Annotated in this window: 109 protein-coding genes and 10 pseudogenes (2 of these 119 running past the window's edge); 67 read left to right on the plus strand and 52 right to left on the minus strand. The window is 40.4% G+C overall.

What is annotated here, in order from left to right:
* Positions 1-2,362 carry the 3' portion of an insulinase family protein gene (locus AC0KVP_RS06645; RefSeq protein ID WP_473339781.1) on the plus strand. Its footprint begins 578 nt before the window's first position, so 2,362 of the gene's 2,940 nt are visible here — the last part of the coding sequence; its start codon lies beyond the left edge, outside the window; it ends in the stop codon at positions 2,360-2,362.
* A 17-nt stretch (positions 2,363-2,379) separates the two neighbouring features.
* Positions 2,380-3,519, plus strand: a complete 1,140-nt coding sequence (locus tag AC0KVP_RS06650; RefSeq protein ID WP_428853845.1) for a phospholipase A — start codon at positions 2,380-2,382, stop codon at positions 3,517-3,519.
* Between the two features lie 62 nt (positions 3,520-3,581).
* Here the strand turns inward: AC0KVP_RS06650 and AC0KVP_RS06655 are convergent, their stop codons facing one another.
* Positions 3,582-4,931, minus strand: coding sequence for a TrkH family potassium uptake protein (locus tag AC0KVP_RS06655; RefSeq protein WP_473339784.1), 1,350 nt, complete (start codon positions 4,929-4,931; stop codon positions 3,582-3,584).
* On the minus strand, positions 4,928-5,581 hold the full coding sequence (locus AC0KVP_RS06660; RefSeq protein WP_224468964.1) for a potassium channel family protein: 654 nt from the start codon (positions 5,579-5,581) through the stop codon (positions 4,928-4,930). Before AC0KVP_RS06660 ends, AC0KVP_RS06655 begins: the two co-directional genes overlap by 4 nt.
* A 150-nt stretch (positions 5,582-5,731) precedes the next feature.
* Between AC0KVP_RS06660 and AC0KVP_RS06665 the strand changes: the two genes are divergently transcribed.
* Positions 5,732-6,226, plus strand: coding sequence for a hypothetical protein (locus AC0KVP_RS06665; protein ID WP_004981827.1), 495 nt, complete (start codon positions 5,732-5,734; stop codon positions 6,224-6,226).
* Positions 6,227-6,266: 40 nt separating this feature from the next.
* On the opposite strand, the gene ilvA is transcribed toward AC0KVP_RS06665, so the two are convergent.
* Entirely contained in the window at positions 6,267-7,805 is a 1,539-nt protein-coding gene (gene ilvA, locus AC0KVP_RS06670; protein ID WP_473339787.1) for a threonine ammonia-lyase, biosynthetic, read from the minus strand.
* A gap of 107 nt (positions 7,806-7,912) precedes the next feature.
* Here ilvA and rpiA point away from each other — a divergent pair, with 107 nt between their 5' ends.
* From rpiA to AC0KVP_RS06710, 8 genes are all read left to right on the plus strand, one after another.
* Complete coding sequence (gene rpiA, locus AC0KVP_RS06675) at positions 7,913-8,584, plus strand: ribose-5-phosphate isomerase RpiA (protein WP_004696685.1); 672 nt, start codon at positions 7,913-7,915, stop codon at positions 8,582-8,584.
* Positions 8,585-8,712: 128 nt separating this feature from the next.
* On the plus strand, positions 8,713-9,396 hold the full coding sequence (locus AC0KVP_RS06680; RefSeq protein WP_473339790.1) for a YgjP family zinc-dependent metalloprotease: 684 nt from the start codon (positions 8,713-8,715) through the stop codon (positions 9,394-9,396).
* 259 nt (positions 9,397-9,655) lie between these two features.
* Complete coding sequence (locus tag AC0KVP_RS06685) at positions 9,656-10,690, plus strand: GGDEF domain-containing protein (protein WP_473339791.1); 1,035 nt, start codon at positions 9,656-9,658, stop codon at positions 10,688-10,690.
* Positions 10,691-10,797: 107 nt separating this feature from the next.
* Positions 10,798-11,853 (plus strand): N-acetyl-gamma-glutamyl-phosphate reductase, encoded by a 1,056-nt coding sequence (gene argC / locus AC0KVP_RS06690; protein WP_473340441.1) that lies wholly within the window; start codon positions 10,798-10,800, stop codon positions 11,851-11,853.
* Positions 11,854-11,932: 79 nt separating this feature from the next.
* Positions 11,933-12,679, plus strand: coding sequence for a DUF6776 family protein (locus tag AC0KVP_RS06695; protein ID WP_195728051.1), 747 nt, complete (start codon positions 11,933-11,935; stop codon positions 12,677-12,679).
* Positions 12,680-12,696: 17 nt separating this feature from the next.
* On the plus strand, positions 12,697-13,113 hold the full coding sequence (clpS, locus tag AC0KVP_RS06700; protein ID WP_004981811.1) for an ATP-dependent Clp protease adapter ClpS: 417 nt from the start codon (positions 12,697-12,699) through the stop codon (positions 13,111-13,113).
* A 9-nt stretch (positions 13,114-13,122) separates the two neighbouring features.
* The gene (gene clpA / locus AC0KVP_RS06705; RefSeq protein ID WP_005401078.1) at positions 13,123-15,399 is read left to right on the plus strand and encodes an ATP-dependent Clp protease ATP-binding subunit ClpA; all 2,277 of its coding nucleotides are present in this window, start codon (positions 13,123-13,125) and stop codon (positions 15,397-15,399) included.
* 87 nt (positions 15,400-15,486) lie between these two features.
* Positions 15,487-15,840 (plus strand): YnfA family protein, encoded by a 354-nt coding sequence (locus AC0KVP_RS06710; RefSeq protein ID WP_473339796.1) that lies wholly within the window; start codon positions 15,487-15,489, stop codon positions 15,838-15,840.
* A 27-nt stretch (positions 15,841-15,867) separates the two neighbouring features.
* On the opposite strand, the gene AC0KVP_RS06715 is transcribed toward AC0KVP_RS06710, so the two are convergent.
* The 3 genes from AC0KVP_RS06715 to AC0KVP_RS06725 form a co-directional block, all read right to left on the minus strand.
* Complete coding sequence (locus tag AC0KVP_RS06715) at positions 15,868-16,341, minus strand: hypothetical protein (RefSeq protein ID WP_473339798.1); 474 nt, start codon at positions 16,339-16,341, stop codon at positions 15,868-15,870.
* A 90-nt stretch (positions 16,342-16,431) separates the two neighbouring features.
* Complete coding sequence (gene argF, locus AC0KVP_RS06720; RefSeq protein ID WP_473339801.1) at positions 16,432-17,352, minus strand: ornithine carbamoyltransferase; 921 nt, start codon at positions 17,350-17,352, stop codon at positions 16,432-16,434.
* Positions 17,353-17,472: 120 nt separating this feature from the next.
* Positions 17,473-18,123, minus strand: coding sequence for a TetR/AcrR family transcriptional regulator (locus AC0KVP_RS06725; RefSeq protein WP_005401081.1), 651 nt, complete (start codon positions 18,121-18,123; stop codon positions 17,473-17,475).
* A gap of 246 nt (positions 18,124-18,369) precedes the next feature.
* Between AC0KVP_RS06725 and prpB the strand changes: the two genes are divergently transcribed.
* The 4 genes from prpB to AC0KVP_RS06745 all read left to right on the plus strand — a co-directional run bounded on the left by prpB (position 18,370) and on the right by AC0KVP_RS06745 (position 22,237).
* On the plus strand, positions 18,370-19,254 hold the full coding sequence (prpB, locus tag AC0KVP_RS06730; protein ID WP_183175501.1) for a methylisocitrate lyase: 885 nt from the start codon (positions 18,370-18,372) through the stop codon (positions 19,252-19,254).
* A gap of 2 nt (positions 19,255-19,256) precedes the next feature.
* Positions 19,257-20,393 carry a bifunctional 2-methylcitrate synthase/citrate synthase gene (gene prpC / locus AC0KVP_RS06735; protein WP_473339808.1) on the plus strand — a complete coding sequence of 379 codons (1,137 nt, stop codon included), beginning with the start codon at positions 19,257-19,259 and terminating at the stop codon, positions 20,391-20,393.
* A gap of 189 nt (positions 20,394-20,582) precedes the next feature.
* Complete coding sequence (locus AC0KVP_RS06740) at positions 20,583-21,044, plus strand: DUF2147 domain-containing protein (protein WP_473339810.1); 462 nt, start codon at positions 20,583-20,585, stop codon at positions 21,042-21,044.
* 266 nt (positions 21,045-21,310) lie between these two features.
* Positions 21,311-22,237, plus strand: coding sequence for an alpha/beta hydrolase (locus tag AC0KVP_RS06745; RefSeq protein ID WP_473340443.1), 927 nt, complete (start codon positions 21,311-21,313; stop codon positions 22,235-22,237).
* Between the two features lie 67 nt (positions 22,238-22,304).
* Here the strand turns inward: AC0KVP_RS06745 and AC0KVP_RS06750 are convergent, their stop codons facing one another.
* On the minus strand, positions 22,305-23,942 hold the full coding sequence (locus AC0KVP_RS06750) for a long-chain-fatty-acid--CoA ligase (RefSeq protein WP_473339812.1): 1,638 nt from the start codon (positions 23,940-23,942) through the stop codon (positions 22,305-22,307).
* 603 nt (positions 23,943-24,545) lie between these two features.
* Between AC0KVP_RS06750 and AC0KVP_RS06755 the strand changes: the two genes are divergently transcribed.
* The gene (locus tag AC0KVP_RS06755) at positions 24,546-24,782 is read left to right on the plus strand and encodes a hypothetical protein (RefSeq protein WP_473340445.1); all 237 of its coding nucleotides are present in this window, start codon (positions 24,546-24,548) and stop codon (positions 24,780-24,782) included.
* A 67-nt stretch (positions 24,783-24,849) separates the two neighbouring features.
* Here AC0KVP_RS06755 and bioB read toward each other — a convergent pair whose 3' ends face one another.
* Entirely contained in the window at positions 24,850-25,839 is a 990-nt protein-coding gene (bioB, locus tag AC0KVP_RS06760) for a biotin synthase BioB (protein WP_004981788.1), read from the minus strand.
* 301 nt (positions 25,840-26,140) lie between these two features.
* Entirely contained in the window at positions 26,141-27,235 is a 1,095-nt protein-coding gene (queG, locus tag AC0KVP_RS06765) for a tRNA epoxyqueuosine(34) reductase QueG (RefSeq protein ID WP_473339816.1), read from the minus strand.
* A gap of 22 nt (positions 27,236-27,257) precedes the next feature.
* Between queG and AC0KVP_RS06770 the strand changes: the two genes are divergently transcribed.
* The gene (locus AC0KVP_RS06770; RefSeq protein WP_473339820.1) at positions 27,258-28,727 is read left to right on the plus strand and encodes an NAD(P)H-hydrate dehydratase; all 1,470 of its coding nucleotides are present in this window, start codon (positions 27,258-27,260) and stop codon (positions 28,725-28,727) included.
* Positions 28,724-29,002, plus strand: coding sequence for an acylphosphatase (locus tag AC0KVP_RS06775; protein ID WP_473339823.1), 279 nt, complete (start codon positions 28,724-28,726; stop codon positions 29,000-29,002). The genes AC0KVP_RS06770 and AC0KVP_RS06775 overlap by 4 nt, the downstream gene beginning before the upstream one ends.
* A 67-nt stretch (positions 29,003-29,069) precedes the next feature.
* Here the strand turns inward: AC0KVP_RS06775 and slyD are convergent, their stop codons facing one another.
* The 3 genes from slyD to AC0KVP_RS06790 all read right to left on the minus strand — a co-directional run bounded on the left by slyD (position 29,070) and on the right by AC0KVP_RS06790 (position 32,428).
* Positions 29,070-29,552, minus strand: a complete 483-nt coding sequence (slyD, locus tag AC0KVP_RS06780) for a peptidylprolyl isomerase (RefSeq protein ID WP_004696728.1) — start codon at positions 29,550-29,552, stop codon at positions 29,070-29,072.
* 138 nt (positions 29,553-29,690) lie between these two features.
* On the minus strand, positions 29,691-30,992 hold the full coding sequence (locus tag AC0KVP_RS06785; RefSeq protein ID WP_473339827.1) for an NAD(P)/FAD-dependent oxidoreductase: 1,302 nt from the start codon (positions 30,990-30,992) through the stop codon (positions 29,691-29,693).
* A 125-nt stretch (positions 30,993-31,117) separates the two neighbouring features.
* The gene (locus AC0KVP_RS06790; RefSeq protein ID WP_473339829.1) at positions 31,118-32,428 is read right to left on the minus strand and encodes a D-alanyl-D-alanine carboxypeptidase PBP6B; all 1,311 of its coding nucleotides are present in this window, start codon (positions 32,426-32,428) and stop codon (positions 31,118-31,120) included.
* Between the two features lie 179 nt (positions 32,429-32,607).
* Between AC0KVP_RS06790 and AC0KVP_RS06795 the strand changes: the two genes are divergently transcribed.
* Positions 32,608-34,311 carry a M61 family metallopeptidase gene (locus tag AC0KVP_RS06795; RefSeq protein ID WP_473339833.1) on the plus strand — a complete coding sequence of 568 codons (1,704 nt, stop codon included), beginning with the start codon at positions 32,608-32,610 and terminating at the stop codon, positions 34,309-34,311.
* 81 nt (positions 34,312-34,392) lie between these two features.
* On the opposite strand, the gene uraH (AC0KVP_RS06800) is transcribed toward AC0KVP_RS06795, so the two are convergent.
* Positions 34,393-34,791: a hydroxyisourate hydrolase gene (gene uraH / locus AC0KVP_RS06800; protein WP_058951816.1), complete on the minus strand. Its 399-nt coding sequence runs from the start codon at positions 34,789-34,791 to the stop codon at positions 34,393-34,395.
* Positions 34,792-35,304: 513 nt separating this feature from the next.
* Here uraH (AC0KVP_RS06800) and AC0KVP_RS06805 point away from each other — a divergent pair.
* On the plus strand, positions 35,305-37,536 hold the full coding sequence (locus AC0KVP_RS06805; RefSeq protein WP_473339836.1) for an NADP-dependent isocitrate dehydrogenase: 2,232 nt from the start codon (positions 35,305-35,307) through the stop codon (positions 37,534-37,536).
* 120 nt (positions 37,537-37,656) lie between these two features.
* On the opposite strand, the gene AC0KVP_RS06810 is transcribed toward AC0KVP_RS06805, so the two are convergent.
* Positions 37,657-38,277, minus strand: a complete 621-nt coding sequence (locus AC0KVP_RS06810; RefSeq protein WP_005401096.1) for a hypothetical protein — start codon at positions 38,275-38,277, stop codon at positions 37,657-37,659.
* 153 nt (positions 38,278-38,430) lie between these two features.
* On the minus strand, positions 38,431-39,219 hold the full coding sequence (locus AC0KVP_RS06815; RefSeq protein ID WP_005401097.1) for a pseudouridine synthase: 789 nt from the start codon (positions 39,217-39,219) through the stop codon (positions 38,431-38,433).
* 197 nt (positions 39,220-39,416) lie between these two features.
* On the opposite strand from AC0KVP_RS06815, the gene icd reads away from it, so the two are divergent.
* The 3 genes from icd to AC0KVP_RS06830 all read left to right on the plus strand — a co-directional run bounded on the left by icd (position 39,417) and on the right by AC0KVP_RS06830 (position 42,028).
* Positions 39,417-40,670 (plus strand): NADP-dependent isocitrate dehydrogenase, encoded by a 1,254-nt coding sequence (gene icd, locus AC0KVP_RS06820; RefSeq protein WP_473339840.1) that lies wholly within the window; start codon positions 39,417-39,419, stop codon positions 40,668-40,670.
* 283 nt (positions 40,671-40,953) lie between these two features.
* The gene (locus AC0KVP_RS06825) at positions 40,954-41,127 is read left to right on the plus strand and encodes a hypothetical protein (RefSeq protein ID WP_004696738.1); all 174 of its coding nucleotides are present in this window, start codon (positions 40,954-40,956) and stop codon (positions 41,125-41,127) included.
* A 349-nt stretch (positions 41,128-41,476) separates the two neighbouring features.
* On the plus strand, positions 41,477-42,028 hold the full coding sequence (locus AC0KVP_RS06830; protein WP_473339843.1) for a M23 family metallopeptidase: 552 nt from the start codon (positions 41,477-41,479) through the stop codon (positions 42,026-42,028).
* Between the two features lie 209 nt (positions 42,029-42,237).
* On the opposite strand, the gene AC0KVP_RS06835 is transcribed toward AC0KVP_RS06830, so the two are convergent.
* Both AC0KVP_RS06835 and AC0KVP_RS06840 read right to left on the minus strand, forming a co-directional pair.
* Positions 42,238-43,440, minus strand: a complete 1,203-nt coding sequence (locus tag AC0KVP_RS06835) for a YbfB/YjiJ family MFS transporter (protein ID WP_473339844.1) — start codon at positions 43,438-43,440, stop codon at positions 42,238-42,240.
* A gap of 108 nt (positions 43,441-43,548) precedes the next feature.
* Positions 43,549-44,154, minus strand: coding sequence for a flavin reductase family protein (locus AC0KVP_RS06840; RefSeq protein ID WP_473339845.1), 606 nt, complete (start codon positions 44,152-44,154; stop codon positions 43,549-43,551).
* Positions 44,155-44,313: 159 nt separating this feature from the next.
* On the opposite strand from AC0KVP_RS06840, the gene AC0KVP_RS06845 reads away from it, so the two are divergent.
* The 3 genes from AC0KVP_RS06845 (at position 44,314) to AC0KVP_RS06855 (ending at position 49,606) form a co-directional block, all read left to right on the plus strand.
* Positions 44,314-45,702 (plus strand): L-cystine transporter, encoded by a 1,389-nt coding sequence (locus AC0KVP_RS06845; protein ID WP_183175936.1) that lies wholly within the window; start codon positions 44,314-44,316, stop codon positions 45,700-45,702.
* 152 nt (positions 45,703-45,854) lie between these two features.
* Complete coding sequence (locus tag AC0KVP_RS06850; protein WP_473339848.1) at positions 45,855-46,682, plus strand: PhzF family phenazine biosynthesis protein; 828 nt, start codon at positions 45,855-45,857, stop codon at positions 46,680-46,682.
* Between the two features lie 146 nt (positions 46,683-46,828).
* Entirely contained in the window at positions 46,829-49,606 is a 2,778-nt protein-coding gene (locus AC0KVP_RS06855; protein WP_473339851.1) for a M16 family metallopeptidase, read from the plus strand.
* An 80-nt stretch (positions 49,607-49,686) separates the two neighbouring features.
* Here the strand turns inward: AC0KVP_RS06855 and AC0KVP_RS06860 are convergent.
* Both AC0KVP_RS06860 and AC0KVP_RS06865 read right to left on the minus strand, forming a co-directional pair.
* Positions 49,687-50,753 (minus strand): annotated as a pseudogene (locus AC0KVP_RS06860) (amidohydrolase family protein).
* A gap of 121 nt (positions 50,754-50,874) precedes the next feature.
* Positions 50,875-51,270, minus strand: a complete 396-nt coding sequence (locus tag AC0KVP_RS06865) for a DUF3144 domain-containing protein (protein WP_473339853.1) — start codon at positions 51,268-51,270, stop codon at positions 50,875-50,877.
* A gap of 114 nt (positions 51,271-51,384) precedes the next feature.
* Here AC0KVP_RS06865 and AC0KVP_RS06870 point away from each other — a divergent pair, with 114 nt between their 5' ends.
* Positions 51,385-52,017 (plus strand): hypothetical protein, encoded by a 633-nt coding sequence (locus AC0KVP_RS06870; RefSeq protein WP_473339856.1) that lies wholly within the window; start codon positions 51,385-51,387, stop codon positions 52,015-52,017.
* A 69-nt stretch (positions 52,018-52,086) separates the two neighbouring features.
* Here the strand turns inward: AC0KVP_RS06870 and AC0KVP_RS06875 are convergent, their stop codons facing one another.
* Positions 52,087-53,547, minus strand: coding sequence for a CYTH and CHAD domain-containing protein (locus AC0KVP_RS06875; RefSeq protein ID WP_473339858.1), 1,461 nt, complete (start codon positions 53,545-53,547; stop codon positions 52,087-52,089).
* Positions 53,548-53,950: 403 nt separating this feature from the next.
* Positions 53,951-55,411, minus strand: coding sequence for a CYTH domain-containing protein (locus AC0KVP_RS06880; protein ID WP_473339860.1), 1,461 nt, complete (start codon positions 55,409-55,411; stop codon positions 53,951-53,953).
* A 286-nt stretch (positions 55,412-55,697) separates the two neighbouring features.
* Here AC0KVP_RS06880 and AC0KVP_RS06885 point away from each other — a divergent pair, with 286 nt between their 5' ends.
* From AC0KVP_RS06885 to AC0KVP_RS06905, 5 genes are all read left to right on the plus strand, one after another.
* Complete coding sequence (locus tag AC0KVP_RS06885) at positions 55,698-56,081, plus strand: Mpo1-like protein (protein WP_126036870.1); 384 nt, start codon at positions 55,698-55,700, stop codon at positions 56,079-56,081.
* Between the two features lie 518 nt (positions 56,082-56,599).
* Positions 56,600-57,220 (plus strand): thiamine phosphate synthase, encoded by a 621-nt coding sequence (gene thiE / locus AC0KVP_RS06890; RefSeq protein ID WP_168159284.1) that lies wholly within the window; start codon positions 56,600-56,602, stop codon positions 57,218-57,220.
* Positions 57,221-57,262: 42 nt separating this feature from the next.
* Positions 57,263-58,561: a glutamate-1-semialdehyde 2,1-aminomutase gene (gene hemL / locus AC0KVP_RS06895; protein ID WP_339422586.1), complete on the plus strand. Its 1,299-nt coding sequence runs from the start codon at positions 57,263-57,265 to the stop codon at positions 58,559-58,561.
* Between the two features lie 591 nt (positions 58,562-59,152).
* Entirely contained in the window at positions 59,153-60,085 is a 933-nt protein-coding gene (locus AC0KVP_RS06900; protein ID WP_473336427.1) for an IS5 family transposase, read from the plus strand.
* A 129-nt stretch (positions 60,086-60,214) separates the two neighbouring features.
* The gene (locus AC0KVP_RS06905) at positions 60,215-61,171 is read left to right on the plus strand and encodes a sensor domain-containing diguanylate cyclase (RefSeq protein WP_473339865.1); all 957 of its coding nucleotides are present in this window, start codon (positions 60,215-60,217) and stop codon (positions 61,169-61,171) included.
* Positions 61,172-61,216: 45 nt separating this feature from the next.
* On the opposite strand, the gene AC0KVP_RS06910 is transcribed toward AC0KVP_RS06905, so the two are convergent.
* Entirely contained in the window at positions 61,217-62,593 is a 1,377-nt protein-coding gene (locus AC0KVP_RS06910) for a heavy metal sensor histidine kinase (protein WP_473339867.1), read from the minus strand.
* On the minus strand, positions 62,593-63,264 hold the full coding sequence (locus AC0KVP_RS06915) for a heavy metal response regulator transcription factor (protein WP_339400912.1): 672 nt from the start codon (positions 63,262-63,264) through the stop codon (positions 62,593-62,595). Before AC0KVP_RS06915 ends, AC0KVP_RS06910 begins: the two co-directional genes overlap by 1 nt.
* A gap of 105 nt (positions 63,265-63,369) precedes the next feature.
* Between AC0KVP_RS06915 and AC0KVP_RS06920 the strand changes: the two genes are divergently transcribed.
* From AC0KVP_RS06920 to AC0KVP_RS06930, 3 genes are all read left to right on the plus strand, one after another.
* Positions 63,370-63,858, plus strand: a complete 489-nt coding sequence (locus AC0KVP_RS06920) for a GlcG/HbpS family heme-binding protein (RefSeq protein ID WP_473340447.1) — start codon at positions 63,370-63,372, stop codon at positions 63,856-63,858.
* A gap of 10 nt (positions 63,859-63,868) precedes the next feature.
* Positions 63,869-64,270 (plus strand): hydroxyisourate hydrolase, encoded by a 402-nt coding sequence (uraH, locus tag AC0KVP_RS06925; RefSeq protein WP_004981585.1) that lies wholly within the window; start codon positions 63,869-63,871, stop codon positions 64,268-64,270.
* 179 nt (positions 64,271-64,449) lie between these two features.
* Positions 64,450-64,704 (plus strand): TIGR03643 family protein, encoded by a 255-nt coding sequence (locus AC0KVP_RS06930; protein ID WP_058952279.1) that lies wholly within the window; start codon positions 64,450-64,452, stop codon positions 64,702-64,704.
* 14 nt (positions 64,705-64,718) lie between these two features.
* On the opposite strand, the gene AC0KVP_RS06935 is transcribed toward AC0KVP_RS06930, so the two are convergent.
* Both AC0KVP_RS06935 and AC0KVP_RS06940 read right to left on the minus strand, forming a co-directional pair.
* Entirely contained in the window at positions 64,719-64,853 is a 135-nt protein-coding gene (locus tag AC0KVP_RS06935) for a DUF2256 domain-containing protein (RefSeq protein ID WP_081408287.1), read from the minus strand.
* 3 nt (positions 64,854-64,856) lie between these two features.
* A complete protein-coding gene (locus AC0KVP_RS06940) occupies positions 64,857-66,380 on the minus strand; it encodes a cryptochrome/photolyase family protein (protein ID WP_062034225.1) in 1,524 nt (507 codons plus the stop codon).
* A gap of 383 nt (positions 66,381-66,763) precedes the next feature.
* Between AC0KVP_RS06940 and nudC the strand changes: the two genes are divergently transcribed.
* From nudC to AC0KVP_RS06985, 9 genes are all read left to right on the plus strand, one after another.
* Positions 66,764-67,537: an NAD(+) diphosphatase gene (nudC, locus tag AC0KVP_RS06945; protein ID WP_062034224.1), complete on the plus strand. Its 774-nt coding sequence runs from the start codon at positions 66,764-66,766 to the stop codon at positions 67,535-67,537.
* Between the two features lie 169 nt (positions 67,538-67,706).
* The gene (locus AC0KVP_RS06950; protein ID WP_473339873.1) at positions 67,707-68,255 is read left to right on the plus strand and encodes a lipocalin family protein; all 549 of its coding nucleotides are present in this window, start codon (positions 67,707-67,709) and stop codon (positions 68,253-68,255) included.
* A gap of 137 nt (positions 68,256-68,392) precedes the next feature.
* Positions 68,393-69,379 (plus strand): acyl-CoA desaturase, encoded by a 987-nt coding sequence (locus AC0KVP_RS06955; RefSeq protein ID WP_473339875.1) that lies wholly within the window; start codon positions 68,393-68,395, stop codon positions 69,377-69,379.
* Positions 69,376-70,668: an NAD(P)/FAD-dependent oxidoreductase gene (locus tag AC0KVP_RS06960; protein WP_473339877.1), complete on the plus strand. Its 1,293-nt coding sequence runs from the start codon at positions 69,376-69,378 to the stop codon at positions 70,666-70,668. Before AC0KVP_RS06955 ends, AC0KVP_RS06960 begins: the two co-directional genes overlap by 4 nt.
* Positions 70,668-71,456, plus strand: a complete 789-nt coding sequence (locus AC0KVP_RS06965) for a DUF1365 domain-containing protein (RefSeq protein ID WP_473340449.1) — start codon at positions 70,668-70,670, stop codon at positions 71,454-71,456. Before AC0KVP_RS06960 ends, AC0KVP_RS06965 begins: the two co-directional genes overlap by 1 nt.
* Positions 71,453-72,655: an SAM-dependent methyltransferase gene (locus tag AC0KVP_RS06970; RefSeq protein ID WP_087549558.1), complete on the plus strand. Its 1,203-nt coding sequence runs from the start codon at positions 71,453-71,455 to the stop codon at positions 72,653-72,655. Before AC0KVP_RS06965 ends, AC0KVP_RS06970 begins: the two co-directional genes overlap by 4 nt.
* 24 nt (positions 72,656-72,679) lie before the next feature.
* On the plus strand, positions 72,680-73,459 hold the full coding sequence (locus tag AC0KVP_RS06975; RefSeq protein WP_253107382.1) for a DUF1295 domain-containing protein: 780 nt from the start codon (positions 72,680-72,682) through the stop codon (positions 73,457-73,459).
* A gap of 8 nt (positions 73,460-73,467) precedes the next feature.
* Positions 73,468-74,517 (plus strand): SAM-dependent methyltransferase, encoded by a 1,050-nt coding sequence (locus AC0KVP_RS06980; protein ID WP_087549556.1) that lies wholly within the window; start codon positions 73,468-73,470, stop codon positions 74,515-74,517.
* Between the two features lie 39 nt (positions 74,518-74,556).
* Positions 74,557-75,879, plus strand: coding sequence for a sensor histidine kinase (locus AC0KVP_RS06985; RefSeq protein ID WP_473339882.1), 1,323 nt, complete (start codon positions 74,557-74,559; stop codon positions 75,877-75,879).
* On the opposite strand, the gene AC0KVP_RS06990 is transcribed toward AC0KVP_RS06985, so the two are convergent.
* The 4 genes from AC0KVP_RS06990 to AC0KVP_RS07005 all read right to left on the minus strand — a co-directional run bounded on the left by AC0KVP_RS06990 (position 75,876) and on the right by AC0KVP_RS07005 (position 78,632).
* Complete coding sequence (locus AC0KVP_RS06990) at positions 75,876-76,568, minus strand: response regulator transcription factor (RefSeq protein ID WP_473339884.1); 693 nt, start codon at positions 76,566-76,568, stop codon at positions 75,876-75,878. The genes AC0KVP_RS06985 and AC0KVP_RS06990 overlap by 4 nt on opposite strands.
* Positions 76,569-76,579: 11 nt before the next feature.
* Positions 76,580-77,077: a chalcone isomerase family protein gene (locus AC0KVP_RS06995; protein ID WP_473339886.1), complete on the minus strand. Its 498-nt coding sequence runs from the start codon at positions 77,075-77,077 to the stop codon at positions 76,580-76,582.
* The gene (locus AC0KVP_RS07000) at positions 77,053-77,625 is read right to left on the minus strand and encodes a nuclear transport factor 2 family protein (RefSeq protein ID WP_346312870.1); all 573 of its coding nucleotides are present in this window, start codon (positions 77,623-77,625) and stop codon (positions 77,053-77,055) included. Before AC0KVP_RS07000 ends, AC0KVP_RS06995 begins: the two co-directional genes overlap by 25 nt.
* A 113-nt stretch (positions 77,626-77,738) precedes the next feature.
* Positions 77,739-78,632, minus strand: a complete 894-nt coding sequence (locus tag AC0KVP_RS07005) for a LysR substrate-binding domain-containing protein (protein ID WP_473339889.1) — start codon at positions 78,630-78,632, stop codon at positions 77,739-77,741.
* A gap of 100 nt (positions 78,633-78,732) precedes the next feature.
* On the opposite strand from AC0KVP_RS07005, the gene trpB reads away from it, so the two are divergent.
* The gene (gene trpB / locus AC0KVP_RS07010; RefSeq protein WP_473339891.1) at positions 78,733-79,944 is read left to right on the plus strand and encodes a tryptophan synthase subunit beta; all 1,212 of its coding nucleotides are present in this window, start codon (positions 78,733-78,735) and stop codon (positions 79,942-79,944) included.
* A complete protein-coding gene (trpA, locus tag AC0KVP_RS07015; protein ID WP_473339895.1) occupies positions 79,941-80,726 on the plus strand; it encodes a tryptophan synthase subunit alpha in 786 nt (261 codons plus the stop codon). The genes trpB and trpA overlap by 4 nt, the downstream gene beginning before the upstream one ends.
* A gap of 120 nt (positions 80,727-80,846) precedes the next feature.
* Here the strand turns inward: trpA and ribA are convergent, their stop codons facing one another.
* Positions 80,847-81,449 carry a GTP cyclohydrolase II gene (ribA, locus tag AC0KVP_RS07020; protein WP_131322410.1) on the minus strand — a complete coding sequence of 201 codons (603 nt, stop codon included), beginning with the start codon at positions 81,447-81,449 and terminating at the stop codon, positions 80,847-80,849.
* Positions 81,450-81,749: 300 nt separating this feature from the next.
* On the opposite strand from ribA, the gene AC0KVP_RS07025 reads away from it, so the two are divergent.
* Together AC0KVP_RS07025 and AC0KVP_RS07030 are read left to right on the plus strand one after the other, a co-directional pair.
* Positions 81,750-82,775 carry an IS30-like element ISAba125 family transposase gene (locus AC0KVP_RS07025; protein ID WP_004994718.1) on the plus strand — a complete coding sequence of 342 codons (1,026 nt, stop codon included), beginning with the start codon at positions 81,750-81,752 and terminating at the stop codon, positions 82,773-82,775.
* Between the two features lie 162 nt (positions 82,776-82,937).
* The gene (locus AC0KVP_RS07030; protein WP_473339898.1) at positions 82,938-83,438 is read left to right on the plus strand and encodes a Dps family protein; all 501 of its coding nucleotides are present in this window, start codon (positions 82,938-82,940) and stop codon (positions 83,436-83,438) included.
* A 57-nt stretch (positions 83,439-83,495) separates the two neighbouring features.
* Here AC0KVP_RS07030 and AC0KVP_RS07035 read toward each other — a convergent pair.
* The 3 pseudogenes from AC0KVP_RS07035 to AC0KVP_RS07045 form a co-directional block, all read right to left on the minus strand.
* Positions 83,496-83,594: pseudogene (locus AC0KVP_RS07035) on the minus strand (sodium:dicarboxylate symporter); the annotation flags it as partial.
* Positions 83,595-83,732 (minus strand): annotated as a pseudogene (locus AC0KVP_RS07040) (IS982 family transposase); the annotation flags it as partial. It abuts the pseudogene before it with no gap.
* An 11-nt stretch (positions 83,733-83,743) separates the two neighbouring features.
* A pseudogene (locus AC0KVP_RS07045) lies at positions 83,744-84,030 on the minus strand (transposase); the annotation flags it as partial.
* Positions 84,031-84,392: 362 nt separating this feature from the next.
* Here AC0KVP_RS07045 and AC0KVP_RS07050 point away from each other — a divergent pair.
* A complete protein-coding gene (locus AC0KVP_RS07050) occupies positions 84,393-85,406 on the plus strand; it encodes a tyrosine-type recombinase/integrase (RefSeq protein ID WP_473339900.1) in 1,014 nt (337 codons plus the stop codon).
* 13 nt (positions 85,407-85,419) lie between these two features.
* Here AC0KVP_RS07050 and AC0KVP_RS07055 read toward each other — a convergent pair whose 3' ends face one another.
* The 3 genes and pseudogenes from AC0KVP_RS07055 to AC0KVP_RS07065 form a co-directional block, all read right to left on the minus strand.
* Entirely contained in the window at positions 85,420-85,707 is a 288-nt protein-coding gene (locus AC0KVP_RS07055) for a DNA-binding protein (protein ID WP_473339903.1), read from the minus strand.
* Positions 85,707-86,330 (minus strand): annotated as a pseudogene (locus AC0KVP_RS07060) (DNA adenine methylase); the annotation flags it as partial. The gene AC0KVP_RS07055 and the pseudogene AC0KVP_RS07060, both read right to left, overlap by 1 nt.
* An 82-nt stretch (positions 86,331-86,412) precedes the next feature.
* Positions 86,413-86,661: a hypothetical protein gene (locus tag AC0KVP_RS07065; RefSeq protein WP_473339907.1), complete on the minus strand. Its 249-nt coding sequence runs from the start codon at positions 86,659-86,661 to the stop codon at positions 86,413-86,415.
* 49 nt (positions 86,662-86,710) lie between these two features.
* Here AC0KVP_RS07065 and AC0KVP_RS07070 point away from each other — a divergent pair, with 49 nt between their 5' ends.
* The 8 genes from AC0KVP_RS07070 (at position 86,711) to AC0KVP_RS07105 (ending at position 90,376) form a co-directional block, all read left to right on the plus strand.
* Positions 86,711-86,944 carry a hypothetical protein gene (locus AC0KVP_RS07070; RefSeq protein WP_473339911.1) on the plus strand — a complete coding sequence of 78 codons (234 nt, stop codon included), beginning with the start codon at positions 86,711-86,713 and terminating at the stop codon, positions 86,942-86,944.
* Entirely contained in the window at positions 86,944-87,267 is a 324-nt protein-coding gene (locus tag AC0KVP_RS07075; RefSeq protein WP_473339914.1) for a hypothetical protein, read from the plus strand. The genes AC0KVP_RS07070 and AC0KVP_RS07075 overlap by 1 nt, the downstream gene beginning before the upstream one ends.
* Positions 87,267-87,605: a GPW/gp25 family protein gene (locus AC0KVP_RS07080; RefSeq protein ID WP_087011070.1), complete on the plus strand. Its 339-nt coding sequence runs from the start codon at positions 87,267-87,269 to the stop codon at positions 87,603-87,605. The genes AC0KVP_RS07075 and AC0KVP_RS07080 overlap by 1 nt, the downstream gene beginning before the upstream one ends.
* A complete protein-coding gene (locus AC0KVP_RS07085; protein WP_473339916.1) occupies positions 87,602-88,519 on the plus strand; it encodes a baseplate assembly protein in 918 nt (305 codons plus the stop codon). Before AC0KVP_RS07080 ends, AC0KVP_RS07085 begins: the two co-directional genes overlap by 4 nt.
* Complete coding sequence (locus tag AC0KVP_RS07090) at positions 88,516-89,046, plus strand: phage tail protein I (protein WP_473339918.1); 531 nt, start codon at positions 88,516-88,518, stop codon at positions 89,044-89,046. The genes AC0KVP_RS07085 and AC0KVP_RS07090 overlap by 4 nt, the downstream gene beginning before the upstream one ends.
* Entirely contained in the window at positions 89,043-89,669 is a 627-nt protein-coding gene (locus AC0KVP_RS07095) for a phage tail protein (RefSeq protein WP_473339921.1), read from the plus strand. The genes AC0KVP_RS07090 and AC0KVP_RS07095 overlap by 4 nt, the downstream gene beginning before the upstream one ends.
* On the plus strand, positions 89,653-89,964 hold the full coding sequence (locus AC0KVP_RS07100; RefSeq protein WP_473339923.1) for a hypothetical protein: 312 nt from the start codon (positions 89,653-89,655) through the stop codon (positions 89,962-89,964). The genes AC0KVP_RS07095 and AC0KVP_RS07100 overlap by 17 nt, the downstream gene beginning before the upstream one ends.
* Positions 89,965-90,232: 268 nt before the next feature.
* Positions 90,233-90,376, plus strand: a complete 144-nt coding sequence (locus AC0KVP_RS07105; RefSeq protein WP_473339925.1) for a hypothetical protein — start codon at positions 90,233-90,235, stop codon at positions 90,374-90,376.
* Positions 90,377-90,462: 86 nt separating this feature from the next.
* Here the strand turns inward: AC0KVP_RS07105 and AC0KVP_RS07110 are convergent, their stop codons facing one another.
* On the minus strand, positions 90,463-92,364 hold the full coding sequence (locus AC0KVP_RS07110; RefSeq protein WP_473339927.1) for an acyltransferase family protein: 1,902 nt from the start codon (positions 92,362-92,364) through the stop codon (positions 90,463-90,465).
* Positions 92,365-92,521: 157 nt separating this feature from the next.
* Between AC0KVP_RS07110 and AC0KVP_RS07115 the strand changes: the two genes are divergently transcribed.
* The 3 genes from AC0KVP_RS07115 to AC0KVP_RS07125 all read left to right on the plus strand — a co-directional run bounded on the left by AC0KVP_RS07115 (position 92,522) and on the right by AC0KVP_RS07125 (position 94,121).
* Complete coding sequence (locus AC0KVP_RS07115) at positions 92,522-92,893, plus strand: hypothetical protein (protein ID WP_473339929.1); 372 nt, start codon at positions 92,522-92,524, stop codon at positions 92,891-92,893.
* Positions 92,853-93,056 carry a hypothetical protein gene (locus tag AC0KVP_RS07120; protein ID WP_473339931.1) on the plus strand — a complete coding sequence of 68 codons (204 nt, stop codon included), beginning with the start codon at positions 92,853-92,855 and terminating at the stop codon, positions 93,054-93,056. Before AC0KVP_RS07115 ends, AC0KVP_RS07120 begins: the two co-directional genes overlap by 41 nt.
* A gap of 75 nt (positions 93,057-93,131) precedes the next feature.
* Positions 93,132-94,121, plus strand: coding sequence for a phage late control D family protein (locus tag AC0KVP_RS07125; RefSeq protein WP_473339933.1), 990 nt, complete (start codon positions 93,132-93,134; stop codon positions 94,119-94,121).
* 74 nt (positions 94,122-94,195) lie between these two features.
* On the opposite strand, the gene AC0KVP_RS07130 is transcribed toward AC0KVP_RS07125, so the two are convergent.
* On the minus strand, positions 94,196-94,672 hold the full coding sequence (locus AC0KVP_RS07130; RefSeq protein WP_473340451.1) for a hypothetical protein: 477 nt from the start codon (positions 94,670-94,672) through the stop codon (positions 94,196-94,198).
* A gap of 204 nt (positions 94,673-94,876) precedes the next feature.
* Complete coding sequence (locus tag AC0KVP_RS07135; RefSeq protein ID WP_473339935.1) at positions 94,877-95,587, minus strand: outer membrane protein; 711 nt, start codon at positions 95,585-95,587, stop codon at positions 94,877-94,879.
* Positions 95,588-95,977: 390 nt separating this feature from the next.
* On the opposite strand from AC0KVP_RS07135, the gene AC0KVP_RS07140 reads away from it, so the two are divergent.
* Together AC0KVP_RS07140 and AC0KVP_RS07145 are read left to right on the plus strand one after the other, a co-directional pair.
* Positions 95,978-96,691: a hypothetical protein gene (locus tag AC0KVP_RS07140; protein WP_473339937.1), complete on the plus strand. Its 714-nt coding sequence runs from the start codon at positions 95,978-95,980 to the stop codon at positions 96,689-96,691.
* Positions 96,692-96,696: 5 nt separating this feature from the next.
* Entirely contained in the window at positions 96,697-97,458 is a 762-nt protein-coding gene (locus AC0KVP_RS07145; protein ID WP_473339939.1) for a hypothetical protein, read from the plus strand.
* A gap of 159 nt (positions 97,459-97,617) precedes the next feature.
* Here AC0KVP_RS07145 and AC0KVP_RS07150 read toward each other — a convergent pair whose 3' ends face one another.
* The 9 genes and pseudogenes from AC0KVP_RS07150 to AC0KVP_RS07190 all read right to left on the minus strand — a co-directional run bounded on the left by AC0KVP_RS07150 (position 97,618) and on the right by AC0KVP_RS07190 (position 105,765).
* Positions 97,618-97,908, minus strand: a complete 291-nt coding sequence (locus AC0KVP_RS07150) for a hypothetical protein (RefSeq protein WP_473339941.1) — start codon at positions 97,906-97,908, stop codon at positions 97,618-97,620.
* A gap of 622 nt (positions 97,909-98,530) precedes the next feature.
* Positions 98,531-99,832 (minus strand): hypothetical protein, encoded by a 1,302-nt coding sequence (locus tag AC0KVP_RS07155; protein WP_473339943.1) that lies wholly within the window; start codon positions 99,830-99,832, stop codon positions 98,531-98,533.
* A 750-nt stretch (positions 99,833-100,582) separates the two neighbouring features.
* Positions 100,583-101,101: pseudogene (locus tag AC0KVP_RS07160) on the minus strand (hypothetical protein); the annotation flags it as partial.
* A complete protein-coding gene (locus AC0KVP_RS07165) occupies positions 101,098-102,147 on the minus strand; it encodes a baseplate J/gp47 family protein (protein ID WP_473339945.1) in 1,050 nt (349 codons plus the stop codon). The gene AC0KVP_RS07165 and the pseudogene AC0KVP_RS07160, both read right to left, overlap by 4 nt.
* Positions 102,148-102,510, minus strand: coding sequence for a phage GP46 family protein (locus tag AC0KVP_RS07170; RefSeq protein WP_473339947.1), 363 nt, complete (start codon positions 102,508-102,510; stop codon positions 102,148-102,150). It lies immediately after the preceding gene.
* A gap of 7 nt (positions 102,511-102,517) precedes the next feature.
* The gene (locus AC0KVP_RS07175; protein ID WP_473339950.1) at positions 102,518-103,012 is read right to left on the minus strand and encodes a phage baseplate assembly protein domain-containing protein; all 495 of its coding nucleotides are present in this window, start codon (positions 103,010-103,012) and stop codon (positions 102,518-102,520) included.
* The gene (locus tag AC0KVP_RS07180) at positions 103,009-104,049 is read right to left on the minus strand and encodes a phage baseplate assembly protein (RefSeq protein ID WP_473339953.1); all 1,041 of its coding nucleotides are present in this window, start codon (positions 104,047-104,049) and stop codon (positions 103,009-103,011) included. Before AC0KVP_RS07180 ends, AC0KVP_RS07175 begins: the two co-directional genes overlap by 4 nt.
* Positions 104,039-105,397, minus strand: coding sequence for a multidrug DMT transporter (locus AC0KVP_RS07185; protein WP_473339955.1), 1,359 nt, complete (start codon positions 105,395-105,397; stop codon positions 104,039-104,041). The genes AC0KVP_RS07180 and AC0KVP_RS07185 overlap by 11 nt, the downstream gene beginning before the upstream one ends.
* An 89-nt stretch (positions 105,398-105,486) precedes the next feature.
* On the minus strand, positions 105,487-105,765 hold the full coding sequence (locus AC0KVP_RS07190) for a hypothetical protein (protein WP_473339957.1): 279 nt from the start codon (positions 105,763-105,765) through the stop codon (positions 105,487-105,489).
* A 26-nt stretch (positions 105,766-105,791) separates the two neighbouring features.
* Here AC0KVP_RS07190 and AC0KVP_RS07195 point away from each other — a divergent pair.
* The 3 pseudogenes from AC0KVP_RS07195 to AC0KVP_RS07205 all read left to right on the plus strand — a co-directional run.
* Positions 105,792-106,278: pseudogene (locus AC0KVP_RS07195) on the plus strand (hypothetical protein).
* Positions 106,279-108,096: 1,818 nt separating this feature from the next.
* Positions 108,097-108,573: pseudogene (locus AC0KVP_RS07200) on the plus strand (hypothetical protein).
* Positions 108,533-108,655 (plus strand): annotated as a pseudogene (locus AC0KVP_RS07205) (putative metallopeptidase); the annotation flags it as partial. The pseudogenes AC0KVP_RS07200 and AC0KVP_RS07205, both read left to right, overlap by 41 nt.
* 608 nt (positions 108,656-109,263) lie before the next feature.
* Here AC0KVP_RS07205 and AC0KVP_RS07210 read toward each other — a convergent pair.
* The gene (locus tag AC0KVP_RS07210; RefSeq protein ID WP_473340452.1) at positions 109,264-109,470 is read right to left on the minus strand and encodes a helix-turn-helix domain-containing protein; all 207 of its coding nucleotides are present in this window, start codon (positions 109,468-109,470) and stop codon (positions 109,264-109,266) included.
* 71 nt (positions 109,471-109,541) lie between these two features.
* On the opposite strand from AC0KVP_RS07210, the gene AC0KVP_RS07215 reads away from it, so the two are divergent.
* A complete protein-coding gene (locus AC0KVP_RS07215; RefSeq protein ID WP_004994718.1) occupies positions 109,542-110,567 on the plus strand; it encodes an IS30-like element ISAba125 family transposase in 1,026 nt (341 codons plus the stop codon).
* Positions 110,568-110,576: 9 nt separating this feature from the next.
* Here AC0KVP_RS07215 and AC0KVP_RS07220 read toward each other — a convergent pair.
* The 3 genes and pseudogenes from AC0KVP_RS07220 to AC0KVP_RS07230 form a co-directional block, all read right to left on the minus strand.
* Positions 110,577-112,928: pseudogene (locus AC0KVP_RS07220) on the minus strand (TonB-dependent siderophore receptor); the annotation flags it as partial.
* Between the two features lie 66 nt (positions 112,929-112,994).
* Complete coding sequence (locus AC0KVP_RS07225) at positions 112,995-113,951, minus strand: FecR family protein (RefSeq protein WP_473339959.1); 957 nt, start codon at positions 113,949-113,951, stop codon at positions 112,995-112,997.
* 20 nt (positions 113,952-113,971) lie between these two features.
* On the minus strand, positions 113,972-114,487 hold the full coding sequence (locus AC0KVP_RS07230) for a sigma-70 family RNA polymerase sigma factor (RefSeq protein WP_168159751.1): 516 nt from the start codon (positions 114,485-114,487) through the stop codon (positions 113,972-113,974).
* A 296-nt stretch (positions 114,488-114,783) separates the two neighbouring features.
* On the opposite strand from AC0KVP_RS07230, the gene AC0KVP_RS07235 reads away from it, so the two are divergent.
* Positions 114,784-115,343, plus strand: partial view of an efflux RND transporter periplasmic adaptor subunit gene (locus AC0KVP_RS07235; protein ID WP_473339961.1) — the start only. The gene runs 649 nt beyond the window's last position; the window shows 560 of its 1,209 coding nt (coding positions 1-560); its start codon is at positions 114,784-114,786; its stop codon lies beyond the right edge, outside the window.

Consider the following 115,343-nt stretch of genomic DNA (forward strand, 5'->3'; position numbering starts at 1 on the left):
TTATCACTACAACTCAGGTGGCGACCCTAAAGATATTCCGGACTTGACTTACCCTGAGTTGGTGGATTTCTACAAGTCGCATTATCACCCAAGTAACGCAGTTTTCATGACCTTTGGTAATGAGCCTGCTTACAATCTACAAGAGCAGTTTGAAAGTTTAGCCTTGGCGAAATTCTCAAAAGGTGAAACGCTTTTTTCTAAAGAAGAGCGACGTTTGACTGCGCCGCTAGAAGTGACTGAAACCTATGCGGTAGATGCAGAAGATTTAAAAGACAAAACTTATCACATCATTTCGTGGTTATTGCCTAAAGCCAGTGAGATCAAACTACGCTTAGGTATGCGCCTTGTCGAAGGTGTACTGTTAGAAGATTCGGCTTCTCCATTGCGTCATTATTTAGAGACGTGTGGTTATGCACAGTCTACCGGCCCGATTATGGGTGTAGATGATTCAAACTACGAAATGACTTTCTACTGTGGCGTACAAGGTTCTAACCCAGAACATACAGCTGAGTTTAAAGCAGGTGTGTTTAAGGTTTTAGAAGATGTTGCTTCGAAACCTGTCGATCAAAACATGGTGGATGCGATTTTACATCAAATTGAATTGCATCAACGTGAAATCAATGGCGATGGAATGCCTTACGGTCTAAGCCTGATTTTAAATGGTTTGGGCAGTGCGATTCACCACAGCGACCCAGTCACTGTATGGGATGTAGACTCAGCCATTGCTGCGGTAAAAGAAGAGCTGAAAGATCCAATGTGGTTGTCAAACTTAATCAAAACCTATTTGATTGATAACCCACACCGAGTACAAATGACTTTGGTGCCTGATGCCAATAAGTCTACAGTGGAAGCAGCAGCAGAAAAAGCACGTTTAGCCGAAATTGGTGCGCAGCTAACAGACGCTGAAAAAGCAGAAATTGAAGCACAAACTGAAGCACTTAAAGTCCGTCAAGATACCCCAGATGACCTTAATCTTTTGCCAAAAGTAGGCTTGGAAGATGTGCCTGCTGAACTGCAAATTGTACAAGGGCAGTTGCGCGAGATTATCTCAAATCGTATCGATTACCCGTTGAATCTTTATCATGCGGGTACGAACGGTATTTACTACAACCAAGTACTGATTGAAATTCCGCAAGATGTAGTGCAGTCACCTTACTTTAACTTGCTATCCATTTTGATGGGTGAAGTTGGTGCAGGTCAGTATGACTATCTTGAACTACAACAACTACAAACTGCGGTGAGTGGTGGTTTAGGTATGGGTGCCTCTTTGCGCTCTCAAGTGAATGATAAAAATCAAATCAGTGCATGGTTAACGCTGACCACAAAATCGTTGGTGAGTAATTTTGACAGTATTGCTTTGTTAAAATTGGCGTTTGAACAACTCCGTTTTGACGAAAAAGATCGCATTGTTGAGTTATTGCAACAACGTAAAACACGTTGGGCATCTCGTCTGTCAGGTTCAGGCCACAGTTATGCCATGCAAATTGCGGGACGTAACCACAGTGCTTTAGCAAAACGTGATTATCACAACACGGGCTTAGGTGCATTAAACTGGTTAGGCGATCTAGTCAGCCGTATTGAAAAAGATGCAGCAGCTTATGATGATTTGATCAATGAATTAAAAGCGATTCATTTAAAACTTTTACAAGCACCAAAACAGTTCTTACTGGTTTGTGAAGAACATCAGTCAGACCGTTTGGTTGAAGAAGTTCAAAATGTGTGGGACAAGTTAGCTATTCCTGAGCAAACTGTGACTTTAAAAGCTACTGAGCAGGTTGATACTGATGCAGATGAGGCGTGGTTAATTCAAGCCAATGTTCAATTCTGTTCATCGGCTTATCAGGCTGTTGAGGTGTCACATTCAGATGCTGCACCGCTGATGGTGCTGGCAGCGTACTTGCGTAATGGTTTCTTACACAGTGCAATTCGTGAAAAAGGTGGGGCTTATGGTGGTGGCGCAAGCTATGACGGCAATGCATGTTCATTCCGCTTCTATAGCTACCGTGACCCGCGTTTGGCTGAAACCTTCAATGACTTTGAAGCCAGTGTGCAATGGTTGCTCAATACTGAGCAAAAGCCACATCAGCTTGAAGAAGCAATTTTAGGTTTGATTGCGGGTATGGACAAACCAGGTTCACCAGCAGGTGAAGCGATTACGGCATGTTATGCACTTTTACATGCACGTACACCAGCCTTCCGTAAGCAGTTACGTAGCCGTCTTTTGGCTGTGAGTTTAGAGGACTTGCAACGTGTGGCGGTACAATACTTGCTTGAACAAAAACCAACGAAAGCCGTGGTTGCACCTATGGCGAAGCGTGATACTTTAATTGAGTTAGGTTTTAGTATTCAACAAGTTCAGTAAAACAATAAGAGGGTCGTATGGCGTTCAAATCATTTGAGCGTTCAACTTTAGTACTGGGCATGACTGTGCTCAGTACTTTGGGTGTCGCTAAAACACATGCACAAATTTCCGAAGTACCTGCAGCTCCTGCAACAGCCGAGGCATGTGTTGCATTGGCATCGAATGCAGACCGTTTGGCTTGTTATGATGCATTATTTAAAATTCCTGAAGCGGTAAAACCACATATTGTTTCTGAGCAACGTGCAGCTATGGAAATTGCACCTGAACCTGAAAATATCACAGGGAAGATTGCACAAAGTGTAAGCTCTGTCTTTGCTTCGGAAGGCCCTAAAATATCGCCAAATTTATCTTTAATGGATAGCCGTTGGGAGCTTTCACCAGAAAGCAAACTGGGAACTTGGAATATTCGTGCCTACCAACCTGTGTATTTAATGCCTGGTTTTTGGACGACAGATAAAAATGAATATCCACAAAGTCCAAATCCGACCAATACGGTAGATGAAGATCAGAACCTAAAGTCAATGGAAGCGAAATTCCAACTGTCTTTAAAAACCAAAGCGGTGGAAAACCTATTTGGGGACAATGGCGATGTTTGGTTGGGTTATACCCAGTCTTCTCGTTGGCAGCTTTATAATAGTGATGAATCACGTCCGTTCCGTGAAACGAACTATGAGCCTGAAGCCAGTTTGGTTTTCCGCACCAATTATGAATTGTTGGGTTTAAATGGCCGCTTGCTGGGATTAACTTTCAATCATCAGTCTAATGGTCGTTCCGATCCGCTGTCACGTAGTTGGAATCGTGTCATGTTGAATGTGGGTTTTGAAAGAGACAACTTTGCTCTCATGTTGCGCCCTTGGTACCGTCTAGACGAAGATGCAGGTGATGATAATAACCCTGATATTAAGGATTATGTCGGACGGGGTGACTTAACAGCATTCTACCGTTGGAATGAACATGATTTTTCACTCATGCTACGCCATAGTTTAAAAGGTGGCGATGACTCGCGCGGTGCTGCACAGTTTGACTGGGCTTTTCCTATTTCAGGGAAGTTGCGTGGCCATTTCCAGTTATTTGATGGTTATGGCGAAAGCTTAATTGATTATAACCACCGAGCGACTTATGTGGGCTTGGGTGTTTCCTTAATGAATTGGTACTAATTTAGAAACATAAAAAAACCACGTTCAATACGTGGTTTTTTTATGTTTAAGTGTTAGGTGTTTTAACCAATTTGAATATCGGCAGTTGGGTGTTTTAGGCGGCTCTTTTTCGGCGTCGCTATCAGGTAGGCCAGCGTTAAAGGACCTAAACGACCTGCAAACATCAAGAGCATCAAGATAAATAAACTTGCAGGTTGAAGTTCACCCGTGATGCCGCGTGACAAACCGACAGTACAAGCAGCGGAAATGGCTTCAAATAACAAATCCATAAACTGATGATTAGGTTCGATTAAAGATAAACTAAAGATGCCTAAGAAAATAAGTGCTGCGGTAATAGAGACGACAGCCATCGCCTTAAAAGAGGTTTTTTGAGAAACAGAGTGATTGAACACACGAATTTCATCTTCGCGTCGAAGGAAGCTAATCACGCTGAGTAAAACAATAATAAAAGTACCTACTTTAATCCCGCCTGCGGTACTCATCGAGCCACCCCCAATGAACATCAGTAACATAGTCACGAGGGTCGAAGCATCTTTCATCTGTGCCAAATCAAGACTGTTAAAGCCCGATGAACGAGGTACGGTGGCATGGAACCATGCATTTAAAGCTTGGTCACCTAAGCTCATTGGCGCTAAAGTGAGGGGATTGTTCGATTCAATCGCCCATAAAAGAACAAAAGCGATGAGGTTTAAGCCTGCAATGGTGGATAAAATCAGTTTGCTATTGGTACTTAAGCCTTTCCAACTTTTGCTGCGTTTAATGTCCATTAACACCACAAAACCTGTCCCACCAATGATGTATAGCATACTGATGGTAAAGGTAATGAGATACTGACCCGAGAAGCTCATTAGACTGTTGGGAAACAGTGAAAAGCCACCATTGTTAAATGCGGATACACTATAAAAAGCCGCATAAAAAAGAGCTTGGTTGAAGTTGTAATCTTCTAACCATGCAATGGTCAAAATAACCGTACCGATCGCTTCAAAAAATAAGGAATACAGCAGTACCCCTTTAATGGTGAAGGACACTTTGGATAAGCTGGTTTGACCAATGGTCTCTTGCGCCATGATTTGTTGCTTTAAACCGAGTTTGGTCGACAGACTCAGTGCGGCTAAAATTGCAAAAGTCATAAAGCCTAAGCCACCAATTTGAATCAGTAGCATGATGATGACTTTACCTGTTACGGTAAAAGTTTCACCGACATTCACCACAGACAGTCCGGTAATGGTGACTGCTGAGCTGGCGGTGAACAAAGAGTGAATCCAACTCAGTTCACCGTGGTGCGAAATGGGTAACTTTAATAATAGAGTCCCAATAATAATAAAGCTCAAAAACCCCAAAGCCAGCAGGCTGGGCGGGCTTAAATTAATGGTGCTGTTTTTTGGGGTTTGCCATTCTTTGACTTTTTTCATGATTTGAACCGTGCTGAAAGACGACGTAATGTTTCAACTAAACCTTCAACAACAAGAATATCACCCACTTGTAAAATTAAATTGGGGTCAATGCTGTACAAAACGTCTTTGCCACGTTTATGGAGTAATGTTTTCACATCAGGTGCTTGATCCATCAGTTGGCGGAAGCGAGTCCCTTGTAGTTTTTCATCAATTTCAATTTTGACAATATAGTGATTATCTTCAAGCGCCATATAACGACTGACCATGGGGTAGCATAAAGACTGCGCAATCCGCACGCCCATGTCCTCTTCAGGGTGAATAATTTTACTAATCCCTAAATGGCTTAAAATCATATGGTGTGACTTCGATTTGGCTTTAACCCAAATTTTTTCAACCCCAATATTTTTGAGGTGCAGCACACACAAAATACTGGCTTCAATATTTTCACCAATTGCGACCACCACGGCATCGCAGTTTTTAATATTTAGTTCATCGAGGACATGTTCGTCTGTTGCATCGGCAATAACAGCGTGAGTCACGTGTTCAGAAATATTTTCAACATATTTTTTTTCACTATCGATACCAATGACATCATGTCCCAGTTCAATGAGTTGAGTTGCAACTGTGGCTCCAAAACTTCCTAAACCAATCACTGCAAATTGTGCCATGTCATCTTTCCTTTAAATTTTTTTATACGTCGATTGTTAACGAATGTTGTGCCAAATTTCACAAGATGTCATCTTTATACAGACACGCTTTTTTCGATCAACCGCGCTTTGCCTTATACCAATATCTCACTCATCCAAAGGAGTATATAAATGCGGAAGACACTGTATGAATCCCTGAGGATCGCGTTTCCAGAATTGAATGATACCGCAATTCCAGAAGAACAAGATGAGTTTGAGCACTTTGTACGTTGGTTGAATAGCTATTATTCAAACATTCAAAAAATAGAACTCGATGATTTTCGACAAAATGGTATTGATGAATGCCATCGACTCCAACAGTTAGGTATTGACTTAGATGAGCTGAAAAACCAAATCAATGATGATATGGCGTCTTTTTATCAAATGTATGACAGTGAGGAAGAAGAAACCTCAGACATGCATGGTTATGATTTTGAATTTAGTTTTGATGTTATTTTTAACCACATTAAAATTTTTATTGAGCCTTATGAACTCAGTTTACTGGTTATTGAGCGGGAAAACCCTTATTGGCTATTGGTACCGCATAATGATGAGCTGATCGATAGAATTATTGTTACGTATAACCACACGTTTGGTGATGAAGAGCCGATGCAGCTCATAGAATAAAACCGCCTCGAAGGGCGGTTTTATGTATGTATTGAATCTTTTATTTTAAGAAACGTTGATAACCTAGGTTATTGGTAATTTCTTCATATGGATAAGAAATACTTTCTAAGGTTTCAATCAAACCATCTGGGTTTTGTTTCGCATCACTTGCTTCTAAACCAACAAGGACACGACCTTCCGCTGCACCATGGTTACGGTAGTGGAATAGGGTAATGTTATGCGTAGGGCCAAGGCGTTCGAGGAACATTAACAGCGCACCTGGACGTTCAGGGAACTCAACACGGAACAAACGCTCATTTTCAAGGTCTGCATGACCACCAATTAGGTAGCGAATATGCAGCTTTGCCACTTCATCATCAGATAAGTCATCGACATCGAACTGCGTTTTCAGCGCTTCAAAAATATCGTGACGCTCTTTTTCGCCACCTTTTAAGCTAATCCCGACAAAGACTTGCGCTGCACTGGTATCGCTCGCACGATAGTTAAACTCGGTGATATTACGGCCCTGTAGCGCTCGGCAGAAATTCAGGAATGAACCTTTTTTCTCTGGAATGGTCACAGCAAAAATAGCTTCTTTACGTTCACCCAATTCAGTGCGTTCTGCAATATAACGTAAACGGTCAAAGTTCATGTTGGCACCGCATACAATTGAGACGATGTTTTGCCCAATCAGCTCGTGTTTTTCAACATATTTTTTAATCCCTGCCAAGGCCATTGCACCTGATGGTTCAACAATGCTACGACATTCATCATAGGTGTCTTTAATTGCGGCACAAATTTCATCGGTATTGACTAAAACTACTTCACGCTCAACGATCGGGCCTGAGTTATCCGACTTTTGTAGTTGAATCACTTCAAATGGTTTTTCGCCAATCTGTGCTACCGCAGTACCATCAGCAAATAGACCGACTTGAGGCAGTACAACACGTTCACCTGCTTCAAATGCGGCTTTTAAACAAGCAGATTCGTCATATTCAACAGGAATGACTTTGACATGTGGTGCAACATCGCCTAAGTAGGCTGCTACACCAGCAATCAAACCGCCACCACCAACAGCGACGAAGACATAGTCGACATCACGCCATTGGCGCAAAATTTCATTGCCAATCGTACCTTGACCTGCCATGACCAGTTCATCGTCATAGGGTGGGATAAAGCTCATACCGTCTTCTGCGGCACGTTGAATTGCGTATTTGTTTGCAACGTCAAAGGAGTCGCCGTGGAGAACCACTTCACCGCCTAAGCGTTTGACCGCCTGAACCTTAATATCTGGGGTGGTTTTCGGCATCACAATAATGGCACGAATTCCGAGTTTTTTACCTGACAGTGCTACACCTTGGGCATGGTTGCCAGCAGATGCGGTAATTACGCCACGTTCAAGTTGGGCTCTAGGGAGTTGGCTAATGCGGTTATAGGCACCGCGCAGCTTAAATGAAAAGACCGGTTGTAAGTCTTCACGTTTAAAACGAATATTGTTATTGAGTTTCTCACTAATTCGAGGTGCCGCTTCGAGTGGAGTTTCGATTGCAACATCGTAGACTGTTGCTTGTAATATTTGTCGAACCAAACGAGACAGCATGTTAATTTCCCATTTAACAGTTTAAAATAGAGGATCATTGTAACAAACCCCTGTACATTTGGGCTGTAAAATCAGCAACAAATGTCAAAAAATAGTTGAGCCAAATTATGAGTCTGTATGCTACCCAAGATGAAAAAAAGCAAGCTGCTGCAAAAGCTGCCTTAAAGCACTTACCTAAAGGTGGCATTTTAGGGGTGGGTACAGGCAGCACCGTCAATTTCTTAATTGAACTTTTGCCCGAGCTTCAGCTTGAGGCGGCTGTGGCAAGTTCAGAAGCAACGGCTGAGCGCTTAAAGAAATTAGGCATTGAAGTGGTTGATATGAACTCTGTAGGCGGTTTAGATGCCTATGTAGATGGTGCAGACGAAATTGACCGTCATATGCATATGATCAAAGGTGGTGGGGCTGCACTTACTCGCGAGAAAATCGTGGCTTCAATTGCGAGAAAATTTGTTTGTATCGTTGATGACTCTAAGTGGGTTGATCAATTGGGGCGTGACTTCCCACTTCCGATTGAAGTGATTCCAATGGCTCGTTCAGCTGTGGCACGTAAAATTGTAGCGCTCGGTGGTGATCCTGCTTACCGTGAAGGCGTGGTGACGGATAACGGTAACGTGATTTTAGACGTCTATAACTTAAATATCTTAAATGCGCTTGAGCTTGAAAAAACCATTAACGACATTCCAGGTGTGGTGTGTAATGGTATTTTTGCAATCAATAAAGCAGATGTGGCAGTTGTTGCAACAGACAGCGGTATTGAAGAACGTACGGCGGTTTAATTTTAAATCTCCCCAAACCTCTCTTTGAAAATGAGAGGCTAAAAGCAAAAGCATTTTTATCTTATGTTTTTCTCCCTCCTTTCAAAAAGGAGGGCTGGGGAGGATGATTCAATAAAAGAATAATATTAATGACCTTAGTAAACCTACCTGAAATCCAAATCACTCATCATGCACGCGCGACTCGGTTAAGACTTCGCGTTGAACCAACTCAAATTCGTTTAACTGTACCTAAATTTTGCAACAAACGGCAAATTCAAGATTTTCTAAATCAATCTGAACAGTGGATGATTGAAACTTGGCAGAAGCAACAAGCCTGTCTGGTACAGATAGATCAAACCCTTCCCGTAGAGTTGCAGTTATTTAATCGACAAAATGCTTTAAAGGTGAGCTATAAAACACAAAAAAATGCGTATATTTTGGATGAACACAATCACCAACTTTGGATCAGTGACCGTCAGCCTGAAAGTTATTTAAAATCTTTTGTGATTGTATATGCCAAACAGCACTTGCCTATTTATTTGCAACAGATTAGTCATGAAACTGGTTTAAAATTTGCACAATGTTCAATTCGTCAGCCCAAGACCCGCTGGGGGAGTTGTAGTGCCAAACATGACATCATGCTTAACAGTGCTTTGGTGCTGTTTCCTGAAGTCATTACCCGTTACGTCTGTGTGCATGAACTCGTACATACGCAACATTTTGATCATAGTGCACGTTTTTGGGCAGAAGTTGCCAAATATGATGCCGCTTTTCAGCAGCATCGAAAAACCTTAAAAACAACCGCATTGCCGTATTGGTGGGCAAGCGTTTAAAGTTAATTTTACGTGCAGAATTTAAAAATAATTTCTTCTGATTGATTGAGCGTTAGTCAAAAAATGCTCTAAACTTCATGATCTAAGGTAAATATTCCTCAATTTCAGTCCAAAGACCTCAAATGTGAATTTTACAGATATCCACTATTTTATATTAATTGTTCCAGCTTGCCTGATTTTAATGGGAAGCTTGCTTTTAATATGTCACTTTGCTTTTAGGGCTCCCTCATATTTATTGTGGCTCGGGCTTGGATATATTGTGCCTTCGTTTTCTGTGGCCGCGCAAAGTTTTATGTCGAATAAGCAGTTGGCTTTGTCGGCACCCATATTAGGCAGTATGTATTTGTTTGGCGCATGGGCCAGCGCTTATGCTATGGGCTTAAGAAAGAATGCCAATGCACGTCCATATTGGTGTCTGGCCTTGGTCGTGATGGCTTTACTTTCACTCAGTTATTATTCCTATGTAGATGATCAACTGTGGATCAGGATGCTGATTCTGAACATTTCAATTGCATTGGTTGAGTCTTTGGTTTTGTTTTCAATGTTTAAACATTATCAAGGGATTGATTTGCTCAATAAAATAGTCGACTTTTCCTACGTGTTTATTGTGCTGTATACCTTTGTTCGTGGAATCATTATTTTTCTATTTTTAAGAGATATCGAAGCAGACATGCTAGCAAACTCAGTCTGGTGGCTAATGATGCTTGCTGCGAGCATTATCTTAAGTATGTGGTTTGCAATTGTGCTGCTCGGAACATTGGTACGCGATATTATCGATCAACTTAATGATGAGCGGTTAAGAGATCCGCTAACGCATTTATTCAATCGACGTGGCTTTAACGAAGCAGCTAAACGAAAGTTGCATCAGCTCTCTAAACAGTCTTATTTCTTGCTCATGTGTGATATTGACCATTTTAAGAAAATTAATGACACCTATGGGCATTTGGTGGGTGATCAAATTTTACAACAAGTCGGTGAAATTATTGGGCAAAATGTTCGTGCGCACGACTTGGTGGGGCGTTTCGGCGGAGAGGAGTTCATTGTCTTATTGCAAATTGATGACGCCACGCTGGCTTATAACATTGCCAATCGTATTCGTTTAGGTATTGCCGATGCACGATTATCCTCAAAAAGTATTGCCGTGACAGCAAGTTTTGGACTGGCTGCAGTACATCAACCCAACTTAAAATATGCCATACATACTGCCGATCAATTGTTATATCAGGCGAAACATTCGGGACGAAATCAGATTGGTTTTGAGCCTGCACAGAGTATATTGGATGTGTCTCATTAGGTGTCGATAGCACTAAAAACGCATAAATTCCAAGTAAAACAGTTTAGAAAGCAGAAACTTCCTGTCATACTAGGCAGTTACGAAATGGACAGTTTAAGTTTGAGGTAATACACGTGATTTCAGTTGGTATTGTCGGCGGTACAGGTTATACAGGCGTTGAATTGTTGCGTCTTTTACTACGACACCCAAATGTGCAAGTAAGCGTATTAACATCGCGTACAGAAGACGGTCGCCGTGTAGATGATATGTTCCCAAGCCTACGTGGACATACCGAACTTAAATATTCAGATTTTAATATTGATGAACTGAAAAAATGTGATGTGGTGTTCTTTGCGACACCGCATGGCGTTGCCATGAAGCATGCCGAAGAGTTGGTGGCTGCAAATACTAAAGTGATTGACCTTGCCGCAGACTTTCGTTTACAAGACTTAGAACAGTTTGAAAAATGGTATGGTATGCAGCATGCGTGCCCTGAACTACTGAAAGACTCGGTTTATGGTTTGTCAGAATTAAACCGTGAGCAGATTAAACAAGCCAATGTCATTGGTAACCCTGGTTGTTATCCAACGACAGTACAACTGGGTTTAGCGCCGTTATTTAAGCAAAACGACACATTAGTTAAACCTGAAAGCATTATTGTTGATGCAAAATCGGGTGTGTCTGGTGCAGGTCGTAAAGCCAGCCTTGGTATGATCTATTCTGAAAATGCAGATAATTTCAAAGCTTATGGCGTTGCAGGTCACCGTCATCATCCTGAAATTGTGGAAGCGTTGGAAAATATTTCAGGCTTAAAAGATGTATTTAACCACATTTTATTTGTCCCGCATTTGGTGCCAATGATTCGTGGCATGCTGAGCACGATTTATGTGGACTTAACCGATGCGGGTGAAGCTGCTGATGTGCAAAGTTTATATGAACAGTTTTATGCCAATGAAGCTTTTGTTGATGTGATGCCTGCGGGAAGCTCACCAGAGACACGTTCTGTGCGTGGTGCAAATCAATTGCGTATTGCGCTGTATAAACCACAACCGAAAAAATTGGTGGTCATTTCAGTACAAGACAATTTGGTTAAAGGGGCAGCAGGTCAGGCCGTTCAAAACATGAACTTAATGTTTGGATTTGCTGAAACTGCAGGCCTAGACGGAATTGGTTTATTACCATAAAAAACGTTTTAAAACTTCACACACATTTAGATTTCGATTTAAATGTGTGTTTTGAATTGAATCAAAATAAGAGATGACGATGCCGAACACTGACACCAATATGACGTCACAACAGCCTGAACCTGCAAAGCCGTTTTTGCAGACCAATAAGCCCTTGGCAATTGGTGCTGCAATATTGATGGTTGCAAGTGGACTATTGGGCTATACCGTCGGACATCGTCAGGGTTTAACGGTGGTAGGTTTTGATGCAGATGCTGAGCAACTGGTCGAAGTGGTACAAAAGCAAAAGACCAGTCTGGATGCTTTAAATAAAAACTATAATGCTGCTGTTCAGGAGCGTGACGTTGCTGTAACCAATTCAAATGAGCTGTATTTGTCATTGCAAAAAGCTCTGGATCAACAAGCGCAATCTGAAACCACAGCTGTGATTTACCGTGAGGTTTTGCGTCAACGCGGTGGTATTCCACTGGCTGTGCAGCATATTGCGATTAAACCGTTGCCTGAAAATGCATTTGAATATCAACTGGATTTGGTTCAAGTCAGTCCATCTAAACGTGCAGCTTCAGGTACCGTTGAACTCCGACTCATTCGTGGTACAGAGGTTTTAGTTGTACCGCTTGAAGACAAAAACTTTAACTTTGAAAACTATGAGCGTTTAACAGGGCGTTGGACGATGCCTAAAGGCTTTACGCCACAGTTTATCGAAGTCCGTTTAACAGGTAGCACACCAGTGACACGACGCTTTAGTTGGTCACGTGGTGAAGCCGTAGAAAGTCAATCTGCATTCGTCTCTGAAATTCCTCAGGCTGAGGCAAATGCACAATAATTGTGAATTGTAAGTTTATGGGTATCTCTAAGCGTTCAACGTGTTTAAATGAAATCAAGCAGTCTTTTCATGAATCTGGCTATGTCGATTGGCATATCAGCCCGCGCTTGAGCAATGATGAACCGCATGAAGAAGAAAATGGGGATGTCGCTGTCCAAACCGCGCCACCAGAACTTAAGCGTCCGCCACTCTATGCTGTCGTTTTAATGAACGATGACTACACCCCAATGGACTTTGTTATTGAAATTTTACAACAATACTTTGCTTTGAATCTTGACCAAGCCACGCAAGTAATGCTAACTGTACATTATGAAGGAAAAGGTGTTGCAGGCGTTTACCCGAGAGACATCGCGGAAACAAAAGCAAACCAAGTCAATAATTACGCTCGGTCTCAAGGTCATCCTTTACTTTGTCAGATTGAGCCGAAAGATTAAGGGGGTTCCATGCTCAGTCGTCAATTAGAAGTATCCTTACGTTTGGCTGTTAGTATGGCTCGACAAAAGAGACATGAATTCCTAACCGTTGAACATTTATTATTGGCTTTACTCGATAATGATTCGGCCGTAAATGCATTGAAAGCCTGTGGTGCAGATATTATTGTGCTTCGCAAAGAGCTTGAAGAATATGTAGAGCAGCACACCCCTAAGCTGGGCGAAAACAGTGATCAAGCCCCGCATCCAACCGAAAGTTTTGACCGTATCTTACAACGTGCAATTTTTCATGTGCAATCAAGCGGTGGTGATCGGACGGTTGAAGGCGCAGATATTTTAGTGGCGATGTACTCTGAGCGTGACTCTTTTGCAGTCTACCTCTTGAAACGCCATCAAATTAACCGTTTAACGTTGACACAATACTTGGCCCACGGCACACGTAAAGACGAAGTGCAAGTGGAAGAAGAAATTGAAGATCTTGATGGTGAATCTACCAGTTCAAGCAACGCAGGCCCTTTAGAGCTGTATACAACCAACTTAAATGTTGAGGCACAAAAGGGTAAAACAGATCCTTTAATTGGTCGTGAAAAAGAAATTGAGCGTGCAGCACAAATTCTATGCCGTCGTCGTAAAAACAACCCGTTATTGGTGGGTGATCCTGGTGTCGGTAAAACATCGATTGCTGAAGGTTTAGCTTGGCTCATTGTCAATGGTAAAGCACCGAAACCATTGGCAAATGCTGAAGTGTATAGCTTGGACATTGGTGCTTTGGTGGCAGGAACCAAATACCGGGGTGACTTTGAAAAACGTTTAAAACAACTTTTGAACGCGTTGAAAAAGAAACCAGAAGCAGTTTTGTTTATTGACGAAATCCACATGATTATTGGTGCAGGCTCAAGTATGGGCAGCACGATGGATGCGTCAAACTTGATTAAACCCGCTTTGGCCAATGGCTCATTGCGCTGCATCGGCTCAACCACATTCCAAGAATACCGCCAAGTCTTTGAAAAAGATCATGCATTGTCACGCCGTTTCCAAAAAATTGATGTCAATGAGCCATCTATTTCAGAAACGATTGATATTTTACGCGGTTTGAAGAGCAAGTTTGAAGATTTCCATCATGTTAAATATGATGACAAAGCTTTAATTTCTGCGGTTGAGTTATCTGCGAAATTCATTAATGACCGATTCTTGCCGGATAAAGCTATTGATGTCATTGATGAAGCAGGGGCACAACGTCGTCTGAAAGCCGAACAAGATGACACCTTGATTACCGTGGAAAATATTGAAGATATCGTGTCGAAAATTGCACGTATTCCACCAAAAACTGTGTCTAAAGATGACAAGACCGTTCTTGAAAATCTTGAGCGTGATTTAAAACGTGTGGTCTTTGGTCAAGATGAAGCCATTGAAGCTTTAGGCTCAGCAATTAAACTGTCGCGTGCAGGCTTAAAATCACCAGATAAACCTGTGGGTAGTTTCGTTTTTGCAGGCCCAACTGGGGTAGGTAAAACAGAAGTCACCAAGCAGCTTGCGAAATTACTGGGTGTTGAGCTGGTTCGTTTCGATATGTCGGAGTACATGGAGCGCCATGCGGTTTCACGTTTAATCGGTGCGCCTCCAGGTTATGTAGGTTTTGATCAAGGTGGTTTGTTGACCGATGCGATTCATAAAAATCCGCATTGTGTATTATTGCTAGATGAGATTGAAAAAGCACATCCAGACGTGTTCAACTTATTGTTGCAAATCATGGACCATGGCTCATTGACTGATAACAATGGTCGTAAATCAGACTTCCGTAATGTGGTGTTGGTCTTGACCACAAATATTGGCGCGGAAAGTATTTCTCGCGTGAGTATTGGCTTCATGGATCAAGACAATAGCAATGATAACCAAGATGCAATGAAGAAAGCATTTTCTCCAGAGTTCCGTAACCGTTTAGACAGTGTGATTCAGTTTAAAGCTTTACCTACGACAGTAATTGAAAATGTAGTGGATAAGTTCTTAACTGAATTGCAAGCACAACTCGATGATAAAAAAGTCATTCTTGAAGTGGATCAGAGTGCGCGTGAGTGGATGGCTGAAAATGGTTATGATCGTTTAATGGGCGCTCGCCCAATGCAACGACTCATCCAAGAGCATTTGAAAAAGCCACTGGCTGAAATGATTCTATTTGGTGAGCTTGCAGAACACGGTGGCAATGTTGCGGTCTCTGTGAAGAATGAAAATGGCAAAGCGGTGGGTTTAAAACTTGAAGTTTTTGAAGACCAAACGGCTGAGCCTGCTTAAAAATTGCTACATAATTTAAAACCCGTGTTCGCACGGGTTTTTTATTGAAAAAGTATTTAACAGTTAGAACTAATAAAAGTAGGTTGCATGGATATTCAATTGACGAAAGTTTTAAGTACATTTGTACTGTTTTTGGTAACCGCTGTGATGGAAATATTAGGCTGTTATTTCCCTTATTTGATTTTAAATCAGGGAAGAAGTCATTGGTTGTGGTTTCCTACAGCTTTAGCGCTAGGTGCTTTTGTGTGGTTGTTGACTTTACATCCGGCTGCGTCAGGACGTATTTATGCCGCTTATGGCGGAATTTATATTTTTACCGCATTGCTATGGTTACGTTATGTCGATCACGTTTATTTATCCCGTTGGGATGTAATGGGTGGGGCAGTGGTATTGATTGGTGCGGCCATGATTATCTTACAACCACAAGGATTGGTTCGCTAAAGTAGAGAACCAATCGCTATAAAGACACTATTTGATACCGCAGTCTTTTTGCTTTAATTCTAAATCGTAGCTATTTTTCTCAGAGCTGAGCTGTAATTTTACAATGTAGGGGTTATGGCGTTGATACTGATGCTCGAAGAAAATATTGCAGTTTTGTACAACATTCTTTTTAATCACTTTTTGAACTTCTTTCGCACCCAAATCTTGTTCAAACTGGGCAAAATCAGGGGTAATAATCAAACCCTTAAGCTCGGTACGGTCTGCATATAGGTTAAATTGTTCAATGATGGTGTTGTTATCAATTTCAATTGGGAGGGTTCGAGAGTCTTCTGCAGTTAATACGGTTAAGATCTCGTTCAGAGTTTCAGGCTGTTTAATTTTAAAATTTGCATCAATAATTTGTTTGGACTGTAAATAGTCATCAAATTCTGAGGCTTGAACCTGAAAAAAAGTAGAGCTTAGAATTGTAGCAAGGCACAGGCCAGTTTTTTTGAAATGCATGGAAAGTGTCGCTTATAAAAATTATGTTCCGATTATAGCTTTGCCCTTATAAAAAAAGCACCCTTAGGTGCTTTTCGTTGGGAAAATTAATTAATCTTTCTTGGCATTTTCATTGATTAAAAACTCAATCAATGCTTTTTGTGCATGTAAGCGGTTTTCAGCTTCATCCCAAACCACGGCATTTTTATGGTCGAGCATCTTTTCAGAAATTTCTTCGCCGCGATGCGCAGGTAAACAATGCATAAATAAACAATCAGGATGAGCAAGATCCATAAGACGTTCATTCACTTGAAAGTCTGCAAAAGCAGCTTCACGAATTTTTTGCTCTTCTTCTTGGCCCATGCTTGCCCATACATCGGTCACGATGAGGTCTGCATTTACGGCAGCATCTTCAGCTGAGTTAACCAGTTCTGCACAATGCGCAAATTCACTTAAAAATTCTGCTTTGGGTTCATAACCTTTAGGCGCAGCAATTTTTAACTTAAAGCCCCACATATGCGCAGCTTCAATATATGAATTACACATATTGTTGCCATCACCAATCCACGCTACCGTTTTGCCTGCAATGGGCCCACGGTGTTCAACAAAAGTTTGAACATCTGCAAGTAGTTGGCAAGGGTGGTGATCATCGGTCAAGGCATTAATCACAGGAACTTTTGAATAAGAGGCAAAACGTTCAACAATGTCATGTCCAAAAGTACGGATCATCACAATATCCAACATGCTTGAAATCACGCGTGCTGAATCTTCAATCGGTTCACCACGACCCAATTGGGTGTCTCGTGGAGAGAGGAAAATTGCACTGCCACCAAATTGGCTCATGCCTGCTTCGAACGATACACGGGTACGGGTGCTCGATTTTTCAAAAATCATACCCATGACTTTACCAACAAACGGTTGGAATACTTCGCTGTTGTGCTGTTTACGCTTTAGTTCGATACCGCGTTGCACAACTTGGTTCAGTTCTAAAGTAGATAAATCGCGTAAGGTAAGAAAGTGACGTAGAGCCATTGTTACTCCACAATAATTGCTGAAAACCGAAATAGGTACAGAACAACAATTAGTTGTTGGTTGGTGGAAAGAAAAAGAGAGTCGATTAATATACTATATGCAAAGGAAATTGCAAAAAAACTAGACTTTTTGATGACCTGCTAAGAAACGATCTACGCAATAATGAACATATTCTAGATTTTCTTGTTCATTTTCTTCAACATAGATGTTCATAAGCACTCGCCACTCTAACTCACGTACAATACCAAAAAAAAGCTGGGCAGAATAATTTGGGTGTTCACATCGAATAATGCCTATTTCATCTGCTTTGGTTAAAACACAAGCCACAGCATCTTCAATATGTTTAGGCCCTTGTTTGTGAATATGAAAGGCCAACTGCGGATTACGTTGTACTTGTTCCATAATGAGTCTTAAAAAAGAGGCATTTTCTGGAAGCACGAGATGCGTTTGAATATTTAAAATGGTTTGTATTAAATAAACGCGCAAATTGTCCTTAGTGAAATCAAAAGGCATACAAATATCTTTAAAAAACAGCTCACGACGGTAGTCACAAATTGCTGTAAAAAGACCGTCTTTATTGCCAAAATATTTGTAAATCGATGCTTTTGAACCACCCGCATGATTGACAATATCATCAAGTGAAACCGCATCGTAGCCATGTTGCAAAAACAACTCGTTTGCACTTAATAAAAATGCAAGACAGCGTTCATGACCTCGTTTTGTGTGAGGTATGTCACGTGTAAGGGGTTCTAGTTGAACTGAGTCGTGCATATAACTAAAAACAGCCTAATAAATGTGGATCTCTAGTTGCTATCATAGCAAAAATATGCACACATTGTTGTTTTGGGGCTTATCTGTTTACCACTAAAGCCCAACGCATGGAAGAAAATTACACAATAAAAACGTGAACCATGGGACTAAAGTTTTAGAGTGATCATTCTAAAATGTCATAGCCAATTCAGTCATTATGGCTATACTCAAAACTCGAAAATTAAAGTAAATGCCGTGGAAAGGACGATGACAGAACAAAGATCTGCAGGCTTAAGATTTAGACAAGCACTGGAAGTGGAAAAACCATTACAAATTATCGGTACTGTCAATGCTTATGCAGCAATGATGGCGAAACAGGTGGGCTACAAGGCCATCTACCTTTCGGGTGCTGGTGTAGCCAACTACTCTTATGGATTGCCTGACTTAGGCATGACCAGTCTGGATAATGTTTTGGAAGATGTACGCCGCATTACCGAACGCGTAGACACCCCGTTACTGGTCGATATCGACACCGGTTGGGGTGGGGCATTTAACATTGCGCGTAGCGTTAAACAAATGATTGCCGCAGGCGCAGCCGCAGTGCACATCGAAGACCAAGTGGCCCAAAAGCGCTGTGGCCACCGCCCAAACAAAGAAATCGTCACCCAACAAGAAATGGTCGATCGCGTCAAAGCTGCAGTCGATGCTAAAACCGATGCAAATTTTGTGGTGATGGCACGTACCGATGCTCTACAAAAAGAAGGCCTACAAGCGGTGATTGACCGTGCCTGTGCTTGTGTAGAAGCCGGTGCTGATGCGATTTTTGCCGAAGCAATGACTGACATTACCATGTACAAAACCGTCTGTGATGCAGTCGGTGTCCCAGTATTGGCGAACATCACCGAATTTGGCGATACTCCATACTACACCAAAGAACAACTGGCAGAACAAGGCATCTCGATGGTGCTGTATCCACTGTCACCGACCCGTGCCATGCAAAAGGCAGCACTGGAAGTCATGCATGCCATTCGCAATGACGGCACCCAAGTCAACGTCCTCGACAAAATGCAACAGCGCAAAGAACTCTACGAATTTCTCGATTACCACACCTTTGAAAACACATTAGACAAGCTGTTTAAACAGGAGAATTAAAAATGGCTGAAGGAAAAGTCCTCACAGGCGCAGGATTGCGCGGACAAGTCGCAGGAAAGACAGCACTCTCAACCGTGGGCAAAAGCGGAGCAGGCTTAACTTATCGTGGTTATGATGTTCAAGACCTCGCTGAAAACTGCCAGTTTGAAGAAGTGGCTTACCTGATCTTCTTTGGTGAACTACCCACAGCAGAACAGCTCACCGCTTACAAAGCTAAACTTAAATCACTGCGCCAACTGCCACAAGCACTTAAAGAAGTACTTGAGCGTATCCCAGCAGACTCACACCCAATGGATGTGATGCGTACGGGCGTATCAATGCTGGGCAACCTAGAAACAGAACAATCTTTTGCAGAACAGCAAGATGTTGCAGACCGCATTCTCGCAACGCTTCCAGCAATCATTTGCTACTGGTACCGCTTTAACCATGATGGCGTACGCATTGAAGAAAATACCGATGACGATTCAATCGGTGCTCAATTCCTACACCTGCTGCGTGGCGAAAAACCAAATGAACTGCATGAGCAAGTGATGAATGTATCACTGATCCTCTATGCAGAGCATGAATTCAACGCATCGACCTTCACCGCACGCGTATGCGCATCAACCTTATCCGATATGCATTCATGCATCACCGGTGCAATTGGTTCACTACGTGGCCCATTACACGGTGGAGCAAACGAAGCAGCGATGGAAATGATTGAAAACTGGACGTCACCTGAAGAAGCTGAGCGAGAAATGCTGGGTAAATTGGAACGTAAAGAAAAGATCATGGGCTTTGGACATGCAATCTACAAAGACAATGACCCACGTAATGGCATCATTAAAATTTGGTCTGAGCGCTTAGCCAAAGATGTCGGTGATACCGTTCTTTATCCAGTTTCAGTCCGTTGTGAAGAAGTGATGTGGCGTGAGAAGAAATTGTTCTGTAACGCTGACTTCTTCCATGCATCTGCTTATCACTTCATGGATATTGCGACCAAATTATTCACACCAATCTTCGTGATGAGCCGTGTGACGGGTTGGGCGGCGCATGTGATGGAACAACGTGCAGACAACCGTATTATTCGCCCAAGTGCGGACTATACTGGGCCTGAACTGCGTAAAGTAGTGCCGATTGAAGAACGTTCAGCGGCTTAATATAAAGCTCTGATACATTATTAAAAAAAGCCTCTTCGGAGGCTTTTTTTATATGCAATTTTTTTGTTGATTTTTCTCAGGGGTTAATTCATATAAATATTTAATTTTAATTAAATAATAGATAATTAAAAGAATAGAATTGCTATAATCGCGACCGTTTATTTCTTCATTTTTATTGTAATTTACTTTATGAAACATAAGTTTTTGTGTGCATCAGCACTGTTTTTGGGGTTGTCGCATTCTGCTTTCGCCATGCCATTTGATCCACTTATTGGAACATGGAAAGTGATTGATGATCGGACAGGGTATTATATTTCAGATATTGTGATTCGTAAGAATTCTAAAACATCACAATATAGCGCAGTGGTGAACAAGTACTATCCTTTGGCTGGAGCGCCTGTGAGTGATGTGTGCAGTAAGTGTCAGGGTGGGCTTAAGGATAAACCGATTTTTGGTATGCAAGTGCTGAATGGATTAATGGGTGATGCAACAGGTCAAAAATTCGCAAAAGGCCAATGGCTGAATCCTCAAGATGGCCGTGTATATAACATCAATACTGCGCTGCTCAATGCAGGTAAAGATCAGATGAAGGTACAGGCCTCAGCAAAAGATGCGAAAGGTTTGAGCAACATGACATGGAAAAAGCTTTAAGTCTTTTGAATGTGTCGATAAAGCCATCGTACGGTCATAGTTAGATGGCTTTTTTATGGATAAAAGAGTTAGAGAGGGATTTTCTAGACTTGTTGAATTCATATAAAAAAGAAAAATTGCATTTCGGAGTGTATGTTAAAGTAAATGTAGTCTTTTAATCGATGAGATGTACGCCCTGAAGAGAGATGATTAAGATTTACTTAATTGATAATGATAACTATTATTGTATGTTAAGCTTCGGTATCTTATGGCTGTATATACGAAAAATGACTCATCTTTATAGAAAGATTTTTACTACTGTGCTTTCGCGAATTTTTGGCTCGTTGTTGATTTTGGGTGCCAGTTTAAGTATTTATGCGAAACCTGAAATGAAACCTTTACCTGCCAATATTGCAGAAGTGGGGTCTGAGTATTACGATTTCAAAATTAAAGAGTTTGTATCCAAAGACCCACAAAAAACATATAAAGTGTGGTTAGGTATTCCTAGAACAGCGCAAAATGGACAAAAAGCGTATCCATCTGTTTTTATGTTAGATGGGAACTCTGCGATGTCTCATCTGACTGAAGAAATACTTAAGTCTTTGTATGCAAATGATGCCCCTGTATTGGTTGCCATTGGTTATAAAACCAATTTGCCATTTGCCACAGCTTTTCGTTCACTCGACTATACTCTAGCAGATTTATTAACTGGAAAACCCGCCCAAGATCCACGAAATCCAGAGCGAATGAGCGGGGGAAGTGCTGATTTTAGAAATGTGATTTTGAAGGACATCGCTCCTTGGGTTGAGCAGAATGTAAAGCTGGATGCGCAAAAAAGAGCGTTATGGGGGCATTCCTATGGAGGGCTTTTTGTGCTTGATAGCTTGCTCGATGGTCGTTATTTCAGCCATTTCTTTGCTGCAAGTCCATCACTTTCTTGGGCCGATGAGCGCATGATGCAAAAAATTAGAATAGTAAAATTAACCAAAGAGGCGCAAAAACATGTATGGCTGATGGAAGGTGATCTTTTAACACATACTGGAGCACAGCAAAGCGCTAATTTTGATGCAAATGGCATCAATAAAAATAGAGAAATTCTATCTCTATTTGATCAGCAAGGCGTAGAGGCTAAATTTTTAATCTATCCAAATCTAAAGCATGGTGAGGTGTTTAAAGCGTCTTTATTAGACGTGCTTTCAAATAAATTGTATTGATGGTATTTAAACTATCTGAACATAAAAAAAGCCTGACCATATGATCAGGCTTTTATTCTCAACAACGTTAAACAGGATTTTGTTCTAGTAGTACTTGGCCATATTGGGCGCGGAGTTCACGTTTTAGCATTTTACCCGTACCGCTCAGTGGAATACTGTCGACAAAAATCACACGGTCAGGGATCTGCCATTTCGCAATTTTGTCGGTATAGTAGTCTAAGACACCTTGTTCAGTGACCGTGCTATCAGGTTTCTTCACAGCGATGACAATAGGACGTTCATCCCATTTTGGATGTTCGGCTGCAATAACGGCTGCCATAAGAATGTCTGAATGTCCCATCGCAAGGTTTTCAAGTTCAACCGATGAAATCCATTCGCCGCCAGACTTAATTAAATCTTTAGAGCGGTCACTGATGCATAAGAAGCCGTCTTCATCTAAAGTTGCAATATCACCTGTGTCAAACCAGCCATCGGTCGTGAGTGCAGAGTCATCTTTACCAAAGTAACTGTCAATAATCCAGTGCCCTTTAATTTGTAGATTTCCAATCTGCTCACCATCGCGGGCAATTTCATTGCTGCCTTTTTCTTCATCGGTAAGACGTAAATCTACTCCAAAAGGCGGACGGCCTTGAGAAAGACGTAGCTTGAAACGCTCTTGTTCAGAGAGCTGTTGATGTTTGGCTTTAAGTTGGTTGGCAGAACCGAGTGGACTGGTTTCGGTCATACCCCATGCATGAATGGTGTCGCAGTTATAGTCATTTTTAAAGGCCGCTAACATGGATGGTGGACATGCAGAACCACCGACAACGTTACGGTTCATACTTGCCAGTTGACTGCCTGTTTGTTTGGCTGCTGCCAATAAACCTTGCCAAATGGTTGGTACACCCAAAGCTACAGTGACTTTATACGTATCAATCATGTTCACTAAACTTGGCCCATCTAAGCCTGGCCCTGGCAGTACAACTGTACAACCGACCATAGCCGCTGCATAAGGCGTACCCCAAGCATTGACATGGAACATTGGTACTACAGGCAACATGATGTCATTTGCAGACAGATTCAGAGAATCGGGTAGGCTGATGGCAAAACTATGCAAAATGGTGGAGCGGTGGCTATATAGCACACCTTTTGGATTTCCCGTTGTGCCTGAGGTATAGCACAAAGAGCTTGCGGTTTGCTCATCAAAGCTTGGCCATGTGAACTCTTCAGACTCTTTGCTGACCAAGTCATCATAAAATTTCACATCGGCAATTTTTTCTGTAATAGCGTCATCTGCAGCATCTAAACAAATAAAATGCTCTACATGGGGTAAATGTGCTTTTACCGCAGCAATGAGTGGCGCAAAGGTTTTATCAAATAACACCACGCGGTCTTGGGCATCATTGATAATAAAAATCAATTGTTCTGGAAATAAACGTGGGTTGATGGTGTGGCAAATATAACCACTGCCAGAGATCGCATACCAAGATTCTAGGTGACGATGATTGTTCCATGCGATGGTCGCCACACGGTCGCTTTGCGAAAGTCCTAAGCCTTTGAGGACATTGGCAAATCGCTTAGAATTGGCTGCGACTTTGGCCCAGTTGGTTTCAGTGATACTGCCGTCTGTATTTTTAGAAATAATGGCTGTATCCGCATGGTAGCGTTCTGCGTGATCAATAAGATTGCTAATTAATAGCGGTTGAAACATCATACGTCCAAGCATGTATAAATATCCTTATCGTTGCTTTTTTATCAAATTCTTTATTGGTTACTCGAAACATCTGTTTTGAGCATTCATTGTATTTTTATCCTAGCTTGATCCAAATTTAAATCAAGCATTGTTTCATTCTCAGCCGTATTTTTAAAAGCGATGTGAAGCAGAACTACAAGTAAATGAAAAGCATCATTTAAAAAAGTAAATGACCTTTTATCACTTTATGCTGTTATTCGACAAAAGGCACTTGAAATTTATAAAAACTATGTTTAAAACTGTGTATAGCTCATGAGATATGAGTTGTGGGTATTTCAGGAAGATATACCTATTTTAAGAAGCGAATTTTTAAAAAATCACTTACAGGAGTTAAAAATGCTTCAGTTGTTTAAAAAATTATTTTGCATCCACGTTTATGAATATGAACAAATGACTGAAATTGGGGAGCATATGGAATGCCGAAAGTGCGGTGATTCTAAAACCGACTAATCATCTTAAGGAAAAGTGAGCGAAAGCTCACTTTTTTAATGTCGATCATTTTTATGGCTTGGTTTGACTGAATCGACGCAGAACGGCTTACAATAGCCGAATCACAGTGTTTAGCGTATTCGGATGATGATTAAAAATTTTCAAGCACAGACTTATATTGTCGATGATAATCTGACTGATACCTTAAGCTGGCTGTGTCAGCATCAAGAGTGTTTTGATTCTTTTCACTATGACGCGATTCGCCAAACCTTAACTGTCCGCCATGCCAATGGTGAAGATGAGATCTTCCAAGGTGATTATCTGAATGCCAGTTATGGTATTTTAATTACTGCGCATAATTTTGCTCAGTCATCTGAAGGTTAAATAGATAGACATTAAAAAAGCCCCATACTGAATAAGGGGCTTTTTTGTGCTTAGCAAATCTTGGGAATTAGCTTGCCATGGCATCTAGGCTAAGGTCTGCCACCGTTGGTTTTGGCTTTTCTGCCACTAAACCTAATTTGGTGAACAGTTGACGATCTTTACCTTCGCCTGCATTTGGCGTGGTCAGTAGTTTCTCACCCGAGAACAATGAGTTTGCACCCGCCATAAATGCAAGTGCTTGGTCTGAGTCAGAAAGTGCTTCACGACCTGCAGATAGGCGGATATAGCTGTGCGGCATGATAATTCGCGCAACAGCAATGGTACGAATCCATTCCGTCACATCGAGTTTTTCAACATCTGCCAGTGGCGTGCCTTCAATTGGAACCAACATGTTGATTGGCACAGATTCTGGGTGAATTGGCATCGTTGCAAGCTCTTGCAATAAACCAATACGGTCTTCTTTCTTTTCACCTAGACCAACAATACCACCGCTACACACTTTCATACCTGCTTGACGGACATATTCTAAGGTATTTAAACGGTCGTCAAAGGTACGTGTACTAATAATATGTGAATAATACTCGCGTGAAGTGTCGAGGTTATGGTTGTAATAATCTAAACCTGCATCTTTTAAACGCCCAGCTTGAGACTCATTCAGCATCCCTAAAGTCATGCAAGTCTCTAAACCAAGTGCTTTTACTTCTTTAACCATTTCTAGTACATAAGGCATGTCACGTTCATGTGGATTACGCCAAGCTGCGCCCATACAAAAACGAGATGAGCCTGAGGCTAAAGCTTCTTTGGCTTCTGAAATAACTTTGTCTACAGCAATTCGCTTTTCGGCTTCAAGTTTTGAGTCATAACGTGCTGACTGAGAGCAGTACTTACAGTCTTCAGGACATTTTCCTGTTTTAATCGACAGTAAAGTACTGACTTGAATGGTGTTGGCTTGGAAATGTTGGCGATGTACGGTCTGCGCTTGAAAGACGAGATCAAGAAAGGGCTGATCATACAAAGCTTCGATTTCTTCACGCGTCCAATCATTGCGTAGGTTCATAATGGCGATCCATTTTTAATTCTAACTTGTATACATCATACATTTAACGTGCCAACTTAAAAGGCATTATTGCTCAGTTTTAATAGTATCTCCCGATTATGTTTTTAATTTTATCTTTTTATGAGATTGTAAAAATAGTTGCAAAGTTGAGCGTTTTTTCGGAAATTTGGCCGCAAAATTCTATTTATTTGGATTTTGAGTTACACTGAAAATGCAGCTAAATAGATAAAATAAATAAAATTATGCAAGCAAATGGCTATTTGATTGAACTTTTATTGATTGAGTCTGTTTGAAGCAAGTATTAGTGCTTTTTCATCAGTTGCTCTTGGGTGGCCCAGTCAATATGGACTTGCACAATATCGTTTAGCTCTGGGCGAGAAGCTTGTAATTGCTGCAATATTTCATCTGAAAATGGTGCATTACCTAAACCAATCGCGACGTTACGCATAAAACTTTGGTAGCCTGTACGACGTAGGGGACTCCCTTCTGTATTTGCCATAAATGTGTTTTCATCCCATTGCCAAAGGTCAATTAGTTGAATGTCATCCAAACCATGACGTGGGTTAAAATCATCAATTGGTGTGGTTTTGGCAAAGCTATTCCACGGGCAAATGAGCTGGCAGTCATCGCAACCAAACACACGGTTACCAATACCGCGGCGTAGTTCTTCAGGAATAATGCCTTGGAACTCAATAGTTAAATAGGCAATGCATTTACGTGCATCTAATAAATAAGGCTCAACAATGGCTTGGGTCGGACAAATATCAATACAAGCGCTACATGAACCACAGTGTTTGGTGGTGGCTTGGTCAAAAGGTAGCTCTAAAGAGGTAAAGAGCTCACCCAAAACAAAAAATGAGCCTGATGTTTTATGAATGAGTAAGGTGTGTTTACCGACCCAGCCCATGCCCGCATTTTCAGCCAATGATTTTTCAAAAATGGGTGCTGAGTCTGCAAAGGGGCGAGATTCAAAATCGCCAACTTTGGCTTTGATTTTCTGAGAAAGGGTCTTTAAACGCCCACGCATGACTTTGTGATAGTCACGTCCGCGTGCATAACGCGCAATGATGGCGCTATTTGGTGCAAAAGGCACAAGACGTGGTTCAGGAACGGCTACCAAATAATCCATACGCACACAAATAATACTTTTGGTACCCGGAACAAGCAGTGTTGGATCTGCGCGTTTTTCTAAGTTTTCAGCAAGAAAATGCATGTCACCATGATAACCAAGTTCTAAATATTTTTTAAAACGCGGCAATTCAGCTTGAGCATCTGGTTTGGCGATGACACAATCAGAAAATCCTAAAGCCAGTGCTTCAGCTTTAATCCAAGCCTTAAGCTGCTCTGGATCATATTGATCTACAGGGATTTTTGAGGAAGATGTGGATGTTGTCATAACCAAGAACAAAGGAAAAATCATGCATCAGCAAGTGTACCACAGCAGTGAGATTCAAGCATGGGAAGGACGTTGGTTCGCGCAGCAAAATAGTGCTTATGGGCTGATGCAACAAGTCGCATGGGCAACAACTGAACATATGCTGTCTAGGCTTAAACAGCAGCAGGTCAAAAGCGTTGCGGTGTGTTGTGGTCAAGGCAACAATGCAGGTGATGGTTACTTGATTGCATCGTATCTAGCCGCGCAAGGCTATGATGTTGAAATTTATGCAGCAGCTTTGGGAGAGTCTACTTCACTGCAACAAGCACATGCAGCAGCTGTGCAACAGGGGATAATGATTCATAGCGGTTTTGCTTTTCAACATTCATATGATGCCTATATTGATGCTTTGTTTGGCATTGGGTTAAACCGTGAACTCAGTTCAGACTGGCAGACAGTGATTCAGCAGATCAATAGACAAACAGGTTTAAAAATTGCGGTTGATATTCCAAGTGGTTTGCAGGCCAACACGGGGCAAGCTTTACCTTGTGCAGTTGTCGCCGATTATACTTTTACGGCTCTCGGCCTAAAGGTAGGTTTATTTACTGGACAGGGTAAAGCATTTTCAGGAGAGGTCACGCTTATTTCGCTACTTCCTGTAGACAGTGCTTTAAAACCTTTAGCTTCACTTGCTCCACAGCATGTGCAGCTTGTACCGCGTCAAGCCTTTGGGCATAAAGGAAGTTACGGACACGTAATGGTGATTGGGGGACATGCACAGATGGGCGGTGCGGTGATGTTAGCTGCAGAAGCTGCCTTTCATGCGGGTGCAGGCAAGGTGACCGTGGTATGTGATGCAAAACACCATACTGCAATTCTAGCCCGTGCACCCAATATTATGCTGCGTGATATTAACCAAATGTCGCTCCAAGAGCGTGAAGCATTGGTGGCTCATGTGGATGCAGTTAGTTTTGGTATGGGCTTGGGAAGAGACTCGTGGGCTCAGCAGCAGTTTGATGCATGGTTTCCACTCATTCAGACCAGTGCTTTACAGGTGGTGTTGGATGCGGATGCTTTATGGTTTTTGGCTGAAAAGCCAGTAAAACTCGGTGAGCAGGTGTACGCAACACCGCATCCTGGGGAGGCCGCGACTTTGCTCGGTATCAGTACCTCAGTGGTGGAGTCCGACCGTATTGCAGCTATTTATGCCTTACAAGAAAAATATGCAGGACAATGGGTGCTTAAGGGTTCGGGAAGCTTGATTTTAGATACGCAACTTTGGATTTGTACCGTAGGTAATCCAGGGATGGGAACAGGTGGAATGGGAGATGTATTGGCAGGTATGATTGCCAGTTTAAAAGCACAGTTGCAAGATGACATTGCGTTACATCAAATTGTGACCTTACATGCCCAAGCAGGTGACCTTTTGGCTCAGCAAGGTGAGCGTGGTTTACAAGCGCAGCAAATGAGTCAAGCTATTTATACGGTCGTGAACCGAGAGCATACAGTATGAAAGCAGTAAAACTGACCATATCGGGAAAAGTTCACGGTGTTGGATATCGACGCTGGTTTGCACAATATGCTGTTGCTGTAGGTTTAAAGGGTTATGTACAGAATCTGGATTCAGGTGCAGTTGAAGCGCTGCTTTTGGGTGATGATGGTGTGGTTGCCGAACTGGTGAATTTCGCTAAAGTCGGGCCAACTCATGCGGTAGTCACTGATGTGGTCATCGTAGAACTTGCTTCAGAACAGCAAAGATTTACAGATTTTCAAATACGTCGCGAATGACTAAGTATTCAAAAATAAAAAAAGGGCGAAAGTTTAACTTTCGCCCTTTTTTCTAAGATGTTAAATCTTAGTGGTGGTGACCACCAGCACCGTGCGCATGGCCGTGCTGTAATTCTTCTTCAGTTGCATCGCGGATTTCTACGATTTCAACTTCGAAAGTTAAGTCTTGACCAGCAAGTGGGAAGTTCGCATCAACAATTACGTTTTCGCCTTCAACTGCTTTTACAGTTACGATTTGAACGCCATCATCAGTTTGAGCTTGGAACTGCATACCCGCTTGGATGTTGTCTACGCCTTGGAACATTTGCGCTGGAACTTCTTGAACGAGTTCAGGGTTGTATTCGCCATAACCTTCAGCAGCAGGAACAGTAACAGTGAATTTTTCACCTACAGTTTTGCCTAGCAATGCATTTTCTAAACCTGGGATGATGTTACCTGCGCCGTGCAAATATGCAAGTGGTTCACCTTGTGATTGGTCTAGCGTTTCGCCTTCAGCGTTAGTCAATTTGTAGTTGAAAGAAACCACGTGATCATTTGCGATAGCAGTCATGTTTTTCGTCCATTCATTTAGAATTTAAGGGGTATATCATAAAGTGAAAAGCAGCTTTTGTAGACTAAATTTAGCAAAAAACTGCATTTTCCACGTTCTTATGGCGTTTTTTTATTAGTGGGGACGCATTTTTAGATTTCAATGCAATTTTATTTTCGGACCGACTTTTTTATTCATCAGGTCTTTTGCGGTCATCAGCCCAGCTTGGGTATAGCCATGTAAGGTGGCCTGATGGAGTCGATATAAAGAAACATACATGGTTTTTGCCAGCACGCCTTGCACATTAACTTGGCCCAGTAGCTCGCCAACAGCTTTGTATTGACTGAGGGAAACCAAAGAGCCTTTGTCAGAAAATTTAAACATCGGCAAAGACTGACCACGAATACGTGCTTTGAGCGCACGAACCAAAAAGGCCGCTTGTTGACTGGCCACTTGAGCGCGTGGGCCAAGGACTGGTTCATCGGCCGCGGGCTGGCAGTGAGCACAATCGCCAAAGGCAAAAATGTTGGGGTCGGAACGGGTTTGCAAAGTCGCATAAACTTTAAGGCGGCCAATCGCATCTTTTTCAAAGCCTTCAAGCGCATTTAAAACGACAGGCGCTTTGATGCCCGCTGCCCAAACTTTAAGATCGGCATCGATTTGTGAGCCGTCAGCAAAATAGACATGGTCTTTATCTAACTTTGCAACACGGTGATGGGTGAGGACTTCAACGCCAAGCTTTTCCAATTGAGTATGGGTGTGATTTGCCATTTTGGTGGATAGGGCGGGAAGAATACGATCCGCTGCCTCAATCAAGGTCACTTTGACTTTATTTGGGTCAATTTTATTGAGACCGTATTTAAAAAAAGTACTTTTCGCATGGACCAATTCGGCTGCAAGCTCGACTCCTGTGGCACCTGCACCAATAATCGCAATATTTAGTGCGCGTGTTTCAGGGCGGTTTTGTGCATCTAAATACAAATGTAGAAGGTCTTGCTGGAAAATTTCAGCTTGCTGGCGACTGTCGAGGAAATGGCAGTAATGTTTAGCGCCTTCGGTCGCAAAGTCGTTAGAGGTCGAACCGACGGCTAGGACTAAGGTGTCGTAGTTGAGTTCAAACTGCGTAGTTTCAGTGCTTTGTTTGGCATATTGGCGTGCTTCAAGTTTTACTTGTTTATGTTCTTGGTCTAAGCCGACAAAACGACCCCAAACAAACTCATAATGATGTTTAGACGCATGTGCAAAATAATTAATTTCTTCAACACTTGGGTTGAGTGTACCTGCCGCAATTTCGTGGAGTAAGGGTTTCCAGATATGAGTGAGGTTTTGATCGACGAGGGTGATTTTCACCCACTTGGATTTTGCGAAGCTGTCACCGAGTTGCGTTGCTAACTCTAGACCACCAGCACCACCGCCAATAATGACAATATGGTGTGGCACTTGTTCTGTTTGTACAGCCATATGAAGCAACCTATTTATTATTAAAAAAAAGAAGATGACATTGAATATGCCATCTTCTTGATTTATTGATAATTAGATTGTCTTACAAGTTACATAAAGTATAAAACTAGGAATACTGCTCGAACTTAACCGAGTGTATAGGTTTTTACTTTAGGTTCATCGCTTGATAAAAATGGAAACAAGCTTTTGAACCAAAACATTAGTCGTTGGAAAATATTGGCTTCTTCAATTTGTACATCTTCTTCAATGGTGAACGTTTGAATGAGCTGATTGTTTTGATAGACCTGAACTTTTGCCAGTTGCATCACTTCAGCCAGCGGAGCGGTCAGCTTGTTTTGCAACACTTCAATATTGAAATGCGTTTTTGTAGACTCTAATGGATCAATGCGTTGAAGAGTGCCATTGCCTGTATTGAGCATAATACGTTGGTTGGTCTGGTCAAAGGCATGTAAGTCAATGGCATATGGTTGATCGTACAGTGATGTGGTCACAATTTTCGGTTGCTTACTTTCCACTTTGAACATTTTCAATGTCGATTTGACTACAGGCAGTTCTGCGATAATTTGCTTATCTTTCAGCGCAACTTCGTTACGAGTATAGGTATAAGACAAATTCATGAGGTTGTGTGCAACTTCAGCACGCTTTGCTGCGCTTTCTGTACCCAAAACGATGACCACTAAGCGACGGTTTGGACTATCTAGATTCATGGTCGGGCGGTTTGCTGTCAGCGCTAAATTGTATCCCGCTGCTTTGGTATAACCTGTTTTTAAGCCATCTACTGTCGGGTCTTGTTTTAATAGAATATTGGTTGCACGGTGAAAGCGTTGGTTATAGCTAAAACTTTGCTGTTTTGAATAGTATAAATAGTCTGGCGTTTCATTCACCAAGGCTTGGCCTAATAGCGCTAAATCATGTGCGGTCGAATAGTGCTCTGGCATGGTGATACCCGCAGGGTTTTGAAAATGCGTTTCAGTCATTCCCAGTGCTTTGGCTTCTTGGTTCATTCGTGCAACAAAGTTTGGAATATCACCCGAGATGCGTTCCGCTAAAGTCACTGCTGCGTCGTTGGCAGACATGACCACTAAACCCGCTAGAAGCTGATCCACAGAAATCTGTTCACCTTGTTTTAAGTACATTTGGGATTCATCCCACATCACCGTACTGACCACAGGTGTTGCGGTAAGAATTTCGCTCTTATTGAGCTTTCCTGCATTGATTTCTTTGAGTGCAATATAAGCCACCATCATTTTGGTGAGCGAAGCGGGTGCACGTTGAACATGACTATTATGCTCTGCAATGACTTGCCCCGATTGGCTGTCAAAAACTGTCCAAGCTTGAGCTTCAACTGTTTCAGGAACAATGTTGAGCAATGCCGCTTGAGTGAAACTTGAACATAAGGCGAAGAGTGTAGCGATGAAGTAGATGACAGCTTTCAATGAAATTCCCTAACCAAGCCATTCCGTGACTTTTAAACCTAAAACAGCTGCAAATGCTATGCCTTTTTTTCCTCAATGACCAGTCAAAAATGCAGACAAATGTGACTGTGACGCAAAACTGGCGTAAATAATGCTAAGCTAAGTTATAACTCATTTCATTTTATTTTGTATCGCCCATTATGTTGCATTATCAGATCGAATTTGACGATTATCGTCAGCACCTTATACACGTGACTTTACGTTTTGTAGCAGACCCAACACAGGTACTTTCATTACCGACTTGGATTCCGGGTAGTTACCTCATTCGCGAGTTTTCAAAGCATATAGAGTCGGTTCGTGCTTATGATGAAGAAGGGCGTTTGTTAGAAATTCAAAAATTTGAAAAGAATAAATGGCGTCTTTTTAATACTGACCATGAATTGATTACGGTTGAATATGATGTCTATGCCTATGATCTGTCGGTGCGCGGTGCGTATGTAGATCAAACCCGCTTATATGTAAACCCTGCATGTGCTTGCTTAGGTTTAGAGGGGCAAGAAAACAAAGCAGTTGAAGTTGAACTGTTCCTTCCTGATGAGCTGAAACACTTCCAATTGGCTACCGGTATGGCTTCAAAAAGCCTCGTTAAAGGTCGTTTTACCTTAAAAGCCAAAAACTATGCCGAGCTGATTGATGCACCATTTGAGTTGGCAGAGCAGACTCGTTTGGGTTTTGAAGCCAATGGCATTCCACACGAGTTTGTGGTGTCAGGTAAACATGCCATGAATGCTGCACGTATGCAGCAAGACATTGAAAAAATCTGCGCAACAGAAATTTCAATGTTTGGCTCAGCGCCATTTTCAAACTACACCTTTATGACGATGGCTACAGCAAATAGTTATGGTGGTTTGGAGCATCCAAATTCAACCAGCTTGATTAGTCCACGTGAAGACTTACCAAAAGCCAATGAGCCTGAAGAGCCGTCTGAAGACTACCAACGTTTCTTAGGTTTATGTAGCCATGAATACTTCCACTCATGGTTGGTCAAATTCATTCGTCCTGAAAACTTTGTCAATTATGATCTAAATAAAGAAGGCTATACCTCTTTGCTTTGGATTTTTGAAGGTTTTACGTCTTATTATGATGACCTGATTTTGCTACGTAGTGGTGTGATTTCCCAAGCCTCATATATCAAACTACTCAAAACGCAGATTGATCGCTATTTACAAAATCCGGGTCGTTTTGTTCAGTCTGTGTCTGACTCTAGCTTTGATGCATGGGTGAAATTTTACCGTCAGGATGAAAACTCGAACAATGCAGGCACTAGCTATTACAACAAAGGCTGTTTGGTTGCACTATGCTTAGACTTAGGTTTGCGCTTACGTGGTTCAAGTCTAGATGCACTTATGCGTAAACTTTATGAGAACGCGCAAAAGGGCATACAAGTACATGAGCGTACGATTGTTGAGTTGTGTAATGAGCTGACAGGTGATAACTGGATTGAGCAAATCAATCACTTAATTAACACCACAGATGAGTTGCCGCTGGATCAACTTTTCCCTGAATTTGGTTTAAGTTATAGCCTGAAAAATGACAAGTCATTACCGCTAGGTTTAAAGCTTGTAGATAAGCCAGAAGGCGTGTTGGTACAAAGCGCGCGTCGTGATGGTGCTGCGGCTCAAGCTGGCCTTTCTGCCCATGATGTGATCATTGCGATTGATGGTCTCAAAGCAACGGTGAAACTGGTAGAAAAGTATGCCAAGCAAGAAGGCTCGTATAGCATATTGGCATTCCGCCGTGATGAGTTGATGAGCTTTGACGTCAAAGCTGCTGGCTCAGAGCTGACGGAAGTTGAATTGAAAGTTGAAGACCAAGCAAAAGCAGAGAAGTGGTTCAAGGCTTAGTCCCTAAGCCACTTTATTTGATTCTGTACAGACAAAAACCGATGCTTAGGCATCGGTTTTTTATGCGCTTATTTATGTGCATTAACTACCACGGTAAGTGGAATAGCCATATGGGCTAATTAACAGCGGGATATGGTAATGATCCAATGAGCCATCAATTACAAACACCACGGGCACTTCAGGAAAGAATGAGCGCTGATTTTTTTGGCGAAACCAATCACCTGTTTTAAAGGTAACTTTGTATACACCTTTTTGTAAGGCCGTATCTTTGGGATATAAATCATTGATTCGACCTTGGTCGTCGGTCGTGCTTGAGCTGATTTCTGTCCATTTATCATTTTGTTGGGCTTCAAGTGTCACTTTGACATTGGCAGAAGGGAGACCATTTTCCAAATTCAGCACATGGACGCTCAATGGATTTTGAGCAAAACACCAAGAAGAAAAACCAAGTCCAATGAGCGGAAGCAGCATTTTTAGCATTGAATTGACCCTTACCGTTGCAGGAAAAAGATTCAGTTTAACCAACCCTATAAAAAACATAGGTTTAAAAATGTAAAAATGGGGGAGTACGCGTAGAGGGTTTATGTATCAATATTTAAGCTGCGGCATGATGAGTGGCTCTTCCGATTTAAATTTAGCGATGAGAAAAGTCATGCTTATGCATGTAGGGCTACAAGACTGTAAAACGATTTGAAGACTGTATTATGTGAAAAATATCTGTTGTTGTGGCTTAAATGAGGTAAATAACACATTTCGCTAAAAAATTTGTTTATTTGCTAAGCAAAAGCTAAAGCCTTGTGGAAAGACGTGATTTTGAAAAACGAAGGCTGTAGTGGTATTTTCTGGCGAAATGTCGTTATCACTGGATATTACGTTGACTGGAAAGCCCTGAGGGACGATACTTTCAGGGTTTTATTCAAGCACATCGGTTCGCAGGGGTTGAGCCAGAAGCTCATCACCCTAAAAAACTCAATCTAACGCAAGGGGCTATATATGGCTGGTGGAAAGTCAACCATCATTTACACACTGACCGACGAGGCGCCATTGCTAGCGACTTATTCGCTACTGCCGATCATTGAGACCTTTACTAAACCTGCTGGTGTAGAGATCGTTAAAACTGATATCTCTGTTGCCGCACGTGTTCTCGCAGAATTCTCTGAATACCTAAAAGAAGAGCAAAAAGTCCCAGACAATCTTGCAGAACTAGGTCGTCTTACCCAAGATCCAGATACTAATATCATCAAACTCCCGAATATTAGTGCCTCTGTTGCTCAGTTAACAGCATGTATCAAAGAGCTTCAATCAAAAGGCTACGCGATTCCTGACTATCCTGAAAACCCAACCACTGAAGACGAAAAAGCGCTTAAAGCACGCTATGGCAAATGTCTTGGTTCAGCTGTAAACCCTGTATTGCGTGAAGGTAACTCTGACCGTCGTGCACCAGCTGCAGTGAAAAACTATGCGAAAAAACACCCGCACTCTATGAGCGAGTGGAAGCAATGGTCTCAAACTCACGTTTCTCACATGGATGAAGGTGACTTCTACCACGGTGAAAAATCGATGACTTTAGACCGTGCACGTAATGTGAAAATGGAACTCATCACCAAGTCTGGTGAAACGATTGTTCTGAAGTCAAAAGTTGCACTTCAAGACGGCGAAATCATCGACTCAATGTTCATGAGCAAGAAAGCGCTTTGCGATTTCTATGAAAAAGAACTTGATGATTGTAAAGAAGCGGGAATTTTGTTCTCTTTACACGTGAAAGCAACCATGATGAAAGTTTCGCACCCGATCGTTTTCGGTCACTGTGTGAAAATTTACTACAAAGATGCTTTTGAAAAACACGGTAAATTGTTCGATGAGCTAGGCATTAACGTAAACAACGGTATGGCTGGTCTTTACGAGAAGATCGCAACTTTACCGACATCTTTACGTGAAGAAATCATCGAAGACTTACATGCTTGCCAAGAACACCGTCCTGCACTTGCAATGGTTGATTCGGCGAAAGGCATTACAAACTTCCATTCACCAAACGACGTAATTGTAGATGCTTCTATGCCTGCAATGATTCGTGGTGGCGGTAAAATGTGGGGTGCTGACGGCAAACCTTATGACTGTAAAGCAGTAATGCCTGAGTCAACTTTTGCGCGTATCTATCAAGAAATGATCAATTTCTGTAAGTGGAATGGTAACTTCGATCCACGTACGATGGGTACTGTGCCTAACGTTGGTTTAATGGCGCAAAAAGCTGAAGAATATGGTTCACACGACAAGACTTTTGAAATGTCTGAAGCGGGTGTTGCAAACATCACTGACCTAGAAACTGGCGAAGTGTTAATGACTCAAAATGTTGAGGAAGGCGACATCTGGCGTATGTGTCAGGTGAAAGATGCACCGATTCAAGATTGGGTAAAACTTGCAGTAACTCGCGCTCGTAACTCTGGTATGCCAGCAATCTTCTGGTTAGACCCTTACCGCCCGCACGAAAATGAAGTGATCAAGAAAGTACAAAAATACTTGAAAGACCACGACACTGCTGGTTTAGACATTCAGATCATGTCTCAAGTACGTGCAATGCGTTATACACTTGAACGTGTAGCGCGTGGCCTAGATACGATTTCTGTAACGGGTAACATCCTACGTGACTACCTGACTGACTTGTTCCCAATTATGGAATTGGGTACTTCAGCGAAAATGTTGTCTATCGTTCCGTTAATGGCGGGCGGTGGTATGTACGAAACTGGTGCGGGTGGTTCAGCACCTAAACACGTACAACAGCTTGTTGAAGAAAACCACTTACGTTGGGATTCTTTAGGTGAGTTCTTAGCACTTGCAGTATCGCTTGAAGAGTTAGGCATTAAAGAAGACAACGCTCAGGCGAAACTTCTTGCGAAAACTTTAGATCAAGCAACTGGCCAGTTACTTGACAATGGCAAGTCTCCATCACGTCGTACAGGTGAACTTGATAACCGTGGCAGCCACTTCTATTTAGCGAAGTTCTGGGCTGAAGCGCTTACTGCACAAGATGAAGATGTTGAGTTGAAAGCGAAGTTTGCGCCACTTGCGAAAGCACTTGCTGAAAACGAAGACAAAATCATTGCTGAACTTGCTCAAGTTCAAGGTCAAGCTGCTGACATCGGTGGTTACTATGCTGTAGATACAGCTAAAGTAAATGCTGTAATGCGTCCAAGTGCTACGCTTAATGCTGCACTTGAAACTGTTTAAATTTAACAAAATCGGCTTTTAGTCGATGATGTGAAAAAGCCGATGCGAATGCGTCGGCTTTTTTGTTATTCAATCTGTAGGTAAGGATGTTACTAGCAATTTAATTCTTGAATTATTAAATTATTTCAATGAAATATACTCTCTGCATACACTTAATAATGCTGAATTAGCACATTTGAATTCATGATCGAAATTTGTTCGATTGTCTCTAAATTCTAAGAAGTCTACATTACACCAAGGATAAAACATTTCTAAATAATTTAAATAATCTTGTAAAAACTCCCAATTTTTCTCATCAATTTGACCTTCAAGCAATACTTGTAATTGTTGTACTTTTGAACGTAAGGGAACGGCTATTTCGATAAGTTCAGCATAAGAGTATTTGTACTCTGATTCTTTTGTTTCGATTGAAAATGTATAAGTTAAGACATAAATCTTAGAGGTGAATTGCCCATGTAGCTCCCAGATTTCAGTGATCAATTTTGAAATGAGAGAAAGATTATGTTGGCTTTTCCAGTTTAGAACCAAAACGGCTGCAGTTATTGCTGCAAAAGTTGTTGCTGATGCACTAAGTAAAGATGCAATTAAATTTAAAGTGCTTTCAGGTATTTTTGATTCAATTAACCATTCACCAAATGATAGATAAAGAATATTAATAATAATAAAAAAGGTGAGAATAAAGAAAACGATATAGGTAGAGCTGAATAGCTTTAATAATTTAGTTGATAATTTTCTGATCATATATTTTAGTTGGAGTGAGTAATATTAAATATATTTGATTGAATGCTAGATCGAACAAGATAAATAGTTTAGTTAAATATGCTTGAAATATCATTAAGCAATAGCAAATAATAAAACAAAGCCCACTTTCGTGGGCTTTAAAATACTTAATTTTCAACGACCATTACGTCCGCGACCACGTGGAGCTTTCGTATTTGGACGTGTTGTACCATTGGTTTTACGCTTTGGTTTCTCACTATCATCCATTTGCCAAATACGCTTTGTACCTGACTTTTTCACAGAACCATCTTTGTTCTTACGAACCATAGGCTTACCACCTGTACCACCCGGTTTTTTCACATAAGAGCGTGAACGGTAAGGTTCTTCCGCAGGAATATTTTGAAAGTCAGGGTATAAAAGTGGTTCGATTTCTTTAGTTTCGCCTGGTTGTAAACCCATTTGAACCAAATCAATTGCACCAATTTTAGTACGGATTAAACGTAAAGTAGGAAAACCTACAGCAGCAGTCATGCGACGTACTTGACGGTTACGGCCTTCACAAATTGAAATTTCGACCCAAGAAGTCGGCACAGACGCACGGAAACGTACAGGAGGATCACGCTCCCATAACCACTCAGGTTGTTCAACTTTAGATGCTTCAGCAGGTAAAGTCATACCATCTTTTAATTCTACACCTTTACGCAACTGCTCAAGGGCTTCCTCAGTGACATCACCATCGACCTGAACCAAATATGTTTTAAATTTTTTATTGGCAGGGTTGGTGATGTATTGGTTCAAACCACCATGGTCGGTTAAAAATACCAAGCCTTCAGAGTCCATATCCAAACGACCAGCCAAGCGCAAAGTAGAGTCGCTGACAAAGTCAGACATCGTCATATGTGCTTCATCTTTACGGAACTGGGAGAGGACGTCATAGGGCTTATTCAGGATGACGATTTTCATAGTCAATAACTTCTGTAATTACATAAAATAAGAAATATCAAGATTTATTTAATAGAGAAATGTAGTTATTTCTCGTATAAATCTCAAAAACAGCGGAATTCGATTAAGCTATTATGCGATAAGAAGAGTGGAAAGTATTGTCTATCGGCAATTATTTTTTAAATTTGCCAATTATAATAAAAGGGAGCACCTGCAAAATGGGTTATCAGAAGATCATCGTTCCTGCGGATGGTAGTAAAATTACCGTAAACGCAGATTTATCATTAAATGTTCCAAATCAACCGATTATTCCTTTTATTGAAGGCGATGGTATTGGTGTTGACATTACACCAGCCATGAAAACTGTAGTGGATGCTGCAGTACAAAAAGCATATGGTGGTAAACGCTCGATTGAGTGGATGGAAGTCTACTGCGGTGAAAAAGCCAATAAAATTTATGGCTCTTATATGCCAGAAGAAACTTTTGATGCGCTACGCGAGTTTGTGGTTTCAATTAAAGGCCCCTTAACCACACCCGTCGGTGGGGGCATTCGTTCTTTGAACGTGGCGCTACGCCAAGAATTAGATTTGTATGTCTGTGTACGCCCTGTACGTTGGTTTGAAGGCGTACCATCACCTGTTCAGCACCCTGAACTGACCGACATGGTTATTTTCCGTGAAAACTCAGAAGATATTTATGCAGGAATCGAGTGGAAAGCCGACTCTCCTGAAGCGAAGAAAGTGATTAAGTTCCTCAAAGAAGAAATGGGCGTGACTAAAATCCGCTTTGAAGATAACTGTGGTATTGGGATTAAGCCTGTATCGAAAGAGGGAACGCAGCGTCTTGTGCGTAAAGCGATTCAATTTGCGATTGATAATGATAAGCCGAGTGTGACCTTGGTTCACAAAGGAAACATCATGAAATATACCGAAGGGGCGTTTAAAGAGTGGGGCTATGAGCTTGCGATGGACCGTTTCGGTGGTGAGCTCATTGATGGTGGGCCATGGGTAAAAATTAAAAACCCAAAAAATGGTAAAGACATTATCATTAAAGATGTGATTGCCGATGCATTCTTGCAGCAGATTTTAATGCGTCCTGCGGACTATTCAGTGATTGCGACTTTAAACCTGAATGGTGATTATATTTCTGATGCACTGGCTGCTGAAGTTGGAGGGATTGGTATTGCGCCAGGTGCGAATATTGGTGGGGCGATTTCTGTTTATGAAGCCACGCACGGAACAGCGCCAAAATATGCCGGGCAAGATAAAGTCAACCCAGGCTCCATTATTCTTTCTGCTGAAATGATGCTACGGGACATGGGCTGGGTAGAAGTGGCAGATTTGATCATTAAGGGGATTTCAGGGGCAATTGAGGCGAAAACAGTCACTTATGATTTTGAGCGATTAATGCCAAATGCAACCTTATTGCGTTGTTCAGAGTTTGGTGAGGCTATTATTGCGAATATGGAATAAGCTTTAAGCTGAATCTGTAGAAACCCGCACATACTGCGGGTTTTCTTTTGTTGGCTTGAAAATAGCTGTGGAAATAGGTTTGCAATGTAAAACTAGGTTAAAGGATTCGTGCTTTCAGTGAGTATAGGTAAGGTTAAATAAAAAGGAGAGTTGATTATTAACCACAATTTATACATGTAATTACAATGAAGTACTTTGATACAGCTTATAGCTTGGGTTTTTAGCTGAGTGATGTATGGTGGTCTTTGTCGAATGTTACGGCAGATGATGAAGGAGTAGTCTCGTGGCTAATCAACAAAATCAACAGCAGAACAATCAGCAGCAACGTCAACAACAACCGAATCAACCGCAAGAACAACCAGATCAACAACAACAGCAACAACAACCCAAACCAAATCAAGGTCAGCAAAAACAGCCGAATCAAAACCAACCGAACCCAGATCAGCAACAACGCTAGGCGTATTGCTATTTCATGAACGAATGTTAAAGGTATTTCAAGGAAGAATCGATCAAAGGGAGTTGAACCAAAGGAGGACCTTATGTCGAATAATGTTGTGAAAACATTAAAACAGAAGATCAAAGCACGTTTAAAAAAGATTTCTAAGCATCAGTCTAAGCTGAAAGCCTTAGAGAAAGAACTGAAGAAACGTAAGTAATTTATGAGGTTTATTTGAAGCAAAGCCCTCATTTTATATGAGGGCTTTGTCGTTACATTTGTAAGATATCTTTCAATATATGAAGCATTTAGTATGAATAAGTAAGTTTATCTTATTTTCATATCTAAAAATTAGCTGAGTAGTTGAATCATGTCTCGTTTAGTTCTGAGTGGAGCTATTTTAAGTACAAGTCTGTTGATGAGTGGATGTCAGCCACCCGCTTCGGGTGAAGCAGCAGGTTTGAGTTATCCATATTTATATTGGCAGTTGTATAAGACACCTTTAGCAAAAAATTTAAATGTGCCTGTACAAGGTGTAAGTCATAAGCAGATACAAGATACTTGGGGGGCTGCACGTGGTCAGGGACGAAAACATCAAGGTATTGATATCTTTGCTAAACGCGGAACACCTGTCTTAAGTGCCACATCAGGCATTGTCTTGGATGTCGGCATCAATAGTTTAGGTGGACAAGTGGTATGGGTAATGGGACCAAACTTAAGCCGTCACTACTATGCACATTTAGATGCTTATGCGCCTAATATTCAAACGGGTGATTGGGTTGAAGTAGGAGAGGTATTGGGTTATGTCGGAAACACTGGCAATGCCAAGAATACGCCACCACATTTGCACTATGGAATTTATAGGACTGGAAAAGGAGCCGTAAATCCTTATCCGTATTTAACTTTAAATGCATTGAAATAACTGAGCTTTGATTTACAGCTGTAAAAGTTCGAATGCGTGAATTGTATTGGTTATAGAAGGCACATCAATTGAGCTCTTTTCTTATTCTTACACCTTACGTTTGTAATATTTAGGAGTAAGTTAAAAATATCACTACGTATTTAATATAGGCGACTCTCTATAGCGCTAGTAGGTTAAAACTCTTTTTTGATTCTCTTCAATGTGAAGGCTTAAAAGGCCTCTTTTTTAGTTGTTGGATTGGAGGTGGGTGTCGTACGGGTAAAATAAAACAATTGCAGTGTTCCTAAACCGAGAACTCCCGCAGCAAGCATAAACTGAGAGTGATATGACCAACCCAAATGCTGCAAGGTACTAAAACTTAAACCACCGACCAGCTGGACCGTTGCAAAGCTGAGTGTTGCCATACTCCACAACTTTTTATAGGCCAAACCGTAGAGTTGTAAGATGGTGTAGGAGGTGAGAAAGACCACCGCAGGGTTCAGTAGGCCTGTGAGAAATGAAGACAGAAGCGTAAATACAGGCGAAAAACTCAGAACCGCAATAAAAACTGCCGCAATATAGACACTGTATAAAATCTTTAAAGCCAGAAAATTGCCAAATTTACGCGCTAAAGCATAAGCTGTCGCTGCACCCAAAGCGCTACCTAAGCCGTATAAAATCCAGTTGAAATTAATCCAATATAAATTTAGCGTTAAAACATGGCTTAAATAATCAATCCAAAACAAAGAATGGGGAATATACGCAAAGGCACTGCAGGCATAAACAATGAGTAAGCTATAGTAAATTTTATTCACTGTATAAGTCTGGGGCTGGCTTGTAGGGATACTGTGCAGTTGTTTTTGGAAAGGGCGAACAAGTATCCATAATAACCATGTAATGACAAATGCAAAGCCACAGAGAATGAACCATGCGCTGCTGATTGCAATACGGTCTAAATACGGCATAAACAGCGTGGCCGCCAATACGCCAATCCCTATTCCACTAAATCCAATCAGGTTAATTTTAAAACGGTGCTGTAACTCACTGCACTGCGCCACAATACTGGGTGATAGAATCATCAGCAAACCACCGCCGATACCTGAAATGATGCGCCACACCAAATACCAAACTTCGTTAAAATGCGAAAATGCACAGGCAAACAGACTGATTGAACCAAAGAGCGCAGCAAAAATGATATAGATCGGCATTTTTGCATTTTGTGGCAACTTCATCGCCCAAAATGCGCCGATCAGATAGCCCAGCAGATTGGCACTACCGAGTAGGCTGGCGAAATTGTGTGACCATTCATAGGCTTCGCGAGTGGACGGCAGTAGAGCGGTATAAGAAAAACGTAAGATGCCAATTCCCAAGCACATACTCAGGCAGAGAAAGAGACTCAGTTGTACGGTGCTTGAGAACGTCCTGTTCATCATAATTTGACTATTTGTTTAAAAAACACACTTGAACTATAAGATGAAATTTACAATAAAACAATCGAGTAATGTTCGCCTTTAGTCGAGCCGAATAAAGGCGCAGTCAATTTACTCAGTGTCTTTAAGTGCGTTAATATCCACTGCATCACCAATGGTATAAAAATGCCCGCCTGCAACATGATGGATACTTTTCCATTCATCTGCGGCTTCATGGTAGTACCAATGGCCATCTCTAAAAACACGATCATCTGCATAAGCGGCAATGACTTTGCCAATAAACAAGTCATGTTGCTGTTGATTATGTGGTTCAGGAATAAGTTCACACAGAATCCATGCACTACAGCCTTTAACCACTGGAATTGGGCTGTGACCAAACTGAAAAAGTTCGACTCCACACTGACGTAACTTTTCAGGAGCATCATATTGACTGATCATGCCCAGTGCGTAGACCATTTTCAGCTGTTTAAGTGTAGGGACTTGCAGAGCAAATAGACCTGATTTTTCAATAATACTGCGGGTTTTCGTAGATTTATCGAGGACGACCGTCACTTTGGCGGGGTTAAACTCTAGGGCACATGCCCAAGCCGCGGCCATGACATCGGTGCTTTCATTATCTTGACTGGAAACCAGCACGGTCGGGCCGTGGTTGAGTAGCCGATATGATTTTTCTAAAGGGACGGGCAGAATGTGAGGATTAAGCAGAGATTGATTCATTTAAAAGAACACTTTAACAGCCGTTTAAATGCTTTATACCACATTCTAAAACTGCCAATTCAGTCTAAATTTGTACATTCAGCGTGGAATATGGCGCAAAACAGTAAGCCCGTTTAAATTTTGATTTATAATTATGACAGCATCATTTAGGGAAACAATATGAATATCCCCTTAATCGTCAATGTCATCATTTTTATTGCATTGCTTTTTTTACTGGGCCAAACCCGTAAAACCGATTGGAGTTTAGCGAAGAAAGTACTGGCAGGTCTCTGTCTCGGTATTGTTTTTGGTCTTGCTTTACATGGGTTTTATGGTACGCATTCGCCTGTACTGCAAGAGTCGGTACAGTGGTTTAATTTGGTCGGTAAAGGCTATGTCAAACTACTACAAATGGTGGTGATGCCTTTGGTGTTTGTTTCCATTTTAGGCGCTGTTATTAAGCTACACGATGCAGGTTCATTGGGTAAAATTAGTTTTATCAGTATTGGGACTTTGTTATTTACCACCGCGATTGCTGCATTTGTCGGTGTGGTGGTGACCAATCTGTTTGGCTTAACTGCGGCAGGTTTGGTACAAGGGACACAAGAAACTGAACGTTTAAATACGATCCAAACTGACTATGTTGGGCAAGTGGCTGACTTGCAAGTGCCTGATTTATTTCTGTCATTTATTCCGAGCAATCCTTTTGCCGAGCTGACAGGGGCACATCCAACCTCCATTATCAGTGTAGTCATTTTTGCAGTGTTTTTAGGCATTGCAGGCTTGAACCTAATGAAAGCGGATGCTGAGAAAGGGCAAAAGCTGTTGTCTGCAATTGACATCTTACAAGCGTGGGTCATGAAGTTGGTGCGTCTAATTATGATGCTCACGCCTTATGGTGTGTTCGCACTCATGACCAATATTGTGGCCAATTCTAAAATGGCGGACATTTTAAACTTAGGTGGCTTCTTGGTTGCGTCTTATATCGGCTTGGCGATTATGTTTATCGTGCACGCCGTGATTTTGGCGCTCACAGGCGTGAATCCAATTCAGTTCTTTAAAAAGGTTTGGCCTGTGCTGACCTTTGCGTTTACCAGCCGTTCAAGTGCTGCCAGTATTCCTTTAAATATTGAAGCGCAAACACGACGTCTGGGCGTACCTGAGTCGATTGCCAGCTTTTCAGCATCATTTGGTACGACCATTGGGCAAAACGGCTGTGCGGGGCTGTATCCTGCGATGCTAGCTGTTATGGTTGCACCAACAGTGGGTATTAATCCGCTCGATCCACTTTGGATTTTGACTTTGGTTTGTGTTGTGACCTTGAGCTCGATTGGGGTGGCAGGTGTAGGTGGTGGAGCAACATTTGCAGCACTGATTGTCCTGCCGATGTTGGGTTTGCCTGTGACTTTGGTTGCACTGCTTATTTCAATTGAGCCTTTAATTGATATGGGGCGTACGGCTTTGAATGTGAATGGTTCTATGACCGCAGGTGTCGTGACCAGCCAAGTCTTAGGTCAAACCGATAAGCGTATTTTTGAGCAAGACAATGTGGACTTAAAAGAAGTCTAAGCTGAGAAATATATAGCTTATGAACTGAAAAGAAGCCTATCTTCATGATTAGGCTTCTTTTTATTGGGCGTGTATCCATAAATGACTAAAAACTGTATCTATTTTTTTGCGCAGTTTTTTGCAAAATAAAGCTTCAATTTAGGAGAAAAACGATGAAAATGTATCAAGTCGATGCCTTTACAACTGAATTATTCAAAGGTAATCCTGCCGCTGTGATTGTACGTGATGAATGGTTAGCAGTAGATTTGATGCAGAATATTGCTTTGGAAAATAATTTGGCAGAAACGGCTTTTGTGAAAGTCATTGATGCTGAAAACTATGAAATTCGCTGGTTTACCCCTCAGGTTGAAGTGGACTTTTGTGGGCACGCGACTTTAGCCAGCAGTTTCGTCCTGTTTCGGGATTATACCGATGCTAAACGTATCCAGTTTCATGTGAAAGACTTGGGTGTTTTTATCATTGATCAAGATGTTGACGGCAAGATTTATATGAATTTTCCAATTCGTGCACCGCAAAAGTTAGAAGACTATCCTGCGGAAATTCATGAATTGGTCGATTGTGAAATTAAAGAAGTCTATTTAAATCCACAGGCTTATATTTTAGTGTGTGAGTCTGAGCAGGCCGTTAAGGATGCCAAACCGAACTTAGATAAAATTCGTCAACTGGCAGAAAAGCATAAAGTCAGTACTGCGGTTACTGCTGAAAACTTGGATGTTACCCTGACCTCAACGTCTCAAGACTATGACTATATCGCGCGTTATTTCGCACCGCATAAAGGCATCAATGAAGACCCTGTGACAGGCTCCATGCATACAGGTCTTGCACCACTATGGGCGGAGAAGTTGGGTAAAACCTCATTGATTGCCTATCAGGCATCGAGCCGTGGTGGATTACTGTACTGTGATATTCAGTCTGAAACGCGGATCCAAATTTCTGGCTATGCCAAGTTATATATGACGGCTGAACTTTACTTAGATTAAGTTGTAATTCTCTTAAATTAAAACCACTGGTGAAAAATAAGCATTGATTAAAATGCTATTTTTCACCAAATTACTATAAAAATAATTTCACTTTCCTCTATGATGTTGAGAATCATTCATATTTTGTCGAATTATTTGGAAAAATAATGTTAATGCGTTTTAAAACATTGAGTTTGTCGGTATTGCTACTTGGCTTTGGGGGCACAGTATGGGCACAACCCGTATTGGTAAAATCGGAACAGAAAATTGAAGAATATAAATTAGATAACGGTTTGCGTATTATTCTTGCGCCAAACGATAAAGAAAATAAAGTGTATATGAACATGGTCTATTTGACTGGTTCGTTGAACGACCCAAAAGGTAAGGGCGGTTTAGCGCACCTATTGGAACACTTAGCGTTCAAGGGGACTAAAAATGTTCCAGGGGACGAGTTTCAACGCCGTTTAGATCAATACGGTTTAATGAATAATGCCAGCACGGACTATTATTCAACCAAATATATTAATGTAGTTCGTCCTGAACAAAATGCGATTAATGAGCTGATTCATCTTGAAGCTGAGCGTATGGACGGCTTGGTGCTCCAAGAAAAATATGTACCGTCTGAAATCGCGATTGTAAAACGTGAGCGAGAAGTCCGTATGGATCAGCCTTTTTCGGTACTCATGGATCAGATGTGGAAGTCCGCTTATGGCAATCAATATTTAGGGCGTTTACCGATTGGTGATTTAAACGAGTTACAGTCAATCAAAATGGCTGAACTGAATAAGTTTTATCGTGACTGGTATGCACCGAATAATGCGGTATTTGTCATTTCAGGTAAGTTTGACCAAGCAGCTGTACTGAAGCAGATTGATGAAAAGTTTAGTGCGATTAAAGCGCGCGCTGTGCCTGCGAAAGTTAAAGTACCTGTCTTAGATGCCAGCAAGATTAAAGATCGCCAGTTTGTGGTGAAAAAAGGCAGTAACTTCGCCAAATATAATATTTACCTGAATGGTAAAAACGAGAACATTAAGACCGCGTTGGCGGTGTCACCGTATTTATATACCATGCAACCCAGTGGGCATTTGTACCAAAGCATTGTAGAAACGGGAACGGCGACAGCAGTTCAGTCAACCACATGGTTAGACCAAGATTTTAATATGGTGTTTATGGGCGCAGTTTATGCACCCAACCATGATGTGAAAAAAGTTGAGTCGGCTTTGGTTACTGGTGTAGAAAAAACACCAAACTTCAACGAGATTGAGCTCAACCGTGTGAAGAGCATGATTAAAAATGCACAAGAAAGCATGTTTAGTAGTGCAACGGCAGTCGGTGGCATGCTCAGTGACTACGTGGTTTCTGCCAATGGTGATTGGACACAATACTTTAAAGATCAGCAACAGTTACAACAGCTCAGCGTTACTGATGTGAACCAACGTTTAGATGACTTTTTAGTACCCGAGCATCGGATTTCAGGCACTATTTTACCAACCCCAGAAGATCAAAAAAAAGCACTTGAACAATCGGCAGCAGCCACGCCTACAAAAACTTTAGATCAGCAAGCCGTGGCTGAAGAACCATTGAAAGATGTCAGTGCGTATAAGGCAGAAGTGGCTGGATATGTAAAAAGCTCAAAGCAGTATTTAGAAAGTGCTGAAAAACAAATTCAGCGTGGCAAGTTAAAAAATGGCATGCAATATGCGCTGTACCCAAGTACCACGCGTGATGATAAAACCTATGCCACTATTTCAATTGACTTTGGTACTGCAGAAAGTTTGTTTAATAAAGCAGAGTTGTTAGATCTGACTTCTTATTTACTGCTCAGAGCTTCAACTCAATATAGTTTGCAAGATATTGCCGATCACTCGATCGATGCGGGTGGTGGAGCAAGTGCCTCAAGTAATGGTAATGGCATCAATATTTCAATCGTGGCGAAGAAAGAAAAATTTGATGAATTTTTTAACTTCGTGATCGATGTACTTAAAAATCCAACTTTTGAACAAAGCCAGTTTGATTTGATTAAGTCACAAAGCTTAGCAAGTCTAGATCGACCATATACAGAACCTGAAACTGTAGCGGCTTTAACCATTGCTCGTTTACTTGAAACTTATCCAATAGGGGATATTCGACATCACTTCGAGCCTGAATATGTCAAGAAGCAGTATCAGGCCGCAACACAAGCACAGGTGAAACAGCTGTATCAGCAGTTTTTTGCGATGAATCATGCACAAATTTCGGTAACGGGTGTGATTGATACGAAAAAGATGAAAAAGACTTTAAATCAGGCTTTTGCAAACTGGAACTCGGCAGCGCCTTATCAGCGGATTACTTCTGACTTTACTGCATATAAAGCGCAGCGTGTACATGCACTGTCAGAGCAACGTGAGTTTGGTAGCTATCAGAGCATTATGACGTTCCCTGTGGGCACATACCACCCAGATGCACCTGCTTTACAGGTACTTGAGCACATCTTAGGTGAGTCGCAGTTATCATCTCGTTTGGCGCAAGAGCTACGTGAAAAGAATGCCTTGGTCTATGGTTTTGGCAGCAGCATTTCGCTGGATGACTGGACGGAGTCAGGAGCACTGACGATTGATGCAAACTATAGCGCAGGCAAATCGGCTCAAGTGTCTCAAGCAGTCTATAAAGTGTTGAATGAGTTACTGGCAAAAGGCGTTACCGAACAGGAAGTGGAAGCTGCCAAGGCCGATATTTTGAAAAAGCGTGTGACTGCACTTGAAGATAGTCGCAATATCCATCGCATGTTGATTCCTCAAATGAAACGTAATCGTACTTTACTGGATCGTGAGCAGCGTGATTTAGCATTGGCCAAAATCAGTAAAGCCGATGTTGATGCAGTGATTCAGAAGTATATTAAGCTGGATCAGTTGGTTGAAGTGATGGCTGACCAATATGGCAAAGCGCAGCCAGCGTTGAAAAAGTAAAGATTTCAGTTCTCAGCTAAAAAGAACCCCTCAAAATTGAGGGGTTCTTTTTGTCATAGGTTTTGTGAATTAATTTTCAATTAAAGCCGATAAAACTGTTTGGCATTGTGATGGAATACGCGCTCTAAAGCATCAGGGTCATAGGCTGCGACAACATCACTAAAGGCATCGATAATATTCTCCAACGATGTACTGACCAAATCCATCGGAAAGTTAGAGGCAAACATCACCCGATAGGTGCCAAAACAGGCGAGGGCATGTGTAATCATGGGATGTGCAAGGTCAAAGACTTCTTGTTTAGACGCCAGTCGACCTTCTTTATGAAAGCGATGTCCTAATACAGGCATGAAGAGTCCTGACATTTTGGTATAGACATTTGGACAACTGGCGAGTTCTGCTAAGTCGTCCTTCCAACGGAAGAAAATATTTTCCCGCGCCGTCTGTGTCATCCCTGTATTTGCACCAATTGGGCCAAATAAACCTGCGGGTGTACCCAAATGATCCAGCACAATGGAAGTTTCTGGGAACTGCTTGGCCAGATAAATTACATCTTCAAGCTGTGTCGAATAAACCCAAGCATCAAAACTCAAGTTGTATTGGGACAGTACTTCGAAGCCTTTGAGAAATTTTTTATTGCGATATAACTGTGGGGCTCATCTGTCCACGCATGGATTTGTTTGTCTTCATGAAAAGACGCCATTTTACGAATACCACGAAAGTGTGGTGAAGCTTTATGATGTAATTTTAGGATCTTTTTAAAGTTACGATCACGTGGGTCAGCTGTTGCGACAATGCCACCCAATTTGACGGTATCTACCCCAAAAGCTAAAGACTCGATAAACTGAGTTTCCTCAACCACGCCTTTACCTTTGCTGTGATGCCAACTGGCTTCTACATGCACTACTTGTTCTACTGTGTATGGGCCAGTATCGCGTTTATAGTCTTGGGGCAAATAAGGACGTGTGATATGACGGGTTAGGCCTAGGGTTTCAATCAGATCTTTAGGTTTCACCAAACGAACCATTTTGTCCAAAAGCTTAGGATGCTTGCCCAATAATTTGACTGCCAAAGCCGCTGCATGTGGCGTGTTATATGGGTCCCACTGGTGGATGTGCGGATCGATGAGTGCAAAGTCCAAATGCTGCATGTTCTTCCCTAAGTTATATTCCTTAGCGATTACCTTACTGTAAATTGAGGTGTTGCAACATTGTATTTCGTTTCAAATACGGCGAAATGAAAAAAGCCTGCATGAAGCAGGCTTTGATTGATCAGTGATCGTGTTTGTGGTCATGCTTGTTAGCATGAAATTCTTCGTTATGACGGAAACGAAGGTAGTTTTCAAACTGTTCACAATATTCGTCATAGTTGTCTTCAAGCATCATTTGGAACTGCTGCAAAATATAAGACATCACTTGTTCTTTGGCATCACGCATTTCATCGCCATCTTTAAAGTTGTTGGCTGCCACCCACGTGTTAAAGCGTGCTGTACCAAACAACATCGCAGCACTCACTTGGCCACGTATTTCAGCAGGTTTCACTTGTGAACTTTTTTCAGTGCGACAAAAATCGTTGGCTTGCTTAATAAATTCATCTGCACGTTCAAAAAAAGCAGCATTCAACGCTTCTTCTTCGGTTACATCTGTTGCTTCAATCTTCTGAACCATGAACTTGTCCTAAAATACATAAATAACTCAGACTGCATTATAGGCAAAGCCTTGCAGAAACTAAACCTTTGCCTTAATCTAAAAATAGCCTAAGCAATAAAATAGAGAATATCCATGCAAGATGCGATTGCGGTACAAAGTTTAAAAAGTGATATTGCTTTATTGCGTCAAAACATTTGGCCACCACAAAATCTAGCCAATGTTGAAGGCTTACCAATCTATTACGGCACGAAAGCGGAAGTCGAGGACTACTATCTTCAGTGGACGGGTTTGATTGAGCGGGCACAAGACTTGTTCCAGCCTTTTATGGAAGATGAGGTAGTGGATGCAATTCATTTACCCAGTCATTTGAACTTACCGCTGTTTTATTTTCACGTCGATCGTATTCGGATTAATAAAACCCGTGCCAAAGAATCTAAAAGTTTTCGCGGTATTGCAAGCCTAATCGAAAAATGTGGGCAGTTTGAACCAGAGCAGGTGCAGGCTATGCGCGCTTGGTTGGACAGCGATGATAATGCCGCCTTGGTTGCACATCGTGAGTTTATTGATCTCAGAACCTATGTCTTTCAGCATGGACAAAGCGAATATACCCGTACCCGATTTTATGTAAATGGTATCGTGTTAAGTACCGAAGCAGACTTTGAACTAGTTGATGCACGAGACAAACCACGTAAGCAGCGCAGTGATAGTTATAACGACCCCTTAGCAGATAACAATACGTGGAAAGTGTACGGCAAGTATCGTTAACTTAGGTGTTGGCAGGGAATTTACTTATAAAAGAGCCTTTTACTGTTAATGGATTTTTTGGTTTAAAGGCTATTTCAGCTTTTTGGTTTGACTGAACAGCCTCAGCTGTTGTTCAACCAATTTCAGCATTCTATTTTTTTCCGCGGCGATCCATCCTGTGGCAAAACTATAAGCGGCTTCTGGTTCAGAGGCTTGTTGAAATAAGGTGTCTGCAACCACCAAATCATTATAGTGCCCTAAGCTTTCTTGAACTGCTTTGAGTTTTTTCAAATAGGTTCTTAAAGCTTTTGCATCGAGTAAAGACGCCACAAACTCAATGCTATAACGCAGTTGTTTGACTTGTTTACGAATACGGTGTTTTTCCTCATCCTCAAGCTGGCTAAAGTGCTCGGCATGTGCGCGTATTTTATGGTGTAAAGCCTGTATCACTTTGAGTGCATGTTTTTTCAGTTTGTTTTTTGAAGGCGAATCTAGTTCTTGCTCTGAAAATAAAATTAATTCAAGCCAAAGTTGCGTCGTTTCTGGTCGTTGGAATAGGGCACAGACATCAGTGATGACTTCTGTACTTGGGGCAAGATGGTCTAATGGATAACCTGCCTCAATCAGTTGAGGAAGTAAATCTTCATTCAGTGCATCAATGTCCCGTGTTCCACCTAAGGCTTGAAAAATAGTAGTGAGTTCCTTTTTCCAGTGAGGTTGAATGTCCTCCGACCATGCAGCAAAACTTTTTAGTGCGTTACGTAAGCGGCGGATTGCCACGCGGGCTTGGTGCACATGCTCACTGGAGTACTGCTGTCGAGCAATTGAACTGGCATTAGGGAGTAGGTGCTGTAAGCAATTGTCCACCATGCTTTGTAGAGCCTTAGCTTCGTTTGAGCTTCTGTTCAGTACAAGAGGTGTTTGATATTGTGCAGGAAAGGAACTTTGCTGACGAACGACCTGAAGTCCATAGTCAGATTTACTGTGTGTGTCGAGACTCAGTTGGTATTTTTGAACCCAAGCTTGTATAAATGCGATCAGATCTTCTATCGATCCTTGTTTTAATTCAAATTCGATTTCGAAAATATCTACACTGCTTTGTTCTTTAAAAATTTTGCCAATATCGAGTGCAATTTCAACTGTACTACTTCCAACATCCTGCAAAGCACGCAAACGTTGGATCTTGGTTTCAAAGAGCAATTCAAGGGTTGGAAGTGGAAGCCCCAAAGCACGTTTTAATTTTTTATAGATAGCGGAATAATCTTTATAGTTATCTAAGTCGAGTGTAGTCGTCTCAGGAGGCGCTATATCAAATTCAAGTTCAAAGCGACTCAATGCTTTTGCGCTGTTCACTGCTTTGAAGGTTTGTTTCCATGCATCATTTTCCAGACGCCGTCGAATTGCTATACAGTGCTTAGCAAGCGTTTGATCAGCTGTATCAAAGTATTGAGCTGCCAAATGAATCGGCTCAGCCTTGAGTAGCGTAAACGCTTTTTGCAAGGCCTTACGCTTCTTAACTGGAACTTGAAACTTAAACTCAATCTCTTGCATAGCCCATGACTCATGACGACCTAGGTTTTACTATATGCTAAATTGAGTAAAAAAAGACCAGTTTTGGGTGGGTATCTGCTAAAAGAGCAGAAATAGTGCGCTAAATGTCACTTTTAAAATAATGAGGCGGAGTTTAAAAAATATACAATGGTAACTAAGTACTGATTTTCGCCGTGAGGTGACTATAACTCGACGTTGAGTAGCAATGTATAGCCTTACTTTTTAAGAATAAAAATGAATATAAAGCCTGTATTGTTTTGATAATAGGCCATTTTGTCATAGATAAATTAGTGGTTTGGATATACCAACCACGATCTTCTATCGTGGTTTTGCGGCTTGTCAGGCCTTGTGGAGGATGGATAGCAGTCATGTATTTAACATGACTGCTTTGGTATACAGAGCGTTATTTTAAGAATTTACGGCTAACTAAGAACTGTTCTGTCGCTTCTAAAAGTTTATCGGCATAAACTTCAAGCTTTGCCGTGAGCCAACCCAAAACAAACCAATCACTGGCTTCAAGTTCGGTCTGTTGAATATATGCAGCTGAAGTCGCCAAGATTTGATATTCATGTGCAGCTTGTTGGGCATCATTCAACGCTTTACTGTATTTCTGCAAATTTTTCACATCATAAATTGATGTTAAAATAGGAAAGCTAAACTTCAATTCCTTAATTTTCTGCGCCAATACATCTAAGCTTTCAAAGTGGCTAATATCCGCAGCATTCAAGCTTTCTTGTAGCTGTCGATATTGGTTTTGCAGGGTGTTATGTGCATAGGTTTTTAAATCCTGCTTTTGCACCTGATCATGTGAACTTAAACTAAAGGTCAATAATTCAAGATAATGATGCACGTTCTGCGTCGATTTAACTAAATTTCCAAGCTTTTCTTGAGCATATAAAATGTCTTTGGCGAGATTTTCAGTGGTGGTTGGGTTTTGAAGAAAAGCGCCTAAGGTACTTTGCATATGCTGCAAATGTTGTAAATGATCAAACTGATGTTTGAATGCAGCAAGTTGCATCGCCCATTTATCAGAAATATTACTATTCCAGTCTTTAAATAAAGCCAAGGTCAGTTGTAAGTGCTCTAAAGCAGTTTGTGCTTGATCAATATGGCTTTGCTCAGCAACACCTGCTGAAATTGCAGCAATATTCGGCAGTAAATGTTGCATTTGCTGACCAATCAACAAACTCAGGTTATGTGCCGCACTTTCTTTTTTCGATAAGACAAACTCTTTTTCAAAACGTGCTGGACTTACGGTTTGCTCAAGTGCCAGTAGATTACCCATTTCGGCTTTGCTGCGGACATCTAACCACAGTTGATACTTCTTCACCCATTCAAAACTAAAGGCCAAAAGCGACTGAACAGAGCCTGATTTGAGTTCGAATTCTACCTCATGGATGGTCTGTTCTCGACCAGTTGCGCGAACCACTCCAACATCCAAACAGACTTCAATTTCAGCATCTTCAAACTCAATGACGCGATAGGTGCGTTGGATGTCCGTTTCAAAGGTGAGCTTTAACGCAGCTGCGTCCACTCCTAAAGCTTGGGTTAAAATTTGTTGAGCCTCTGGAATAGCTGCATAAATGCTTAAGTCCAGTTCAGGAGATGACTCTAACTCACCCAAATGATGATTATGTTCAAAACGGTGTAAATGACTTTTTCCTGCGGCTTTGAGTGTTTGAATCCAGCTAGTACCTTCAAGACGCTGACGCAAAGCAGCGCCGTGTTGGGCCAAGAGGCGATCAGGCGTGTCAAAATACTTGGCTTGAAGTTGAATCGTTTCAGATTTTTTAGGATCTAAAGCTTTAAGAAGGGCGGTACGTCGTGTTTCGCTAATCTGAAATTTTAATTCAATTTCAACCATGAAAAATTCCTAATTTGAGGGGCTAGGTCAGTGCCAAGCCTTTATGTATTTAGATGCATGATCTGTAGTTTGTTTTTATGTGCGCTAAAGGCACACCAATGGACCACTGGATTGTAGCGAAAAAGAGACAGTATGTAAGACTTGACGACACAATAAAACAAAGTTGCAGTGCGAGATTGATCAAAAAACAATTCTGTTTTTAGTGGACGCGCGCCCAGAGGCGATTGCACTTTGCAGACTGCATATTTTCAGCTATGTTGGTAAAAAACCATCAGGATGATGACAGATGAATGCTCAGGTTGAACCGAAACAAGAACACGATGCTGAACCTAATTTTCAGTTACCGATTAAGGGCTATCACCAGTTTTATCGTTTTTATCTAACAGAGCACCGCAACATCATGAGTCGTCGGCTACACGTCGCGGGCAGTTCTATTGGGCTGTACTTTTTCTCTAAAGCTATACTTAAACGCAAGCCGCGTTATTTTATATACGGCTTAGTCTCTGGCTATGCTTGTGCGTGGGTAGGTCATTTTGTTTTTGAAAAAAATAAGCCGGCCAGTTTTAAACAGCCTTTGTATAGTTTTATTTCTGACTGGCGCATGTTTTCCGATGTTTTACGTGGAAATTTAAGCTTACAAGATCGTGCTTTGGATAAAATTCCAAGTTAGTGAAGCACTTTGTGACTTCATCATGAAAGTTTTATGCAAAGCTTGAAATTAACAGTTGCAAAGTATGAGTTAATGTTCTAATAATGAGATTGTTGTTTATATTTTCATCAAATAATATATAAGTGCTTTGAACTTCAAAGTGCTTTTAGTTTTCCAAGCCTAGAGCGACCTTCTCTAGGCTTTTTTTATCTGGATTTTAAATAAAATATGCGGCTTTTTAGCTTTTATGATGTTGTTCAAACACCACTGGTTTAAAAAGCTAAAAAGCCGTATCAGATCGCTGCGTGTCTCTTATTCTTGTTATAAAGTTGTTATTTTTATTTTATTCTTGTTGCTTTCTGTATCCATTAAACTGCGAAAGCGGTGGGGCGACTATCACTGAAAATAGGTATTTTTACATAGCCTGAGCTTGGTCGCGGGATTTTTGTGCAAAGCAAAGCATTTTCAGTTCCAATTCATTAAAGCATCAGTCGCCTTTAGCTTTATAATAGAACGACATAACCCAAAGGTAGAGTTAAATGCGCGGTTTATATTTAATTACAAATGATGATCCTTTAGAGCTACTTTTGGCTAAATTAGAAGGTGCAATGGCAACACGTGAAGTTGCCATTTTGCAGTATCGCCGTAAAAAAGTACCCAAAGAAGAACAGGCTTACGAAGTCGAGTATATGAAAGCGATGTGCGCTGAGTATCGTGTTCCTTTTGTGATCAATGATGACTTAGAAATGGCAGTCAAATACGGTGTTGGTGTGCATTTAGGGCAAGGTGATGGTGAAGTTGCCGAAGCTGTCGCACGCCTGCCAAAAGGTGCGGTGATTGGTCGTACGTGTTTGAACTCGATTGAGCTGGCTGAAAAGGCGATTGCTGAAGGTGCAACTTACGTCGCTTTTGGTGCAATTTACGCAACTGAAACCAAGCCAGAGGCTGGCAATATTGGCTTAGAGACTTTAAAAGAAGCCAAAGCCAAATTGAATGTGCCGATTTGTGCGATTGGTGGCTTAACAGTTGAAAATTCAGGTGAAGTGATCGAAGCTGGTGCCGACCTTTGCGCGGTGATTAGTGATATATTAGGGCTATCAATGTCTGCGATTCCTGATCGTATAGAACAGTGGGCTGATTTATTTGCATCTAAAGCTTAAGCGTTTTTAGATGTTTTTTTATTTTTTGAGTTGAGTAACTTCATGAGCTTATCTCCAAAGCAAGAACAATTGTTTAAACAAGCAAGCAAACATATTCCGGGTGGTGTGAACTCACCTGTACGTGCATTTAATAGCGTAGGCGGAACACCTGTCTTTATTGAAAAGGCGCAAGGTGCATACTTGTACGATGTTGATGGTAAGCGCTATGTAGACTATGTGGGCTCATGGGGACCAATGATTTTAGGTCATGCTCATCCTGAAATTATTAAAGCAGTTCAAAATGCTGCTGTGGATGGTTTAAGCTTCGGTGCGCCTACCGTACATGAAACAACTTTAGCCGACATTATTTGCGAAATTATGCCGTCAATTGAGCTGGTTCGTATGACCAACTCAGGTACTGAAGCTACCATGACAGCTATTCGTCTTGCACGTGGTTATACAGGTCGTGACAAGATTGTAAAATTTGAAGGCTGTTACCACGGTCACTCAGACTCACTGCTAGTAAAAGCAGGCTCTGGCTTGCTAACCAGCGGCGAAGGTGAAGCGACTTCGGCAGGTGTTCCTGCCGACTTTGCCAAACACACACTGACTCTTCCATATAACGATATTGCTACTTTAAAAGAGTGCTTTGCTAAGTTTGGTTCAGAGATTGCAGGCGTGATTGTGGAGCCTGTGGCAGGGAACATGAACCTAGTCAAACCAATAGAAGGCTTCTTAAAAGCGATTCGTAATGTATGTGATGAACATGGTTCTGTTTTTATCATTGATGAAGTGATGACTGGTTTCCGTGTTGGATTGGGTGGTGCGCAAGCTTACTATGGCGTGACTCCTGATTTAACCACTTTGGGTAAAATTATTGGTGCAGGCTTACCCGTTGGTGCTTTTGGTGGGAAACGAGAAGTGATGGAGTGTATTGCACCACTGGGTAAAGTTTACCAAGCTGGAACACTGTCGGGGAATCCACTTGCAATGCGTGCAGGGATTGAGATGTTTAAACACCTGCGCCAAGATGGTTTTTATGAAAAATTGACAGCGCAGCTAGAAAAACTTCTTGTGGGTTTACAAGCAGCAGCTGATGAAGCGGGTATTGCTTTTAAAACACAACAAGTAGGCGGTATGTTTGGTTTGTACTTTACCGATCAAGAAGACATTACCAGCTTTGACTCGATGTTAAAGTGTGATATCGATGCATTCCGTAAGTTCTTCCACGGTATGTTAGACCGTGGTGTGAACCTTGCACCATCTGCGTTTGAAGCTGGCTTTATTTCAGCTGCCCATTCTGATGAAGACATTGAATTTACGCTGCAAGCAGCGAAAGAAGTTTTTGCAAGTATGAAGTAAGTATTTGTCCTTGTTAAAAAAGCCCATCTCATTTGATGGGCTTTTTTATAGCATTTTAATTGTGGAATTCAATATGAAAATCAAGCGCTACTTAATGTTGGTCGCTACCGAATTTATACTTCATCAAACTTATCAATACGTTTAAATACAGCCTCAATAAAGCTGAGATATGCTAAGTTTGTAAGTGTGATACAGATCACAAATTTAATAGATCGATTCTATTAAAAAGAGGATTTATAAAAATAGTTAAATCAGTTATTTATATTAATGTGAGGAAGAAAATAAAGATTAAATAAATTATGTTAAATAAAAATTAATGCTTTTAGTTACAATATGAAATATTAATTCCGACGATTTTACTTTGTTTATATGAAAATAAAAAACTTATATATTTTTAAATGATTTTGAAATAATTAATTGTCATCATTTATAGATAAAATAATATATTTGCATTTATATATTCTGAGGAGTATTTTATCAAATGGAAAAATAAACTTTAGTTTTAATGATAAATCTAATAATAAAGTGAGTCCATAAGGCTTTGTTGCACAAACCTACCGATAAAGTCTTATTCGGCAATATAATTCGCAAATGAATAAGCCCACACCTAAAATCTATCGTACAACCAATTGGTCTTCTTATAACAGTGCATTAATAAATCGAGGAAATCTCTCAATTTGGTTCGATCCCAAGACTCAATGGTACGCTCAACCCAAAGGTAAACATGGTCGAAATCAAACTTATTCAGATACAGCCATCCAATGCTGTCTGATGATCAAATCCCTATTTCGATTGTCTTTACGCATGGTCACTGGCTTTGTGCAAAGTCTCATTCATCTTTGTAGATTAGATTGGACAGCACCAGACTATTCCACCATCTGCAGAAGACAAAAGCATATTGATATTGCAATTAACTATCAAAAAAGCAGTAATGGTCTCCAGCTACTCGTCGATTCTACTGGCTTAAAGTTTCTAGGCGAAGGTGAATGGAAGCGTAAGAAACACCAACCTGAATATCGTCGCCAATGGCGTAAACTTCATATTGGTATAGATGCTGAAACCCTTCAAATACGCGCTATTCAACTCACTACAAATAATGTGAGTGATTCACAAGTGCTTGGTGATTTACTCGATCAGATTCCACAAGATGATCAGATTGACTCTGTTTATACCGATGGAGCTTATGACACCAAGCAATGCCGTCAGGTCATTGCAGATCGGCAAGCGCATGCGGTGATTCCGCCAAGAAAAAATGCGAAACCTTGGAAAGATACAAAGATCAGCTCGCTAGAGCGAAATGAATTACTTCGAACAGTTAAACGTTTAGGCAGGACACTATGGAAAAAATGGTCAGGCTATCATCGGCGAAGTTTGGTCGAAACTAAGATGCATTGCATCAAATTATTGGGGGATAAACTCAGTTCGAGAAACTTTCAAAGCCAAGTCAATGAGATGCATGCACGTGTAGCAGTATTAAATAAATTCACAGAGTTAGGCCGACCTCACACCCAAGTTGCCACTTAAATTTGAGTAGATATGGGAAATCTTAATTTTTAAATCTTTGTGCAACAAAGCCATTTTGATATAAGAATGTATGTTTAGGATCAAAAGTTTCACCGAAAGATGGCTAGTATACAACCAAGGACTACTTTAATGAATAAACAAAAGTTTAAAAATTTTGAAGATGCAGGAAGAGAAATTTTAAATTTTTTACATCAGAGGTTTGGATTTGACTTATGTATGATTACTCGGGTAGAAGGTGATGATTGGATAGTACTGCAAACAGAAGACCATGGATATCATATTAAACCAGGTCAAGTTTTTAAATGGGCTGATTCATTTTGTTGCCATATGGTTAAAGGAAATGGTCCAAAAATTGCTCCTGCCTCAGAAAAAATTGCACTATATGCAAGTGCACCAATTAATAATCAGGTAAGTATTAAATCATATATTGGCCAACCTATAACTAATGAGGATGGTAGCTTATTTGGAACATTATGTGCTATTCACCCTCAAACAAAATCTGAAAATATAAGTCAAGATATAGCTATAATAGAACTATTAGGTGATTTACTTAGTAGAATACTTCAAGCTGAATTACGTCAATTCAAGCATATTAATGAGTTTAAAAGTTTAAGAAAAAAAGTATTTAAAGATGATTTGACTGGTTTATACAATAGAAGAGCTTGGGAAGAATTCTTAGAAAAGGAAGAAGAGCGATGTAAACGGTATGGTCATCCAGCAGCAATTTTTTTTATTGATATAAACGATTTGAAACAAGTTAATGATAGTTTGGGGCATTTGGCTGGTGATCATTTAATACAGTGCGCTGCAAGTGTACTTGTTAATACAGTGCGCAGTAATGATATTATTGCTAGATTAGGTGGAGATGAATTTGTAATATTAAGTATGGAAAACAACTCAGTAGGGGCTGAAATGCTTTTAAAAAGAATTTTAGATGCTTTTTGTGAGGCTGATATTAGTATAGCTATTGGTTTTTCAATGAGAGTTCCAAATAAAGGTTTACTATTTGCAGCAGAACAAGCTGATAAAAAAATGTATATGCATAAGAAAAAATTAAAGTCTAAATTAATTTTTAATATAACGTAAATATTTACTTTACTGATGTCCTAATACATACATTTAAATTTAAGACTATTTAGGAAAACACAATTCAAAGCATATACCTTCTGCGCTATTGACTGCCTGATACATTCCCTGATGAAGCGTTAAAATGGATGCAACAATCGATAGTCCTAAACCACCCGTTTGATGAGGGCTTTGTCTGCTGGAGTTGCACTGATAAAAACGCTCAAAGAGATGAGGCAAATGCTCAGGGGCAACTTCCAAACCACTGGTGATTACAGATAATGTAATCATTTGCATATTATTAATGATCTTCCGGTGGCTAAGCACATAAATAGTTCGGTGATTGCCTCCGTGAACGAGCGCATTTGATATCAGATTATACAGCGCTTGTTGTAACAGTTCAGGATCTGCCGATAGCTCAGTCGCTTCAAGACTTAAAACAAAATTGCAGTGTTGTTCTTCAGCTTGATACTCGAAAATACTGAATATATCTTCTATAAATGATTGAAGTTGAATCTTCTGTTTGTTTAAGCAAACTTTGTGCGCATCTGCGCGTGCTAGAAATAACATGCTGTCAATCATTCGTTTTAAACGTTGATAGTCCTCTAAGTTGGAAATCAAGAGTTCCTGATACTGTGCGGGACTACGTTCACTCATGAGTAAAATTTCGGTTTGCCCGATTAAATTATTTAAAGGTGTTCTGAATTCATGAGCAATGTCTTCGGAAAAACGATTCAGTTGGCTATATCCTAGTTCAATACGGCCAAGCATGGCGTTAATATCGGAGGCTAGTTGTTCGATCTCTTGAGGAGGATGATTCAGATTAAGTCTCTGTTCAAGTTTGTGAATACTAATAGCATGAGTTTGTTTGCGTAGTGTTCTTAATGCGTTCAATCCGAAACGACTGGCAATCGCGCAAAGTATGAAAATGGCTAGAATGCCGCTAAACACATAGATAAAAAGACGTTTTTTAAAAGGCGAGATAATCGCTAAACGTTCCGACCACTGCTTGCCTGCAATTAATAGATAGGGTTGTCGATTAATTTGAATAGTTTTCCATGCAATACGGGTGGGATAAGCATAAGCTGATAAATCACGGAATTGAATCTGAGGCTGGTGGATAAATTCAGGCAGTGGAATGCCAAGAGGATTAATGTTGATCAGAGCCTGATTCCCTTTAAGCAATACAAATAGATTGTCCTGATTGCCGAGCATATTTTGATACAGCTTCGGCTGCGCGATAATCTGCTCAATATTGCGACTGTCCTGCAATAAAATTTCCAGACGTTCAATACGTTCTATCAAAGCCCGATCTTGCTGTGCAATTAGAATCTGGTTGATGCTAAAATAAGTCATCAACGCCACAGTACACAGAACCATCGCAGCACAAGTGGTAGCCAGTAGTGTTAATCGTAGTTCTAGCGAACGAATGGGGTTAAACATTATTTGTCTACCGAAATTTTATAGCCCAAACCGCGAACAGTATGAATTAACTTTATATCATGTCCCTCATCAATTTTACTGCGTAAACGCCGCACAGCCACATCAATAAAATTAGTATCGGTATCAAAATTGATCTGCCAGACTTCAGACGCTATTTGCCTGCGCGTAATAATTTCATTCGGATGGCGAAGTAAGAAGCGCAAAAGATTGAATTCTTTTTTACTGAGTTCTACAGGCTGTTGGTTACGCCAGACTTTATGATGGATTAAATCCAATTTTAAATTTGCAATTTCTAATTGATTTTCCTCTACATACTGCTGACGTCTAAGTAGACTTTTAATTCGGGCCAGTAATTCAATATAAGAAAAAGGCTTGGCTAGATAATCATCGGCGCCTAGTTCCAAACCTTTGACCCGATCAATCACTTGGTCTTTTGCGGTAAGAAAAATTACTGGAATCTTAGAAAATTGTCGTAATACTTTCAGGACTGCCCAGCCATCTATATCGGGCAACATCACATCTAATATAACCAGACTATATGCATGCATTTTTAACTTTTCCAAGCCTTCTAGCCCTGAATGGACACATTGCGCCTCATAGCCAGATTCATTTAACCCTTTAACTAGATATGAGGCGATTTTCACTTCATCTTCGATAATTAGAATACACATTTTGTTCAGGCTCATTTTGAAGATGACAACTTTGTAATGTGATTGTCATCATCCAAATCATTCAGATTGTATAAGATTTTTAAAACTTAATTCAGGGCAATCATGATGAACAAACTCAAAGGGCTTATTGCAACAGTAATGCTGATGAGTAGCAGTACTTTTGCACAATCCGTTCAATTGAATCAAGTTTATTCACTTGATTCTCAGACAGCACAAACTCTTATTGATGCTGCTGTGACCGTATGTCAAAAAATACAGCACAATATTGCCGTGGTGGTGGTAGATCGGGGAGGAAATACCTTGATTTCAAAGAGACATGAAACTGTCGGGCCACATAATTTAGGCGCAGCCGAAAAGAAAGCCTATACCGCTTTATCCACCAAAATGGCGACCATGTTGTTAAGTCAAAATGCCCATGAAAATAAGGATGCAAAAAATTTAACCACTTTATCAAATTTACTATTGTTAGGTGGCGGCGTACCTGTGCGTTATGAGAGTCAAGTGGTCGGCGCCATTGGCGTTGCCGGAGCAGGGGGCGCAAAAAATGACCATTACTGCGCTGATACAGCTGTTAAGTCTATTTTCAATCCTTAAGGAATCCATCATGTTTAAAAAATTATTGCCACTCTCAACACTATTGTTGACCTCAATGACTTTTGCACAAACTAACCCCTTAAGTGTGCATGTGTTGAATCTAGAAAATGGTCTGCCTTCCGCTCAAGTCGAGGTGGTACTCGAAAAAAGTACTGGGAATAAATGGGTGAAATTAAATCAGCAATATACTGGCCCTAATGGCCGTATTACTGGATTGTTTCCTGAAAATCAGAAGCTTGAAGCTGGTATTTATAAAGTTACCTTTAAAACCGAGGACTGGTTTAAAAAAAATAAGCAAGATACCTTCTTTCCTGAAGTTCCTGTAATTTTTAAGGTAGATGGAAGTGTCAGCCATTATCATATTCCTCTACTTCTAAGTCCTTATGGATATTCGACTTATAGAGGCAACTAAGATTTAAAAGGGCTAGTCTAACTAGCCCTATTATTTGTGTTTAGTCCGTAAACTAGAGAAAATCACAAAAAATTCATGATCGTATTATTATGCTTTTAGTTGAATTAAAGTTGACTCAAGTTATGTAAATGAGTTGATAGAACTTATTGAAGCTTCATAGTAATTAAAATGAGAATGGCATGAATCAATTTTCTGAAGAAGACTTATCCAGAATTATCGAAATGGCCTGGGAGGATCGAACCCCATTTGAAGCCATTCAATGTGAGTTTGGTTTGAACGAAGCGGCAGTGATCCGCTTGATGCGGCAAAATATGAAACCCAGTAGCTTTAAAATGTGGCGTGCACGTGTGACAGGCCGAAAAACCAAGCATCTGCAGCTGCGTTTACCTGATGTGATACGGGCCTATTGTTCACGCCAATACAAGCGTTTCTAAGTGTTTGATTTTGATTACCGTCTGGACTCACGTTTACATCGTTCAGAACAATATTGTACTTCCTCCCAGCAGCGGTGCCATTTCTTGCGCCAAGTAAAAGGGCGCAAACAATGGATACAGATTTTTTCAGGGAGATGCTGTTTTTTCATCGTTTATAACTCATTGATCTGGCTAAGAAGTTGCTGGGCATGGCTGATAATCTGATGCCGATCTTTAAGTTTATCTAGCTGTCGATAGATCATGCCCATACGTGGATGAGTACGAAATTTCGCCTCATTCCGGATCATAAAATACCAGTACAGGCTATTGAACGGACAGCTATCTAGCTCGGTCCGAGTTTTGACATTGTAGCTACAGTACTTACAGTAATCGGACATCTTATGGATGTAATTGCCCGAGGCCGCATAGGGTTTGCTGGCCATCAAGCCGCTATCGGCATGCATCACCATACCCAGCGTGTTCGGTAGTTCTACCCATTCATAGGCATCGGCATAGACTGCCAGATACCACTCGCTGATCTGCTGCGGGTCTACACCAGTTAATAAGGCAAAATTTCCAGTCACCATCAAACGCTGGATATGATGTGCATAGGCATGCTGAAAAGTATTACGGAAACACTCAGCCATACAGTTCATCCGAGTACGGCCAGTCCAGTAAAATTGTGGCAATGGTGCTGAGTGCTGCAGTGCATTGCGGCTGGCATATTCTGGCATGTACAGCCAGTAAATTCCGCGAACATATTCGCGCCAGCCGAGAATTTGTCGGATAAAACCTTCCACTGCATTCAGTGGTGCATGACCGGCATGGTATGCAGCTTCTGCCGCATCACAGACTTCTTTAGGTAGTAGCAGACCACAGTTCAGATAAGGTGAGAGCAGGCTGTGAAACAGCATGTCTGAGTCTTGAACCATGGCATCTTGATAATCGCCAAAATGTGGCAAACTGTGGGTAATGAAATGCTCCAGTGCAAGCAGAGCATTGCTACGTGTGGTGCCCCAGCGGAAGTTGTCAAGGCTGCCAGAGTGACGGGAAAATTCACGTTCAACCAATTCAAGCACATCCAGATCAATCTGATCGTGTTCAAAGTGAAGTGGTGCAGGCAAAGGGGGATTGCCAGCCCAGGCCTTACGATTGGCGCTGTCATAGTTCCACTGTTCTCCAAACGGCTGCTGTCCCTGCATCAAGTAACCGGTCTGCTTGCGCATTTCCCGGTAAAAATATTCCATACGCAGTGTCTGGTAGCGGCTGGCCCAGTGCCGGAACTGCTCCGGACTACAGAAAAAACGTTCATCATTTAGGCATTGTACTGGCAATTGCAGCTGCTGGCTCCAATACTGTTCAATCTGCTGCTGTAAACGATATTCCCCGCAGTGCGTAATGACCAGTTCTGTGACTGGTAAGAGTTGCTGTTGTGACTCTACGAAATCCAGCAGGCTACGAATCGGACTATCAGATTTAAAAGCATGGTAACGTACACGCCAGCCTTCTGCTTTGAGTTCTTTGGCAAAATGACGCATGGCGCTAAAAATCAGGGCAATTTTCTGCGGATGATGGGCGACATAAGTGGCTTCCTCAACAACTTCGGCCATCAGGATCACATCCCTGATACGATCTAGCGCTTTGAGCGTAGCAAGCTGATGATGAAGCTGGTCACCCAGAATTAAACCGAAACGCATAGCCATTCCAGACCCTATGAAAGATAGCGCAGTGTAAGTCAAGACAGTTCAATTTTTTGTGAAAATAAAGATCATCCTGCATGTTGAATCAATCCAACTCGACCAGATGACCCGCTGACATCGCACAGAAATCATAAGTACTGCTATAACAAAATATTCATCCCTTCAATGCTAAAGCCAGTTGATGAAACTCGCTTTACATGATTTCTTAATACATGAGTAGTGTGAAAATTATGTGATTTTAATCAAAAAGATACAAATTATTATGGTTGTAATTCAAGTAGCTCACGCCTAGTATCTGGCTTGAAGTTACTCCATGTGAGCTTCCTTAGTTTTGTCCCATATACCCCTCTGTATGGGATTTTTTTAATCAGGGAATTGTCATGAGCATGCATTCAAAAGCGTATATTTTTAGACAGCAGCAATTACTAGTGGATGAGCATTTTCAGTTGCCGCAGGTAGAAAGACTACAGCACGACCTAAACCTGTCGGAAAATTGCGAGATCATTGCTCGTGACCTGAAAGAAGACGAACCGATGCCGGAAGGTTATCAGCTGGTTCCAATCCGGCAACTGGTGCAAGTCTGGAGCAGACCGCAGTTTGAACAGGCCAGCCGTGCGGTACAGTTACTGGAATGGCGCCGTAACCACCGCTTTTGCAGTAAATGCGGACACGCCACCCAGCAGCATGTCAGCCAGTATGCCATGATCTGTCCATCCTGTGGCTATAACCAGTATCCGCGGGTGAATCCCTGCGTAATTACCATCATTACCCGAGGTACAGATGAAATTCTGCTGGCAAAAAATGCTCGCAACAAAACCCAGATGTACAGCCTGATTGCAGGCTTTGTTGAAGTTGGAGAAACCCTAGAAGAGGCAGTAAGCCGTGAAACGCTGGAAGAAGTGGGGCTACAAATCAAAAATATTCAATATCTAGCCAGTCAGCCGTGGCCGTTTCCCAGCAATCTGATGATGGCCTTCAAGGCAGAATATCAGGGAGGGGAAATTCAGATTCAAGAAAATGAACTCAGCGATGCGCAATTTTTTAAATTTGATCAGTTACCCGAGATTCCGTTCAAGGGCAGTATCGCCTATGCCATGATTCAGCATGTGATATATGGAACGCCTGTTGCAGATGACAGCAAAGAATGGCTTTGAAAAAGTAATTCTGTTTGGGTCTCTCAAATAAACTGCTATAACGCCCTAGGTAATGAATCTTCAGATGGCATTTCCTGATCTGGAGAAACTGAATCGTATCATTTGATCTTCACGCTTTGTTCACATCTAACTGGGTTATCTTAATCCTGAGACCCAACAAGGCTAAAAAATGAAGATGCGATTTAAGTCAGCTTTTGCAGCGATAGCACTGTCTATCATCAGCTTAAGTACAACGACTCAAGCAGAAACTGCTGCGCCTCAGGCAGTTGATCGGGTAGATATCCAGAAGTATGCCGGTAAATGGTATGAAATTGCGCATTTACCGATGTATTTTCAGCGTAAATGTATAGCTAATATCACGGCACAATATAGCGTCAATGCCGATCAAACTATCGGGGTATTGAATAGCTGCCGAATTGCCAATGGCGAAATAATTAGATCTCAAGGTGTTGCGTATTCGCAAAATCAGGGGAACAGCAAACTGAAGGTCAGCTTTTTGCCTAAAGGTTTAAGATGGATCCCCTTTACTAAAGGTCATTACTGGGTATTACGAGTAGACCCGGAATATAAAGTGGCACTGGTGGGGGGGCCAAGTCATAAATACTTATGGATTTTGTCACGTGAACCGCAAATCGATGAAGCTACGTATAAGTCCTATCTTGAAACTGCAAAACATTATGGTTACGACGTCACAAAACTGATCAAATTGTCGCATTAATCTGTTAACCTTTTGCTGAACTGATAAATCTCTCTACAGTTCGGTTTTTTTTTATTTACTTCACATAAAATTCATATCTGACTGATTAAACTCATCAAATAGAATAAATATAGTTGCAAAAAATTTAGGATGAGTCCATGTTGAAAAGTCTGATGCGATGGATAGACAGCTGGTCTACACCCACAGCGACCGAAACACTGACGGCTGAAAACAGCAAGATTCAGTGGCAGCGGATTTTACCCTTTATTCTATTACATCTAGCCTGTCTCGCCGTGTTCTGGGTGGGAATGTCGTGGTTTGCGATTGGCTTTATGCTGCTGTTCTACCTGATCCGCATGTTTTCCATCACCGCTTTTTTTCATCGTTATCTGTCACATAAAACTTTTCAGACTTCGCGTCCCGTACAGTTTCTGTTTGTGCTGATTGGTACCATGAGCGCGCAGCGTGGTCCGCTCTGGTGGGCGGCGCATCACCGCTATCACCATCGCTATACCGATACCTTGAAAGACCCGCATTCCTCGACGCATGGTTTTTGGTATAGCCATGTGGGTTGGTTTCTGAATGAATATAATTTTGCTACACGTAAAGAAGTCATCAAGGACTGGCTGAAATATCCAGAGCTGATCTGGCTAGACCGTTTCAGTTTGATTGTTGTGCTGCTGACTGCTGGTGGAATTTATGTACTAGGCGAAAGGTTGGCAATCACTTGGCCACAACTCGGGACGTCCGGCCTGCAACTTCTGGTCTGGGGATTTGTGGTGTCCACGGTGTTGTTGATCCATGCGACCTTATGTATTAATTCACTGGCGCATCATTACGGTAGCCGTGATTTTGACACGGATGACCACAGCCGCAACAATTTATTCTTGTCTATCATTACCTTGGGCGAAGGCTGGCACAACAATCACCATTATTATGCAGGCAGTACCCGGCAGGGTTTTTACTGGTGGCAGATTGATGTGACCTATTACCTCCTAAAAATTATGTCTTGGCTCGGGATAGTTTGGGACTTAAAGCCCATTCCAGCACGGATTTATGAAGCCAGTAAAATTGCTCAGGCTCGAAAAAATAAAAAAGCTGCTACGGCAGGCACTACCACGATTCATTCGAAGGAATCACCATGAAAATTGCAATTATTGGTTCAGGTATTTCCGGTTTGTACGCTGCCTGGAAACTCAGCAAAGCGCATCAAGTTACAGTCTTTGAAAAGAATAACTACTTTGGTGGTCATACTGATACTCATCAGCTAAATATCGATGGTGAACAGGTTGCGGTAGACAGTGGCTTTATCGTGTTTAATGAGCATAACTATCCGCTGTTCTGTGCAATGCTCAGAGAACTTGGGATTCAATCGCAAAGCAGTGACATGGGCTTTTCGGTGAATAATCAGGTCAGTGGCTTACAGTACAATCCTTCAAAAAAATTCTCGCTGTTATTCCGACCGCAAAACTTTTTTAATGCGGATTTTCGCGCGATGTTGTCGGATCTGTTCCGTTTCTATGCTGCCAATAAAGATCTGGATGTGGGACAGGTCGATGCACAGCTCAGTATTGATGAGTATTTAAATCAACATGGATATAGCACAGCTTTTCGTCAGGAACATCTCTATCCGATGTGTGGAGCGCTGTGGTCCTGCCCGGTGGAGCAAGCTGGACAAATTCCCTATAAATTTGTGGTGAGCTTTTTCCAGCACCATCGCATGTTGCAATTAAAAGACCGGCCGTTATGGCTTACAGTCAAGGGGGGATCAGCGCGTTACGTTCGTGCCATTCAGGCCCAATCTAATATCACCTTCCGCAAAACGGGTGTCCTGCATGTATCCCGTAGTGCCAATGATGTGCTGGTTGAAACGACACACGGCACCGAACGTTTTGACTGGGTTGTATTTGCTAGCCATGCTGATGATAGTCTGAAATTACTGAAAGACCCTTCTGCTCAGGAGTTGGACGTACTCGGTAAGTTCCGCTATCAGGATAACCGCATGGTGGTGCATTCAGATACTAGTATTATGCCCAAATCTCGTCGCCAATGGGCGAGTTGGCATGTGCATGTAACCTCGAGTCAAGGATCTGAACAGACGCCATTCCAGCATAGTGGCATGCACTATGGTTTTAGCTATTGGATGAACCAGCTGCAAAATCTGCAATGCAAAACTCAGGTCTTTGCGACCCTGAATCCTAATTTTAGACTTGAACCGAAAAAAGTCTGGGTGGAACGAAACTACCGTCATCCGGTGTTTGATGCAGCTGCGATTGAAGCACAACAACGCTGGGCCGAGGTTAATGGTCAGAACCGCACCTCATACTGTGGTGCTTACTGGGGCTGGGGCTTTCATGAGGATGGCGCACGTAGTGCTTCCTGGGTAGTCGATCAGCTATTGCAGCAGACCGAGCAGGCAGCTAGGAGCGCATGATGCAGATGTATCCACTGGCGATTGCCTCTGCCGAAATCAGGCATCGCCGTTACCTGCCCAAAGCCCATGCTTTTGAGACCCAGCTAACCTATCTATGGTTTGATCCGGATCAACTCTCAAGCTTTACCCAAAAATCCTGGCTATGGTCTTCCAGGCACTGGAATTTCTTGACCCTAGATGAGCGGGATTTTCTGACCATGGAATATGGTTCGATTCGGCAGAAGGTCTCACGTTTGCTCATCAAGCGGGAAAACTATCTATTACCGCATGCCGCATCTATCCGAGTAATGGCTTTGCCACGAACACTCGGCTTTCGCTTTAATTCTGTAGTGTTTTATCTAGTCTTAGATGCCACCGACCAACTGATATTTGTACTGAGTGAAATTACCAATACACCGTGGAATGAAAGACAGGTCTACATTCACGACTGCCGAAACAATGCAGACCAACATGCGCCGTACCAAAGTCACCAGTTTGATTTTAAAAAGGACTTTCATGTGTCGCCGTTCATGCCGATGGAGATAGATTATCGTTGGCGTTTTAGCTTTTCAGAACAACAAAATGTGATTCATATGCAGCTGTTTGAGCAGGCCGTGCTGCAATTCGATGCCACCCTGAAATTTTCCCTGCAGGCCATCACAGTTCCTTCACAGCAGCATCGCTATGCTGTACTGAAAGTTCTTGAACCCTTCAGGATGGTCAGCGGAATTTATCTGCATGCCTTTCGTTTATGGAAAAAGAAAATTCCGTTTTACCGCCATCCTAAAAAAGAAAAAGGAAAGACATGACTATGAAAACACTGTTAATGGGAGAGCACACCGAACTGCCGGTGGTATTACGGCATTTGCTGAAATTGCGGCATGGTCAGCTGATTTTTAAAGGCATCTGGAGTGGAACAGTTGGCGAAAACAGTGATCTGCAGGCCGTGATTCAGGTGCACGATACCCGTCTAATGGAACTGTTGTTCCGTAATGGTGTACTGGGGGCAGCAGAAGGATTTATTCGTGGTTACTGGAGCAGTGAAGATCTGGTCAATGTAATTCGTATTCTAGCGCGTAATCGTGATGTGCTTGATCGGATGAATCAAAATGTGGTGGCAAAAGCTAGCCAGCTGGTACTCAAGGCTTGGTATAAATCCCGCAAGAATTCGATTGATGGCAGTCGTCAGAATATTGCTGAGCATTATGACTTGAGCAATGATTTTTTTAAATTGTTCTTAGATTCCAGCATGATGTATTCCAGTGCGGTGTTTAAAGACCCTTGTATGAGCTTGGAACAAGCTTCAGATTATAAAAAAGAACTGATCTGCCAAAAACTTCAATTGCAACCGATGGACCATTTGGTTGAAATTGGCAGCGGCTGGGGAGGCTTTGCCATTTATGCGGCTCAGCATTATGGCTGTAAGGTGACCACCATTACCATTTCCCAGGCACAATATGATGAGGCTGTAGCCCGAGTTGCTGAAGCAGGGCTGTCTCATCGGGTGTCTGTACAGCTTCAGGACTACCGTTTACTAGAAGGCAAATACGACAAGCTTGTGTCGATTGAAATGATTGAAGCAGTGGGTGAGCAATATTTACCAACTTATTTCCAAAAATGCCGCGAGCTCCTTAAGCCGAATGGTCTAGCCTTGATACAGGCGATTACCATTGAAGATGCACGCTATGTTAAAGCTTTAAATACGGTGGATTATATTAAGCGTTATATTTTCCCCGGTAGTTTTATTCCATGTATCAGTGTGATGACGCAAACGGCTTCTGAGCAAAAACTTCGTCTCAAACATCTGGAAGATATTGGTCAAAGCTATGCACAAACCTTGAAGTGTTGGCGCCAGCGTTTTCTGGAGCAACGTGATCAGGTGTTGCAACTTGGTTTTGATGAGCGCTTTATCCGCATGTGGGATTTTTATCTGTGTTATTGCGAAGGTGGCTTCCGCGAAGGTGTGATCAGCGATGTTCATTTGCTGTTTGAAGCCAGTGCTTACTAAGCAAAAATAAAACAGGAGGGCGACATGCTGCTAGATTTATTTTTGCTCAATGTCTTCATCATGCTCTGTAGCTGGGTGTTGGTGACCTATAACCGCAGAGCAGGGCTGGTCGATGTCGCTTGGAGTTTCAGTATTGCTCTTAATGTGATTATTGCCGCTTGGGCGACTGATAGTGCACCACTGTTGGTTCGGTTATTTCTGGGACTGGCGAGTGGGATCTGGTTTTCACGACTGACTTGGCATCTGTTACGGCGCTATGCCAATGAAACCCAAGAAGACACGCGTTATGCCAACATGCGCAGAGCGATGGGGGACTATCAGCATCTTGGTTTTCTGGTGTTTTTTATATTTCAGGCAGGTTTGGCGCTACTGTTTTCTTACCCAATGCTGAAGTTGTTAAGTATCTCGACCGAGCAATGGAATGACTGGACTTTGGTCACTGTGATTGGGGCGGGTATGATCATGCTCTTGGCTTTGATAGGTGAAAGCACTGCCGATCAGCAACTTTACCGTTTTAAGCTAGATCCACAGAATCAAGGTAAAACCATGGATCAGGGCTTGTGGAAATATTCGCGCCATCCGAATTATTTTTTTGAATGGCTGCATTGGTTTGCCTATCCAGTACTCGGTTTGGCAGCAGGATGCTATGAATTATGGATATATCCACTGCTGATGTGGCTATTCTTGTACTACTTTACAGGTATTCCCTTTAGTGAAAAACAGGCGCTCGCCCACCGTGGCGACAACTATAAAGACTATCAACGACGAACTTCAATGTTTATTCCGTGGCCACCCAAAGAGTAGGTAAATACATGGACTTTATGATTAAAAAAACCTTAGAACTGATCGAAAATGGCAAGGTGCCAGACCCAGTGATTCGTGCAGGCATTCGTACTTTAAGCAAAAAACGTTTGGCACAAGAAGGTCGGTTTAACCCCGCATTGGCAGCGCAGCGCTATATGGATGTGCTGACCATGCTGAAAAACAGCGAAATTGCCATTGAGACAGACAAAGCCAATGAACAGCATTATGAACTGCCGACCGCATTTTTTCAGGCAGTACTCGGTAAGCGTTTGAAATATAGCGCGAGTCTCTTTGAACATGCCGATACAACGCTAGACCAAGCCGAAGAAGCTGCTCTTGCATGCTATTGCCAGCGAGCACAACTGAAAGACGGGCAGGATATTTTGGAAATTGGCTGCGGTTGGGGTTCTTTAAGTCTATATATGGCCGAGCGTTATCCAAGGGCCCGTATTACAGTCGTGTCAAATTCTTCAACGCAGCGCGAGTATATTCAGGAACAAGCCCGTTTAAAAAAACTGGATAACCTGACGGTGATCACTTGTGATGTCAATGTGTTGCAACTTGAACCTGCCTCTTTTGATCGTGTGGTGTCAGTGGAGATGTTTGAGCACGTGCGTAACTATCAAAAACTATTTGAAAATATCAGTATTTGGCTCAAACCAAATGGCTTATTGTGGTGTCATATTTTCTGTCATCGTTTCTTGCATTATCCTTTTGAAGTCAAAAATGAGTTTGACTGGATGTCGCAATATTTCTTTAGTGGTGGTTTGATGCCAGCAGCCTCAACTTTCCTACATTTTCAGCAGCATTTACAGCTAGAACAGCACTGGCAATGGGCGGGCACGCAGTATGAACGTACCGCAAATGCTTGGCTAGAAAATATGGATGCTAAACAGGCCGAGCTAAAGCCCTTATTTGAACAAACTTATGGCGCGGATGCCGCAATCTGGTGGCAACGCTGGCGGATTTTCTTTATGGCCTGTGCCGAGCTGTTCGGTTATGAGCATGGACGCGAGTGGGTGATCGGTCACTTTCTGTTTAAAAAGAAAACCGTATAATTGAATGGCGAATCGGATGGGGTAGCGGGGAATGCACCAATGTTAAAGCTGTTCAGGGACAAACACGATCATCCTCTGGGTGAGGTGTTTAACCGCTATTACTGGCTGCAAATCGGATTCATTGCCTTGTCTGTGGTGATTGGGATTGGCTTCAGTGCCTGGGTAATTAAAGGTTCTTTGCTCAGAACGGCGCTAGAACAGGAAATGTCTCACTACTGGCAACGATTAGAACGTAATCCTGCCGCAGAATTGCCCGACACCAAAAATCTGTATGGTTACCGCTGGAACACTGTGCCACCACCCCAATTTAAGACTATGCAGCTTGAGCAAGGAGTGAATCGGCATTTTGTCGATGGCAAGGAGCGCATGACTGTGTATGGTGAAAAAGACGGACAGCATGTCCTGTTGGTCTTTGGCGAAAGCAACGTCAACAAGCTGGTGTGGCTGTTTGGTCTGGCACCGCTGATGGTCAGCCTGTTTGTGCTATATAGTGTGCTGTGGTGGTGGAACCGTCGGGCCCGGCGCTATTTTTCCCCGATTACCCGTCTGGCCAATGCGCTGGAATATATCGACTGGGAACATCAGAAAAATCAGGCTTCGCCTTTTCAGGACATCCGCACCGACTCTAATCTGGAAGCTGAATACCTCAAGCAGGCGCTGGAAAAATATCATCAGGTATTAAGCGAATTTATTCAGCGTGAGCGTGAATTTACCGGAGATGTCAGCCATGAGCTGCGCACGCCACTGACCATTTTAAAAGGCAATGTGCAGCTGTGTCAGGCACGCTATGGCGACAACAAGTCCTTTACCCGCCTGCATAACACCATTGAAGACATGCAGCTGCTGGTCGATACCTTGCTGGCCATTGCCCGCAATACCACCAACACTTTAACTGCTGAACCGACCATGCTTTCAGAATGTCTGGAAAATGTAGTTCAGGATCTGGAGAGTGTCAGTCATAACAAAGGCATGCAGATAGACCTGCAAAAAGACCTCGATGAACAGCCGCGTAAACTTTATCCATCCATGACCAAAATGGTGTTTGGCAATATTCTGCGCAATGCGCTGAACTATTCACAGGGCACAGAAATTGATGTGATTATGGAAAAAAATAAAGTACTGATTGCTGACAATGGAGTCGGCATGCCTTTACCTAACAATTCTAAAGTTCAGGAACTGTCTGGTCAGCAGCTACAACTGGAAATCAAAGGGCATGGTATTGGATTGCAATTGGTGCAAAAGCTATGCAAACAGCTAGGTTGGCGTGTGGAGCTGTTTGACAGGCAATATTATCTTGACACTCATCAGAATGTTGATCTAGCAATGACCACTGGACTGATTGTTGTTGTATACCTAAATTAGGCTTCATCTTCGAAAGCAATCTTTAAACCAATCCCAGATATGGTGTGAATCAGCTTTTGTTCAAAGGGTTTATCGACCATTTTGCGTAAATTATAGATATGACTGCGCAGAGCATCACTTTCTGGCTCTTCGTCACCCCAAAGCTGCATCATAATTTCCTGTTTGGTCAGTACTTTAGGAGAATGTCGCATTAGTAGCTTCAAAAGTTTAAACTGAATCGGAGGCAATTCAATGTTCTGCCCAGCTCGAGTTAGCTGTTGTGTTGCTGGGTCCAAAATTAGGTCATGAATTTGCAGACGACTGCTAGATACTTCACCCAGGGAACGTTTGATCAGGGCCTTGACCCGAACCACTAGCTCGTTAAAGTCAAAGGGCTTGACCAGATAATCATCCGTGCCGGAATTGAAGCCTTTAAGTTTGTCATCCAAGGTATCCCGAGCGGTGAGCATCAGCACAGGGAGGTCCATACCTTCTTTATTTCGTAGCCATTCACATAGTTCATAACCCGAACCATCAGGCAAGTTAATATCTAAAAGTAAAATATGATAGCGTTGCTGTTTTAGCAATTGGCGCGCAGCATTTAGGTTTCGAGCATGATCGACCACAAAACCATGCTCTTCTAGAAACTCGCATAAGGTAGATGCCAGTTCATAATGATCTTCAACCATCAAAATAAAATGTTTAGACATAACTGTAGAGACTACTTTATTAATTGCTGTTTTAATTTAGCACTAAATGGCTGAGGACCTAGCCATATATTAAAATATTGCTGGGCCTGCGGGTTTTGGAGTTGTCCCTGCAATTTCTGGTTTAAGTATAGGCTTAATGTGTGTGTGGCATGGCTATATTTTAGTTGGTATAGATCTCCTGACTTCACTGGACGATACAAATCGGTGATTGGATTGAAAACAGCATGAATTTTTTGATCTTTGATATTACGTTGGAGTAGATGTGTGGCCGCACGTTTGAATGCCCATTCTGGAATATTCTGCGTATAGGTAAAATCCATCTGTATGTTTTGGCCTTGCCAAGGCTGATTACAGTTTTGCGCAAAGTAACTGGCCACACCGACCTGTTTTTGTCCCACCATGAGTGGGCCATTACCACATTTATTTAAGCTCTGTGCATGCGCCCACGAACCGAAACTCCCGAGCATCAGTACAGTGGTTATGGCTACTTTTTGAAAGGCAGTACCCATGAATAGGTTCCTCCTACATATGGCAAAGAACGATACAGACCATTGGCCGGATCCCAGAAATCTTGTTGGAAAATAATCTGATGGTTTGGGTTGACCTTTATTTCACTGATTCCAAATGAATCCATTGTTCGTGTCTTCCCGAACATTTTAAAATCATAAACCATATGCCAATGCACATAGGCAGAGTCTTGATGATATGAAGTATTTAATAGGCTGACAGTGACATTACTCACCCGCTGGTTCATACCTTGAAAATGTTCAAGCAGTTTTTTACGCGATGAAAATTGCGACAGAGTGTCGTTAATAAAAAGCTGATCTGCATACAGTGCTCCAGCATTTTCAACGAATTTAGGTGTGCCCAACGTATTAAATGCCGAAGTGAAGCGGGTGCCGATTTCTAGTGCTTTTGCATCATCTAAGGGTATTCCTTGAATACTCGCTCTGGCATTTGCATAATCAGAGGAATAACGAGGAACACTTTTACATCCTGACAGGAAAAGCACTGGTAAGGATAAGGCAATTGCCACTAACGTTTTGACTTGATTCATGTTCACTGTCCATCTTCACAGTTTATCCTCCCACTCTAGAGAGGCTGAAGTGAACAGAATGTGAAGATAGATGCTAAAGACAGTACATTGAATAGAATTTTGATGATTAAGGATTAAATTTCACTTTCTCTTTTTTCTTCAGTCATTAGCCAATCAATGATATTCATGACATCACGATTTTCGTTATTTTTTCTGACCATTGCATAAAAATTATAGTCACAATAGATAAAACCAAAAGGGGCAATGACCCTTCCATTTAATATTTCTTTTTCGACTAAAATTTGAGGCGCTATCGCAATTCCTAACCCAGACACAGCAGCTTCTATCATTAAACTGAGACTATCAAAATAGCGATCATTCGCTTTTGGGGAAAAGTGAATTTGGGACTGATTAAACCATGTATGCCATGCACTTTTATTTGAGTGGGTATGAAGTAATGGATAATTTAAAAGATCATTTTTTGTATGAAGGGGATTTATTTCACGATTACAAATAGGCCCCATGTTATCGGGAAATAACAGATATTTATTCAAAAAGTTGGGAAGTAGATGATGCTCACTGATGCTATTGATCAATATGTCAACTTTCTCTTTTTCTAACAATTTTAAGTCATTACATGTCATTAATTTGATATGGATATTGGGATAAATGACTTCGAGCTTTTCTAATCGGGGAATCAGCCAATTTGCCATAAAACTATGAGAAGCGCCTATGACAACTTCTACCTCTGATGTTTTATTTGTTAACTCAAAGACGCATTGTTCTAAACGATTAAAAAGCTGCGTACAAACGAGCGATAATTCTTCGGCGTCCGCCGTCAGAGAGATGGTCGAGGAATGTCGAATAAACAATTTTTTATTTAACCATTCTTCTAGCTGTTTTATTTGATGGCTAATCGCACTATGGGTGACACACAATTCTTCCGCAGCTAAGCTGAAACTTTTATTTCTGGCGACGGCTTCAAATGCTTTTAAAGCATTAAGGGGAGGTAATGTTCTGCGTTTCATGTTGTAAAATTTTCTAACACCCTAAGCTCAAAATATATCAATTATCAGAAAAATGAAAATATTTTAAGATGAAAAAAATGGATACAGCAAGAGATATGAGATGACAACCCCTTATACAGGTAATGGTCCTGATGACTTGGGATTTTTTGGTAAATTTGGCGGATCTTACATGCCAGAGAGCTTAATGCCCGCACTTCAAGAATTAGAGCAAGCCTTTAATACTGTTCGGCACAAACCTGAATTTTGGGCTGAATATCAGCAGATTTTAACGGACTTTGTTGGTCGCCCTAGTCCGCTTTTCTATGCAAAAAACCTAACAGCTTATGCAGGAGGTGCTCGAATGTATCTCAAGCGAGAAGATTTGAACCATACGGGTGCACATAAGATCAATAATTGTGTTGGGCAAATCTTATTGGCCAAATTTATGAGGAAAACCAGAATCATTGCAGAAACTGGTGCTGGACAACATGGGGTTGCAACAGCAACGGTTTGCGCACTGTTTAAGATGAAATGTACCATTTTTATGGGAGAAACAGATATTCAGCGCCAACAAATGAATGTTGAGCGCATGAAATTACTCGGTGCTGAAGTCAGAAGTGTTCAAAAAGGTCGTGGGACTTTAAAAGATGCCATGAACGAAGCATTACGTGACTGGATTCGTCATGTTGATACAACCTATTACCTGTTGGGTACTGGTGCAGGTCCTCATCCTTATCCGACTATGGTCAGAGAATTTCAGAAAATTATTGGTCTAGAAGCCAGAAACCAAATACTCCTCAAAGAAAATAAACTGCCCGATGCCTTGGTTGCTTGCGTTGGTGGTGGATCAAATGCATTAGGGTTGATGCATCCTTTTCTAGAAGACCTTAATGTCAAAATGTTTGCCGTTGAGGCGGGGGGAAAAGGAACATATACTGGGAAACATGCCGCCTCTATTTGCAAAGGTCAAGTCGGTGTGCTGCATGGCAATTTAACCTATTTATTACAAGATTTAGATGGGCAGATTCTAGAAGGGCACTCTATATCAGCTGGATTGGATTATCCTGGTGTTGGTCCAGAGCATGGCATTCTGTTTGAAACAGGACGTGTGACATACACGGCTATAACCGATCAAGAGGCTGTAAATGCATTTCAGGTTTTAAGTCAACAGGAGGGTATTATTCCTGCTCTTGAAAGTTCTCATGCGATTGCATATGCGATTCAACTTGCTCAAGAAATGCAGCCAGAACAGATTATTATTGTCAATTTAAGCGGCAGAGGTGACAAAGACTTAAACACGGTCAAAAAATATCTTGTAGGAGCTACAGCATGAACCGTCTAGATCAAACATTAGAACAATTGAAACTGGAAAATCGAAGCGGTCTGGTCTGTTATTTTACTGCTGGAGATCCTAATTTTACAGAAAGTTGTCGTCTGTTGAGCCAATTAGGTCAAGCTGGGGCTGACATTATTGAAGTTGGCATTCCATTTTCTGATCCAGTGGCAGATGGAGAGATCATTCAGGCAGCGCATCTTAGGGCTTTAGGTGTAGGTCAAACGGTAAAACAGACCATTGAGTTGGTAAAAGCAATCAGGCTGCATGATGAAAAAACACCAATAATTTTCATGACTTATTTAAATCCGATTATGCAATATGGTTTCGAGACACTTATCGCCGAAACAGAGAATCTTATAGATGGAATATTGATTTTAGATGCTCCATATGGATATCGAGAAAAATTCGAAGTGCAGTTAAATGAAAAAAACATGCATTTAATTGCAATGACAGCACCGACTACCCCAGTTGAAAGGTTAGAGCAAATCTCAGCGCGCGCGACAGGTTTTTTATATCATGTTGCAGAAAATGGCTTAACAGGAGGAGACTTCAATCTGTCTAATCTTGAGAAAAAGATTGCTGAAATTAAGCCTATTTTTAATATTCCAGTTGCAATTGGCTTTGGGATCAAAAATGAAAGTCATGTTAAAGCCTTAGCCAATAAAGTAGATTTGATTATTATCGGTTCAGCACTTGTCGATACTTTTTTTAATAAGGGGATGAACGCAACTTTAGAAAAAGTCACAGTTTTTTCGCAAATACTTAGAGAAAATAAATAATATCCTGTTTTTTAATCCGTATATTTAAAGTTAATTTATCAAGAACTATATGTGATAAAACCCTCTCCCGTAAGGGAGGTGGAACTTTGTCTGTGAATTTTTACCGAAAGTGATCGCTTTTTAGAAATCACTATTATCATACAGATGTGACATACGTTTTTGCTTTGTCTCTAGATAAGCTTTGTTAAAAATATTTAAGCCAACTTTTAATGGAATCCGCTCAACAACATTAATTCCTAAATCAGTTAAAGATTTAATTTTAAGTGGATTATTTGTAATGAGTTTTACATTCTTTATTTTTAAATAATCTAACATAATGGTACACATGTCATATTTACGAGCGTCTGCTGGTAAATTTAATAATAAATTGGCGTCAAGAGTATCATGTCCTTGGTCTTGAAGTGCGTAAGCTCGAATTTTATTGGTTAGTCCTATGCCGCGGCCTTCTTGGCGTAAGTATAAGATCACACCTTGACCTGCATCATTGATCATTTTCATAGTTGAATGTAATTGAGGACCACAGTCACATTTGAGTGATGCGAAAGCATCGCCTGTTAAGCATTCTGAATGAATTCTGACGAGTACAGGTTGATCAGAAATAGTACTCATCCCTTTGACAAGAGCAATATGTTCTTCGCCAGTATTTTGGTCTTGAAACGCTATAATTTCAAAATCGCCAAATGCAGTAGGTAACTTTGATTTGGAAATAAATTCTATAGCCATTTAACGATACCCCTGTATTTTAAGAATTTAGAAACTTGCAACTATTACTTTCCAGCTAAAATAGTTCTCAGATAGTGAAATTTATGTGAAAACACAAGAGTTTTTAGTGTGTGAAGTAAATTTCATTAAAAAAGCAATAAGTTACTTCTAATTTTAGATTTGACAAGTTTTCTAAAATTATTTTTTAGTTGGATGTTAAATATACAATTTTTATATGCACAATAACTAAGATCGAAATTAATAGTCGGCAGAGTAAAACTTGAAGTGCGACATAAACCACCTAATTAATTTAAAGGGTTTATGGAGTATATAAAATTGTCATACCATCATCTTAACTTTGAAGATCGTACTGCATTAATGCTTGAGTCAAGAAAAGAAGGCTTTTCAGCCAGAAAATTTGCTGAACTCATTAAAAGACATCCTAGTACGATCTATCGTGAGCTTAAAAGAAATAGCATCAATGACGTTTATCAAGCTCGATATGCTTCTGATAACACCTTCGCTAGACGTAGACGTGGTCACAGAAAACTCAAAATCGATTCAATCCTCTGGAAATTTATTGTTGAAGCGATCCGTTGTTTATGGTCTCCTCAGCAAATAGCAAAGCGTTTAAAGACATTTCCTGATTTGGATCAAACAATGAATGTAAGCCATACAACGATTTATTCAACGATACGAGCATTACCAAAGGGTGAGTTGAAAAAAGACTTATTATCCTGTCTGCGTCATGAAAATAAAAAGCGAAAAGCTAACGGTGAACCTAAAAAAGATTCTATATTACAGGATATTAAAACTATTCATGAGCGCCCAGCCGAAGTTCAAGAAAGAAAAATACCGGGTCATTGGGAAGCTGATTTAATTAAAGGTAAAGACAATAAAAGTTCGATAGCAACACTTATTGAACGAAATACACGGCTCTGTATCTTGGCAACATTACCTGATGCAAAGGCAGAATCAGTGCGCAAGGCTTTAACTGAAGCTCTGAAATATTTACCTGCAGAACTGCGTAAAACGTTGACCTATGACCGTGGACGCGAGATGTCAGAACATAAAATACTCGAAGAAGATTTAGGCATAGATGTATATTTCTGTGACCCACATTCACCTTGGCAAAAAGGCACATGCGAAAATATGAATGGTTTAATTAGGCAATATTTACCTAAAGGGATTGATTTAAATCAGGCAGATCAGCATTATTTAAATCAAGTTGCCATGTCACTGAATACTCGTCCTAGAAAGGCGTTAGATTGGCTTACACCATTAGAGAAATTTGCTCAGCTTGTTGATTATCATATGGCTTTTGAAACTGTCGCACCTCATGTTTGAATTCGCCGTCATTAGGAATGATATAGACAATTTTTAAAATGGTAATTTTTTACTCGTAATTGCTTTCTGAGTAGGTTCATATATAGTCTTAATAGTTAAGCTCTACATTCATTTGGTTCTCATTTTTTAAAATCATGTACTTATTACAAAAGGAAGAGATTCATGGCTAGTCCTAAAAAAGAAGTAAAAGCAATAAAGATTGATATCGGTATTTCGCATAATGATCGAGAAAAAATTGTTTCTGGCCTGTCAAAACTACTTGCAGATAGTTATACCTTATATTTAATGACGCATAATTTTCACTGGAATGTTACAGGGCCCCAGTTTAATAGTTTACATAACATGTTTATGGATCAGTATACTGAACAATGGAATGCTTTAGATACTATAGCAGAACGTATTAGAGCATTAGGTTTCCCTGCTCCTGGTACGTACAAACAGTTTGCTAAATTGACCGCAATCAAGGAAGTAGAGGGTGTTCCAAAAGCACAAGACATGGTTGGTTTATTAGTGAATGCTCACGAATCTGTTGCAAAAACAGCAAGAGGAATTTTTCCAATTGTCAATGAGGTAAACGATCAGCCATCAGCAGATTTAGTTACACAAAGACTTGAAGTACATGAAAAAACTGCATGGATGTTAAGAAGTATTTTAGAAGATTAATAGATGTAAAAAAACCCTTGAATATATATTTATTCAAGGGTTTGAATAAACTAGAGATTAAGATGATTTTGGTTTATTTAAAACTTCATCTAGTACATCTTTCTCCAAAGCATTATCCCAACGAGCAAGAACGATTGTTGCGCAAGCATTTCCTACAGCAAACAGAGATGCATAAATACCAGCTGAATAGCCTGCAACACTTCTCGCTCTAGTCGTCACTAGATTGTAAGCCCCTTTAAGAAAACTGAATAAAGTTTCTATTTTATTGCGTTGTTTTAGATGGTATTCATCTGCTTTTGTCGTCAAAGTGTGGAATAATCTGGTGCTGTCCAACTTAACCACTGAGTTCAATTAGACTTTGCACAAAACCTGTGACTATACGCAAAGAAAGTCGAAAGATAGATTTGATCATCAAACAGCACTGAATTGCTCTATCAGAATAGGTTTGATTTCTTCCATGCTTAGCTTGTGGCTGAGCATGCCATTTAGTCTGACGATCGAACCAAATTGAAATATTTCCTCGCTTGATTAGAGTTTGGTTATAAGAGGACCAATTCGTTGTACGATAGATTTTAGATGCAGGCTTCTTCATTTAGAAATTATATTACTGAAGAAGTCTTTAAGAATAGCTTTATACAACAAAGCCGAGTAGTGAACCAATAGATAGTAAACATCGATATTTTTGTGTAAATGGTAAACTAAATTGTAACAAAAAACATGGGCGAAACATGGGCGCCAATAGTACCTAAATTGTTGATTTTTCATATGTGACCACCCATTGACATCGTAGAGGTCTCCAGTTCGAGTCTGGATATACCTACCAAATAAATTCAAAGACTTACAGTTAATATCAATAACTTGTAGGTCTTTTTTTTGCCCGTAATTTGGTGCAATTGGTGCATTTGTTGCGCTTTTTGGTGAAAATACGCCATAATTTACGCCAAGACCTGTACGATGAAATTACCCAAAGCTCGAAAACGTGGTGATGCTTATCGAATTGAATTAATGTTCGATGGACAGCGTTACTCAGCAACCCGCGATACAGAAAAAGAATGTGAACAGTGGGCGGCAATAAAAATGCTTGAATTGAAGGCAGGTGCCAAAGAAGAAGCCCCAATAAATGAAAAACCAGTTTTCACCTACATGCAATTATTTGATGTCTACTTGGAGAAAGTAGGCAAGCACACGAAGTCTAAAAATTGGATTTTGACTCAGTACAAAACCTTCGAAAGAAAAATGGGTGAGCTGGCCCATAAAAACATTCATGACATCACACCGCTCGATTTAACCAACTGGCGAAATAAGCGTTGCACCGAAGTAAAAGAAAATACAGTACTTAAAGAAATTTCGCTTTATTCGGCAATGTATACATATGCTCAGAAAGAAATGTTTTTGCTTGATTCAAATGTTTGGATGCAGATATCTAAACCTGTCAAACCTGAATCTCGGTACCGTCGAATTTCTCAAGCCGAAATTGATACGATGCTCAAACTATTGGAATATGAAATAGGACAGGTGCCGACATTGCCACAGCACTATGTTGCTTGGGGTTTCTTATTTGCGATAGAAACAGCTATGCGTAAGGGCGAAATTCTAAATATGAAGCGCTCAGAAGTATATGACGGCTATGTTCACCTACCAAAAACTAAAAACGGTTCTAAACGTAATGTACCGCTTTCTCAGTTTGCTAAAGAGCTGATTACCCTGATCCCTCATGAAGATGAACAAATCATCCCACAGAGTGCGGATGCATTTAGAAAATTGTGGGAACGAAGAAAGGCTGATTCAGGCATTGATGATTTCCATTTTCATGACACGCGCCATGAAGCGATTTCTAGAATGGTGAAAATTAGAAAATTACCTGTAGAAGTATTAGCCAAAATTACTGGCCATAAAAAAATTGAAGTTCTGGTGAATGTTTACTACAACCCGGATGCAGATGAACTGGTTGAAATGTTTAACTCATAAAAAGAAAGAGAGCCTAGCAAGCTCTCTTTCTTCCACGTTTGGATTTACTGTCTTTTAAGAGTTGGGATGCTTTAACAGGATCATAGAGGAACTTACCCTCTGTACCTTGGTTGATAGCACTCAATCGTCTGCGTACCGTTGCAACTGAAAGGCCATTGCGTTGCGCAATATCCGCAGCAGAAACCAATTCGACTTTTTCCTGTTGCATTCCGACTACAGTCGCGCCACCGATGTCTGAGCCTAAGAAGATTCTAGGAGGAGCATCCGATTCAACTGTAATTGTATATTTTAATGCTCCCATTAAGCAGCCCCTCCAAATAAGTCATGATGTTGAGCAGCTGGATTAATCCAAAGACATTCAGTTCGAACATCAGTACCGCGACCAGCAGAAATTCTTGCTTTAGTTTCAATACGCTTCCAATTTTTTAAAGTATCGTCGTAAAGCTCACTCGGATAGCCTGATAGCATCACCATACCTTCTAGCTCGAGTAATGTTTTCAATAAAGTTAGATGGTCTTTATCGTCCATCTCATGACGATATATTCTTCCAGTCTTAGCCCCTGAGTACCGAGTGTCATGTACATAAGGTGGATCTACATAATGCAGAGTCGTAGCAGCGTCATGGTCTTTTAAAACCTGAACAGCAGGGCGGTTTTCAATGAGTACAGAGCTTAAACGCTGACCTATTACCTGCAGATGTTCAGGATAGGTAGCCCACAATGATTGGGCTGTTCCATATTGGCGTTTAGTATCGATACGGAAACCAGTAATCCCTTTAGTTGCTCCAGCAGATCCAAAACCCATTTGTGCACGAATAATTACCCGTCTTGCACGTTCAACTTCAGTTGTGGCCACACTCCATGCATCTTCAAATTCTTCTCGACTGTATGGAGTTAGTATTAGTTGCTCAATTAGTTGGTCACGTAATTCAGCATTCCTCATTGCTCATTTTTTCAATGAGTGATGCAGTTGGTAATTCTACAAATGCATTCATCTGATTAGCTCCTTAAAACGGCTTGCCAGTTGTGAGTTGGTAAATCAGGTCACGCGCGGGTAAGAAAACTGTAGTTTGCATATCAGGATGTTCTTCCTTAATCGCATCAACTAGCATTTGCTTGATTTGATCTTTAGTTTCGACATCCTCCTTTTCACGTTCAGCAATCATTGCGTCAGCTTGTTGGTAAGCTACTTCTGCAATATTTTTCTGGTCTTTCACCCTGTTCTTAGAGCCCGAACAGTTTGAACATGAGTTCATTATCGCGCCAAAGTTTGACCGTCGTACAAAGGCTGGTAAAGAAGAGGCTTTGGCATGGGAACAGGCCAATCAAGGCAAAATTTTAGTTGATGCTGAACAGGTTGAAGGCGCAAAACGTATTGTGGCCAACCTACAGAAACTCAGCTCTTATGCAGACATGCAGAACAACTACGGCATGCCTGAAGCGAGCATTTTCTTTACCGATCCAATCTACAGCTTAGAACTTCGTATTCGTCCTGACTGGCACATTGCACCCTGTATTCTAAAGGTGAGCAGGTTTTAGTGCTCTCGCCATCAGGTGATTTGTCTCAAGGCGTAATTGCTTTTGCTTTATCTCAAACTGCATTCCCTAATGCGGGTACCACTGAAAATCCAAAGCATATTTATGCGGATGGCACTGTGGTTGAGTATGACAAAGCCAGCCATACCTTAAATATTGATTTATCAGGCAGTGGTGGAAAAGTTTTTATTAATGGTGGTTTGGTCGTTGATGGTCTTGTTGAATTTAACGGATCTGATGTAAAGCACAAAGGCAAAAGCATTGGGGGAGCTCATACGCACAAAGGTGTGCAATCGGGTAACTCCAGTACGGGAGGGGTCAATTAATGGGTATGAATGTACTTAATGGCAGATCCTTAACTGGTCTTGATCATTTAAAACAATCCATTGCGGATATTTTAAATACGCCAATTGGTTCACGTGTGATGCGCCGTGATTATGGCTCTAAGTTATTTTCTCTAATTGATGCCCCACTAAATCGCGGCACATTGGTAGATATTTACGCGGCCACAGCTGAAGCACTAATGAAATGGGAGGATCGCTTGCTTGTCAGTGCAGTTGATATTACCAGTGCACAGCTGGGCCAGATCACTTTAAAAATTACAGGTAAATATGTTTTAGACGGCAAAACCGTTCAGTTAGATGGAATAGTGGTGAGCTCATGAGTACTGTTGATTTTTCTCAATTACCACCACCAAGTTTAATCAGTGAATTAAGCTTTGAGGTGTTTTTTGAAAAAAGAAAAGAAAGCTTTATAGCACTACATGAATTAGATCAACAGGCAGAAATCCGTGAAACACTTAAGCGTGAATCTGAACCTGTTACTAAGTTGCTTCAAGAAAATGCGTATTTAGAAATGCTATATGTCGCCAAATGCAATGCTGATGCACGTTCACTTTTATTGGCCTATGCAGAAAAAGCAGATCTAGATCATTTGGCACTCACGGAGTATGGCTTAGTTCGACTTTTAGTTACGCCTGCCGATAATACCGCTATTCCACCGATTGATGCAGTCTATGAGTCCGATGAGCGCTTACGAGAGCGTTGCTTATTATCTTTTGATGGGATGAATACTGCTGGATCTGCAAATGCCTATCGCTATTTTGCTTTATCCGCAGATGGTCGTGTGGATGGTATTAAGGTTCGCTCCGATGAGGCTAATCCATATTTACTTGATATTGTGATTACGCAGGTTGATAGCTTAAATGGTGAAGCATCCGCGGAATTGATCACAGCTGTTCAAAATGCTTTAGATCCTGATCATGTGCGTCCGGTCTGTGATAGACCAACAGTTAAAGCGAGTAGCGCAACAAACTATCAAATCGAAGCCCAGCTCTATGTTGGTAAAAATGCTGAGGATGCCTTGTTACTTGAAGCCGCAAATTTGCGTTTAGATAAGTACATTAAAAATGCCCAAAAGAATGGGGGAAGTATCTATCTATCCGCAATTTATGCTGCTTTGCATGTGGATGGTATTCAGCGTGTAGTCATAACCTCTCCAGCAAATGATTTGGTTATGGATAGTTATCACCATCCATATTGTTCTTCTAAAGCGATCGCTATTGGAGGGATTGAATGAATAGTTTACTTCCACCAAATGCCAGCGAATTAGAACGCAAAATTACTCAAGTCGGGAAAGCCGCTTTTGATCTACCAACGATTCGGGTGGTCAAGGATATTGATGATGTTCCATCACAGTTTTTACCATTTATCGCGTGGCAAAGATCTGTCGACTATTGGGATGAGAACTGGCAAGACTCCCTAAAACGAAATGTGATTAAGAATTCACGTGAACAACATCGAATTAAGGGAACAGCAGCGGCAATCAAACGTGCACTAGAACCCTTTGGTTATGAAGTAAAGCTAATTGAATGGTTTCAGGCTGTTCCGAATTTAATACCAGGTACTTTCAATCTTGAGTTGGATTTAATTGGGAAAAGCTTAGATCAAGAAGTTTATAATGAAATTAGTCGACTTGTTTCTGATGCAAAAGCGGCTTCAAGACATTTAACCAATCTGACGGTTACAACAAATCCTATTTTAACGATCCGCAATATTCTTGTGCATCAAACAGCATTCACTTTTTCCAGCGAGCCTAAAGCATGAGTGATTATTTTAACGTCACAACCAATGTTGGTGATGCTGCAATTGCCAATGCGATTGCTAACAATTCAAAACTAAATATCACACATATTGCGTTTGGTGATGGCAATGGATCTGTGCCGACACTAACTAAAACACGGACATCTTTAGTTCGTGAAGTTCATCGTCAAGCTGTGACTAAATATGAGCGACATGCAACAAATACCAATTGGATTGTCATTGAAACAATTATTCCATCTGATGTTGGTGGCTTTACAATTCGTGAAATGGGCATCATTGCAAATGGGAAGTTGATTTCACATGGTTCACACGCACCATTTGAAAAGGTAGCTGATCCCAGTGGTGTCAGTGAATATAGATTGCATTTTACTCAAAATGTAACGGATGGTTCAGTTGTTGAGTTGACATTAGATGAGTCATTAATTTATGCAACACAGGCATGGATAGATGAAAATTATATAAAACGTTCTGAAATCGTAGACGATCTAACAACAAATGACGCAACAAAAGTTGCTTCTGAAAAACAAGTAAAAGTTTTAAACGATAATAAATTAGATAAGAATGGTAACGCTACAAGTGCAATGAAACTTGCTACAGCACGTATGATTAATGGTATACCATTTTGATGGAACAGCAAACATTAATTTGCTAGGCGTGGGCACAAAATCTCCTGTCGATATGACCAGTACTCGGTTATTAAATACTGTTTATACAAATACAGATATTATACCTCGAGTTGTTTCTATTTTTGGCGGTCGTTCTAACAGTGCTAGAAATACAATTGTTGTTGATGGAGTCATTTTTTCAGAGATTCAAGCTGCAAATCATTATTATGATTCATCAACGATGTTAGCTATCGTTAATCCTGGTAAAGAGTATCAAGTAACAGGTTCACCAATTTCGAGATGGGTAGAGCAATGAGACAACTTTATAAAAAAGATGGTTTGGTTTATGAGTTTTAACAAGATGGTTCACAAGATCATCTGATTACAGATAAGCATATACAAATGACAACTGAAGAAATTAATCAACATATCAATCCGCAAGAGTATATGTCGGAAGAAGAAAAGCTAGAATACAAACGATCACAGTATCCAAAACTAACACGATATCAATTCTTGCGTTGCTTACTTGAAAGTGGCTATAAGTCATCTGATATTGAACTCAAATTCTCACAATTAAAGATGAAATGACACGTGAATTAACAATGCTCGGCTTTAAAGAAGCAACCAGTTTTGTGCGTACAGACAACAGTATTAATGAAATGCAAGCAGTACTTGGTTTAAGCAATGAAGCGGTGGATGCAATGTGGGAGTACGCACTTACGATTTAGCGAAAATTAAATGCAAATATTTAAGTGCAAAATAAAAACCAAATTAGTGTAAATAAAGCCCTCATATTTATTTGAGGGCTTTATTATTATGGATTTAATACTTCTTTAAACATAGGGGTTAAAAGTTTATTTCCATACTCACTTAAATGATCACCATCACGGTAAATTGGCCGATCTTTGTATTTTGAAATACATTTACCTGTTTTACATAAGATTTTAGTCGGATCTAAAATAGTAGAACGACAAGATTTTGCTACTTTTCTTAAAATTGTATTGGTACGATTTGAGCGTTCTTCATACTTCAGAAAACTAACACTATTTACTTTAGGGCCACCATTTAATAATTGTCTAGCCATTACATTAGGGGCATCAAATCCAAGTTCAGGTATCTGTAAAACTAAATATACAGGTGAATTTTTAGCTAATTCACATATATTAGTGCGCAAGTCTTTTTCAAATAAAAAATAATCATTGTTTTGGGTATTTAAATCTAATTTGTTAATTTTGAATTTATCGCGTTCAGGGTCATTTTCACCTAAAAACTTTGTAGTGTAGCGATTACTTATAATGATGGGTACACCATTGTATTGTTGTAAATAAGCAGTTCTTTTTTTATTAAAAATATTACAGTCAGTAGTATTATATCTATTCGAAAATTTATAAGCACAGCCAGATTTAACGAGTGCTATAGCGCCTTCATTCTTTAAATTTAAAGAAGCTGTAACTGCTGTTGTAATAGCATCGGCATGACTATCGCCTACAATTATCATTTTTATATTTTTTTGATTACCTATTTTACATAAGGGTAAATTATCATCATCATCTTTTGGTGATAGGCACTTATGTGGATTTTTATTGTCTTTTTCATTTAATATATCTAATATTTGGGAGGAGTAATGAAATCTTATACCATCAGTTTCTTTAACTATATAACCACAAGCTACAATCATTAAGAAAATATAAAAAGGTTTAACCCTATATATTTCTTTCCATGATGAATAACGTGAGAAATTAACTTTTTCAATAAATTGATAGCTTAGGAAGCCAAGTAAAATTGATAGTGGAATCCCATAAATCCACCAATTTTCGAAGGTAAAATAAAATCCTAAAACAACTAACGGCCAATGCCATACATAGATGGAATAAGACCATTTACCAATATAATTGGAAATAGGGTTGTTTATTAAAAAGTTATTTTGATAGTTAGCAACTACTATTAAATATGCGCCAAGTACAGGAATAAGAGCCATGTAACCAGGCCAAGGAGTATCTTTTGAAATCAAAAAATACGAGGCAAAAATCATGACTAAGCCAACACACTGAGCTCCGATTAGTTGTATTTTATTCTTTAATGACCAAGGATAAAGGAATGCCAATCCACCAAGTAGCATCTCCCAAGCACGGCTTGTAAGTAGGAAGTAAGCAGTTTTACTATCTTTGTCAGTTGCATAAATGCAGTAAATAAAACTTGCTAAAAATAGTCCTAAAACCATACGCTTTAAGCTGCTGAAACTTAAATATTTTTTAATCGCAATAATGATGATTGGGAAGAAAATATAGAATTGCCATTCAACAGATAGCGACCAAGTATGAAGTAGCCATTTAGTATGTTCTGCGGTGTCGAAATAGCCACCACCTTTGGCAAAAAGAAGATTAGAGATAAATAAAGAGCTCTTTTCGACTTGCTTTCCTAAGTCTCGATAGTCTGTTGGTATTAAATAAAACCAACCAAATACAAGCAGCACCGCTGACATCGCAGCTAGTACAGGAATAATTCTATTCGCACGAGCGTTATAAAATTTGAATAGATTAAAAGTGTTCTTTTCTAGGCCATTAAAAATAATCAATGTCATTAAAAATCCAGAAATGACAAAGAAAACATCTACTCCAGCAAATCCACCTGGTAACCATTGTGGGTTGAAGTGGAATACTACTACTGCAAGGACGGCAATTGCGCGGAGTCCGTTAATATCGTATCTAAAATTCATTTCTACTATTTGTTTAATTTAAAATGCTGAACAACAATGAATTCTATATCATTTTTAGAAATAATAGAATGTGGTTGCTCTTGCACAATATTGAATAATGAAAACCACAGTTTAAATCGTAAAAATGAACAAAAATCTTAAACTGAGATTGCGGTTCATGAGCGATATTTTTTTACATGGGATTCAAAACGTCACGGTAGATGATGTTTCGCGTCCCATTACTACAGTTCGAAGTTCGACCATTGGTATCATTGGGTCGGCTCCTGATGTAGATCTTCTAATTTTTCCACTTAATAAACCTGTACTGATTGCAGGGTCTCGAATTGAAGCAGCCAAACTGGGCGAGACTGGTACTTTACCTCAAGCTATTGATTCTATCTTTGATCAAATTGGTGCTGTGTTGGTGGTCGTGCGTATTGAAGAGGGCGAAACAGCAGCTGCGACGTTGGCTAATGTTTTAGGCGGCGTTGATGCAAATACGGGTACGTATGAACTTAGCCGCAAAAAACATTGTGGGTTTCGTACCTAAGATTCTAATTGCACCTGAATATACACATACGCGCACTGCAGCAGTTGGCCAGACTCCCGCGACTTCGAATCCAGTCGTGGCTGAACTAATTGGTATTGCTGAACGATTAAAAGCAGTCATTATCGCGGATATTAGAAGTGAACTTTGGGATATCTCAATATGAGGCGTTATTGCCTGCTGGTGTGCTGATGGAATTACCCGAAGTATAACAGAGCACTGAGACTCGAAAGGTGAAACTATGGGACTAATACCATGCTTTTCTGTAATTGCGAATGGTGCAGATATCACAACCTTGATTACAGACCTTTATGAATCGATTTCAGTCACAGATGGCACAGGTTATGAGTCAGATACCTGTGAGATTTCGCTTATAGATGATCCGATTAAGCCGATTGAGTTACCTAAAAAGAGCGCTGAATTAAGAATCTCTATGGGCTATGACTATGCCATGACAGATATGGAACTATTTATCGTCAGTGAAATATCCTTATCAGGTCCACCCGAAAAAATGGTGATCCGTGGCCGTGCGCTGCCGCAGTTGACCAGTAAAAGCGGAATGACTTCGTTGTCTTCGCAAAAAACACGCTCATGGCCGAAAGGTACGACGATCTCTGCTGTAGTGACTAAGATCGCAAGAGAGCATGGTCTAGAGCCTATTGTGAGTAAATCGGTGTCGTCCTTGAAGCTTCCTCATTTTGACCAGTCTGATGAGTCGGATATGAACTTTTTAATGCGCATCGCCAAAAGATACGATGTGGTGTGTAAACCTGCAGGTGGGAAACTGCTATTCGTTAAGCGCGGTGAGATTGAATTACCAAGTTTAACTTTAGCAAAGCAGCAGGTGTGTGATTGGGAAATGACGTCAAGTACAAGCGATAGTGTAGGTACCGCAATCGCATATTGGCATGATAAAAAGGGTGCTAAAAAGCATGAGGTAAAAGTTGGTGAGGGAGAGCCAGTCAAAAGACTTAGGCACATTTATCAAGATGCTAAAAGTGCACAATCAGCCGCTCAAGCGTCAATAGATCAATCACGCCGTGGTGAAGAGCGATTGAGTTTAAATTTACCAGGTAATCCTGAAATCTCAGCCGAGAAGCCGCTTACTCTTGTGGGGTTTCGGGAGGGAATTGCTGGAGATTGGATGATTGAGCAAGCCACACATAGTATTGATAAATCAGTTGGATTTAAGACTAGTATTGAGGCAGTAAAAAGGTTGAACGATAGATAGCTGAGTAGAATTATCTTTTAAGGAGACATTCGAAGAAGCTTAATTAGGTTAAATAGACGGCTACAGTAAAAACTCTAGGGCATAGAAATAGGAGTATATTTCCCTATAGGGAAATTCCATTTTGTTAAATAGCTAGTATAGCTACACCATTTATCATAGCTAGATAATTTAACTTCTAGTCCCATTTCATCTTTCTCACAGCGATATACAGCCCAAGCCATATTCGCAGACTTATCAACCTTTAATTCAACGAGTTTTGCTTCACTAAAACAGTTTTTTAGAGGAACATTTAAAAGTCCATTTCCTGATTGATCTGGATGAAACATATTAAGTTTTTCAGCTTCTAATAGTTCTTCTTTTAATTCAGGGTATTCAGAAGTTGAAAAATTGGTAGGAAAACAATTTCTTCCAGGCCCACCATTCGGTGAACTTTTCATTCTGTTTCCCCAATCGAGAACAAATTCTTTTGGATATAACTCGGATTTTTTCTCATCCCAAAAATAACTAGCTGTAACGGCTACAAGCCCAAAACCTAATACTAACAGGAACATTTTCACTTATTGTCACCTTGTTCTTATACTTTTAAATTTCCCTAAAATCAATATAATACACCCTCTGCAAAAATCTTGAAATTTTGCATTGAGCATCAATATTTTATATGAAACCATGATAGGGTTCAGCGCACTATCATGGTTTCCTTTTTTTCCAAAAAGAAAAGGGGATAATAAATTATCCCCTTCAGTTGTTAAGAACGCTTAGAAGTTGTAGCGAATACCAAGTGAGTAGTCATGTGATACTAAATCAGCGGTAGTTTTAAATTTAACACTTTCATCAACAGTTTTATTAAACTCAAACTCCCCAGCGTCTACATAGCGATAACCTAAATCAAGAGCAACATTTTCTGTCACTTTGTACGCTACACCAAGACCTGCTGCCCAAGTGAAACTATTGTCTGTATCTGATAGATTTTGATCTGTAGAATCAAATAGTTGTGTTGTGTTTTTAATGCGTGTTACACCTACACCAGCACTTACATAAGGAGTAAATTTTGATGCATTTTTAAAATCGTAGTAACCATTAAGCATTAAAGATTGGCTACGTAGTTCTTTTAGGAAAGGGCTTTCTTCATTTATAGATTCAGATTCATCGCCAAATTGAATTCTACTAATATCAGGATTAAATGTATCTTTGTCTTTGTATGTGTATTCTAATTCAGCACGAGCATTGATATTGCTGATATTGCTGAAATCAAAACCGACAGCAGCAGAGATATTTGGGTAGATGGTTTTATCATCATCTTTATTATGTAATGTTTCTTTGAAATCAACGTCATTAAATGTGATTTGATCTTTACTATTGTCAAATTTTGTATCGCTGATGCCCGCTTTAAGTGATGTATAGAAGCCGTTGTCAGCATAAGCTAAGCTAGAAAATGAAATAGCAGTTATAAGTAGAAGTCGTTTCATCGTGTATCTCCATCGTTATTATTATGTTGATAATATCGCATTATTTTTGTACTTCTATTGCATTTTGTTACATGTTTAGGCTCATTGTTCTAAATTTTTGTGATTTTTTTAATAATTTTGAACTAGTGAGAGGTGAAAAGTAGAGTGGTATGGGCTGTACTATTTTTATTTCAAACTTGTTCAAGAGCTTGGGTTTTCAGGTTCAATTGAAGCCATTAAGGAAGTCTTAATTGGTGATAGCTTTATTGCAAAAAGTAAAAATTATGATTAGTGATTGATCTGTTGTTAATAATATGTAAATTTTGTGTACATGTTATGTTACATCAGATGTCTTTTCTTATTTATAATTACGCCGTCAACAAAGGGTTGATAGATAGGGACGTAATTATTATGGACATGGCAAATAATATTTTTTTCAAACACTCACAAATCTTTGCTGTAGGTCTGCTGACCATAGCATTAGTTGGATGCGCAACCACACCGACTAAACCATTGCTGGGAACTAACCAGACATTGACAGCAGATGGTCAAATCCAATCAAAACAAGGGGATTATGTTGTCCGTATTAGTAAAATGGAGACTACCTCAACTCATTATAAAGAAATTGCAAGATATGGTTTGCCTGTTCGAGTGACTGTCGCTAATCTAAGTAAGAAAAAGCTCACATTTGGACCAGGAAAAGTACAGCTTATTAAAAATGGAAAGCCTATCACTGCTTTAACCACAACATCACTCTATGATATTCAGAAAAAGAAAGATCGTAACGATGCAATCTTAGCTGGTGCAATGGGTGCGCTTGCTTTTGGTGTTGGTGTAGTAGGAGCTTTATCGGGAGATACATCATTGGCCCAATCTACACAGCAGCAAATGGTAGATAGTATTAATTTGACTTCTAATAACTATAATCAGTCAATTAAATACACAGCCGATACTATGAATGCATTAACTCAACAAGTGACTTCTTCTGTACTCAATACAACTGAGTTAAAGCCAAAGCAAGTGGTTGATGGTTTAGTGTTTTTTGAAAAAGTGAAAACAAGTGACCCAATTACCGTCGTTGTTCAAACGGCAGGCGTAGAACATAAAGCTGTTTTCCAGAAGTAAACAATATGTTTTTTAAATTTAAAAACTTAAATTACAAGCAACTTAGTGTTATTTTTAAGTCAGCCCTGACACTTGCAGCGGTGCTATATATTGGTCAGCAAACTTTTGCTTCTGAAGATGATATTGATGCTTTACTTAATCAGGCACAAAAAAATGGTGATCTGCGTCTAAATAAGGCGAATAAAGAGGCTAGAATACAATTTGACGCGGCTAATGCCAGTTATAGTGAATATAGTAAGCAAATTATTGATCAGTCGATAAATAATATGTCAAATACATATGGTTATTCGGGATTAACTGATTCAAATAATTCTAAGAGAATAAGCACGCTTAAAAACCTTGAGTTTACTCAGAAAATGGTAGACAGTACCAGTTGCAGTGGAACTTATAGCCAACTTGCGCCTGTGATAAAAAATTATCAAGATTCAGGGCTTCAAGAAATGCGCAATAGTGTTTTAAATACAGATGTTGCTGATTTAATCCGACAAGCAAAAGCTCAGGTGGGCAATAAGGCCAAAGCAATAGAGTTGTCGAAAATGCAGGCAACGGAACATGATAATGTGGCTGCAGATGCTGCACAATCATCCTCAGAAACATGGGGAGGTCCTGGTGAAGATCTTGTTGCTAAGTTGAACGGAGTTCGACTTCCTTTGAATATTCAATGCAATAATTCGCTACCTTATATGGGAATTTGTGCATCTGTGGTTAATCAGTGGGGAAGTGTCGCTTCAAAGTTTACCGCAGAAATATTGAGAAAATGCTGGTAATGAGTTTTGTATGAAATCACTTTTGAAAGTGGATAAAGCGCCGTGAGGCGCTTTATTTGTCTTTAACGTTACTACCCAGTAAAACAACGTTCTTTGGTTCGACTCAATATTCCGTAAAGACTTTTTTTGTTGGTTGCTTATGTTATTGATAATAGCTTATTAGACTAGCCACGTTTTCTTAGTTTGGCTATCTACATATTCCCAAGCACTTCGTAGACCCCGATCTTGGAATTTAAGAATAAGCGTTTGTTCTGTAATTAATTCTGTGACGTGGTTTTGGAAAGCAACAATGACCTGAGCAAAAATCTCATGATTTTCATTCTGATAGAAATTGATGTTGAGTGGTTGGTTTTCTATAAAATAACAATTATCAGGTAAGAAAACCATTTGTTTAGCTGTGTTTACCGCTTCTAAGCGGTCTTTTTCTGAAAAGAATACATCGAAATTCATAGCTTTGAACCTCTATTATTGCCCCTCGTTCTATTTTAGATTTATAACTGGTTAATGCAAATCTCATCACAAATATTAATTAATATGCAACATAATTTATCTTTATTTTGATGTTGAGGGCGAGATAGTTATTTTCAGTACATGGGGCTTATTTAAGACAAAATTCCTATGAGCAATTTGAAGTAAAAGTCAAAAAAGCTGTAGAGAAATGATGCTCTAAATTATTGATTTTATTGGGTCTAGTTTAGTAAGAAAGTGACTAAAATACGTTCAAAAATAAGCAATGAAATTGTTATATTCTAAAGGCTTATGTCGGGTTTTGACTTCATCTTGACATCGTAAATGTCTCCAGTTCGAGTCCGGATATGCCTACCATATATTTATCAAAGGTTTATAAGCAAAAACAGTAGTTTATAGGCCTTTTTTAATGTCTGCTTGGTGCAGTGCTTGCTTTACTTGCTGTATTTAATATCGCAAAGAAAGCTCGTTTTGTGTCATCATTGTGTAAGTTTTCGGCCTTTTTTGCACTATTTTTGATTTCATTCTGCACTTAGAGATTTGCACTTATTTTGCACTAAAAAAGAGAACGTGTTCTAACGTTCTCTTTTGATATTGCCTAAATTCAAGGCACATATAAAAGGTGATTGCCATCAACGCTACCACTAGGAACTCCATTAGTGATGTCTGGTTCAGAAGTATAATAAGCAATGGTATAAACTAATTTCTCATTGTTTGGTCTATCAATGCTACGCATTGAGAATGGGATCTCAATTACAATGTTACCCACAGTATCAGTAGCACCACGTAGGACTTGGATCTGTACTTCTACATAATCAGCTGTTGGTAATTCAACAGTTTGTTTACCAACTGCTATAGTGATATATAAATCAGTATTAGCTGCTAGTAAATTGCGATGGTAGTGCGGAATACTCATCACTGGACTTTCAAATGTAGCTAAATGGTTTAGTTCCAAATATTGATTATTTGAACTAACGTAATAGAACCATTCATAGTTTGGATAGATGCTGTAGTCTTCGAGTACTTCAGTGCTGTCATCCTGAGTAAAATTGGAGAAGTCAACAACAGAGGTATAGCCCACAGGACTAAAGCGTTTCACCCGATCCTCTACAAACAAACCAATTGTAGCTTGTCCCATATGAGAAGTACTGATTCGAAGTCCCCAGTCCAACTCTACATAGCCTCCATTTTCAATAGTGATGAGAGACTTTAACGTTGCAGCGCGAACTGCTGAGTTGTGGTTAATGATTAGCTCTTCGTGTGTTTTAACGCCACTTGAATTGAAATATCTAGCGGTAATATGTAGTACATAGATGTCATCTAAAACACAGTTAAGCAGAAATGTGCCATAAGCACGAAATGGTTTAAATGTCAGCGTACCATAACCGCTTTTACCCCATTTCCAATTAGATCCAATCACATAATCATATATACCATCCTCACCATTCCAGCCAAGAACCTTATGTTCATTTATGGTTGAAGTGGTTAAAAATGCATTCATTTTTAAATGCACACCAAATGTTGAAGCCAGTAGATATTGAGGATGTGGATTTGTTGCATCCTTATGTTGTTGGATGTTTGACATTACATAGTTAATCGCTTGATCTAACGATGTTTTAGTTGCAAGTAAATTACGTAGTTGAGTAAGACTATTTTCAACTGCTTCAGATAAAGCTAATAAGTCAGCATCTGTCGCTAGCAATCCATAGAGTTGAGCATTGTTATTTGGATCTAGTTGAATGCCGTGCAATTCAAGAAGGTTGGATAATTCTTCTTGGATGACATTCAACCATGTTGGTGTTATATATGTGGCATCTTGTCCTGATAAATCAGCGTTGTCATGAAAACCATTCTTGTCAATACCATTTACATCTGGACGAGCGTTTACGCTATCAATTCGTCTCATGATAGTTCCTTAAATTCTTAATGTTTTATTGAGTTCAAATTGGGAGAGCAGATCAGACAGCTTAACAAACTGCTTGGCAGGATCCGTGTTAAACAGGCTTTTGACTACATTCTCGCGGTACGCTTCAGCCAGTAAAGATACGCCTTGGTCCGTGCTGAGTGTGTTAGATAGAATTTTTTGGGCGATGGTGCTGAATGAGATGTACTGTTCTGGCAGACTAGCATTAGGGTTGTAGTTAGGGTTACTGTACCTTCTAAAGTTGTATTGCCAAACAGGATAATTAGGTGCTTTAATCCGACAACCATAGTTGAACGCATCGCTTAGATACCCTTCTGATACTGACACAAATGGGCCTATTGCTGAGTAGTTCGTATTTGCATAGTTGAGTGCTATAGTACAATCGTGCTCAACATGGTTGGATAACCCATTAAATTTCCAATAATATGCTAATGCTGGATCTAAAGGGTTGGTAATACTAGACATGTTTATATACGTAATCTGATTGTTTGCCTCATCAATCACCCAATTCGTTACCCCAGTCAATTGATTGGCCGCGTCTTTGATTGCTTGCCACTGCTGCATATCAGTATCATGAAAAGAACGCACTAAAGCAGTGATTAAGTCAAAATCAGCATAACTGTCATAAAAATCGCGTTGATTAGTTTTATATGCGGTATAGTGAATATTATCACTATTCAATTCATAACCTGAATTAAGAATCCACTCACCCCATGGCATATCGACGACCCATTCAATCCGTAAATAACCAGGCAAATAATTTTCAATAATACAGCTCATATCAGCGGTCATAGGATATTGCAGTCTCAATAGAACTTTGTAACGTAAACGCTCTGTATTTACTGGAGAGTTACAAGGGGCTGTACACAGCATTGGACGGTGCTTAACAACATCGACTAAAGTGACACCAAAAATCGCTAAAATCTGTTCAAGATACTCACGATTCATCACATTACGGCGCTGCCGAATCCATCTTAAAACGCTAATGCGCTCTTCAATCGTTTGACTACCTGGCACCATACATTGCATCGGTAAGCCGTATTCTCGCTCGTAATCAGCTAATAGATCGACTGGAATTGTTTCCAAAACTTGAAGCAGGCGATGTGCATCAATATCGGCTTGTGCCAAGGCTTTAGCATGGGCGTAAATATCATCTGCAACATGGGTCATTTCAGCCGTGTCATATACACCTTCAGGTAAAAGCTGTCGTAAAACAGATGCATAAAGCTCAGCGGTTTGTTCTAAGCTCATAAGGCATATCTCACATCAAGATTGCCTAAACGAAGCCAATAGGTGTGCATCCAGTTGACCACGGGTACTACATTACTAGGCGGTGTGAGCACTACATCAGAAACGCCCAAAACATTCATAATTCGGGCATTTAAAACAGATTCCTGATATGTCTGTGCTGGACCAAGTTCTGCAAAATATTCTCGAATAATGCTGCGAACTTCTTCTAGATCCACGCCAGCACCTGTCACTGTCGCAGTCACATCTACAAGTTGAAGTGTAGGGGAGTAAATACGGCAATCAGCCCAAAAGCCAGCGGTTGCATCAAGGACAAGTTGAGCCGCTGAAATCAATGCAGGACTAGGTAAGGCAGGAGGGTTGCCCGCAGCAGTAATAGCCACATCCATTGAACCAAGCCCACGACGTTTTGGGTAAACATAAACATGCTTTACGCCAGGTACTTCTTTCAGATCGGTTTCAATGTCGAACGGCCTATCACGATGCGAACCCAAACGCTTCCGCGTTAAAATACGCTCACGCCATAGTTCTACATCTTCAACATCCGTACCACCACCAATAGAAACGACATCCGCAGTCCCACGTAAGCCCGCTGGAGGACTTACCCAGATCATCTGATCGCCACTAAAGTTCCAAGCAGCACCCATTTGATCTGCTTCAACTGAAACAACGGTCTCTTGATTTGCACCCAATAGAACGGCATGAGTTACGGTATAAAAATGGCCTTTACCATCAGTTATTTTTTGATTTCCTGACAGGGTGACTTCAACGTTAGAAATGGCCTTTACTGAACCTGAAGCTCGACCACTTGGAGCACGTGGCACATCCACTTCTTCAGCATGAATATATAAATAGGCCTCATCAGCAGTTTGTGCAAAAAGTTGACGCTGAATGTAGTTCTGATGTTGATATAGGCCTTCAACAACTGAGGCTGTTCCATCTGCACGTATTGAAGCATCAGAATCAGCCGTAATACTCAAGCCTTTACGATTACGGATTTCTTGAACAATGATCTGATGAACTTGATAGAAGTTAAGGATCGGGAACATTTAGACACCTACAGGAACAAAATAGTGAATGACTTGTGATTGGCCTGTGAGCTTGACTAAATTAATGCTTAGATCAATCCGACCTGATTCACTGCGACGTGCACTGACTTCGATAGAACGAAAACGACTCGGAACCAAATGCTGAAGTGCTTGTTCAGCATATTGGCGGGCTAAAACTTTATTGCGTTCCACATCTTTGGAACGACGTAATTTAAATAGATAACTACCCTGATCAGGACGGGCAAAATGCTTACCACGGTGCTGGTATAGACAGATTAAAACACTTTGGATTTCATCCTGAGTAAAAGCCTGATCCAAGCTGGCTAACTCATAGTCTTTTTTAGAAAAATCAATCTTTGCCATACTGACCTCACATTCCCTTATTCGGGCCAGATGAACTACCGTGGACATGCCCGTTGTATGTGTCACGTATTTGTTGCATGGTTCCTTTGTGGTCCTGAACCTGACCGTCTGCTTTAATGTCTTGGGTTGATTCAATATTGCCGTCCACCAATAAGTCGCCTTTAATGTGCGTGCCATCTTCTTTGAGCCAAACTGAATGCCCAAATTGGTCATAAATACAGGTTTCACCTGTAGCAACATCAACCACAATTGCACCGCCTTTTGTGGCAACGATAACGGCTTTAGATGTTTTGCCTTGCTGAGGGATGAGCACAACTTTCACTTCTTCAGGGATGTAAGATGCAAAACCTACGTGCTGAATAACCTCAACATCTTCCAGCACTTCATCGGTGTAACCTTCCAATTGAACCGAACTGGAACCGCCACGGGATACGAGACCTAAAAAGGCTTGTCGGATCTGACCAAGGCCTTTATTGACTTGCTTTTGAATCGCATCAATCATTTACGCGTCTCCTTGTGCAGTAAAGGCTGAGCCCAGTCGCCCTGGCGTTGCATTCTGACTTGAGTCAACATGCCTGCACTACGAGACAACGTGAATGTGCATCCCATAACTGCCCATTTGGCTGTAGCACGTGTAATCCGATTACTTTCAAAATTCACATAAAAACCAGTTGACCAAGCACGTCCGTCCACCTCCCAGCCTTGCACAGAAGAAGAAAGGCGATAGGCTTGAAGATCATTATCTTTTTTGATTTTATCGATGGTAGTAGTGGCTTCAGCTTGTGTTTCTATATCGGCCATCGTGACAATTTTTAAGCGATTGTGTGCCTTAGAGTTGGATTTAAACGACGCACTCAAGTTTTTGGCATTGCCATCTTGACCCAGCAATTTAATCTCTGAGTATTCGTTAGATCCGTCTTCAGTGTATTCAGCACTTAAGGCATTATTGTTGTTATCAGGCTTATTCAAACGTAGGGCAGTCGCCACTTTATAGGCATTGATAAATGGATCACCAATTGACAAAGTACTGTCAGGTTCAAGCCAAACATGCTGTCCAGTCACAGCTGCCGCTTTAACAATTGCGTCCCAAATATTCTCTTCGGGTTCAACACTCACTTTATTTTTTAGCCAGGCATTGTTTTGAATATTTGTCCCTTTGAAGAGGCCTTTTAAATCACCACCCATCACATATTTATTGACCAATTCATCAAGGGTCATTTGGCGGCCATTAAAAATAGGTACTGAACAATCGATCAATTGGCCTGCCAAGTCCCGACCTGAAATAGAAAGGGCATAACCAGAACGGTCTACCTTTTCTTGGACTTGATCGGCTACTGAAGTGAGCAACAGTTCATTGCCATAATAAAGTTGTACTTTTGCACCTTTTCTAACGCCAGCAGGCAATACATGATCTTGTTCATCAAATAGAGAAAATGACCAGGCATCCGCAGGCGTATCAATAGCACTGTCAATTGAAGCCATATCCCATGTATTTATCTCAAGGCCAGCAATAATCAGACGTACTTTTTTATCGCGCATAAACTGAGACCTCCATGCCTTTTAAAAGGAGGGCAGGGTTTTCAATATCCTGATTTAGGCGACGGATTTCAGCTGCACGTGTCATATCTTCATAAAGATAATGTGCTAACCAATGGAAGGTACAAGGCACAGGGATGACCATCGTAATAATCGGAGGACGAACTTCTATGAGCTCTTGAATCTGTAAATGGATTTGATCAGCGATGTGCTTGTAATTTTGTATCAATGAGACAGCTTCTAGATCGAGGCTGCCATATTCACGCTCAGCCTGAATAGCGGCTTGAATCTTTTCACGTGTACTCGCACGAACTTTGGCAAGATCCATCGGAGTCATGCTGATTTGATTCTGTTGTGTTGTTGGGTCTTGTACTGGCTTACCTTGTAGCTCCAGCATCTCATCACGTGTTTTTTGAATGACTTGCTGAGTAATACCAACAACGGAAGCTACTTGTGTTGCACGCCAAAGTTGTTTTAACTCTTTTGGATTGGAGGTTACATCAAAAATATGATCAAAACGCTCAACACGTTTGATGACATCACGCCATTGAGATAAAGCTGAAATTGAAAAATCAAAATTAACTAGACGACTAATATCATCCACAAGGCCAGTCGCCCAGGCATCTGGGCTTAGAATATCGATACTGGTTGCTTTGGCTAAATTCAGACCAGTTCTAACGCTTTGCAACGCATCTCTAACGTCTTTTACAACGCTATAAAATTGTTCAGGTTGTAGCGCTTTTAGTTTTTCTAAAGTCTTTTTGAATTGATTGGCTGGTGATTCAATCACATCTAAAGCAGTCAATTCTGTGGTGGTTTGAACTGGAATAAAAAGCTCACGCTTTTCAGTTTTGGCCACTAAAAAGTTAATGCTGAAGCTACAAAAGTCGGGACTGTCAGCGTCTTCGTTCACGCTATGATCAAGTAAGTCATTTAAAAGCGTTATACGATTTTCATCTACTTGTGCTTGTTCATTAACGCCCTTAATCAGACCCTCTGCATCCTGTTGTAATTTCTTGAGTACTTCTACAGATAAATTTTCAGTTTCAGCTTTTGGCGTATATTGCTTTGGATCTAACTCAATCAACTTGGCTTCTACCAATTCAAATAAAGGCTGAACATGTTCCCGCTCAAGATAACCATTTGCAGAGAATGAGTAGCGCAGTGATAAAACAGATTCAACTTTTACACATTCATTGATCTGAGTGGTGAATGAATCAACAATTTTCACTGGATCCGTTTCTATTTCATCACCCAGCTTTTCACTTGAAACTTGAGCCGGTTCAAGTTGTTCCACTGGAGACTCACTCTTTTTACGAGGTGCTTTTTTAGGTTTAGTAGTCGGTTTCATGAATGTATGAAAATCAACGACCTTTATAACCAGTTCGTTTTCAATGCCTAGCAAACTTTGAAAGGCTTTAGCTTGCAATTCAGCATTGGTTAGATCTCGTTGTACAGAACCATTTTTACCGCCAATACCAGCTCTTCGTATTCAGGAATAAACTGACCTTTTACAATGCTGCCAGTATTGCCAATTAGAAAAATGTCTTGTCCTTCCTCTAACTCATCAAGCGTGTAAGGTTTCAAGAAAGTGAAACTATTAATTGTGATTTCATCAATCTTGATGCAAAACTCATAACCCGATTTAGCAAAAACAGTGGCAGGGAACTGGTCCAAATCATCAAACTCAGTGAGCTCGCCCGCAAAGCGATTGAGCAAATAGATAAGATGGTAGGGGATTTGGGATGACGGCTGCAGTAACGATTATGCAAGCAGTAGATTGGACACGTTTTGATTTGGAGGGTTGGTTGCATCAGTTTGGAGCTTGGATGAATTCAGTCTCTGGGATATGTGTAAAATGTGTAAATCCAATTGCGGTTGCAATGGATCAGGCTGTAGTCAAACAGAAAATTCAAAAGCTGTCGGATGAACAAAGGGAGAAGATTATTGCAGGCCATTTTCTTTCGGCTACTAAACCAAAACTCATGCGCTCAAAAACAACTTGTTTAATTGATGACAATGAAGCACGAGCTGTGCAGCGCTTAATTCTAGATATGCAAGGGTAGTCTGAAATATTGGATGAATGCTATTATTTGTCGATATTTCTATGGGAGTTCATGGTCAGTTATGGCCACAGAAGAGCGAACCCAGATGAATGCGCGAATGGATGTTAAATGTGGTTTAGCAGCGTTGCATGCGCGTTATAGTTATATATCAATAAGAATTAAATAACACTTTGTTAAATTTTAAATTAATGCATTAGAATTGTGTGAAAATAATCAATGAATTAACCACATGATTTCTAATGCTAAAAGATTTTTTAATAATGCTAATTGGGTTCTACCTTTCGGTTTAAGTATATTTATAGTTCGCAAATGGTAAAGGCTGAACTTGTGGAGTTATCTCAAGCGAAGCATAGTTCTGATAGGATTGAGCAACTTACTCACCAGAAGCCAATGATTTGTATCGTGATTCAAATGTTCTTGTGAGGTCTACTCAGAATGAGGATTCTACGGTAATTGTAAAACCAGAGGATTATGCAAAACTAAAAATAAAACCAATTTTCTCTGATTCAAGAGTTGTTTATCTTGCTAAAGATGATGTTTATTCCGAAATAAAAGACTTCCCAAATAATATTTCCATGTATACAACAATGATGCGATTGTCTTGAATAATTACAATGAAAAACCGTATGAGAATAGTTGGAAAGTTTCTTGCTCAATAGACTCAATTACTGATGAGAAGTAATGTGTTATGGGTAAGTTTGTATTAGGTATTATTAAGTCTTCTAAAAGTGGAACAATGCTAACTGTTTCTTCAGACATTAAAAAATTAAATTTATATAAGTTCTCATACATAAGGATTGATAAGAATCAACACCATAAAACGAAAGGAATATTTGGCAAAATTCTATAACTAAAATAATTAACCAAATGAGAGTTGGGGAAACCGAATATGCGAGATTTAATGAGTGGGATGGAGAGGAATACGAGGAGGTTATATCTTTGAGGGGCTTCTCGGTTGCTTATGATCTGATGGGTAAAAGGTATGGCAGACTGAAATAGTTTTCCCTTTGAGTGTTGAGCCTGATCAAGGTGTATGGCATATTTCTGTTATAGTGGACGAAGTTATAGTAATTCACTTAGTTACCGTAAAAGTTCATCATTTGATGGGCTTTTTTGTTGCTGAATAATTCCATTTGGTAAGTTTTAAAAGTAAAACCAAAAGCCATATATTTAAATTTATGTGATTAAACTTACAAAATATATACATTATAACGATCGTTAAAAACATGAATAATGATAATATTCTCTCGTTTTTACGATTCTCCACTTTAACTGGGTTATCCAGTTTCATCCTGCACCTTCCCCAAGTTGCAGGTTTTTTTTGTCTAAATATTCAATATGCGCGGATATTAATTGAGAGTGGTGTTAAATGTTCCAATTATTGAAATGCTTATTTGGCTTACACGGTGTGATGGAGATTCATCATTGTAAAGATGGTGAGTTAAAGGTTTACAGAAATTGTCTTAAAGTGAAAGAAGTTAAATAAATTAGCCGAACAGATTACGGCACATGAAACCCCGCGCAATATGCATTATTGGCGAGGTTTTTCTTTTCTTATTGAATGGTGTTAAGAAAAAGGATCCTTTTTTATTTTCTTAAATTCTAGGGATACTAAAAGCAAAGCAATTGCTAACAACACTCCAATACCCAAAAAGAATATGTCTTTTGAGTAAACCCATAACCCAAGACAAGCAAGGATTAAGGTGATCAAGCAAACCATAATTATTATACATAAGGCCCTATTCATGAGATTTACCTCACACTAAAATCCAATTTTATATACATTATCATAATATTAATTAACTGTAATTAAACAAAAAATAATACTTTTATTGTATCTAAATAAAAATTAGTGAAATTTCACTTACTGGTGATCTTGTGTCAAAGAAAAGGGCAGCAATGAGGCAACCAATGAGTAATGTCCAACTTGCTAGTGAATTGAGTAAAAGCCACCTTCGGATGGTTTTTTTAATGGGCGCAATATATGAACGCAGATGACTATTTCTGGAAAACCAAAAAACGTCTATCTAAAACGAAACCACGCTCTAAACCTCTACCTAAAGCAAAAGACGCATATTTAGAAGCACAAGAAAAATTTGAACATGCTTTAGGCGTGCTCGGGATTAAATACGAAAAGACATTCCAATTTAAATCTACTAAGCATTGGCGTTTTGATTTCCACTTAATTGAACATTGAATCTTAGTTGAGATTTCAGGTGGTCCTTGGTCTGGTGGTTGTCGTGGGAAATTGACGAATAAGGCTTGGAGTCTAGACCGATATGATGACGCTGCTTCGATGGGATATACAGTTGTTCGTATTGAGTCAGCCAATCGCTACAAGATTGATGAATTTGGGCCGCTTCAGATTGAATCTAATTTCTCATCGCAATGGCTGAAAAACTTAAAGAGACAAATATTCAATGGAACAGATCAGACCATTCCCACCGACGGATCTCATTGATCAGGCTGAGGAAGAAGAAGCAATTCGCCTTGCGCCCGCCGTGGAATTAAAAGAATGGGTGATTAAAAACTTTCTAAAAATTTTAGAGAGTTACAGTTAAGTATTAAATCCAAATTGATTGAAAAAGAATCTCTTACATACGTAACACAATTAAAGAATGTGTGTACCGGGCTGAGACGAGATTTTTAGAGTGCAAAATCAGAAGAGTAAGGGATTACGCTGAAATTTACCTTTAAGGAGTTAGTTGATCATTATTATGAGTATGTTGTCCGTTTTAACGAGTCGAAGATGGCAAGAGTAAATTTAGGAAATAAAGAGAGTAGAGGGACATTACTACATATCTCCTGCATTAGAGAAGTGAACCAAGACAAAACAATCTAACACATGGGATTTAGATTAGATAGGAATTATTGCTTTCTTTATTTTGCTTTTCTAAAAGCTCTTTATGATTTTTTTAATTCTGAATTACTTTACTAAGGTATACACTATATCATAAAATTATATATTTTATGTTCAATAGTGTTTTATTTTTACGTCCTTAATATTCGAAAGTAAAGGTAATAAATAGTCTCATTAACTGTATATTTAAATTTATCTGCATAACTTTTTAATCAAATAAATCTATTATCGACCTAAAAAATTAAATAAAAATATTTTACCAGTGAGCTGGTTGATATTTAAAATTTATTTTTAAATTAAATTTTCTTCTATTTCTGACTTCTTTAAAACACGATTTATAACGGTTCGATTGACAGAATATTCTTTTGCTATAGAATAAATGCTATAGCCATTTTTAAATTTATCCTTGACTTCTTTTTGTTGTTTTATATTTAACTTTTCAGGGCGTCCAACCTTTTTAACACTTTTGCTGAGAGGCTTGATTTTTGATTCAAATATGAAATTATTTTAGAAGGGGCAGAGTAAAACTTGAAGTGCGACATAAACCACCTAATTAATTTAAAGGGTTTATGGAGTATATAAAATTGTCATACCATCATCTTAACTTTGAAGATCGTACTGCATTAATGCTTGAGTCAAGAAAAGAAGGCTTTTCAGCCAGAAAATTTGCTGAACTCATTAAAAGACATCCTAGTACGATCTATCGTGAGCTTAAAAGAAATAGCATCAATGACGTTTATCAAGCTCGATATGCTTCTGATAACACCTTCGCTAGACGTAGACGTGGTCACAGAAAACTCAAAATCGATTCAATCCTCTGGAAATTTATTGTTGAAGCGATCCGTTGTTTATGGTCTCCTCAGCAAATAGCAAAGCGTTTAAAGACATTTCCTGATTTGGATCAAACAATGAATGTAAGCCATACAACGATTTATTCAACGATACGAGCATTACCAAAGGGTGAGTTGAAAAAAGACTTATTATCCTGTCTGCGTCATGAAAATAAAAAGCGAAAAGCTAACGGTGAACCTAAAAAAGATTCTATATTACAGGATATTAAAACTATTCATGAGCGCCCAGCCGAAGTTCAAGAAAGAAAAATACCGGGTCATTGGGAAGCTGATTTAATTAAAGGTAAAGACAATAAAAGTTCGATAGCAACACTTATTGAACGAAATACACGGCTCTGTATCTTGGCAACATTACCTGATGCAAAGGCAGAATCAGTGCGCAAGGCTTTAACTGAAGCTCTGAAATATTTACCTGCAGAACTGCGTAAAACGTTGACCTATGACCGTGGACGCGAGATGTCAGAACATAAAATACTCGAAGAAGATTTAGGCATAGATGTATATTTCTGTGACCCACATTCACCTTGGCAAAAAGGCACATGCGAAAATATGAATGGTTTAATTAGGCAATATTTACCTAAAGGGATTGATTTAAATCAGGCAGATCAGCATTATTTAAATCAAGTTGCCATGTCACTGAATACTCGTCCTAGAAAGGCGTTAGATTGGCTTACACCATTAGAGAAATTTGCTCAGCTTGTTGATTATCATATGGCTTTTGAAACTGTCGCACCTCATGTTTGAATTCGCCCTGTCTTGTGTGAATCGAGTCTTATTTGACTCATTATCTTGATAAATTTCACTTTGCCAGCGTAGTCCGCCACCGACTGTTAATGCTTCGTCGAAATAAGGCAGAGTATAAGTGCTAAATAATTTAGCGGTATTGTTTGGAATATTGGTATTTAAGTTTTTACCATCTTTGTCCTGAGAAAGATTACGTGAAAAACTTGCAGAAAGTTGCCAAGTGTCCGTCAGTTTACCTGTAGTTTCTAACTCAAAACCTCTGCTTTTTGTCCCAGATTCTGTACGGTATGCTTGAGAACCATTTGGTGCAGTTTCCCCCTCTATTGCAATGCTTTTATTATCTTCTTGAGTTTGGTATATCGCAGCACCGAAGTTTAGTTGGTTATCAAAGAATTCACCTTTAATCCCCAGCTCTGTGCTATTTCCTACCAGTGGATCGATATAGCTACCTGTGGTGGTTTGCTTGTCTTGTGGTAAGAAAATATTGGTATAACTTGCATAACCTGTCCATTGATCTGTTAAGTCATAGGTTATGCCAACATAAGGAATGGGTTTGTTCTTTTCTTCACGAGTTGACGGAACTAGTTCTTGACTTGAGGCAGTGTAGTCTTTATCTGTACGTTGCCAATTTTCTAAACGTGTTCCTAAAATCACTGCCAGTGGATCAGCCAATTTTAAGCGTATTGCACCAAATACAGACTGGCTTTTCTCATCATTGCTGTACCAGCCACCAATCGGCATTTCAGGACGTGTAGGCGTATTTCCATCCCATTCGAAAATATTATCCAAAGTATTTACACTCCAACCTGAATAGGTTGGGCGTTTATTTTTACTTCTGGCATAGGTGGTGCCTAAAACCACATCATGGCTTTGGTTGAGTAAGTCAAATGAACCATTTAAGGTTAAGTTAAAGAGGTCTTGAGTGGGTTCGTAGTCCCAGTGAGATCCATAAAGTAATGCACCGCTGCCAGTCTGTTTATCAATTCCTGAATAGGCGTAAGCATAGCCGACAATTTCATCAGAAGCAGTAATGGTTCTGGAGGCTGTACCTTTGAGTTTCCAGCGTTCGTTAAACTGGTGTTCTATATCTGCAAAATAAGCTGTTGTTGTCCGATCAGACTCACTCCAACTGGCAGCATTTGAGTCCGAACGTGACCAATCAATTAAGGTGCCATCGGTATAAAATGAAGGTAAACCACCACGGGCAATACCTGAAATATCCATTTTTTGATAGCTAACCCCCAAACTGGCTTTGGTTTTTTCTGTGAGGTCTGCCTCAATAACACCATAGGCAATTTTACGTTCTTCGCTATAGCGGTCAATATAAGAGTCACCCGTTTGATAGGCTAAAACGGTACGTCCGCGAATGGTTCCTGCTTGGTTTAATGGAGATGAGACATCGACATCGGTACGATAAGTGTCCCATGAACCTGCGCTAGCGCTAATAGAGGCTTTAAAATCTTGTAAAGGTTTCTTTCTTACCATATTAATACTGGCACTGGCAGAGCCTGCACCAGTCATTAAACCATTGGCACCACGCACCACCTCAACACGGTCAAATAAAGCAGTGTCCTGACTTTGGAAAATACTGCTATATGAACTTATCAGCTTTACGCTATCGAGCAAATAGTTATCAACCGTTTGACCACGTGCATAAATAGGCGAATTATCACTGCCGATGTTACCGCTTTGGCTAATGGTTAATCCTGCGGCCTGTGAAACAACATCGGTCAGTTGCGTCAGGTTTTGATCTTCCATTTATTGGCGGGTAATGACACTCACCAATTGTGGCGTCTCTTTGAGTGAAAGTGCCAAACCCGTCGAGGCTGTGGTGGCTTTGGCTGTATAAGAACCGGAGCCTTCAGTCGTTAAGTTATTGCCTGAGTTTGCTTTTAAAGAAATCGTTGTCAGTTGAGCAGTTCCATCTGCACTGGTCACTTGACTACTGTTTACACGCGAAGCGTTATTCGCTTGACTATGAATGGCTTCAAGTTGAACTTCTCTTGTTTGAGCTTGAACTCGTTGTTTTGCTTGAATACTATAACCGCCATTGTTGACTTTTACTGCAACCAAAGCATGAGGTTGTAATAATGCAGCCAATGCTTGATCGACTGCATAATTACCTTTTAGCGACTTCGCTTGCAAATTTGAGAGGGTCTTTGAGTCATAGCTGATGGTAGTCCCTGTTTGGATTGCGAGTTGTTTTAGCGCCTCATCTAAAGGGAGTTGAGTAATGTTCACAGGATACGTTGTGGCAGCATAAACAGCAGTAGTAACGAAGCTTCCTGCCATAAGTGGCATGCTCCATAAAACTGCGCGAATAGCCATCGCTAATCTACTTTTTGCCTGATAATCCTTCATGCGGTGTTCTCGACTGGGAGTGTATTTCTGTATAAGTCGAGTCAGTTGAAAAAAAGGGTCAAATTTTTATCTTTTTTTTATTTTTAATAAATAAGCACTGTAATAATCCAATTCAAGCTGATGGGTATAGGCCAAGTTCTCTAGACTTTGCTTTGGGTTTTTTAATGAAAATACCCCAGAAACACGGACTTTTTCTAACTCAGGATTGATAAAATAAGTTCCATTTTGATAACGATACAATTCATCCAATACTTTTTTAAGTGGCCATTGTTCTACGACCAGTAAGTGTTGTGTCCAATAGGGTTGGTCATTTTGAAGCGGGTTGATGACTGAAATTGAACTGGCATCAAAACTGGTACGTTGACCTTGCTGTAAAAGTTTTCGTGTAGTTGTTTCAGCAGGGTATAAAGCTACTGCATGTTCATAAACTTTGACTTTGGTGCGATGTCGGTCTTCTTGGCGAACGGTAAATTGCGTACCCAGTGCTTCAATTTTGCCATCTTGGGTAGTGACCATAAATGGGCGATGCTGGGGATCTTTTGCCGTCTGAATATAAATTTCGCCTTCCACCAATTCAATTTGTCGAGTTTGTTTTGAAAAGTCGACATTCACATAACTGTTACTGGCTAAAATCAGCTTCGTGCCGTCAGTCAAAGGCACTGTTTTAATTTCACCCACTTGGGTGTGGTAGTCGGCTTGCCACTTTGCCCAAGGCATACTATATGCGCTTAAACCAAGGACTAAAAAGCCCGACAGCCCAAACAGCATATTGTGTTTTAAAGAAGTATTAAATTTTTGCTTAGACACTACTAATGCATCAGGTTGGAAAGAGGAAGGTAAACCTGATAAACCTTGTGTAAAATGTTCGATCTGCGAAATGGCTAAAGCATGTTCCTTACTTTCAGACTTCCATTGCTCAAATTGCTGTAGTTGTATTTCGGTGATTTCCCCAGAATGAATCAGCACCAGCCAATCAGTGGCTGCATCTAAGATACTTTCAGAAAGGGGGGAAGGCTGTGACATAGCAGTTGTAAGGAAATCGATTAGTCGGTTGGATTATAAAGACTTATACAGGCTAAAAAAGCCTGCTTCATATCTCTTTTTACCGTTGCTTCAGAAATATTCAGCTTTTCGCTAATCACTCGATAGGTCAGACCATCTAACTGAGACAATAAAAAGACTTGAGATGTACGCGTCGGTAGTTTCTCAAGCATACGATGAACCTGATACAAGGTTTCTCGAATGCACACCTCATGTTCTGCCGAAGGGTAGTAGTTTTCTGGTAGCTGTGCCAACGCATCTAAATACAACCTTTCAACATGCTGATGCCGCCAGTGATCAATGATCACATGTTTAGCAATACCCATGAGCCATGCTTGAGGCTCTTTAATTTTTTCAAAACAATATTCACTTTTCAGAGCACGATAAAACACTTCCTGACTCAGGTCTTCAGACTGATGATGGTGTTGCAGTTTGTGTTTGAACCATGACAACAAGGTTGTTTGATGGGTGTTGTAGAGATGACTAAACCACAATTTTTTTTGGACATTTAAGTTCATATTTTTAACTCATGACCCTAGAAAAATATCCTGAATCTCAGCAGTAAAAGTGGGATAAAGAAATGAAAGGCTGAATATTAATGATAATCATTATTAAATGCAATTACAAATCGCAACATTTAGCGTGAGCTGTTTTTTGTTTTCATTCGTCTTATTAATAGATATGCGTGATTTGTGATAGGAAGTTTCAATTTTTTAAATACTTAATTTGATCAAATTTTAAAAAAATGTATGGATCTTCCGATTTTTAACAGTATGTGTTGGGCGAGAATTTTTTGTAATGAATAGGAAATGTAATGAGTGAGCCATTGAACAATAACAACCCAACAAAACATTTTCTTCATCGTCGAACACTTTGGATTGGATTCATCATTGTCATTTTATTGTTAGGTATGGGAGGGCTGTATTGGAAAAAAGCTATGTCTCAACCTAGCGAAGAATATAGTCAATGGGATAAACCTGTCCCTGTACGTGTTGTGCCTGTGCAGCGACAAGACTTGCAGGTGGAAATTAAAGCCATCGGTACAGTTGTTCCGACCCATACAGTGAATGTTCAAACTCAGGTTTCGGGTGTTCTCAAGCAGATTTATTTTAAAGAAGGTCAGACTGTTCAAAAAGGACAACTTCTTGCTCAAGTTGACCCTGCGCCATTTCAGGTAGCTCTGGCACAAGCAGAGGGGACACAACAGCAAAACTTAGCTCAACTACGAAATGCAGAAACTGAGTTAGCACGTTATCAACTGCTGTTTAAGCAAGACTCAATTGCTAAACAACAAGTTGAGCAACAGCTCGCTTTAGTCAATCAGTTGAAAGGGCAAATACAGGCCAATCGTGCACAGGTAGATGCAGCCAAATT

The organism is Acinetobacter sp. DL27 (assembly GCF_055810995.1).

Excerpts from the sequence above, each read along its gene's own strand:
- AC0KVP_RS06650 (WP_428853845.1), top strand. The coding sequence starts at position 2,380 with ATGGCGTTCAAATCATTTGAGCGTTCAACTTTAGTACTGGGCATGACT.
- AC0KVP_RS06655 (WP_473339784.1), bottom strand. The coding sequence starts at position 4,931 with ATGAAAAAAGTCAAAGAATGGCAAACCCCAAAAAACAGCACCATTAAT.
- AC0KVP_RS06660 (WP_224468964.1), bottom strand. The coding sequence starts at position 5,581 with ATGGCACAATTTGCAGTGATTGGTTTAGGAAGTTTTGGAGCCACAGTT.
- AC0KVP_RS06665 (WP_004981827.1), top strand. The coding sequence starts at position 5,732 with ATGCGGAAGACACTGTATGAATCCCTGAGGATCGCGTTTCCAGAATTG.
- ilvA (WP_473339787.1), bottom strand. The coding sequence starts at position 7,805 with ATGCTGTCTCGTTTGGTTCGACAAATATTACAAGCAACAGTCTACGAT.
- rpiA (WP_004696685.1), top strand. The coding sequence starts at position 7,913 with ATGAGTCTGTATGCTACCCAAGATGAAAAAAAGCAAGCTGCTGCAAAA.
- AC0KVP_RS06680 (WP_473339790.1), top strand. The coding sequence starts at position 8,713 with ATGACCTTAGTAAACCTACCTGAAATCCAAATCACTCATCATGCACGC.
- AC0KVP_RS06695 (WP_195728051.1), top strand. The coding sequence starts at position 11,933 with ATGCCGAACACTGACACCAATATGACGTCACAACAGCCTGAACCTGCA.
- clpS (WP_004981811.1), top strand. The coding sequence starts at position 12,697 with ATGGGTATCTCTAAGCGTTCAACGTGTTTAAATGAAATCAAGCAGTCT.
- clpA (WP_005401078.1), top strand. The coding sequence starts at position 13,123 with ATGCTCAGTCGTCAATTAGAAGTATCCTTACGTTTGGCTGTTAGTATG.
- AC0KVP_RS06710 (WP_473339796.1), top strand. The coding sequence starts at position 15,487 with ATGGATATTCAATTGACGAAAGTTTTAAGTACATTTGTACTGTTTTTG.
- AC0KVP_RS06715 (WP_473339798.1), bottom strand. The coding sequence starts at position 16,341 with ATGCATTTCAAAAAAACTGGCCTGTGCCTTGCTACAATTCTAAGCTCT.
- argF (WP_473339801.1), bottom strand. The coding sequence starts at position 17,352 with ATGGCTCTACGTCACTTTCTTACCTTACGCGATTTATCTACTTTAGAA.
- AC0KVP_RS06725 (WP_005401081.1), bottom strand. The coding sequence starts at position 18,123 with ATGCACGACTCAGTTCAACTAGAACCCCTTACACGTGACATACCTCAC.
- prpB (WP_183175501.1), top strand. The coding sequence starts at position 18,370 with ATGACAGAACAAAGATCTGCAGGCTTAAGATTTAGACAAGCACTGGAA.
- prpC (WP_473339808.1), top strand. The coding sequence starts at position 19,257 with ATGGCTGAAGGAAAAGTCCTCACAGGCGCAGGATTGCGCGGACAAGTC.
- AC0KVP_RS06740 (WP_473339810.1), top strand. The coding sequence starts at position 20,583 with ATGAAACATAAGTTTTTGTGTGCATCAGCACTGTTTTTGGGGTTGTCG.
- AC0KVP_RS06745 (WP_473340443.1), top strand. The coding sequence starts at position 21,311 with ATGACTCATCTTTATAGAAAGATTTTTACTACTGTGCTTTCGCGAATT.
- AC0KVP_RS06750 (WP_473339812.1), bottom strand. The coding sequence starts at position 23,942 with ATGCTTGGACGTATGATGTTTCAACCGCTATTAATTAGCAATCTTATT.
- AC0KVP_RS06755 (WP_473340445.1), top strand. The coding sequence starts at position 24,546 with ATGATTAAAAATTTTCAAGCACAGACTTATATTGTCGATGATAATCTG.
- bioB (WP_004981788.1), bottom strand. The coding sequence starts at position 25,839 with ATGAACCTACGCAATGATTGGACGCGTGAAGAAATCGAAGCTTTGTAT.
- queG (WP_473339816.1), bottom strand. The coding sequence starts at position 27,235 with ATGACAACATCCACATCTTCCTCAAAAATCCCTGTAGATCAATATGAT.
- AC0KVP_RS06770 (WP_473339820.1), top strand. The coding sequence starts at position 27,258 with ATGCATCAGCAAGTGTACCACAGCAGTGAGATTCAAGCATGGGAAGGA.
- AC0KVP_RS06775 (WP_473339823.1), top strand. The coding sequence starts at position 28,724 with ATGAAAGCAGTAAAACTGACCATATCGGGAAAAGTTCACGGTGTTGGA.
- slyD (WP_004696728.1), bottom strand. The coding sequence starts at position 29,552 with ATGACTGCTATCGCAAATGATCACGTGGTTTCTTTCAACTACAAATTG.
- AC0KVP_RS06785 (WP_473339827.1), bottom strand. The coding sequence starts at position 30,992 with ATGGCTGTACAAACAGAACAAGTGCCACACCATATTGTCATTATTGGC.
- AC0KVP_RS06795 (WP_473339833.1), top strand. The coding sequence starts at position 32,608 with ATGTTGCATTATCAGATCGAATTTGACGATTATCGTCAGCACCTTATA.
- uraH (WP_058951816.1), bottom strand. The coding sequence starts at position 34,791 with ATGCTAAAAATGCTGCTTCCGCTCATTGGACTTGGTTTTTCTTCTTGG.
- AC0KVP_RS06805 (WP_473339836.1), top strand. The coding sequence starts at position 35,305 with ATGGCTGGTGGAAAGTCAACCATCATTTACACACTGACCGACGAGGCG.
- AC0KVP_RS06810 (WP_005401096.1), bottom strand. The coding sequence starts at position 38,277 with ATGATCAGAAAATTATCAACTAAATTATTAAAGCTATTCAGCTCTACC.
- AC0KVP_RS06815 (WP_005401097.1), bottom strand. The coding sequence starts at position 39,219 with ATGAAAATCGTCATCCTGAATAAGCCCTATGACGTCCTCTCCCAGTTC.
- icd (WP_473339840.1), top strand. The coding sequence starts at position 39,417 with ATGGGTTATCAGAAGATCATCGTTCCTGCGGATGGTAGTAAAATTACC.
- AC0KVP_RS06830 (WP_473339843.1), top strand. The coding sequence starts at position 41,477 with ATGTCTCGTTTAGTTCTGAGTGGAGCTATTTTAAGTACAAGTCTGTTG.
- AC0KVP_RS06835 (WP_473339844.1), bottom strand. The coding sequence starts at position 43,440 with ATGATGAACAGGACGTTCTCAAGCACCGTACAACTGAGTCTCTTTCTC.
- AC0KVP_RS06840 (WP_473339845.1), bottom strand. The coding sequence starts at position 44,154 with ATGAATCAATCTCTGCTTAATCCTCACATTCTGCCCGTCCCTTTAGAA.
- AC0KVP_RS06845 (WP_183175936.1), top strand. The coding sequence starts at position 44,314 with ATGAATATCCCCTTAATCGTCAATGTCATCATTTTTATTGCATTGCTT.
- AC0KVP_RS06850 (WP_473339848.1), top strand. The coding sequence starts at position 45,855 with ATGAAAATGTATCAAGTCGATGCCTTTACAACTGAATTATTCAAAGGT.
- AC0KVP_RS06855 (WP_473339851.1), top strand. The coding sequence starts at position 46,829 with ATGTTAATGCGTTTTAAAACATTGAGTTTGTCGGTATTGCTACTTGGC.
- AC0KVP_RS06865 (WP_473339853.1), bottom strand. The coding sequence starts at position 51,270 with ATGGTTCAGAAGATTGAAGCAACAGATGTAACCGAAGAAGAAGCGTTG.
- AC0KVP_RS06870 (WP_473339856.1), top strand. The coding sequence starts at position 51,385 with ATGCAAGATGCGATTGCGGTACAAAGTTTAAAAAGTGATATTGCTTTA.
- AC0KVP_RS06875 (WP_473339858.1), bottom strand. The coding sequence starts at position 53,547 with ATGCAAGAGATTGAGTTTAAGTTTCAAGTTCCAGTTAAGAAGCGTAAG.
- AC0KVP_RS06880 (WP_473339860.1), bottom strand. The coding sequence starts at position 55,411 with ATGGTTGAAATTGAATTAAAATTTCAGATTAGCGAAACACGACGTACC.
- AC0KVP_RS06885 (WP_126036870.1), top strand. The coding sequence starts at position 55,698 with ATGAATGCTCAGGTTGAACCGAAACAAGAACACGATGCTGAACCTAAT.
- thiE (WP_168159284.1), top strand. The coding sequence starts at position 56,600 with ATGCGCGGTTTATATTTAATTACAAATGATGATCCTTTAGAGCTACTT.
- hemL (WP_339422586.1), top strand. The coding sequence starts at position 57,263 with ATGAGCTTATCTCCAAAGCAAGAACAATTGTTTAAACAAGCAAGCAAA.
- AC0KVP_RS06900 (WP_473336427.1), top strand. The coding sequence starts at position 59,153 with ATGAATAAGCCCACACCTAAAATCTATCGTACAACCAATTGGTCTTCT.
- AC0KVP_RS06905 (WP_473339865.1), top strand. The coding sequence starts at position 60,215 with ATGAATAAACAAAAGTTTAAAAATTTTGAAGATGCAGGAAGAGAAATT.
- AC0KVP_RS06910 (WP_473339867.1), bottom strand. The coding sequence starts at position 62,593 with ATGTTTAACCCCATTCGTTCGCTAGAACTACGATTAACACTACTGGCT.
- AC0KVP_RS06915 (WP_339400912.1), bottom strand. The coding sequence starts at position 63,264 with ATGTGTATTCTAATTATCGAAGATGAAGTGAAAATCGCCTCATATCTA.
- AC0KVP_RS06920 (WP_473340447.1), top strand. The coding sequence starts at position 63,370 with ATGAACAAACTCAAAGGGCTTATTGCAACAGTAATGCTGATGAGTAGC.
- uraH (WP_004981585.1), top strand. The coding sequence starts at position 63,869 with ATGTTTAAAAAATTATTGCCACTCTCAACACTATTGTTGACCTCAATG.
- AC0KVP_RS06930 (WP_058952279.1), top strand. The coding sequence starts at position 64,450 with ATGAATCAATTTTCTGAAGAAGACTTATCCAGAATTATCGAAATGGCC.
- AC0KVP_RS06935 (WP_081408287.1), bottom strand. The coding sequence starts at position 64,853 with ATGAAAAAACAGCATCTCCCTGAAAAAATCTGTATCCATTGTTTGCGC.
- AC0KVP_RS06940 (WP_062034225.1), bottom strand. The coding sequence starts at position 66,380 with ATGCGTTTCGGTTTAATTCTGGGTGACCAGCTTCATCATCAGCTTGCT.
- nudC (WP_062034224.1), top strand. The coding sequence starts at position 66,764 with ATGAGCATGCATTCAAAAGCGTATATTTTTAGACAGCAGCAATTACTA.
- AC0KVP_RS06950 (WP_473339873.1), top strand. The coding sequence starts at position 67,707 with ATGAAGATGCGATTTAAGTCAGCTTTTGCAGCGATAGCACTGTCTATC.
- AC0KVP_RS06955 (WP_473339875.1), top strand. The coding sequence starts at position 68,393 with ATGTTGAAAAGTCTGATGCGATGGATAGACAGCTGGTCTACACCCACA.
- AC0KVP_RS06960 (WP_473339877.1), top strand. The coding sequence starts at position 69,376 with ATGAAAATTGCAATTATTGGTTCAGGTATTTCCGGTTTGTACGCTGCC.
- AC0KVP_RS06965 (WP_473340449.1), top strand. The coding sequence starts at position 70,668 with ATGCAGATGTATCCACTGGCGATTGCCTCTGCCGAAATCAGGCATCGC.
- AC0KVP_RS06970 (WP_087549558.1), top strand. The coding sequence starts at position 71,453 with ATGACTATGAAAACACTGTTAATGGGAGAGCACACCGAACTGCCGGTG.
- AC0KVP_RS06975 (WP_253107382.1), top strand. The coding sequence starts at position 72,680 with ATGCTGCTAGATTTATTTTTGCTCAATGTCTTCATCATGCTCTGTAGC.
- AC0KVP_RS06980 (WP_087549556.1), top strand. The coding sequence starts at position 73,468 with ATGGACTTTATGATTAAAAAAACCTTAGAACTGATCGAAAATGGCAAG.
- AC0KVP_RS06985 (WP_473339882.1), top strand. The coding sequence starts at position 74,557 with ATGTTAAAGCTGTTCAGGGACAAACACGATCATCCTCTGGGTGAGGTG.
- AC0KVP_RS06990 (WP_473339884.1), bottom strand. The coding sequence starts at position 76,568 with ATGTCTAAACATTTTATTTTGATGGTTGAAGATCATTATGAACTGGCA.
- AC0KVP_RS06995 (WP_473339886.1), bottom strand. The coding sequence starts at position 77,077 with ATGGGTACTGCCTTTCAAAAAGTAGCCATAACCACTGTACTGATGCTC.
- AC0KVP_RS07000 (WP_346312870.1), bottom strand. The coding sequence starts at position 77,625 with ATGAATCAAGTCAAAACGTTAGTGGCAATTGCCTTATCCTTACCAGTG.
- AC0KVP_RS07005 (WP_473339889.1), bottom strand. The coding sequence starts at position 78,632 with ATGAAACGCAGAACATTACCTCCCCTTAATGCTTTAAAAGCATTTGAA.
- trpB (WP_473339891.1), top strand. The coding sequence starts at position 78,733 with ATGACAACCCCTTATACAGGTAATGGTCCTGATGACTTGGGATTTTTT.
- trpA (WP_473339895.1), top strand. The coding sequence starts at position 79,941 with ATGAACCGTCTAGATCAAACATTAGAACAATTGAAACTGGAAAATCGA.
- ribA (WP_131322410.1), bottom strand. The coding sequence starts at position 81,449 with ATGGCTATAGAATTTATTTCCAAATCAAAGTTACCTACTGCATTTGGC.
- AC0KVP_RS07025 (WP_004994718.1), top strand. The coding sequence starts at position 81,750 with ATGGAGTATATAAAATTGTCATACCATCATCTTAACTTTGAAGATCGT.
- AC0KVP_RS07030 (WP_473339898.1), top strand. The coding sequence starts at position 82,938 with ATGGCTAGTCCTAAAAAAGAAGTAAAAGCAATAAAGATTGATATCGGT.
- AC0KVP_RS07050 (WP_473339900.1), top strand. The coding sequence starts at position 84,393 with ATGAAATTACCCAAAGCTCGAAAACGTGGTGATGCTTATCGAATTGAA.
- AC0KVP_RS07055 (WP_473339903.1), bottom strand. The coding sequence starts at position 85,707 with ATGGGAGCATTAAAATATACAATTACAGTTGAATCGGATGCTCCTCCT.
- AC0KVP_RS07065 (WP_473339907.1), bottom strand. The coding sequence starts at position 86,661 with ATGAACTCATGTTCAAACTGTTCGGGCTCTAAGAACAGGGTGAAAGAC.
- AC0KVP_RS07080 (WP_087011070.1), top strand. The coding sequence starts at position 87,267 with ATGGGTATGAATGTACTTAATGGCAGATCCTTAACTGGTCTTGATCAT.
- AC0KVP_RS07085 (WP_473339916.1), top strand. The coding sequence starts at position 87,602 with ATGAGTACTGTTGATTTTTCTCAATTACCACCACCAAGTTTAATCAGT.
- AC0KVP_RS07090 (WP_473339918.1), top strand. The coding sequence starts at position 88,516 with ATGAATAGTTTACTTCCACCAAATGCCAGCGAATTAGAACGCAAAATT.
- AC0KVP_RS07095 (WP_473339921.1), top strand. The coding sequence starts at position 89,043 with ATGAGTGATTATTTTAACGTCACAACCAATGTTGGTGATGCTGCAATT.
- AC0KVP_RS07100 (WP_473339923.1), top strand. The coding sequence starts at position 89,653 with ATGGTATACCATTTTGATGGAACAGCAAACATTAATTTGCTAGGCGTG.
- AC0KVP_RS07105 (WP_473339925.1), top strand. The coding sequence starts at position 90,233 with ATGACACGTGAATTAACAATGCTCGGCTTTAAAGAAGCAACCAGTTTT.
- AC0KVP_RS07110 (WP_473339927.1), bottom strand. The coding sequence starts at position 92,364 with ATGAATTTTAGATACGATATTAACGGACTCCGCGCAATTGCCGTCCTT.
- AC0KVP_RS07115 (WP_473339929.1), top strand. The coding sequence starts at position 92,522 with ATGAGCGATATTTTTTTACATGGGATTCAAAACGTCACGGTAGATGAT.
- AC0KVP_RS07120 (WP_473339931.1), top strand. The coding sequence starts at position 92,853 with ATGAACTTAGCCGCAAAAAACATTGTGGGTTTCGTACCTAAGATTCTA.
- AC0KVP_RS07125 (WP_473339933.1), top strand. The coding sequence starts at position 93,132 with ATGGGACTAATACCATGCTTTTCTGTAATTGCGAATGGTGCAGATATC.
- AC0KVP_RS07130 (WP_473340451.1), bottom strand. The coding sequence starts at position 94,672 with ATGTTCCTGTTAGTATTAGGTTTTGGGCTTGTAGCCGTTACAGCTAGT.
- AC0KVP_RS07135 (WP_473339935.1), bottom strand. The coding sequence starts at position 95,587 with ATGAAACGACTTCTACTTATAACTGCTATTTCATTTTCTAGCTTAGCT.
- AC0KVP_RS07140 (WP_473339937.1), top strand. The coding sequence starts at position 95,978 with ATGGACATGGCAAATAATATTTTTTTCAAACACTCACAAATCTTTGCT.
- AC0KVP_RS07145 (WP_473339939.1), top strand. The coding sequence starts at position 96,697 with ATGTTTTTTAAATTTAAAAACTTAAATTACAAGCAACTTAGTGTTATT.
- AC0KVP_RS07150 (WP_473339941.1), bottom strand. The coding sequence starts at position 97,908 with ATGAATTTCGATGTATTCTTTTCAGAAAAAGACCGCTTAGAAGCGGTA.
- AC0KVP_RS07155 (WP_473339943.1), bottom strand. The coding sequence starts at position 99,832 with ATGAGACGAATTGATAGCGTAAACGCTCGTCCAGATGTAAATGGTATT.
- AC0KVP_RS07165 (WP_473339945.1), bottom strand. The coding sequence starts at position 102,147 with ATGTTCCCGATCCTTAACTTCTATCAAGTTCATCAGATCATTGTTCAA.
- AC0KVP_RS07170 (WP_473339947.1), bottom strand. The coding sequence starts at position 102,510 with ATGGCAAAGATTGATTTTTCTAAAAAAGACTATGAGTTAGCCAGCTTG.
- AC0KVP_RS07175 (WP_473339950.1), bottom strand. The coding sequence starts at position 103,012 with ATGATTGATGCGATTCAAAAGCAAGTCAATAAAGGCCTTGGTCAGATC.
- AC0KVP_RS07180 (WP_473339953.1), bottom strand. The coding sequence starts at position 104,049 with ATGCGCGATAAAAAAGTACGTCTGATTATTGCTGGCCTTGAGATAAAT.
- AC0KVP_RS07185 (WP_473339955.1), bottom strand. The coding sequence starts at position 105,397 with ATGAAACCGACTACTAAACCTAAAAAAGCACCTCGTAAAAAGAGTGAG.
- AC0KVP_RS07215 (WP_004994718.1), top strand. The coding sequence starts at position 109,542 with ATGGAGTATATAAAATTGTCATACCATCATCTTAACTTTGAAGATCGT.
- AC0KVP_RS07225 (WP_473339959.1), bottom strand. The coding sequence starts at position 113,951 with ATGTCACAGCCTTCCCCCCTTTCTGAAAGTATCTTAGATGCAGCCACT.
- AC0KVP_RS07230 (WP_168159751.1), bottom strand. The coding sequence starts at position 114,487 with ATGAACTTAAATGTCCAAAAAAAATTGTGGTTTAGTCATCTCTACAAC.